General features: G+C 64.9%; 100 protein-coding genes, 3 tRNA genes, 1 other RNA gene and 1 pseudogene (2 of these 105 only partly in view). 45 read left to right on the top strand and 60 right to left on the bottom strand.

The features are described 5' to 3' along the window. The 3 genes in view from NTCA1_RS01875 to NTCA1_RS01865 are tightly spaced (at most 34 nt apart) and all read left to right on the top strand, a layout consistent with a single transcriptional unit that may run on beyond the window. A protein-coding gene (locus tag NTCA1_RS01875; RefSeq protein ID WP_236549044.1) for a cellulose synthase subunit BcsC-related outer membrane protein crosses the window boundary here: on the top strand, nt 1-53 show its end. It extends 3,403 nt beyond the left edge of the window; only the last 53 of its 3,456 coding nucleotides appear in the window; its start codon lies beyond the left edge, outside the window; the stop codon is at nt 51-53. Then, nucleotides 50-511, top strand: a complete 462-nt coding sequence (bcsD, locus tag NTCA1_RS01870; protein ID WP_086490438.1) for a cellulose biosynthesis protein BcsD — start codon at nt 50-52, stop codon at nt 509-511. The genes NTCA1_RS01875 and bcsD overlap by 4 nt, the downstream gene beginning before the upstream one ends. A 34-nt stretch (nt 512-545) precedes the next feature. Further along, the gene (locus tag NTCA1_RS01865; RefSeq protein ID WP_086490439.1) at nt 546-1,565 is read left to right on the top strand and encodes a glycosyl hydrolase family 8; all 1,020 of its coding nucleotides are present in this window, start codon (nt 546-548) and stop codon (nt 1,563-1,565) included. A 116-nt stretch (nt 1,566-1,681) separates the two neighbouring features. Here the strand turns inward: NTCA1_RS01865 and NTCA1_RS01860 are convergent, their stop codons facing one another. Continuing rightward, the gene (locus tag NTCA1_RS01860; RefSeq protein ID WP_133084260.1) at nt 1,682-1,990 is read right to left on the bottom strand and encodes a hypothetical protein; all 309 of its coding nucleotides are present in this window, start codon (nt 1,988-1,990) and stop codon (nt 1,682-1,684) included. Here NTCA1_RS01860 and NTCA1_RS01855 point away from each other — a divergent pair. The 3 genes from NTCA1_RS01855 to NTCA1_RS01845 are packed head-to-tail and all read left to right on the top strand — an operon-like array spanning nt 1,989 to nt 7,733. Continuing rightward, nucleotides 1,989-3,065: an efflux RND transporter periplasmic adaptor subunit gene (locus tag NTCA1_RS01855; protein ID WP_159827711.1), complete on the top strand. Its 1,077-nt coding sequence runs from the start codon at nt 1,989-1,991 to the stop codon at nt 3,063-3,065. The genes NTCA1_RS01860 and NTCA1_RS01855 overlap by 2 nt on opposite strands. A 7-nt stretch (nt 3,066-3,072) precedes the next feature. Next, entirely contained in the window at nt 3,073-6,273 is a 3,201-nt protein-coding gene (locus NTCA1_RS01850) for an efflux RND transporter permease subunit (RefSeq protein WP_159827708.1), read from the top strand. Then, nucleotides 6,270-7,733 carry an efflux transporter outer membrane subunit gene (locus NTCA1_RS01845; RefSeq protein WP_159827705.1) on the top strand — a complete coding sequence of 488 codons (1,464 nt, stop codon included), beginning with the start codon at nt 6,270-6,272 and terminating at the stop codon, nt 7,731-7,733. The genes NTCA1_RS01850 and NTCA1_RS01845 overlap by 4 nt, the downstream gene beginning before the upstream one ends. 19 nt (nt 7,734-7,752) lie before the next feature. Here the strand turns inward: NTCA1_RS01845 and NTCA1_RS01840 are convergent, their stop codons facing one another. The 10 genes from NTCA1_RS01840 to cysD form a co-directional block, all read right to left on the bottom strand. Further along, nucleotides 7,753-8,619 carry a TetR/AcrR family transcriptional regulator gene (locus NTCA1_RS01840; protein ID WP_236549043.1) on the bottom strand — a complete coding sequence of 289 codons (867 nt, stop codon included), beginning with the start codon at nt 8,617-8,619 and terminating at the stop codon, nt 7,753-7,755. After that, nucleotides 8,549-10,030: an aldehyde dehydrogenase family protein gene (locus tag NTCA1_RS01835; RefSeq protein WP_159828264.1), complete on the bottom strand. Its 1,482-nt coding sequence runs from the start codon at nt 10,028-10,030 to the stop codon at nt 8,549-8,551. The genes NTCA1_RS01840 and NTCA1_RS01835 overlap by 71 nt, the downstream gene beginning before the upstream one ends. A 47-nt stretch (nt 10,031-10,077) precedes the next feature. After that, nucleotides 10,078-10,815, bottom strand: a complete 738-nt coding sequence (locus tag NTCA1_RS01830; RefSeq protein WP_159827702.1) for an SDR family oxidoreductase — start codon at nt 10,813-10,815, stop codon at nt 10,078-10,080. A gap of 142 nt (nt 10,816-10,957) precedes the next feature. Continuing rightward, nucleotides 10,958-11,374, bottom strand: a complete 417-nt coding sequence (locus NTCA1_RS01825; protein ID WP_086490443.1) for a nuclear transport factor 2 family protein — start codon at nt 11,372-11,374, stop codon at nt 10,958-10,960. Between the two features lie 11 nt (nt 11,375-11,385). After that, nucleotides 11,386-13,086, bottom strand: a complete 1,701-nt coding sequence (locus NTCA1_RS01820) for a class I adenylate-forming enzyme family protein (RefSeq protein ID WP_159827699.1) — start codon at nt 13,084-13,086, stop codon at nt 11,386-11,388. A 95-nt stretch (nt 13,087-13,181) separates the two neighbouring features. Next, complete coding sequence (locus tag NTCA1_RS01815) at nt 13,182-14,165, bottom strand: MDR family oxidoreductase (protein WP_159827696.1); 984 nt, start codon at nt 14,163-14,165, stop codon at nt 13,182-13,184. Between the two features lie 138 nt (nt 14,166-14,303). Next, nucleotides 14,304-14,972: a TetR/AcrR family transcriptional regulator gene (locus NTCA1_RS01810; protein ID WP_159827693.1), complete on the bottom strand. Its 669-nt coding sequence runs from the start codon at nt 14,970-14,972 to the stop codon at nt 14,304-14,306. Nucleotides 14,973-15,046: 74 nt separating this feature from the next. Beyond that, on the bottom strand, nt 15,047-15,784 hold the full coding sequence (locus NTCA1_RS01805; RefSeq protein ID WP_159827690.1) for a 3'(2'),5'-bisphosphate nucleotidase CysQ: 738 nt from the start codon (nt 15,782-15,784) through the stop codon (nt 15,047-15,049). Further along, entirely contained in the window at nt 15,784-17,721 is a 1,938-nt protein-coding gene (cysN, locus tag NTCA1_RS01800; protein WP_159827687.1) for a sulfate adenylyltransferase subunit CysN, read from the bottom strand. Before cysN ends, NTCA1_RS01805 begins: the two co-directional genes overlap by 1 nt. A 103-nt stretch (nt 17,722-17,824) precedes the next feature. Beyond that, complete coding sequence (gene cysD / locus NTCA1_RS01795) at nt 17,825-18,805, bottom strand: sulfate adenylyltransferase subunit CysD (protein ID WP_374705153.1); 981 nt, start codon at nt 18,803-18,805, stop codon at nt 17,825-17,827. A 27-nt stretch (nt 18,806-18,832) separates the two neighbouring features. Here cysD and NTCA1_RS01790 point away from each other — a divergent pair, with 27 nt between their 5' ends. Beyond that, the gene (locus NTCA1_RS01790; RefSeq protein ID WP_159827684.1) at nt 18,833-19,930 is read left to right on the top strand and encodes a helix-turn-helix transcriptional regulator; all 1,098 of its coding nucleotides are present in this window, start codon (nt 18,833-18,835) and stop codon (nt 19,928-19,930) included. A 185-nt stretch (nt 19,931-20,115) separates the two neighbouring features. Here the strand turns inward: NTCA1_RS01790 and NTCA1_RS01785 are convergent, their stop codons facing one another. From NTCA1_RS01785 to NTCA1_RS01775, 3 genes and pseudogenes are all read right to left on the bottom strand, one after another. Further along, nucleotides 20,116-21,372 (bottom strand): MBL fold metallo-hydrolase, encoded by a 1,257-nt coding sequence (locus NTCA1_RS01785; protein ID WP_159827681.1) that lies wholly within the window; start codon nt 21,370-21,372, stop codon nt 20,116-20,118. A 1-nt stretch (nt 21,373) separates the two neighbouring features. After that, on the bottom strand, nt 21,374-22,381 hold the full coding sequence (locus NTCA1_RS01780) for a zinc-binding dehydrogenase (protein ID WP_159827678.1): 1,008 nt from the start codon (nt 22,379-22,381) through the stop codon (nt 21,374-21,376). Nucleotides 22,382-22,401: 20 nt separating this feature from the next. After that, nucleotides 22,402-23,111: pseudogene (locus tag NTCA1_RS01775) on the bottom strand (SDR family NAD(P)-dependent oxidoreductase). A gap of 251 nt (nt 23,112-23,362) precedes the next feature. Here NTCA1_RS01775 and NTCA1_RS01770 point away from each other — a divergent pair. The 3 genes from NTCA1_RS01770 (at nt 23,363) to NTCA1_RS01760 (ending at nt 26,067) form a co-directional block, all read left to right on the top strand. Then, entirely contained in the window at nt 23,363-24,259 is an 897-nt protein-coding gene (locus NTCA1_RS01770; protein WP_159827675.1) for an AraC family transcriptional regulator, read from the top strand. A 142-nt stretch (nt 24,260-24,401) separates the two neighbouring features. Beyond that, nucleotides 24,402-25,583 (top strand): sulfotransferase, encoded by a 1,182-nt coding sequence (locus tag NTCA1_RS01765; protein WP_159827672.1) that lies wholly within the window; start codon nt 24,402-24,404, stop codon nt 25,581-25,583. 10 nt (nt 25,584-25,593) lie between these two features. Continuing rightward, nucleotides 25,594-26,067 carry a VOC family protein gene (locus tag NTCA1_RS01760; RefSeq protein ID WP_159827669.1) on the top strand — a complete coding sequence of 158 codons (474 nt, stop codon included), beginning with the start codon at nt 25,594-25,596 and terminating at the stop codon, nt 26,065-26,067. 4 nt (nt 26,068-26,071) lie between these two features. Here the strand turns inward: NTCA1_RS01760 and cofH are convergent, their stop codons facing one another. The 3 genes from cofH to cofE are packed head-to-tail and all read right to left on the bottom strand — an operon-like array spanning nt 26,072 to nt 30,125. Then, nucleotides 26,072-28,390, bottom strand: coding sequence for a 5-amino-6-(D-ribitylamino)uracil--L-tyrosine 4-hydroxyphenyl transferase CofH (cofH, locus tag NTCA1_RS01755; RefSeq protein WP_159827666.1), 2,319 nt, complete (start codon nt 28,388-28,390; stop codon nt 26,072-26,074). An 11-nt stretch (nt 28,391-28,401) separates the two neighbouring features. Continuing rightward, nucleotides 28,402-29,346 carry a 2-phospho-L-lactate transferase gene (gene cofD, locus NTCA1_RS01750; RefSeq protein WP_159827663.1) on the bottom strand — a complete coding sequence of 315 codons (945 nt, stop codon included), beginning with the start codon at nt 29,344-29,346 and terminating at the stop codon, nt 28,402-28,404. Beyond that, entirely contained in the window at nt 29,343-30,125 is a 783-nt protein-coding gene (gene cofE, locus NTCA1_RS01745) for a coenzyme F420-0:L-glutamate ligase (RefSeq protein ID WP_159827660.1), read from the bottom strand. Before cofE ends, cofD begins: the two co-directional genes overlap by 4 nt. Nucleotides 30,126-30,210: 85 nt before the next feature. Here cofE and npdG point away from each other — a divergent pair, with 85 nt between their 5' ends. The 4 genes from npdG to NTCA1_RS01725 are packed head-to-tail and all read left to right on the top strand — an operon-like array spanning nt 30,211 to nt 33,326. Continuing rightward, on the top strand, nt 30,211-30,861 hold the full coding sequence (npdG, locus tag NTCA1_RS01740) for an NADPH-dependent F420 reductase (RefSeq protein WP_159827657.1): 651 nt from the start codon (nt 30,211-30,213) through the stop codon (nt 30,859-30,861). Continuing rightward, a complete protein-coding gene (cofC, locus tag NTCA1_RS01735) occupies nt 30,858-31,502 on the top strand; it encodes a 2-phospho-L-lactate guanylyltransferase (protein ID WP_159827654.1) in 645 nt (214 codons plus the stop codon). Before npdG ends, cofC begins: the two co-directional genes overlap by 4 nt. Before the next feature lie 13 nt (nt 31,503-31,515). Continuing rightward, entirely contained in the window at nt 31,516-32,385 is an 870-nt protein-coding gene (locus NTCA1_RS01730; protein ID WP_086490460.1) for an SDR family NAD(P)-dependent oxidoreductase, read from the top strand. A gap of 20 nt (nt 32,386-32,405) precedes the next feature. After that, nucleotides 32,406-33,326 (top strand): TIGR03619 family F420-dependent LLM class oxidoreductase, encoded by a 921-nt coding sequence (locus tag NTCA1_RS01725; RefSeq protein WP_159827651.1) that lies wholly within the window; start codon nt 32,406-32,408, stop codon nt 33,324-33,326. Nucleotides 33,327-33,332: 6 nt separating this feature from the next. Here NTCA1_RS01725 and NTCA1_RS01720 read toward each other — a convergent pair whose 3' ends face one another. The 7 genes from NTCA1_RS01720 to NTCA1_RS01695 form a co-directional block, all read right to left on the bottom strand. Further along, on the bottom strand, nt 33,333-34,967 hold the full coding sequence (locus NTCA1_RS01720; protein ID WP_159827648.1) for an alpha-D-glucose phosphate-specific phosphoglucomutase: 1,635 nt from the start codon (nt 34,965-34,967) through the stop codon (nt 33,333-33,335). Nucleotides 34,968-35,066: 99 nt separating this feature from the next. Further along, nucleotides 35,067-35,495: a JAB domain-containing protein gene (locus tag NTCA1_RS28615; protein ID WP_236549041.1), complete on the bottom strand. Its 429-nt coding sequence runs from the start codon at nt 35,493-35,495 to the stop codon at nt 35,067-35,069. A 107-nt stretch (nt 35,496-35,602) separates the two neighbouring features. Beyond that, on the bottom strand, nt 35,603-36,112 hold the full coding sequence (locus NTCA1_RS28610; RefSeq protein WP_236549040.1) for a hypothetical protein: 510 nt from the start codon (nt 36,110-36,112) through the stop codon (nt 35,603-35,605). A 61-nt stretch (nt 36,113-36,173) separates the two neighbouring features. Further along, the gene (locus tag NTCA1_RS01710) at nt 36,174-36,512 is read right to left on the bottom strand and encodes a hypothetical protein (RefSeq protein WP_086490464.1); all 339 of its coding nucleotides are present in this window, start codon (nt 36,510-36,512) and stop codon (nt 36,174-36,176) included. A gap of 66 nt (nt 36,513-36,578) precedes the next feature. Next, entirely contained in the window at nt 36,579-37,100 is a 522-nt protein-coding gene (locus tag NTCA1_RS01705) for a helix-turn-helix transcriptional regulator (protein WP_086490465.1), read from the bottom strand. Between the two features lie 452 nt (nt 37,101-37,552). Next, complete coding sequence (gene lepA, locus NTCA1_RS01700) at nt 37,553-39,355, bottom strand: translation elongation factor 4 (RefSeq protein ID WP_086490466.1); 1,803 nt, start codon at nt 39,353-39,355, stop codon at nt 37,553-37,555. Nucleotides 39,356-39,433: 78 nt separating this feature from the next. After that, a complete protein-coding gene (locus tag NTCA1_RS01695) occupies nt 39,434-42,172 on the bottom strand; it encodes an EAL domain-containing protein (protein WP_159827645.1) in 2,739 nt (912 codons plus the stop codon). Nucleotides 42,173-42,358: 186 nt separating this feature from the next. Here NTCA1_RS01695 and NTCA1_RS01690 point away from each other — a divergent pair, with 186 nt between their 5' ends. Then, the gene (locus tag NTCA1_RS01690; protein ID WP_159827642.1) at nt 42,359-43,732 is read left to right on the top strand and encodes an FAD-dependent oxidoreductase; all 1,374 of its coding nucleotides are present in this window, start codon (nt 42,359-42,361) and stop codon (nt 43,730-43,732) included. A gap of 57 nt (nt 43,733-43,789) precedes the next feature. On the opposite strand, the gene dnaN is transcribed toward NTCA1_RS01690, so the two are convergent. The 5 genes from dnaN to NTCA1_RS01665 form a co-directional block, all read right to left on the bottom strand. After that, entirely contained in the window at nt 43,790-44,908 is a 1,119-nt protein-coding gene (dnaN, locus tag NTCA1_RS01685; protein ID WP_086490469.1) for a DNA polymerase III subunit beta, read from the bottom strand. 268 nt (nt 44,909-45,176) lie between these two features. Then, nucleotides 45,177-45,644 carry a hypothetical protein gene (locus tag NTCA1_RS01680; protein ID WP_236549039.1) on the bottom strand — a complete coding sequence of 156 codons (468 nt, stop codon included), beginning with the start codon at nt 45,642-45,644 and terminating at the stop codon, nt 45,177-45,179. A gap of 4 nt (nt 45,645-45,648) precedes the next feature. Further along, nucleotides 45,649-46,413, bottom strand: coding sequence for a 3-oxoacyl-[acyl-carrier-protein] reductase (gene fabG, locus NTCA1_RS01675; RefSeq protein ID WP_086490470.1), 765 nt, complete (start codon nt 46,411-46,413; stop codon nt 45,649-45,651). 118 nt (nt 46,414-46,531) lie between these two features. After that, nucleotides 46,532-47,467 carry an ACP S-malonyltransferase gene (gene fabD / locus NTCA1_RS01670; protein WP_159827639.1) on the bottom strand — a complete coding sequence of 312 codons (936 nt, stop codon included), beginning with the start codon at nt 47,465-47,467 and terminating at the stop codon, nt 46,532-46,534. Between the two features lie 77 nt (nt 47,468-47,544). Then, nucleotides 47,545-48,372 (bottom strand): LD-carboxypeptidase, encoded by an 828-nt coding sequence (locus NTCA1_RS01665; protein ID WP_159827636.1) that lies wholly within the window; start codon nt 48,370-48,372, stop codon nt 47,545-47,547. Nucleotides 48,373-48,425: 53 nt separating this feature from the next. Here NTCA1_RS01665 and NTCA1_RS01660 point away from each other — a divergent pair, with 53 nt between their 5' ends. Beyond that, nucleotides 48,426-49,853, top strand: coding sequence for a glutamate ligase domain-containing protein (locus tag NTCA1_RS01660; RefSeq protein ID WP_159827633.1), 1,428 nt, complete (start codon nt 48,426-48,428; stop codon nt 49,851-49,853). A gap of 56 nt (nt 49,854-49,909) precedes the next feature. On the opposite strand, the gene NTCA1_RS01655 is transcribed toward NTCA1_RS01660, so the two are convergent. Together NTCA1_RS01655 and NTCA1_RS01650 are read right to left on the bottom strand one after the other, a co-directional pair. Beyond that, nucleotides 49,910-50,854, bottom strand: coding sequence for a DUF808 domain-containing protein (locus NTCA1_RS01655; RefSeq protein WP_159827630.1), 945 nt, complete (start codon nt 50,852-50,854; stop codon nt 49,910-49,912). A 151-nt stretch (nt 50,855-51,005) separates the two neighbouring features. After that, entirely contained in the window at nt 51,006-51,668 is a 663-nt protein-coding gene (locus NTCA1_RS01650) for a glutathione S-transferase (protein ID WP_159827627.1), read from the bottom strand. A gap of 143 nt (nt 51,669-51,811) precedes the next feature. On the opposite strand from NTCA1_RS01650, the gene NTCA1_RS01645 reads away from it, so the two are divergent. The 6 genes from NTCA1_RS01645 to NTCA1_RS01620 all read left to right on the top strand — a co-directional run bounded on the left by NTCA1_RS01645 (nt 51,812) and on the right by NTCA1_RS01620 (nt 59,397). Beyond that, nucleotides 51,812-53,047: a polyhydroxyalkanoate depolymerase gene (locus tag NTCA1_RS01645; protein ID WP_159827624.1), complete on the top strand. Its 1,236-nt coding sequence runs from the start codon at nt 51,812-51,814 to the stop codon at nt 53,045-53,047. Between the two features lie 307 nt (nt 53,048-53,354). Next, nucleotides 53,355-53,717 (top strand): 30S ribosomal protein S6, encoded by a 363-nt coding sequence (gene rpsF / locus NTCA1_RS01640; RefSeq protein ID WP_086490476.1) that lies wholly within the window; start codon nt 53,355-53,357, stop codon nt 53,715-53,717. A 5-nt stretch (nt 53,718-53,722) separates the two neighbouring features. After that, entirely contained in the window at nt 53,723-53,947 is a 225-nt protein-coding gene (gene rpsR / locus NTCA1_RS01635; protein ID WP_086490477.1) for a 30S ribosomal protein S18, read from the top strand. A 14-nt stretch (nt 53,948-53,961) separates the two neighbouring features. Further along, nucleotides 53,962-54,558 carry a 50S ribosomal protein L9 gene (rplI, locus tag NTCA1_RS01630; protein ID WP_086490478.1) on the top strand — a complete coding sequence of 199 codons (597 nt, stop codon included), beginning with the start codon at nt 53,962-53,964 and terminating at the stop codon, nt 54,556-54,558. Between the two features lie 163 nt (nt 54,559-54,721). After that, complete coding sequence (locus NTCA1_RS01625) at nt 54,722-56,152, top strand: AMP nucleosidase (protein ID WP_159827621.1); 1,431 nt, start codon at nt 54,722-54,724, stop codon at nt 56,150-56,152. A 437-nt stretch (nt 56,153-56,589) separates the two neighbouring features. Further along, complete coding sequence (locus tag NTCA1_RS01620; RefSeq protein ID WP_159827618.1) at nt 56,590-59,397, top strand: TonB-dependent receptor; 2,808 nt, start codon at nt 56,590-56,592, stop codon at nt 59,395-59,397. A 92-nt stretch (nt 59,398-59,489) separates the two neighbouring features. Here NTCA1_RS01620 and NTCA1_RS01615 read toward each other — a convergent pair whose 3' ends face one another. From NTCA1_RS01615 to NTCA1_RS01605, 3 genes are all read right to left on the bottom strand, one after another. Beyond that, nucleotides 59,490-61,325 carry a M2 family metallopeptidase gene (locus NTCA1_RS01615; RefSeq protein ID WP_159827615.1) on the bottom strand — a complete coding sequence of 612 codons (1,836 nt, stop codon included), beginning with the start codon at nt 61,323-61,325 and terminating at the stop codon, nt 59,490-59,492. A gap of 290 nt (nt 61,326-61,615) precedes the next feature. Further along, complete coding sequence (locus NTCA1_RS01610; protein ID WP_159827612.1) at nt 61,616-62,377, bottom strand: alpha/beta fold hydrolase; 762 nt, start codon at nt 62,375-62,377, stop codon at nt 61,616-61,618. After that, nucleotides 62,378-62,821, bottom strand: coding sequence for a GFA family protein (locus NTCA1_RS01605; protein WP_159827609.1), 444 nt, complete (start codon nt 62,819-62,821; stop codon nt 62,378-62,380). It abuts the gene before it with no gap. 72 nt (nt 62,822-62,893) lie between these two features. On the opposite strand from NTCA1_RS01605, the gene NTCA1_RS01600 reads away from it, so the two are divergent. Continuing rightward, nucleotides 62,894-63,151 carry a hypothetical protein gene (locus tag NTCA1_RS01600; RefSeq protein ID WP_236549038.1) on the top strand — a complete coding sequence of 86 codons (258 nt, stop codon included), beginning with the start codon at nt 62,894-62,896 and terminating at the stop codon, nt 63,149-63,151. 81 nt (nt 63,152-63,232) lie between these two features. On the opposite strand, the gene NTCA1_RS01595 is transcribed toward NTCA1_RS01600, so the two are convergent. The 7 genes from NTCA1_RS01595 to hrpB all read right to left on the bottom strand — a co-directional run bounded on the left by NTCA1_RS01595 (nt 63,233) and on the right by hrpB (nt 72,651). Further along, the gene (locus NTCA1_RS01595) at nt 63,233-64,258 is read right to left on the bottom strand and encodes an aspartate-semialdehyde dehydrogenase (RefSeq protein WP_159827606.1); all 1,026 of its coding nucleotides are present in this window, start codon (nt 64,256-64,258) and stop codon (nt 63,233-63,235) included. Between the two features lie 181 nt (nt 64,259-64,439). Further along, complete coding sequence (gene lon, locus NTCA1_RS01590) at nt 64,440-66,842, bottom strand: endopeptidase La (protein ID WP_159827603.1); 2,403 nt, start codon at nt 66,840-66,842, stop codon at nt 64,440-64,442. A 280-nt stretch (nt 66,843-67,122) separates the two neighbouring features. Continuing rightward, nucleotides 67,123-67,458: a YbaB/EbfC family nucleoid-associated protein gene (locus NTCA1_RS01585; protein WP_086490485.1), complete on the bottom strand. Its 336-nt coding sequence runs from the start codon at nt 67,456-67,458 to the stop codon at nt 67,123-67,125. 1 nt (nt 67,459) lies between these two features. Next, nucleotides 67,460-69,412 carry a DNA polymerase III subunit gamma/tau gene (locus NTCA1_RS01580; RefSeq protein ID WP_159827600.1) on the bottom strand — a complete coding sequence of 651 codons (1,953 nt, stop codon included), beginning with the start codon at nt 69,410-69,412 and terminating at the stop codon, nt 67,460-67,462. A gap of 164 nt (nt 69,413-69,576) precedes the next feature. Continuing rightward, nucleotides 69,577-69,671, bottom strand: an RNA gene (gene ffs, locus NTCA1_RS01575) — signal recognition particle sRNA small type. Between the two features lie 166 nt (nt 69,672-69,837). Then, nucleotides 69,838-70,116: an ETC complex I subunit gene (locus NTCA1_RS01570; RefSeq protein ID WP_086490486.1), complete on the bottom strand. Its 279-nt coding sequence runs from the start codon at nt 70,114-70,116 to the stop codon at nt 69,838-69,840. A gap of 78 nt (nt 70,117-70,194) precedes the next feature. After that, on the bottom strand, nt 70,195-72,651 hold the full coding sequence (gene hrpB, locus NTCA1_RS01565) for an ATP-dependent helicase HrpB (RefSeq protein ID WP_159827597.1): 2,457 nt from the start codon (nt 72,649-72,651) through the stop codon (nt 70,195-70,197). Between the two features lie 129 nt (nt 72,652-72,780). Here hrpB and NTCA1_RS01560 point away from each other — a divergent pair, with 129 nt between their 5' ends. Further along, nucleotides 72,781-74,727 (top strand): bifunctional diguanylate cyclase/phosphodiesterase, encoded by a 1,947-nt coding sequence (locus NTCA1_RS01560; RefSeq protein ID WP_236549037.1) that lies wholly within the window; start codon nt 72,781-72,783, stop codon nt 74,725-74,727. 28 nt (nt 74,728-74,755) lie between these two features. Here the strand turns inward: NTCA1_RS01560 and NTCA1_RS01555 are convergent, their stop codons facing one another. The 4 genes from NTCA1_RS01555 to NTCA1_RS01540 form a co-directional block, all read right to left on the bottom strand. Next, complete coding sequence (locus tag NTCA1_RS01555; RefSeq protein ID WP_159827594.1) at nt 74,756-75,520, bottom strand: energy transducer TonB; 765 nt, start codon at nt 75,518-75,520, stop codon at nt 74,756-74,758. 281 nt (nt 75,521-75,801) lie between these two features. Then, nucleotides 75,802-76,866: a linear amide C-N hydrolase gene (locus tag NTCA1_RS01550; protein ID WP_159827591.1), complete on the bottom strand. Its 1,065-nt coding sequence runs from the start codon at nt 76,864-76,866 to the stop codon at nt 75,802-75,804. A gap of 37 nt (nt 76,867-76,903) precedes the next feature. After that, nucleotides 76,904-77,803 carry a hypothetical protein gene (locus tag NTCA1_RS01545; RefSeq protein WP_159827588.1) on the bottom strand — a complete coding sequence of 300 codons (900 nt, stop codon included), beginning with the start codon at nt 77,801-77,803 and terminating at the stop codon, nt 76,904-76,906. Nucleotides 77,804-78,028: 225 nt separating this feature from the next. Continuing rightward, nucleotides 78,029-79,045: a polyprenyl synthetase family protein gene (locus NTCA1_RS01540; protein ID WP_159827586.1), complete on the bottom strand. Its 1,017-nt coding sequence runs from the start codon at nt 79,043-79,045 to the stop codon at nt 78,029-78,031. Between the two features lie 108 nt (nt 79,046-79,153). Between NTCA1_RS01540 and NTCA1_RS01535 the strand changes: the two genes are divergently transcribed. Then, complete coding sequence (locus tag NTCA1_RS01535; RefSeq protein WP_086491990.1) at nt 79,154-79,453, top strand: chorismate mutase; 300 nt, start codon at nt 79,154-79,156, stop codon at nt 79,451-79,453. Between the two features lie 74 nt (nt 79,454-79,527). On the opposite strand, the gene NTCA1_RS01530 is transcribed toward NTCA1_RS01535, so the two are convergent. The 4 genes from NTCA1_RS01530 to NTCA1_RS01515 all read right to left on the bottom strand — a co-directional run bounded on the left by NTCA1_RS01530 (nt 79,528) and on the right by NTCA1_RS01515 (nt 82,607). Next, on the bottom strand, nt 79,528-79,731 hold the full coding sequence (locus tag NTCA1_RS01530) for a hypothetical protein (RefSeq protein WP_086492114.1): 204 nt from the start codon (nt 79,729-79,731) through the stop codon (nt 79,528-79,530). Nucleotides 79,732-79,985: 254 nt separating this feature from the next. Then, nucleotides 79,986-81,302, bottom strand: a complete 1,317-nt coding sequence (locus tag NTCA1_RS01525) for a HAMP domain-containing sensor histidine kinase (protein WP_086492115.1) — start codon at nt 81,300-81,302, stop codon at nt 79,986-79,988. A 142-nt stretch (nt 81,303-81,444) separates the two neighbouring features. After that, a complete protein-coding gene (locus NTCA1_RS01520) occupies nt 81,445-82,122 on the bottom strand; it encodes a response regulator transcription factor (protein ID WP_021232972.1) in 678 nt (225 codons plus the stop codon). 161 nt (nt 82,123-82,283) lie between these two features. Further along, nucleotides 82,284-82,607, bottom strand: coding sequence for a PepSY domain-containing protein (locus tag NTCA1_RS01515; RefSeq protein ID WP_159827584.1), 324 nt, complete (start codon nt 82,605-82,607; stop codon nt 82,284-82,286). 162 nt (nt 82,608-82,769) lie between these two features. On the opposite strand from NTCA1_RS01515, the gene NTCA1_RS01510 reads away from it, so the two are divergent. The 3 genes from NTCA1_RS01510 to NTCA1_RS01500 are packed head-to-tail and all read left to right on the top strand — an operon-like array spanning nt 82,770 to nt 86,405. Further along, nucleotides 82,770-84,566, top strand: a complete 1,797-nt coding sequence (locus NTCA1_RS01510) for an ABC-F family ATP-binding cassette domain-containing protein (protein WP_159827582.1) — start codon at nt 82,770-82,772, stop codon at nt 84,564-84,566. A 33-nt stretch (nt 84,567-84,599) separates the two neighbouring features. Continuing rightward, complete coding sequence (locus NTCA1_RS01505) at nt 84,600-85,172, top strand: helix-turn-helix domain-containing protein (protein ID WP_159827579.1); 573 nt, start codon at nt 84,600-84,602, stop codon at nt 85,170-85,172. 24 nt (nt 85,173-85,196) lie between these two features. Continuing rightward, nucleotides 85,197-86,405: a glycosyltransferase gene (locus tag NTCA1_RS01500; protein ID WP_159827577.1), complete on the top strand. Its 1,209-nt coding sequence runs from the start codon at nt 85,197-85,199 to the stop codon at nt 86,403-86,405. Nucleotides 86,406-86,466: 61 nt separating this feature from the next. Here the strand turns inward: NTCA1_RS01500 and secF are convergent, their stop codons facing one another. From secF to yajC, 3 genes are all read right to left on the bottom strand, one after another. After that, the gene (gene secF / locus NTCA1_RS01495) at nt 86,467-87,453 is read right to left on the bottom strand and encodes a protein translocase subunit SecF (RefSeq protein WP_159827575.1); all 987 of its coding nucleotides are present in this window, start codon (nt 87,451-87,453) and stop codon (nt 86,467-86,469) included. 12 nt (nt 87,454-87,465) lie between these two features. Next, nucleotides 87,466-89,079: a protein translocase subunit SecD gene (gene secD, locus NTCA1_RS01490; protein WP_159827573.1), complete on the bottom strand. Its 1,614-nt coding sequence runs from the start codon at nt 89,077-89,079 to the stop codon at nt 87,466-87,468. A gap of 88 nt (nt 89,080-89,167) precedes the next feature. Continuing rightward, nucleotides 89,168-89,503, bottom strand: a complete 336-nt coding sequence (gene yajC / locus NTCA1_RS01485) for a preprotein translocase subunit YajC (RefSeq protein ID WP_086491997.1) — start codon at nt 89,501-89,503, stop codon at nt 89,168-89,170. Nucleotides 89,504-89,796: 293 nt separating this feature from the next. Between yajC and NTCA1_RS01480 the strand changes: the two genes are divergently transcribed. From NTCA1_RS01480 to aroQ, 5 genes are all read left to right on the top strand, one after another. Next, nucleotides 89,797-89,873, top strand: a tRNA-Pro gene (locus tag NTCA1_RS01480). 244 nt (nt 89,874-90,117) lie between these two features. After that, on the top strand, nt 90,118-90,468 hold the full coding sequence (locus NTCA1_RS01475) for a hypothetical protein (protein ID WP_086491998.1): 351 nt from the start codon (nt 90,118-90,120) through the stop codon (nt 90,466-90,468). 106 nt (nt 90,469-90,574) lie between these two features. Continuing rightward, on the top strand, nt 90,575-90,988 hold the full coding sequence (locus NTCA1_RS01470) for a holin family protein (protein WP_159827570.1): 414 nt from the start codon (nt 90,575-90,577) through the stop codon (nt 90,986-90,988). A 70-nt stretch (nt 90,989-91,058) separates the two neighbouring features. Beyond that, nucleotides 91,059-91,433 carry a hypothetical protein gene (locus tag NTCA1_RS01465; protein ID WP_159827567.1) on the top strand — a complete coding sequence of 125 codons (375 nt, stop codon included), beginning with the start codon at nt 91,059-91,061 and terminating at the stop codon, nt 91,431-91,433. Nucleotides 91,434-91,536: 103 nt separating this feature from the next. Continuing rightward, nucleotides 91,537-91,974: a type II 3-dehydroquinate dehydratase gene (gene aroQ / locus NTCA1_RS01460; protein ID WP_086492001.1), complete on the top strand. Its 438-nt coding sequence runs from the start codon at nt 91,537-91,539 to the stop codon at nt 91,972-91,974. Nucleotides 91,975-92,125: 151 nt separating this feature from the next. Here aroQ and NTCA1_RS01455 read toward each other — a convergent pair whose 3' ends face one another. Together NTCA1_RS01455 and NTCA1_RS01450 are read right to left on the bottom strand one after the other, a co-directional pair. Then, complete coding sequence (locus NTCA1_RS01455) at nt 92,126-92,617, bottom strand: hypothetical protein (protein ID WP_159827564.1); 492 nt, start codon at nt 92,615-92,617, stop codon at nt 92,126-92,128. Nucleotides 92,618-92,634: 17 nt separating this feature from the next. Further along, nucleotides 92,635-93,102 (bottom strand): Lrp/AsnC family transcriptional regulator, encoded by a 468-nt coding sequence (locus NTCA1_RS01450; RefSeq protein ID WP_031342574.1) that lies wholly within the window; start codon nt 93,100-93,102, stop codon nt 92,635-92,637. Between the two features lie 254 nt (nt 93,103-93,356). On the opposite strand from NTCA1_RS01450, the gene NTCA1_RS01445 reads away from it, so the two are divergent. The 4 genes from NTCA1_RS01445 to NTCA1_RS01430 all read left to right on the top strand — a co-directional run bounded on the left by NTCA1_RS01445 (nt 93,357) and on the right by NTCA1_RS01430 (nt 96,580). Beyond that, a complete protein-coding gene (locus tag NTCA1_RS01445) occupies nt 93,357-95,192 on the top strand; it encodes a sensor histidine kinase (RefSeq protein ID WP_159827561.1) in 1,836 nt (611 codons plus the stop codon). 120 nt (nt 95,193-95,312) lie between these two features. Next, a complete protein-coding gene (locus tag NTCA1_RS01440; RefSeq protein ID WP_086492003.1) occupies nt 95,313-96,335 on the top strand; it encodes a polysaccharide deacetylase family protein in 1,023 nt (340 codons plus the stop codon). Between the two features lie 46 nt (nt 96,336-96,381). Continuing rightward, nucleotides 96,382-96,457: transfer RNA gene (locus tag NTCA1_RS01435), tRNA-Ile, on the top strand. Nucleotides 96,458-96,503: 46 nt separating this feature from the next. Next, nucleotides 96,504-96,580: transfer RNA gene (locus tag NTCA1_RS01430), tRNA-Pro, on the top strand. 82 nt (nt 96,581-96,662) lie between these two features. Here the strand turns inward: NTCA1_RS01430 and NTCA1_RS01425 are convergent. From NTCA1_RS01425 to NTCA1_RS01410, 4 genes are all read right to left on the bottom strand, one after another. Beyond that, nucleotides 96,663-97,223, bottom strand: coding sequence for a hypothetical protein (locus tag NTCA1_RS01425; protein ID WP_159827558.1), 561 nt, complete (start codon nt 97,221-97,223; stop codon nt 96,663-96,665). A gap of 468 nt (nt 97,224-97,691) precedes the next feature. After that, a complete protein-coding gene (locus tag NTCA1_RS01420; protein WP_236549036.1) occupies nt 97,692-98,372 on the bottom strand; it encodes a TadE/TadG family type IV pilus assembly protein in 681 nt (226 codons plus the stop codon). After that, nucleotides 98,369-98,959: a TadE/TadG family type IV pilus assembly protein gene (locus NTCA1_RS01415; RefSeq protein ID WP_159827555.1), complete on the bottom strand. Its 591-nt coding sequence runs from the start codon at nt 98,957-98,959 to the stop codon at nt 98,369-98,371. The genes NTCA1_RS01420 and NTCA1_RS01415 overlap by 4 nt, the downstream gene beginning before the upstream one ends. Then, entirely contained in the window at nt 98,956-100,914 is a 1,959-nt protein-coding gene (locus NTCA1_RS01410; protein WP_159827552.1) for a pilus assembly protein TadG-related protein, read from the bottom strand. Before NTCA1_RS01410 ends, NTCA1_RS01415 begins: the two co-directional genes overlap by 4 nt. Before the next feature lie 265 nt (nt 100,915-101,179). On the opposite strand from NTCA1_RS01410, the gene NTCA1_RS01405 reads away from it, so the two are divergent. The 7 genes from NTCA1_RS01405 to NTCA1_RS01375 all read left to right on the top strand — a co-directional run bounded on the left by NTCA1_RS01405 (nt 101,180) and on the right by NTCA1_RS01375 (nt 111,718). Continuing rightward, on the top strand, nt 101,180-104,290 hold the full coding sequence (locus NTCA1_RS01405; protein ID WP_159827549.1) for a response regulator: 3,111 nt from the start codon (nt 101,180-101,182) through the stop codon (nt 104,288-104,290). Beyond that, nucleotides 104,287-105,159 carry a protein-glutamate O-methyltransferase CheR gene (locus NTCA1_RS01400; protein ID WP_086492118.1) on the top strand — a complete coding sequence of 291 codons (873 nt, stop codon included), beginning with the start codon at nt 104,287-104,289 and terminating at the stop codon, nt 105,157-105,159. The genes NTCA1_RS01405 and NTCA1_RS01400 overlap by 4 nt, the downstream gene beginning before the upstream one ends. Next, nucleotides 105,149-106,981: a response regulator gene (locus tag NTCA1_RS01395; RefSeq protein ID WP_159827546.1), complete on the top strand. Its 1,833-nt coding sequence runs from the start codon at nt 105,149-105,151 to the stop codon at nt 106,979-106,981. The genes NTCA1_RS01400 and NTCA1_RS01395 overlap by 11 nt, the downstream gene beginning before the upstream one ends. 91 nt (nt 106,982-107,072) lie before the next feature. Next, nucleotides 107,073-107,222: a hypothetical protein gene (locus tag NTCA1_RS01390; RefSeq protein WP_159827543.1), complete on the top strand. Its 150-nt coding sequence runs from the start codon at nt 107,073-107,075 to the stop codon at nt 107,220-107,222. Between the two features lie 37 nt (nt 107,223-107,259). Then, a complete protein-coding gene (locus NTCA1_RS01385; RefSeq protein WP_159827540.1) occupies nt 107,260-107,745 on the top strand; it encodes a low molecular weight protein-tyrosine-phosphatase in 486 nt (161 codons plus the stop codon). 152 nt (nt 107,746-107,897) lie between these two features. Continuing rightward, nucleotides 107,898-108,680 (top strand): phosphoribosylaminoimidazolesuccinocarboxamide synthase, encoded by a 783-nt coding sequence (gene purC / locus NTCA1_RS01380; RefSeq protein ID WP_086492010.1) that lies wholly within the window; start codon nt 107,898-107,900, stop codon nt 108,678-108,680. Nucleotides 108,681-108,856: 176 nt separating this feature from the next. Beyond that, on the top strand, nt 108,857-111,718 hold the full coding sequence (locus NTCA1_RS01375) for a pitrilysin family protein (protein ID WP_159827537.1): 2,862 nt from the start codon (nt 108,857-108,859) through the stop codon (nt 111,716-111,718). A gap of 11 nt (nt 111,719-111,729) precedes the next feature. Here the strand turns inward: NTCA1_RS01375 and NTCA1_RS01370 are convergent, their stop codons facing one another. Together NTCA1_RS01370 and NTCA1_RS01365 are read right to left on the bottom strand one after the other, a co-directional pair. Further along, on the bottom strand, nt 111,730-112,608 hold the full coding sequence (locus tag NTCA1_RS01370) for an oxaloacetate decarboxylase (RefSeq protein ID WP_159827534.1): 879 nt from the start codon (nt 112,606-112,608) through the stop codon (nt 111,730-111,732). Between the two features lie 112 nt (nt 112,609-112,720). Continuing rightward, nucleotides 112,721-113,425 (bottom strand): HAD hydrolase-like protein, encoded by a 705-nt coding sequence (locus NTCA1_RS01365; RefSeq protein WP_159827531.1) that lies wholly within the window; start codon nt 113,423-113,425, stop codon nt 112,721-112,723. 59 nt (nt 113,426-113,484) lie between these two features. On the opposite strand from NTCA1_RS01365, the gene glmU reads away from it, so the two are divergent. Next, on the top strand, nt 113,485-113,611 hold the start of the coding sequence (glmU, locus tag NTCA1_RS01360) for a bifunctional UDP-N-acetylglucosamine diphosphorylase/glucosamine-1-phosphate N-acetyltransferase GlmU (RefSeq protein ID WP_159827528.1). 1,244 nt of this gene lie beyond the right edge of the window; the window shows 127 of its 1,371 coding nt (coding positions 1-127); its start codon is at nt 113,485-113,487; its stop codon lies beyond the right edge, outside the window.

Below are 113,611 nucleotides of genomic sequence, written 5' to 3'. Positions count from 1 at the left end.
AGTTTCGGAGCTTACTGGGCGTGAGACAGAATTTCGGGAGCACAGGCCGATGAAACTGCACGCATTTCCCTCTCCCCGTGCCGAGGGCGAACAGAGCGGCGCCGGGGGCCTTGCGCTCTTCGCGATGATGGCCGCGGCGGAAGTCTGCGAAGGCGCCCCCGCCGCCCAGGCGCAGGGCTTCTTCTCCGCCATCGGCAGGCGCATGGCCGCGCTGGAGCCGCTGGAAGGCGTCAGCGACGCTGCCGTGCTCGCCGCGCGGATCAACGGTTTCTGGCAGGATCTCGGCTGGGGTGAAATCCAGCTGGCCGTGGGCGACGATGCCATCGTGGTCCATCACCGCAGCCTGCCCAAGGCGATTTCGGCGGACCAGCAAGGCAGCTGGAACACGATGCTGCTCGGCCTGCTCCAGGGCGCCTACGACGCCTGGTTCCGCGTACTGGGCAGCGGTCCGGCGCTGCACACGGTGGCCCAGTGGCAGGGCGACATGGTCGAACTGCGCCACGGGCGCTGAACCCTTTCCCGTCGATCAACGAACGAGCATCGGCATGAACCTTATTCTCGACAGCGGCATCAATCGCCGCAACTTCACTTTGGGGCTGATGCTGGCGATGACTGCTGCCTGCAACACCGACGCGCAGAGCCGCTCGCCCGTCCGCGATTCAAGCTGGCGGACCTGGCGCGACCTTTACGTCAAGCCCGACGGACGGATCGTCGATACCGGCAACAACGGCGTCAGCCACAGCGAAGGCCAGAGCTACGGCCTGCTCTTCGCCTACAAGGCCGGAGATGCCGAGGCTTTCGCCCGGATCGCGACCTGGACCCAGAGCCAACTCTCCCGCCCCGACATGGCGCTCCACGCCTGGCGCTACGATCCCTCCGCCCCCAACCCGGTGGCCGACCAGAACAATGCGACCGACGGCGATCTGGTGATCGCCTGGGCGCTCGCCATGGCAGGGCAGCGCTGGAACAAGAGCGAATACAGCGCCCGCTCGGCCCAGATCCGCGCCGCCATCCGCAACCACTGCGTGATCGAGCGCCACGGTCGTCGCCTGCTGCTGCCGGGCATCCAGGGCTTCGTGAACGGACAGGAGATCACGCTCAATCCGTCCTACTTCGCCTGGCCCGCGCTGGATGCCTTCGCCAAGCTGGACGGTCAGCAGACCTGGGGACCCGTCATCAGCGACAGCGAGGCGATCACCCGTCTCGCGCGGTTCGGAACCCATCGCCTGCCCTCCGACTGGGTGGTCATCAATGCGCCGGACCAGCTCGCCCCCGCGCGCGACAAGCCGCCGCGCTTCGGATACGACGCGATCCGCGTGCCGCTCTACGCAGCCCTCAGCGGACGACAATCGCTGGTGCCCGACATCGCCGCCTACTGGCGCGCCTGCATGGCCGCGAACAAGCCGATCCCGGCCTGGGTCGACGTGGTGACGGGCGAGGAGGCGAACTACGCCATCTCGTCAGGCGGCGCGGCGGTGATCGGCAGGCTGCTGGGCACCGCCCAGCCCTCGGCACTGCCGAACGATTATTACGCCGCCTCGCTGCAGATGCTGGCGCGGTATTGAGTTTGCTCGAGCGGCACCGGCCCCAAGTCCCTCAGGTGTCCCCACCCTGCCACCCGAACTTAGTATCCTAGCGGGTGGCAGGGTGGGGCGCCTGAGGGACTTGGGGCCGGTGCCGCTCAAAATCCGCCTGCGGGCGGATTTTCAAAAGCATCCCCCCGCACCCCGGGGGCGTTTGACGTATAGGTCATCTCAAAACGCACCAGAATCTTCGTTTTTGGTCGCAAATTGTCGCACTTGCGAAAAGCCGTCTTGCGGGCAGCAACAATTGCCGGAATAGCAGCGCCCACAGGACTTTTGACGGTGCGCGACTTGAAAATAACGTCTTCTTCGATTGCGGCATTTCCCCTTCTGCGCCAGACCGGCTTTGCGCTGGTTTCCGTGGCCCTCCTTGCGGCCTGTTCGGGCGGCGAGCAGAAAAAGGACATGCGCGGTGCCCCGGAAGTGGGCTTCATCGTCGTCCAGCCCGCCTCCGTCCCGGTCGCCGTCACCCTGAGCGGCCGCACCGTCGCCTTCGAGACCAGCGAAGTTCGCCCGCAGGTGACCGGCGTGATCGTCAAGCGCCTCTTCACCGAAGGCAGTCTGGTCCGCGCCGGACAGCCGCTCTACCAGATCGACCCGAGCCTCTACCGCGCCGCCGTCAACCAGGCTTCCGCCGATCTCGCCAGCGCGCGCGCCACGGCCGAAGCCGCCTCGGCCAAGGCCGATCGCTACAAGCCGCTGGCCGACATGGAAGCGGTGGCGCGGCAGGACTACATCGATGCCCTGGCCACCGCCCGCTCGGCCAAGGCCTCGATCGCGCAGAACGCCGCCACGCTCGATACCGCCAAGATCAACTTGCGCTTCACCACGCTTCCCGCGCCGATCAGCGGCCGCATCGGCCGCTCGCTCTCGACCGTGGGTGCGCTTGCCAGTGCCACCCAGGCCGATCCCCTGGCCGTGATCCAGCGCATGGACCCGATCTTCGTCGACATGCAGCAGTCCGCTGCCGACCTCACCGCGCTGCGCCGCAAGCTGGCGGCAGGCGGGGTCAATCCCGGCAGCACCCAGGTCCACCTGAGGTTCGACGACGGGTCCGAATATGCCCTGCCCGGCACGGTGCAGTTCTCCGAAGTCACCGTCGATCAGGATACCGGCACGGTCACCCTGCGCGCGAAGTTCCCCAACCCGGAAGGTCTCCTGCTGCCGGGCATGTTTGTCTCCTCGGTCTTCGACCAGGCGACGGACCCCAATGCCTTCCTGGTGCCGCAGAATGCGGTCCAGCGCGATTTCGACGGTTCGGCCTATGTCATGGTCGTCGGCGCCGACAACAAGGCGGCACGGCGCAAGGTCTCGGCGGAACGCACTCAGGGCGTGAACGCGGTCGTCACCTCCGGCCTCCAGAAAGGCGACAAGGTCATCGTCCAGGGTCTCAACGGCCTGAAGCAGGGCGCCGAAATCAAGCCGGTAGCCTCCACTACCGCGCAGACGGTCGCCCCGCCTTCCGGCAAGAAGGGTCGCTGAGCTTAAAATGTCGCGCATCTTCATCGACCGGCCGATCTTCGCCTGGGTCCTCGCCATCATCGTCATGCTGGCGGGCCTCGGCGCCCTGGCCTTCCTGCCCAACGAGCAGTACCCGGACATCGCCCCGACGCAGGTCAACATCCGCGCCACCTACAACGGCGCCTCGGCCGAAACGATCGAGAACAGCGTCACCCAGGTGATCGAGCAGCAGCTCACCGGCATCGACGGCCTGCTCTACTTCAACTCGCAGTCCTCGAACCGCGGCCAGGCGACGATCAGTGTGATCTTCGCCAAGGGCACCGATCCCGACATTGCGCAGGTCCAGGTCCAGAACAAGGTCCAGTCCGCGCTCTCCCGCCTGCCGCAGGCGGTGCAGAGCCAGGGCGTGACGGTCACCAAGTCGAACCCCGACCAGCTGCTGCTGGTGGCGGTCTACGACGAGACCGACAGCCGCTCCAACCAGGACGTGTCGGACTATCTGACCTCCAACATCCAGGATCCGCTCTCGCGCGTGGAAGGCGTGGGCGACGTCAACGTCTTCGGCGCGCCGCACGCCATGCGCATCTGGCTCGATCCCACCAAGCTCGCCGCCGTGGCCCTGATGCCCAGCGACGTGACTTCGGCGATCACCGCCCAGAACACCGAAGTCGCCGCCGGCGAGATCGGCGGCCTGCCCGCGCCCAAGGACCAGGCAATCGATGCGATCGTCACCGCCGGCACGCGCCTCCAGACCGCGCAGCAGTTCCGCGACATCGTTCTCAAGACCAACAGCGACGGCTCCACCGTCACCATCGGCGACGTCGCCCGGGTGGAGATCGGCGCGGAGAACTACAATACCGTCAGCCGCATCAACGGCCACCCCGGCGCGGGCATTTCCATCTCGCTGTCGCCGGGCGCCGACGCGCTGGCCACGGCCGAGCTGGTAAAGGCCGAGATGAGCACCCTGGCCGAGGGCATGCCCGATGGCCTGGGCTACATCTACGGCAACGATAGCACCTCGTTCATCAAGCTTTCGGTCGCGGAAGTCGAAAAGGCCTTGTTCGAGGCGATCGTGCTGGTCGTCATCGTCATGTTCGTGTTCCTGCAAAGCTGGCGCGCCACGCTGATCCCGGCGATCGCCGTGCCGGTCGTGCTGCTCGGCACTTTCGCGGTGTTCTACGTCGCCGGGTTCTCGATCAATACGCTGACCCTGTTCGGGCTCGTGCTCGCCATCGGCCTGCTGGTCGATGATGCCATTGTCGTCGTCGAGAACGTCGAGCGCCTGCTCGAGGAAAATCCCGGCATGTCCGCGCGCGAGGCCACCATCAAGTCGATGGAGGAGATCCAGGTCGCACTGATCGCCATCGCGCTGGTGCTCTCGGCGGTGTTCCTGCCGATGGCGTTCTTCGGCGGCTCGACCGGCGTGATCTACCGCCAGTTCTCGCTGACGATCGTGGTTGCCATGGTGCTCTCGGTGCTCGTCGCGCTGATCCTCAGCCCGGCGCTGACCGCCACCCTGCTCAAGCCCAAGTCGCTCGAAGGCGAGGAAACGCCCAGCTGGATCGAGCGCCGCCTGCCCTGGCTCGCGCGCCTCTGGCAACGCTTCCACAAGGGCTTCAACCACGGGTTCGAGCGCATGACGAACGGCTATGCCCGCCGCGTCGAGCGCGTGATCGAGCACAAGTGGCGCTGGCTGCTGCTGTTCGTCATCGCCTGCGTCGCCACCCTGCTGCTGTTCCAGCGCCTGCCCACCGGCTTCCTGCCGAACGAGGACCAGGGCACGATCATGGTGCAGTGGCGCCTGCCCGCCGGCTCGCCGCGCACCCGCACCGAGGAAGTGCAGCGCCAGGTCGAGAACTATTTCGAAAAGTACGAGAAGGGCAACGTCGCCAGCATGTTCACGCTTTCGGGCGGCGGCATGGGCGCCTCTGGCCAGAACAGCGGCCAGGCCTTCATCACCCTGGTGGACTGGGAACAGCGCCCCGGCGCGAAGAACACCGCCGACGCCATCGTCCAGCGTGCCAACGGCGCCTTCCGGGGCCTGCGCGACGCCCAGGTGTTCACGCTGGTGCCCGGCGCCATTCGCGGCCTCGGCTCCTCGGCGGGCTTCACCATGGAGCTGCAGAACCGCAGCGGCATGACCCGTGCCGAGTTCCAGAAGGCCCGCGACGAGGTGCTTGCCAAGGCCATGGCCGACGACCGCCTCACCAACGTGCGCCTGAGCGATCTTCCCGACGTCTCCACGCTGAAGATCAACACCAATACCCGCGCGCTGACGACTTACGGCGTGACCGCGGCCAGCGCCAACTCCACCCTGCAGACCGCATGGGGCGGCACTTACGTCAACGACTTCCTCGACAAGGGCCGCATCAAGCGCGTCTTCGTGCAGGGCGATGCCCAGTTCCGTTCGCGCCCCGAAGACCTCGCCAACTGGTTCGTGCGCGGCACCAGCGGCCAAATGGTACCCTACTCCGCCTTCTCGACGATCGCCTGGTCCACCGCGCCCAGCAGCTCCTCGCGTTTCAACGGCCTCCAAGCCTACGAGTTCTCGGGTAGCCCGGCCAGCGGCGTCAGCTCGGGCACGGCCATGGACGTGATGGAGGAACTGGCCGCACAGGTGCCCGGTACCGCCGTGGCCTGGGCCGGATCGTCCTATCAGGAACGGCTCTCCTCCGGCCAGGCGCCGCTGCTCTATGCGCTCTCGCTGCTGGTGGTGTTCCTTTGCCTCGCCGCGCTTTACGAAAGCTGGTCGATCCCGGTCGCGGTCATCCTCGTCATCCCGCTCGGCCTGCTCGGCGCGATCATGGCGGTGACGCTGCGCGGCCTCGAAAACGACGTCTATCTCCAGATCGGCCTGCTGACGACCATGGGCCTCGCCGCCAAGAACGCCATCCTGATGATCGAATTCGCCGAACAGGCCGAACGCCAGGGCAAGCGCGTGATCGAGGCCGCCCTCGAAGCCGCGCGCATCCGCCTGCGTCCGATCCTGATGACCAGCTTCGCGTTCATCTTCGGCGTGATCCCGCTCGCCATCGCCAGCGGCGCGGGTGCCAACAGCCGCATCGCCATCGGCACCGCCGTGGTCGGCGGCATGCTGACCGCAACCCTGCTCGCGATCTTCTTCATTCCGCTGTTCTTCGTCATCGTGCGGCGCGGCGTACGCGACGGCCTTGCCTCGGTCCGCCGCCACATCCAGCAACGCCGCGAGCGCAAGGGAGGCGCCGCATGATCCGCTCCCCTATCCTGGCTCATGCGGCCGTATCCCTGTCGGCGCTGGCGCTCGGCGCCTGCTCCATGGCGCCGAAATACGTCCAGCCCGCCGCGCCGGTCCCGGTGTCCTGGCCGGTCGGCGATGCCTATCTGGCCCGGAGCGAGGCCGCGCTGCCGCTGGTTTCCTATACGGAAATCTTCCGCGACCCTCGGCTCCAGTCGTTGGTCGAGCAGGCGCTCATCAACAACCGTGACTTGCAGGTCGCCGCCGCGAACCTTGCCGCCGCGCGGGCACAAGTCCGGGTGGTGCGCGCCAACCAGTTCCCGGCCATCGGCATCGACGGATCGGCCAGCCGCACCGAAACCAACGGCACGTCCTCCACTGGCACCGGCTCGGGCGCAGGCTTCGGCACGGGTGACCGCTCGTCCTATTCCCTCCAGGGCGGCATCTCCAGCTTCGAGTTGGACTTCTTCGGCAAGTATGCCAGCGCCACCGCGGCACAGCGCAACACCGCGCTTTCCACCGAGGCCGCCGCGCGCACCGTGCGGCTCGGTCTGGTGGCCGATCTGGCGCAGGCCTGGGCCACTTACGCCGCCGACCGGGAATTGCTCCAGATCGCCCAGGCTACGGCCGCCAATGCGGAACGCAGCGTGACGCTTACCGGCGCCCGCCTGAAAGGCGGCGTCGCGCCGCGCACGGATCTGCGTCAGGCCCAGCAGGTGCTGGAAACCGCGCGCGGCGACGTCGCCTCGCAGACGACCGCGCTGGCACAGGACGTCAATGCGATCCGCCTTCTGGTCGGCGCCGATTTCGACGAAAGCCTGCTTCCGGCGGACCTCGATCAGGTCACCGGATCGCTGGCGGTACTGCCCGCAGGCACCAGCTCGCAGGTTCTGCTCCGCCGCCCCGACGTGCTCGAGGCCGAGTATAGCCTGCGCGCCGCCAATGCCGATATCGGCACGGCGCGGGCCGAACTGTTCCCCTCGATCTCGCTGACCGGCCTGCTCGGCTTCGCCAGCAATGCCCTGTCCGCGCTGTTCGACAAGGGCGCCTTCTCCGCCACCGGAACCGCGGCGGCCAGTTGGTCGATCTTCAACGCGGGCGGCAGAAGCGCCAATGTCGAAGTGACCAAGGCCCAGCGTGACGCTGCGCTGGCCACTTACGAAAAGGCGATCCAGACCGCCTTCCGCGAAGTGGCCGATGCCCTGGCCGATCAGGGAACGCTGGCGGAACGCCTGCGCGCCGCGTCCAGCTTTACCGAGGCGGCCACCGACACGGCGCGCCTGACCGAGGCCAGCTACCGCCAGGGGATCACCAGTTCGCTGGAGAACCTCGATGCGCAGCGCAGCCTCTACAGCGCGCGGCAGCAGGAAATCGCCGTGCGTCTGGCCTCCGCCAGCAACCGCATCACGCTCTATCGCGTGCTGGGCGGCGATCAGGCGACGCCTGCGGCGGAACAGGCACCGACAGGACAGTAGAACCCGCGCAGCCTTCTTGTCAGGGTCGCTCGGCCACTTCCGCAGCCGCACGCTCGCGGGTGTCGCGGATCGCAAGTTCCATGAGCCGCGCGTTGATCTCCAGCAGGCTTTCCTCGCGCCGACCCGGCAGAGTGCCGAGGATCCGGCGCAGCCGCCGGTCGGTAGCCAGCGTGATCGAGCGCTCGATCCCGGTCATCAGCGTCGTCGCCATCAGCACGGCCGTGTCGCCCAGCACGCCGCGCTGGTCCATCTGCGCCACGAACAGGCCGATCAGCGGCCGGGTCGAATTGACGCGCTGGTGCATGATCCGCACGTCGAACTGGTCGGCAAGGGAGTTGCGCAAGTGCAGCAGGCCGGTGTGCCGCGCCCAGAAGGCGTGATAGGCCCGCACGAAGTCCATGGCCCGTGCATTGAGCTGCTCGTCCGGCCAATATTCCCGCGCCAGAGAGAAATACTCGTCCTGAGCCGACCCCATCACCGGTTCCAGCACGGCCAGCAGCAGCTCGGTGAAGTCGGTGAAATAGTTGTAGATCGAGGTCATGCCGAGCCCGACCGCACGCGCAACGGCGCCAAGCGTCACCGGCTCGTCGGTCTTTTCGACAAGATCGATCGTCGCGGCAAGGATGCGCTCACGCGTGACGCGGCCCTTGCGGCCCAGCTTCTGCCCGTGAAGATTGTGGCTGATCGCTGCCGAAGCGTCGGTGACCGCGGCCGCAAGGTGCGGCGGAACAGCGGGAATGGCCTGATCCCCGCCGTTCTGTTCGGAGCCGCTATCTTCGGAGCTGTCGTTTGCCAGAAAAGCCTCGACCCGCCCGTCAGGCCGCAGCCTGGCCGACCGGCCAGGCGAGGATCTTGACGTCCGTGAATTCCTCGATGCCTTCGACACCCCATTCGCGTCCCATGCCGCTCGCCTTGTATCCGCCGAAGGGAATGTCCCCGGCTATGCACATGCCGTTGTTGACGCTCATGGAGCCGGTGCGCACGCGCTTGGCGATAGTGATGGCCCGGTTCAGATCGCCCGAGCTGACCCCGCCCGATAGGCCATAGGAACTCTGGTTGGCAATGCGCACGGCATCGTCGTCGTCCTCATAGGGGATGACCACAAGGACGGGACCGAAGATTTCTTCCTGGGCGATGCGCATGTCATTGGTAACGTCCACGAAGCAGGTCGGCTCCACGAAATATCCGCCGCCCTTGTCGGGGCGGATCTGGCCGCCTGCCAGCAACGTGGCGCCTTCTTCCTGGCCGAGGTCGATATAGCTCTTCACCCGCTCCATCTGGCGCCTGGAGATCACCGGCCCCATGATGTGCGCGGGATTGGCGATGTCGCCCCAGTTGTCGCCGAAATTGCCGTAAGCGCCCTTGAGAATGGCCTTGGCCTCCTCATAACGGCTGCGCGGCACCAGCAGGCGCGACTGCACCGCGCAGCCCTGCCCGGCGTGGAAGACCAGCATCGCCATACCCACTTCCATCGCGAAGTTGGGTGCGTCGTCCAGCACGATCTTGGCCGACTTGCCGCCCAGTTCGAGGAAGACGCGCTTCAGCGTGGGGGCGCCCTGCTCCATGATGCGCTTGCCGACGCCGGTGGAGCCGGTGAACGAGATCAGGTCCACCCGCGGATCGGTTACGAGCATCTCGCCCGCCAGCGCCGGATCGGCGCCGAACACCACGTTGATGACGCCATCGGGAAAACCGGCTTCCTTCGCCAGTTCACCGAAGATCGCGCCCATGCCCGGCGTATCGGGCGCGGGCTTCAGGATCACGGTGCAACCGGCGAGCAGCGCGGCGACCATCTTGCCGATGTTGACATAGAGCGGCACGTTCCACGGCGTGATGGCGCCGACCACACCGATAGCCTCACGAACGCCCACGCGCTTGTGGATCATGCCGAAGGCCGGCTTCTCGCCGTAGTCCTTCTCCCATTCCAGCTGGTCGAAGACGCGCATGTAATCGTCCCAGCCGTCGAGCGCCATGTCGACATGGGCGCGGTTGACCGCACCTTGCGCCGCTCCGGCTTCGTGCATGGCAAGCGCGCCAAGGCGCGGGCGCGCCGCTTCGAACAGTTCGCGGTACTTCTTCACCAATGCCACGCGCTTTTCGGTGTTGGTGGACCAGTCGGTCTCGTCGAAAGCGCGGCGGGCAGCGGCGATGGCCGCATCCACGTCGTCGGCCGTGGCATCGGCCGCCTTGCCGATCGCCTCGCCGGTCCACGGGCTGATCACGTCGAACGTGGCCCCGTTGCTGGCGCCGCGCAGTTTTCCGTCGATGTAGAGCTTGGCTTCGGGAAGGTTGGTCATCGTCTGATCCTTGGCGGGAATGGCGTCTTGCAGGGTTTGGACGTCGCTCATGCGTGCCGTGCTCCCACCGAAACATGGAGAACCCGCACGTCGGGCGGCAGATCGATGACCGAGCGGAAAACGCCGGTCACATTCTCGGTCCGGGAGATCGGCCGCGAGCGCAAATCGATCCCCTTCGCGGCACACCCCTGGTGGAAACGCATGGCGGCATCGGGATTCCAGCCCGGCGCGGTCTTGCCCGCCTCGTACATCGGCCCGGCGCGGACGGTGGTGACACGAATTCCCGCAGGCTCCAGTTCATCGACCAGCGCTTCGGTAAAGCGCTCAAGGCCTGCCTTGGTGCATTGATAGAGCGAGAGCATCACGAAAGGCACGGCGATGGATTCGCTGCCCACGTTGATGATCTGGCCGCCCTTTTCCATCATCGGGATCGCCGCGCGGCAGCAATAGATCGGACCGTTGAGATTGGTGGCGATGATGCCGTCGATCTGCGCGTCGGTCGCCTCGGCCACCGTGAACGGTTCGTAGATCGCGGCATTGTTGATCAGAACGTCGATCTTCGGGTGCTTCTCGGCAATCGCCTGGAAAGCCTTTCGCACGGAATCGGCAGAGGCCACGTCGCATTCCACCGCCATGGCCGCGCCGCCGATCTCGTCGGCCAGTTCCTGCACCTTGGACAGCGTGCGCCCCAGCAGGATCACGGTTTCCCCTTCACCGGCAAAACGCCGCGCGAGCGCACGGCCAAGGCCCGCACCGGCACCAGTGATCACGATCGTCTTACCCACGCATCCTCCCGCTGTTACGGCTTTTCGAGCGCCGGTCACACCGGCACGATTTCCCAAACTCTACCCCGTTCGCAAGTTGCCGCCTATCGCGATGACGATGGTTCGCGCCGCGATGGGCGCGATAACGCGCAGGCGCGGTATCTCAGGATTTCGCCATTTCCACGATCAGGCGCGAGAGCGTCTGCCTCGCGATCCTCCAGCCATCGGCGGAGCGCACGCACGTCTCGTGATAATGACCACAACCGGTCAGCGCGAATTCACCCTTTACCACGCGGTCCTGCATGGCCCAGATCACCTCGGCGCTATCGCCGTGAAAGGTGATTTCGGGCGAGTGGACCTGATGCGCGGTCTTCGCATCGGCCAGCGAACTGCGGACCATCGCGACGAACTGGTCGCGGCCCCTCTCCAGCGTGCCGCCGCTAGGCCGGGTATCGATCTCGCAATCCTCGGTGAACAGTGCGGCCCAGCCGTCCCAGTCCTTGGTATCGAGCAGGCGGCAGTAACGGGCCTTGAGATTGCAGATCTCCAGCCAGTCGCCGAAATCCAGTGCCTGTGCCATGCGCTTCCCCCTTAACCGGGCGTGGCCTCGGCCCGCAGCCGCTCGGCGGCCAGCTTGCGGAGTTCCGCCGTCTTGATCTTGGCACTGCCGGTGGTCTTGAGATCGCTCTCGGCCACGAACAACACCTTGCGCGGCACTTTGTAGCTGGCGAGCTTTTCCCTGGCGAAATCGCGGATCGATCCGGCATCCGGGCGAACGCCTTCCACCGGGACGATGCAGGAGACCACCAGTTCGCCCAGCAGATCGTCGGGCACGCCCACCGTCTGCACCATCTTGACCTCTGGATGGGCGCGGATCACTTCGTCGATCTCCAGCGGAGAGACATTGGCGCCGCCGGTCTTGATGATGTCGTTCAACCGGCCTTCCCAGAACAGGCGGCCCTGCCCGTCGATATAGCCGCCATCGGCCGTGCGCAGGAAACCGTCGCCGTCGAGCGTCTCGTCAAGCGGTACGCCAAGGTAGCCCAGCATAAGCGTCGGCCCCTTCACGGCAATCTCGCCCCGCTCGCCCAGCGGCATCGTTTCGCCGCTTAGCGGATCGACGATCTTGATCGTGGATCCCGCGGTCGGAATGCCGTGCGACTTGCCCGCTACTTCGTCCGGCGTGCCCGAGGGGAAAACTGAGATCAGCGTGAAGGTCTCGGTATTGCCGAAGGCTTGCCCCGGCTCGCGCCATGTCGTGGAGATGGTCGGATGCTGCGCGCAGGGCGTCAGCGCATCGATGTAGTGCATCGGCGAGAGGTCAACGCTCTCGTAGTTCGAAGCCGCCATCAATTGCGCCCACTGGTGCGGCCAGGCGAGCATCATCGTCGCCTTTTCCGCTTCCATCAGAGACAGCGCCTCCTCCGCGTCGAACCAGCGCTGCAAGACCAGCGATCCGCCCGAACCGAGCGTACCGCCCAAGGCCATCGAGAAATTGCCCGACCAGAAGAACCCATTCGCCGACCATGTGCGCGGCGGTTCCTTCACGTCATACCACTGCGGCCAGCGCCAGAGTTGCAGGCAGACGCCGCGATGAGCGGAAAGGATGCCCTTGGCCTTGCCGGTGGAGCCGGAGGAGAAGAACAGCACGCCCGGATCGCTCGGCTGCACCGAGGCGGCAGCGGCATCGACCAGTGCCCGATCGACGCTGTTTCCGCGCGCGAGGAACGTGCTCCAGCCCTCTATCGCACCAAGGCCTTCATCGCTGTCGATCACGGCAAGATGGCGCAGGAACGGGAACTTGGTGGAAGCCACTTCGCCGGGCTTGGCCGAACCGATCTGCGGTTCCAGATCGACCAGCGTCTGCGCGAAATCTTTCTTGAGAACATTGCGCTCCAGCAGCAGCACCGAGCAGGCGCCCATCTGCAACACGGTTTCGAGCTCGGCGGGGGTGAAGAAGGTGCTCACGGTCATGGCCACGCCGCCTGCCAGCGCCGTGCCGAAAACGCCGGAGAGGAACTCCAGCCGGTTCGTCGCCAGCACACCGACGCGAGCGCCCTTGCCGACACCGCAAGCCATGAGCGCGCGGGCAACTTCCATCGAGCGGGCCCAGAGGTCGTCGTAAGTCCAGCGTTCGACCCGGTCGCCAAGGTGGATCACGGCGGCTTCGGAAGGGCCGTATCTGCGAGACACTTTGCGGACGAAGCCGCCCAGCGTCAGCGGGCCGATGCCCTGCTCTTCCGACAGCGGAATGCCCCGTGCGATGGACAGGCTCTGCGTGACTTCGACCATGCCTTCCTCGTCATCCTTGCGGGGTTTCTGCCCGCTCTTCCCGTCAAACAGGTGCGGCGTGCGGCTCCCTCAAACCGCCCGCCGCACCGGCTGCATCAGGCGTTCACGTCCACGATGTATCGGCCGGTGACCTCACCGGACATGAACTTGCGCGCAGCCTCGATGGCACCCTCCAGGCCGATGGTCTGGCCAATGGTTTCCAGCGCCGCCGGGTCGAGATCCCTGGCCAGACGGTCCCAGGCCTTGAGGCGCTTGGCCTTGGGGGCCATGACGCTGTCGATGCCCAGCAGCGACACACCGCGCAGGATGAAAGGCATGACGGTGGAAGGCAGATCGAAGCCCTGCGCCAGACCGCAAGCGGCCACCGCGCCGCCGTACTTCGTCTGCGCAATGGCATTGGCCAGCGTGTGGCTGCCGGCGGTGTCGACCACGCCCGCCCAGCGCTCCTTCTGGAGCGGCTTGCCCTTTTCGGCGAGTTCGGCGCGGTCGATGATCGTTTCCGCGCCCAGCGCCTTCAGGTAATCCGCCTCGCCCGGCTTGCCGGTGAGCGCGGCGACCGCGTAGCCCAGCTTCTTGAGAATGGCGATGGCAACCGAGCCGACCCCGCCGGTGGCGCCGGTGACAAGGATCTCGCCCTGCTCCGGGGTCACGCCCCAGTCCACCAGCGCATCGACGCAAAGCGCAGCGGTGTAACCGGCGGTGCCGATCGCCATGGCCTGCTTCGGCGTGAAGGCCGAAGGCAGCGGCACCAGCCAGTCACCCTTGAGCTTCGCCTTCTGCGACAGGCCGCCCCAGTGGCCCTCGCCCACGCCCCAGCCGTTGAGCACGACGGTATCGCCCGCTTTCCAGTCGGCATGGCTGCTTTCGGTGACGGTACCGACAAGGTCGATCCCCGGCACCATCGGGAACTTGCGCACCACGGGCGACGCGCCGGTGACGGCAAGCCCGTCCTTGAAATTGAGCGTCGAGAAAGCAACGTCGATGGCGACATCGCCTTCGGGCAGCGCGCTTTCGTCAAGCTGCTGGAGAGTGACCGTCTGGCCCTCATCGGTCTTGTCGATCACGATAGCGGAAAACATGGCATACTCCCTCAAGGGCCAGTACGGCCCGGCGATGCAGGCCCTAGCTGAAAGGGAATATGCGCCGCTCCGTCAATGCCACCGCCCCATGCCATCGCCTAGGCGAAGCGGCATCACGGGCGGGGTATCAGCCGCCCCCTATCCTCCGGGAGAAACCCCGTGCGCAGCCAGCAGGTCCGCCACCTTCGGGAAGGCCTTGGCGCGCATCGTACCATACATCGAAAGCCGCAGAATCTCGCGCGAGTAGCGGCGCGACAACTCCCGGCGCTCGCCCTCGTCGGCGGCATGGGCACGGGCGAGGATCGGCCAGAAGAACACACCCGCGAGGTTCATCACCGAATAGACCTCGAAATCGATACCCGGCTCGGCCAGCTCGGTGCCGGCAAAGCGGCCCAGCGACCCGCAATATTCCCGCCAGAACGGGTCTTGAGACGGGTCCGGTGAAGCCAGCACCTGCTGAAGCCAGACGCGGCAGATATCCGGGTTTTCCATCGCGAAATCGGCCAGCCGCTCGGTCAGCGACACCACGTCCACTTCTTCGACCCGGCGCTCGCCCACGGTTTCCGGGTCGCCGAAAACGGCATGGAACAGCTTGTCAGAGACCCATTGGATGGTCGCCTCGATCAGCTTTTCGCGCGTTTCGAAATGCTGATAGGCCGTGCCGCGATTGACAGCGGCAAGATGGGCGACGGCGGACAGACTGACGCCTTCCGGCCCGTCCTTGGCCAGGAGGTTGGCCGCCGCATCCAGAATGACGGCGCGCGTCGCGACCGGATCGCGCGCCCTGCGCCGTGTTTTCGCCTCCATGCTCGCCCCTTCCCTGATTGAACGGGCGAGCATAGCGGCGTGCTTACTGATCGACAATGTTGATCAGCTTGTCCTCAGAGGAAGGCTTTGACCTTTTCGAGCACCAGTTCGGCATGCTCCTTCCGACAGATCAGCAGGTCCGGCATATAGACGTCCTCCCGATTGTAGACCAGCGGGCTGCCATCGATGCGCGAGACGTGGAGGCCCCAGCCCTGCGCGACGGCGGCGGGGGCGCAACTGTCCCATTCGTACTGGCCGCCGGAGTGGAGGTAGATATCCGCCTCTCCGCGCAGGATCGCCATGGCCTTGGCCCCGGCCGACCCCATCGGCACCAGTTCGGCGCCGATTTCCTCAGCCACGCCGGTCGCTTCCTTGGCGGGACGCGTGCGGCTGACGACCATGCGCAGCTTTTCCGGCGCGGGCGGAATCTCGCCCGGCTGGTCGGAGCGCAGGACCACGCCCGCCCCCGGCAGCGCCACGGCGCCCAGCACCGGCGCGCCATCCACCGCCATGCCGACATGGACCGCCCAGTCGGCACGCTCCTCGCCATATTCGCGGGTGCCGTCGACCGGATCGACGATCCACACCCGCTCCTTGGCGAGACGCTCGGCATTGTCCTTCTCCTCTTCGGAGAGCAGCCCGTCCTCGGGCCGCTGCTCGCGAAGGGCATGGCAGAGGAACTGGTTGGCGGTCTGGTCCCCCGCCTTGCCCAGCGACTTGCCCGAGAACAGGCCGGAAGCCCGCACGTCGAGCAGGATCTTGCCCGCTACTTCAGCGAGATGCGCGGCGAGATCCCCATCGTTGAGGCTCATCAGGCGTCTCCCAGCAAAGTATCGACGATGAGGTTCGCAGCCTCTTCCGGCGAGATTACCGTGGTGTCGATGCGGATTTCGGGGTTGCGCGGGGCTTCATAGGGGCTGTCGATACCCGTGAAGTTCTTCAGCTCGCCCGAACGCGCCTTCTTGTAGAGGCCCTTGACGTCACGCGCCTCGGCCACCTTCAGCGGGGTATCGATGAACACTTCGAAGAACTCGCCTTCCGGCAGCATCGTGCGCACCATCTCGCGGTCCGCCTGGAACGGCGAGATGAAGGCGGTGATCACGATCAGGCCGGCATCGGTCATCAGCTTCGAGACTTCGCCCACGCGGCGGATATTCTCGATGCGGTCGGCCTCGGTGAAGCCCAGATCCTTGTTCAGGCCGTGCCGCACGTTGTCGCCGTCGAGCAGGAAGGTGTGCCGGTTCATCCGGTGCAGCTTCTTCTCGACGAGGTTGGCGATGGTCGACTTGCCCGAACCCGAAAGGCCGGTGAACCACAGCACCGCCGGGCGCTGGTTCTTCAGCCCCGCGTGCTGCTTGCGATCGATGTCCACGGCCTGCCAGTGGACGTTCTGCGAACGGCGCAGCGAGAAGTGGATCATGCCCGCCGCCACCGTGGCGTTGGTCATCTTGTCGATCAGGATGAAGCCGCCCAGCGTGCGATTGTCCGCATAGGCCTCGAAGACGATCTGCTTGTCGGTGGTCAGTTCCGCCACGCCGATCGCATTCAGCTCCAGCGTCTTGGCCGCCAGCTTCTCCATGGTGTTGACGTTGACTTCGTATTTCGGCTCCTGGACCGTCGCCGAGACCATCTGCGTGCCGATCTTCAGCCAGTAGGCACGGCCGGGCACCATGGCCTCGTCGGCCATCCACACGAAAGTCGCCTCGAACTGGTCGGCGGTCTGCGGCGGATTGTCCGCCACCGAGATCACCGACCCGCGCGAGCAATCGATCTCGTCCGCGAAGCAGACGGTGACCGACTGGCCGGCAACCGCTTCGTCCAGATCGCCGTCATAAGTGACCACGCGGGTGATCTCGCTGGTCTTGCCCGAGGGCAGGACACGGATCTTGTCGCCCGCCTTCACCGAACCAGTGGCGATCAGGCCCGAGAAACCGCGGAAGTCCAGGTTCGGGCGGTTCACCCACTGCACCGGCAGGCGGAACGGCTTGTCGGCATCGACCGAAGAGAGAACCTCCACCGTTTCCAGATGCTCGACCAGCGGAATACCGGCGTATTGCGGCGCCTTGTACCACGGGGTCTTGTCCGAAAGCGTGGTGATGTTGTCGCCCTTGAAGCCCGAGATCGGCAGGGCGGTGAAGCTTTCGATGCCGATCGAGGTGGCGAACTCGGTATAGTCCGCCAGGATCTTGTCGAAGACCTCCTGGCTGTAGCCCACCAGGTCCATCTTGTTGACGGCGAGGACGATGTTCTTGATGCCGATCAGGTGGCACAAATACGAGTGGCGGCGCGTCTGCACCAGCACGCCCTTGCGCGCATCGATCAGGATCACCGCAAGGTCGGCGGTGGAAGCGCCGGTGACCATGTTGCGGGTATACTGTTCGTGGCCCGGGCAGTCGGCAACGATGAACTTGCGCTTCTCGGTGTTGAAGAAGCGATAGGCCACGTCGATGGTGATGCCCTGCTCACGCTCTGCGGCGAGACCGTCGACCAGCAGCGCAAAGTCGATTTCCTGGCCCTGCGTGCCGACCTTCTTGGAGTCCGACTGCAGCGCGTCCAGCTGGTCTTCGAAGATCATCTTCGAATCGTAGAGCAGGCGCCCGATCAGGGTGGACTTGCCGTCATCGACGCTGCCACAGGTGATGAAGCGCAGCATCGTCTTGTGCTCGTGCTGGACGAGGTATGCGTCGATGTCGTCCGCGATCAGCTTGTCGGTGACGTAGACGGCTTCTTTGGTTTCGATATCAGCCATTATCAATCTCTCTCCGCTCGCCCTGAGCTTGTCGAAGGGCATTGGCGCATCGCTCGGGAGGCTTCGACAAGCTCAGCCTGAGCGGGAAACAGGGAACGGGGTTTTAGAAGTACCCCTGCTGCTTCTTGACTTCCATGCCGGCACCGCCGGCGTCCTTGTCGATGGCGCGGCCCTGCCGCTCGGATGTGGTGGTGAGGAGCGTTTCCTGGATCACTTCGGGAAGCGTCTTCGCCTCGCTCTCCACCGCGCCGGTCAGCGGGTAGCAGCCGAGCGTGCGGAAGCGGATCGAGCGTTCGACGGGAACCTCGCCGGGCTGGAGCGGGAAGCGCTCGTCATCGACCATCAGCAGCATGCCGTCACGCTCCACGGTCGGGCGCTTTTCGGCGAAGTAGAGCGGCACGATGGGGATGTCGTTCAGGTGGATGTACTGCCAGATGTCCAGCTCGGTCCAGTTGGAGATCGGGAAGACGCGGATCGATTCCCCGCGCGCCTTACGGGCATTGTAGAGGTTCCACAGTTCCGGGCGCTGGTTCTTCGGGTCCCAGCCGTGCGAGGAGGTGCGGAACGAGAAGATGCGCTCCTTGGCGCGGCTCTTTTCCTCATCGCGGCGGGCGCCGCCGAAGGCCGCGTCGAAGCCGAACTTGTCCAGCGCCTGCTTCAGGCCTTCCGTCTTCCACATGTCGGTGTGGAGCGCGCCGTGGTCGAAGGGGTTGATGCCCTTCTCGATGGCTTCGGGGTTCTGGTAGACCAGCAGTTCCATGCCGCTCTCACGCGCCATCTTGTCGCGCAGCGCGTACATCGCCTTGAACTTCCACGTCGTATCGACATGAAGCAGCGGGAACGGCGGCGGCGAGGGATAGAAGGCCTTGCGGGCAAGGTGCAGCATCACCGCGCTGTCCTTACCGACCGAATAGAGCATCACCGGCTTTTCAGCCTCGGCGACGACTTCGCGGATGATGTGGATGCTCTCGGCTTCGAGACGCTCCAGATGCGTAAGTGTTTTCATCAGGTCTTCCTCTGCCGGGGCGCGTGCCTGTTGGCGGGGTTTCAAACTCTTCGATTTTCGGAATCGCAGGGATGACATTCCCGCGAACCTCCCATATGGGAGGGCATGGCGCTTACCAGCAACGATGAGACCGATCTCCTGATCCCGCTCTTTCAGGGAAGTGCCGAAAATCCGCGATTTTCGACATTTCTGGAAAGACTGCGTCGTCGCACCCAAGCCGATTACGTCAGCCTGATCCTTCGCATGGGCGATGGCCTGCAAGCCGCAATCGTCGAGAGCTACGCCGGAATCGACTTGCGCAAACGGGCCCGCGAGTCGGAACAGCAGGGGCCATTCGACCTCGACCGCTATCTCTACGACAGCCTGCGGCCGGGCCGGGTCTATTCGATCGGGGAAATGATCGATCACGATCCGGTGGCGCGCGCGGATCGGAACCGGCGGATGGCGAAACTCGGCATAGGGGACGAGCGCGTGGTGCGGATCGCCGGCGGCGAGCGCTACAGCGCATGGCTGATGATGGCCCGCACACGCGAATGCTCCGCCGCCGACGGCGCCCTGCTCTCCAGTCTGGCGCCCTACGTCGCCATCGCGGTCGAGAACCTCGTGGCGATGGACCGCGACCGGCTGGCGGCGCGGATCAATGCCATGGGTCTGGAGCGTACCGGCAAGGGCTGGATGCTACTCGATGCCGAAGCGCGGGTGGTGGCGGCCGATCCGGCGCTGGCGGAATTCTGGCAGAGACACTGCGGCGCGGCCTTGCGCCCGGGCGAGCGCGTACTGGGCTTGGACCTCGCCGCCGAGCGCAAGTTGGCGGCCATCGCGGCGGACATGACGCAGGACCGCACTCTGTCCGCGCGGCCGCTGCTGCTGCGGGACAATCCGCATATCGAGGCGCTGCTGATGCCCGCCGAAAATGCCGAAGCGCTCGCGGCACCGGCAATCCTGGCGCTCTGCTCTCTGCCCCGTCCGCATTCGGATCAGAGCGCCGAGCGACTGGCCGAAGTCTTCGACCTGCCCCGGCGCGAGGCGGAACTGGCAATGGCGCTGGCGGACGGGCACTCCATCGCCGAAGCCGCGGAACGCATGGGCCTGACCCTAGAAACGGCGCGCAACTATTCCAAGCGGCTCTACGCCAAGCTGGGCGTGCGCGGGCAGGCGGAACTTGTGCGGCTGGTATATGAGAGTAGCGCGGTGATGGCGTGAGCCAACATCGTTCCCCTGAGACTCCCGACCAACAGCGGAACGACGAAACCTCGCTTCCCCTCAACACACCGTCATCCTGAACTTGTTTCAGGATCCATTTCTCGTCGCGCACCGACAGGGGATCGGCACGATGGATCCTGAAACAAGTTCAGGATGACGGGAGTTGAGAGAAAAAGCATGGGCGATCAATCGCTGAGCTTGGCCTCCATCGCCCCGATCTCCGAACGCAGCCACATCGTCTCGGACAGGTTCTTGCCGCCCGAAGCTGCCAGCAGTGCCTCATGCGCCGCCTTGCGCACGGTGAGCGCCGCCACATTGTCCGGCTCGCCCGCGAGTGCGATGTCGGTGAGATGCACAGCCTCCAGCGGAGCGCCTGCATCCAGCTTCGCCTGCGCCCGCTCAGCCAGCTTGGCCGCACCACCCGCCAATTCCACCAGATCGGCATCCACACTGGAACGCGGCACACCGTAGAGCGCAGTGGTGCCGTCCTCATAGTGCAGCCAGCCCGAATACTCGCGCCAGATCGACTTGACCGCCCAGGCCGCCTTGCCGTGGAATTCGCCGATCTCCAGTCCTTCGGGCCAGGCGAATTCGCGCATCAAGGTATGCACGTCCTTGCCCGCCTTCATGCCTTCCAGCGTATAGTCGCGCACGTAGCTGACCGCCGCGTGCATCCTGTCGAGATCGGCACGGATACGGTCAGCACCGCGAATGGCCTCGCCGTGCCCGGTAACGACGATCTCCGCCCCAAGGTCGCGGATCGTCTCCAGCGACTTCAGGTAATTGCGGACCAGACGCGGCTTGTCGCCGCGCAGGGTGTTGAGGAACGGCATCGACAGCCAGACCGGCCCGAAGACATTGCCGGTGAAGGCGATCTTCTCCCTGGGCATCCAGACCGTTAGCGCGTCGATGGTCTCGCCCTCGGGCGTGGAGATCAGTTCGAACGTCCGCCCGCCAAGGTCGATGGTCAGGCGGCGATCGACCAGAATGTCCGGCACCACATTCGGCGCCGGCTTGGGCGAACCGCCGCGCTTGAGCGTCGATCCCCAGAGCTTGCCGCTCCTCGGCCCGAAGAAGGGCTGAAGATCCATCATGTCCGAAAGCGCTTCGTTGAAGCCCGGCCCGCCGACGACTTGCGTGCCCTCTTCCAGAAATTCCGGCACCCCGCCGAAGTGATCCGCATGGCTCTGGGTAAGGATGATGAAGGCCAGCGGGCCGGTGCGCGGCGGGGTCAGCAGGCGCTTGGTACGCTCTGCATTGTCCATGAAGCCGGTGTTGATCATGACGTCGCCCTCGGCGGTCGTCACGAGGTAGGCGTTCGAGATATCGTTCGCCTGAAACACGAAATCGGTGATCGCGATAGCCTCTGCCTGCTCGTCTCCCGAGCGGACGAGACCTGCCAGCTTCGGCCCGACGTCTTTCACACCGTCAGCACTTGGCATCTCAAGCCTCCTCGATAGCGATCATGACCTTGGCGGATTGCGGCGTGGCGGCGATTTCCAGGCCCTTCATGATCTCGCTGAAGGGCAGCTTGTGGCTGATCATCGGCGCGATCTTGTCCTTCAGGCGGGGCATGGCGGCCACCACTTCGGGCATTTCAGTGGGATAGCCGACCGCCGTGGTGATCGTCATCTCGCTGGTCAGCATGCGCCCGACCGGGAACTCGATGGGCCGCATATAGGCGGCGGTAATGACCAGCTTGGCATGCAGCTTGGCCATCATGATCACATCGGTCAGGATATTCGGCGCGCCCGCCGCGTCGATGAAGGCATCGGTGCCAACGCCCACGCGGCCATAGCTGGGCACTTCGCCGTGCAGCTTCGCCAGTTCGGCGCGCAGGTCGATCTTGCTGGGATCGAGCGCGGCCCGAACGCCCAGCGCCCGCGCGCGTTCCAGACGCTCTTCCGAAAGGTCCAGCGCGACAACATCGATCACGCCGCGATCGACCAGCCAGAGCAACATGCCAAGGCCGATGGGTCCGCAGCCGAACACGACGACCTTGTCGCCGGGCTTCACATCGGCGCGATTGACGCCGTGCATGGCGACGGCCAGCGGCTCGCACATGGCGGCCACGTCGTAGGAGATGCCCTCGGGGATCGGCAGGATGGAATCGCCCAGCCGGGCCTCGCGCACCAGCAGTTCCTGCGTGAACGCGCCTTCCGGCCCGCCCGAACCGATGTTGCTGGGCGTCATCATCGGATTGACGATGACGGCATCGCCCACGGAAATGCCGGCGACTTCGGCGCCGACTTCCATCACCTCGCCCGCGCCTTCATGGCCCAGCGCGGTCTCCACGCCCGGCGGAATGCCGCCCATCTTGATGTAGGACAGGTCCGATCCGCAGATGCCGACCGACTTCATCTTGACGACCACATCCTTCGGCCCCGCCGCCGGACGTTCGTAAGCATCGACGCGGACATCGCCTTGCCCATGGATCTTGAGCAGTTCCATCGCTTCTCTCCCTCCGTCGCTTACGGACGAACCATGTAGCCGCCGTCGATCGTGACCGTCTCACCGGTCATGAACGAACTGGCGTCCGAGCAAAGATAAGCGCCGATACCCTCGAAGTCCGCCGGATAACCGGTGCGCTTCATCGGAATCGTCGGGGCGAAATGCGCGGCCACGGCGTCGGCGCGGGCGCCCTCGCCCATCATCGGCGTCATGATCAACCCCGGCGCGACGACGTTGGCGCGAATGCCCAGCGGGGCGAGTTCGATAGCCAGGCAGCGGATCGCCGCCGCCACGGCCGCCTTCGACGCCGCATATTCCATCTTGCCCGGCAGGCCCTGGAACAGCGAAAGCGAACCGCAGGCGACAAGGCTGCCGCCGCTCTGGTCACCCGCCTCTATGCGTTCCTTCATCAGCCGCGCGCCTTCGCGCAGGGTGAAGAAGGCACCGTCCAGCGCAGTCTTCTGGAATTCATACCAATGCTCGGTCGGCATCTCGAAGGCCGAGTTGTAGCGTGGGCTGGCGCCGGAGTTGGCGAACACGCAGTCCACCCGGCCGAAATCGGCCATCACCTGATCGTAACCGGCCTTGATGTCGCCTCTTCCGAAACGTCCACCTGATAGGCGATCACCTTGCCCGCCCCGGCCGCTTCCAGTTCGGCCTTGGCCTTCGCGCTCTTTTCCGCGTTGCGCGCCCAGATCGCCAGATCGCCGCCCATCTTGGCCACGCCCATGGCAAAGCCGAAACCGATGCCGCCGTTACCACCGGTCACCACCGTCACCTTGCCCGTGCAGTCGAAAAGGCCCTTGGCCATCATTCTCTCCTCGATCCCGTTACCGATTTTCCTGTCGGCACTTTCGTTGGCGCGATGTTTCCCGTGGGCGGCTTGCCCCGCAAGCTCGGCAATCGTAGAATTCAGGCCCTATCCAAGCGTCAGGGACACGAACTCGGGCCATAGACCCGACAAGTCCGGGAGAGCCTGCAATGCCCGATAACCGCCCCGCCCATACGCCGACGATGATCGTCGATGCGGAGCTTTGCGCCGCGGGAATTACCGCGCAGATCGTGCGTTTCGACATTCCGGAGCCGACCGACACGCGCCACGCCGTGGGGGCCGGCTATCACGTCAACATGTGCCTGACCCCGCGCCCTCTGGAGTCGCGCGGCGGCTACCGCGAGCGCTGGGGCCCGCACCGTTTCGAGCGGCTTGGCGACATATTCGTCATCCCGCCAGGCGAGTCGCTCTACATTCGCGGCGGCAGCGGCCGACAGGCCTCGCTGGTCTGCACGATCGACGCATCGCTCGTGCATGATCTGCTGGGCCGCGACCTGCCGTGGGACGATGCGCATCTGGCCGCCGCGCTCGACATCGGCAGCGCACACGTGCGCGCGCTGCTGTTCCGCATCACTGCCGAAGTACGTCACCCCGGCCTCGCCTCCCAGCGGATGCTGGAACTGCTGGGCAGCGAACTGGCCATCGAGCTTGGCCGCTACGGTCTTGAAGTCTCGGAAAGGCCGATGACCGGGGGCCTTTCCGGCTGGCGCCTGCGACTGATCGAGGAGCGGCTGGCAAGCGACCTCACCGCGCCGCCGCTGAAGGAACTGGCCGATTCGTGCGGGCTTTCGGTGCGCCAACTCACGCGCGGCTTTCGCGTCAGCCGTGCCTGCTCGATCGGCGACTATATCGAGCAGCGCCGCATGGAAGCCGCCAAGCGCCTGCTGATGGAAGGCGAAAGCGTGAAGACCATCGCCTTTGCGATGGGCTTCGCCTCGCCCTCCAGCTTCACTTTCGCATTCCGCCGCGCGGTCGGTGCCAGCCCCAGCACGTTCCGCCAGCGGCAAGGCCGCGCGCTTGCCTCGATGCCCTCGGTAGCGGCCTAGGTCGGGTCTTGGCCCGGATTCGACATATCGACCTGATCTGACGCGCCAGCCGCATTGCCAATCGCCCCCGCCCGCTGGCTATCTCGTATGCATGAGGTCGCCGCAGCGGCCCGGACCGAGACACGGGAAAGAGGATCACGAAATGGCCGAGCAACTCACGGCGAACAAGCTCGTCGGCGACGCTCTCGTCGAACAGGCGATGAAGGACACCGGCATCCGGGACTTCGACAATGACACATGGCGCGAAGGTTTCGACGTCTTCGTGGACGATTTCAACGCCGGCATCGCGCGCGGGCAGTACACCGAAGGCGGCATCGCCCGCGCCGCCGCCGACACGTTGCACTATCTGCGCGGCCGCCTGAAGATTTCGGACTATCTGCGCCAGAACCCGGAATTGCTCAGCCGGCCGGTCGAAAAGCCGGTCTTCGTGATGGGCGTGCCGCGCACCGGCACCACGCTGCTCTCCAACCTGCTGGCCGCCGACCCGGCGCGCCGCTCGCCGCTGACCTGGGAAATCGACGATCCGGTACCGCCGGTCGCCTCCAGCGACCTGCTGACTACCGATCCGCGCGCGCAGGCCCGTCTGGCGCAGGAAAAGGCGATGCTCGAAGCCAATCCCGCCATGGGCAAGTACTATCGCGGCTCGGCCGTCTATCCGAACGAGTGCGTGTTCTTCATGGCGCACGATTTCAAGACGCTGATGATCGATTCCAAGGGCAAGCTGCCGGGCTACAAGGAGTTCATCTTCTCCTGCGACATGACCAGCGCCTACGAATACCACAAGAAATTCCTGCAGGTTCTCCAGCAGAACGCCGGCGGCGTGTGGAACGTGAAGAAGCCCAGCCATGCGCTGTGGCTGGAGACGATCTTCAAGGTCTATCCCGACGCCCGCGTGCTCTGGGCGCACCGCGATCCCTTCACCGCCACCGGTTCGCTCTGCTCGATCATCTCGCTCAGCCACATGGCGCACATGGGCAAGCCGGATACGGCGTGGCTCAAGGAAAACTACACCTGGCAGGCGGCCGAGCACGCCAACCGGATCATGGATTTCCGCGACAAGCACGGTGAGGACAAGATTATCGACGTCCACTATGCCGACATGACCGCCGACCCCATCGGCACCATGAAGAAGGTCTACCGCCAGCTCGGCGACGAATGGACCGCCGAAGCAGAGGCCGGAATCCAGCGGTGGGTGGACGACAACCCGCAGGACAAGTTCGGCAAGCACGAATACAAGCTGGCGCAGTACGGCATCGAAAAGGCCGAGCTTGAGCCGCTCTTCGAACGCTATCTCTCGCGCTACGACGTCGCGCGCGAAGGCTGAGGAGACGCCGATGCTCGAAGGCCGCCACTACCAGAACGCCTACGTCTGCGACAATCTGGAAGCCGGGATCGACCTGTTTCGCGGACGCGGGCTTGCCCGCGAACCGATGATCATCCCGGTGGACCAGCAGGTGCTCACGCCGCAGGGTTTGAAGCGCCAGAAGGGGCGGATCTGCTTCATCTGGATCGGCGAACTCCAGATCGAACTGATCGAGAACGAGATCGACGAAGTGGGCATCTACGCGGGCTGCCAGTCCAACGGCGGCCCGCTGCGCTTCCACCACATCTGCTTCGGCGTGGACGACTGGGCGGATTTTCGCAAACGGGTCGACAGTCAGGCGTTCCCGATCGCCATGGAACGAGAGCCCAATGACGATCCAAACGCGCTGAAATTCCTCTACCTCGATGCCCGCACGGTCTTCGGGCACTACATCGAATATACCTGGATGCCCGAGGCCATGTGGCAGCAGATCAGGGCCATGTAGGACCTCAGGCCCGCTCCAACGCCACTTCGCCGTAGAGCGTCGTACGCTGCTTCAGCGTGCGGCCGACGCTTTCCGCCGCGTCCCGCAGTTCCGCGATCGTCACGCCCTGCCCGTGCGCGGCCCCGGCGGCGCGGCTGATGCTTTCATCCATCAGCACGCCGCCAAGGTCGTTGGCACCCGCCGCCAGCACGGCAGCCGCGCCGTCCATACCCAGCTTCACCCATGAGCACTGGATCGAGTTGATCGCCCCGTTCAGCGCCAGACGCGCCACTGCATGCATCATCACCGCCTCACGCCAGGTCGGCCCCTTGCGGCATTGCCCGCGCCGGTAGAACGGCGCTTCCATATGGACGAGCGGCAGCGGCACAAACTCGGTTATGCCGCCGGTATCGAGTTGGAGATTGCGCAGCGCCAGCAAGTGCCGCGCCCAGTGCTCGATGCCTTCGAGGTGCCCGAACATCACCGTCGAGGTCGTCGGCAGGCCGACACGGTGTGCAGTGCCCACCACGTCCAACCATTCCTGCGTGGTCAGCTTGCCCGGGCAGATCTGCTCGCGAATGTCGTCGCAAAGGATCTCGGCCGCCGTTCCGGGGAGCGAGCCCAGCCCCGCGTCCTTCAGCATCGCCAGATAGTCCCGAACCGGCATCCCCAGCGTGCGCGCGCCTTGGCTCACTTCCAGCGGGGAGAAGGCGTGGACATGAAGGTCCGGGCAGGTCGCCTTCACTTCGCGCAGAATCGAAAGGTAGGTCTCGCCGGTATAGCTCGGGTGGATGCCGCCTTGCAGGCAAACTTCGGTCGCCCCGCGTTCGACTGCCTCACGCGCACGGCCGGCGACTTCGGACAAGTCGAGATTATAGGGCTTGTCGCGAAAACCCGCCTTGCTGCTGGTCTTGGAGAAGGCGCAGAACGAGCAGGTGTGGGTGCAGATATTGGTGTAGTTGATGTTGCGATTGACGACGTACGTCACGGTATCGCCGCTGACTTCGGCGCGCAGGGCGTCCGCCGCCGCGACTACTGCCTGCGCCGCCGCGCCGCGCGTGGCAAAGAGAGCGACGATATCGTCCTCGCTCAGCGTCACCCCGCTCGCCGCACGGTCGAGGATGCGATGGAGCGACGCTGCCACCGGCCCGGCATGGTGCTGCCCCAACGGCGCGCGGACACTGCCCGGTGCATGCTGATCAGCCAGACCGGGGCTCCAGACGCTGTCTCGCGCCAGCCCTTCGGCATCGGCATGGCGCAATACCGCAGGACGGATCGCCGGATCGAGCCATGAGCGGTCCTCGCTCAACACGAAGCGCGGATAGATCGTCAGTCGCTCGACCAGCGGCAGGCCCTTGCCCGCGCAGATCGCGCGCAGCCGCTCGACTTCGGGCCAGGGCGCTTCCGGGTTCACGTGATCGAGCGTGACCGGAGAGATGCCGCCCCAATCGTCGATCCCGGCGTCGATCAGTTCGACAAGCCGCTCGTCATTCAGATTGGGCGGTGCCTGTACCGAGACTTCGTCCGGCAGCAGGATGCGTGCGGCGGCCACCACGCGCAGGAAATCCGCCTCGCCCGCTTCCGGCGCGCGGGCCATCTTCGTGCCCGGCTTGGGGCAGAAGTTCTGGACGATCACTTCCTGCAAGTGGCCGTGCTCGCAGTGCAGATCACGCAAGGCGATCAGCGCGTCGATCCGTTCTTCCGCCGTCTCGCCAATGCCGATCAGCACGCCGCTGGTCATCGGCACCTGTGCGCGGGCCGCCGCCGCCAGCGAGGCGAGCCGCAGCGCCGGCACCTTGTCGGGCGAGCCATGGTGGCACATGCCCTTTTCCAGCAGCCGTTCCGACGTGCTTTCCAGCATGAGCCCCGCCGAAGCCGCTACCGGGCGCAGCATCCGGTAGTCCTCTTCCTCCAGCACGCCCGCGTTGACGTGCGGCAGCAGGCCGGTTTCCTTCAGCACAAGTTCGGCGCAGTGGCGCACGTAATCGACAGTGCGCGCAAAGCCCCGTTCCGCCAGCCAGTCGCGCGCGGCGGCATAACGGCGCTCCGGGGCATCGCCCAACGTGAACAGCGCCTCCCGGCAGCCCGCAGCAGCCCCGGTGCGGGCGATATCCAGCACTTCCTCAGGCGTGAGGTAAGGCGCTTCGAGCCGCGAGGGCGTCGTCGCGAAGGTGCAATAGTGGCAGACGTCGGTGCAAAGGCGCGTCAGCGGGATGAAGACCTTGGGCGAATAAGTCATCCGCGCTGGCCCGTTCGCGTCGCGCCGCGCCCTTGCCCGCGCGGTGACCTCCTCCAACGGAGCGGCCAGCAACCATGCCTTCAACTGGCGGGTCTCATCCTGCATCTGCTCACCCTTCAGATGCCTGCGAGGGCAAGCACCTCCTTCGCGAGCCTTTCCCTGTCGGCGGCTTCGCGCATCATTGTTTTCGTCACGGCGACCGTGAGGCCCCGTGCCTGCAAGCCAGAGACATCGGCCTCATCGGCATGATCGATCAAGAGGTGGTCGAGAAGATCGCTGTAGTGATGCGCGATGGCCGCATTGCTCACTGCCTGCCCGCGCTCTGCCAGCATCTTGGCGAGCGGTCCCTTCACCGAGGTTCCGCCGACAATCGGCGAGACGGCGATCAGCGGCACCCGCCGCGCTGCCAAGGCCGCCCGCACGCCATCGACGGCGAGGATCGGATCGACGCTGAGGAACGGGTTGGATGGGCAGACCACGATTGCGGCAAGGTCTTCCAGTGCCAGCGCGTCAGCAAATCCGGACGAAGGTTTGGCCCCCCGCACACCCTCGAAACGCACATCGGAAACCGCCGGAACACATTGATCGCCCACGAACCAGCGCTGAAAATCGGTCCAGCCTGCCTTCGTAAGCACCTGCGTGCGCACCGGATCGTCGCTCATCGGCACGACCGCGTGGGCGATCCCAAGTTCGCGCGTCAACCGCGCCGTCACTTCAGAAAGCGTCTCACCTGCACGCAGCCGCCATGACCTCGCTATGTGCATCGCCATGTCGCGGTCGCCGAGGTTGAACCATCCTTCCTCGCCCAGTCCGCGGAGCATGGCCATGGTCTGCCACGTCTCGTCCTTCACGCCCCAACCGCGCTGAGTGTCGTTGAGACCGGCCAGCGCGTACGTCACAGAATCTATGTCAGGACAGATGGTTAGGCCAAGATGTTCGAAATCATCGCCGGTATTGACGACGATCGTAAGGTCTTCCGGCGCCATGACCGCAGCGAGTCCTGCCGCCAGCTTCGCTCCGCCGACGCCGCCTGAAAGCGCGAGGATATGTTTGCGTCTCATCGGAACATGTCCTGCTCGATAGGCCGAAGCCCGCCCACCGCGCCGGGCCCGTCTTCCTCGGTCACCCAGCGCTCGCAGCCGCGCACCAGCGCGACCGGCGTGCCTTCCGCGCCCTCGCCCATCGCCAGTGCCGCCATGGCGGCAACAGAGTCCGCAATGCCGATCACCGTGGCCTGAAGTGTGCGGCCGTAAAGATCCTGCGCAAGGCCACGGCGGTCCTCCAGCACGGACACCCCCGCGCAGCCGATGGCATTGCCCAAAGTGCCGATCCGCCAAGCCCGCCCCATCGAATCCGCGATCACCACGCCGATCCGAACTTCACACTCTTTCTGAAGTTCACTCCGCAGCGCCCGTGCCGAGGTATCGGGATCGAACGGCCAGAGCAGCACGCGGCCCGCCTCTCCGCCTTCCACGTTCGATGCGTCGATCCCGGCATTGGCCAGCACGTGCCCGGTGCGATGCGCCGCGATCACCGCCGCCGGAGTGCGGCGCAGGATCTTAGAACTCTCCTCAAGTATCGCCTGCATCGCCTTGGGATCGCGTCCAGTTTCATGCGCGAGTTCATGCGCATCACTCGTCGGCACAAAGTCCGCAAGATCGCGCGTGCGGCCTTCCACCTTGGAGACGATCTTCTGCGCCACCACCAAGATATCGCCGTCGCGTAACCGGTCGTCTTCACCCTCAAGGCTCGCGCATATCGCTTGCGTAATCGACATTCCGGTAGCGAACATAGGCAGCCCCGTCAGCGGTCGCACGGTCAGTTCTGGATTTCGCTTCATCGGCCCTCCCGAACTTCCGTGTCTAAAGCCGCTGCACCGGGAACGACAATGAAAACGAGCAAGAATTCGCAGGGGAGATAATCTGATGGCAGCGATCGCGGTGATTGGCGGAACCGGCGCGCTTGGCAAGGGGATCGCCCGAAGGCTCGTCAAGGCGGGGCATGAGGTGACCATCGGATCCCGCACGGCCGACAAGGCCCGTGCGACGGCGGAAGAACTGGGCGCGGCGGGTCATGCAGAGAATGCCGAGGCCGCGCAGGGCAAGGACGTGGTGATCGTCACCGTGCCCCACGCCTCGCAAGGCGATACCTTGCGCCAGATCGCCAGCGTGGTCGGCTCGGCCGTGGTGGTCGATACCACCGTGCCGCTGGTGCCGCCCAAGGTCATGCGCGTGCAGCTTCCCGCAGAGGGCAGCGCCGCCATGCAGGCCCGCGAACATCTGGGGCCGGACGCGCGGCTCGTCACCGCGTTCCACAACGTCTCTGCCCACCACCTCGACAGCGATCACGCCATCGACTGCGACGTGCTGGTCTTCTCGGACGACGTTGAGGCGCGCCAGACCGTGGTGGACTTGTGCCCCGGCATGGGCCTGCGCGGGCTTTCCGGCGGCGCGCTGGCCAATTCGGCGGCGGCGGAGGCGCTCACCTCGATCCTCATCTACATGAACAAGACCTACAAGGCAGACGGGGCCGGAATACGCTTCACCAACCTCTCTGCGGCTCCGCAAGTGCCGTGAGCTGCTGGGCGCTCATCCCGGTCAAGGCACCCGGGCTGGGAAAGACCCGGCTGGCTCCGGCGCTGGATGCCCGAACGCGCGAGGCGCTGGTTTCCGGCATGTTGCGCCATGTCCTCGATACCGTGAGCGCCTGTCGTTCGGTCCAACGCGTCTGTGTACTTGGCCCGGTGCGGCCGAACCTGGGCAGAGGCATCATGCGTTTCGACGATCCCGGCCCGGATCTCAACGGCGCACTGGAAAGCACGATGGCGGCCATTACCGCAGCCGGGCCGGAGCGCATCCTGGTGCTTCCGGCCGACCTGCCCTGCCTTGGCGTTGCCGATGTGGACCGACTTGCCCGATTGCCTGCCGATACGCTGGGAATTGCGCCCGACCGCCATCGCACCGGGACCAATGCACTCTCGCTGCCCTTGCCGGACGCGATCTGGTTTCCTTTCTCGTTCGGTCAAAATAGCTTCTCAACCCATTGCGAACACGCGACAAATCGCGGTCTTACCGTGGAGACGATCCTCTCCTGCGGGCTGGAGAAAGATATAGACGACCCTCTCGATCTCGCTGATGCTGTTCGGATCTTGAGGCGCGCCTGCAATCCCGCAATCGGCGGTCGGCCACGCCCCGAAGGCCGAAAACGGTCCATCTGAAGGGAGAACGGATGTGGATGGCTCGGTCATCGACCTGACGGGAAAAGTCGTGTTCGTCACCGGCGGCGGCGGCGGGATCGGGCGATCGATCGCGCTCTGCATGGCCGACATGGGTGCGGACGTGGCGATCCTTGAGGTGATCCCCGAACGCTGCGATCAGGTCGCCGAACTGATCGAGGCGCGCGGACGCAAGGCGCTGTGCATTGCCGGAAATGCGATGGACGTCGATGTCGTGCAGCATGCGGTCGCCGAGGCCGCACGCCATTTCGGGCGGCTCGACGTGCTGGCGAACAATGTCGGCGGCGTATCGCGGCGCCCCTTCGCGGATCTGGCCGAGAAGAACTGGCGCCGCCATATCGATCTCAACCTCGTCTCCAACCTCGCCGCCACGCAGGCCGCGCTGCCGATCATGATCGAGAGCGGGCGCGCGAGTGGTGGGGGCGGATCGATCATCAACGTCACCAGCATCGAAGCCTCTCGCGCGGCGCCGGGCTATGCGGTCTATGCCGCGTGCAAGGCCGGGATCAACAATCTCACCCGCACGCTGGCAGTAGAGCTTGCCCACCATGGCATCCGCGTCAACGCCATCGCGCCCGACTATACGGTGACGCCGGGCACGCGCGGCCAGTTCGCCGGGCCGGTCGATCCCGATCTCTGGTATCGACCTACCCCCGCCCAGGAGGAGGCGATCCGTCGCCGCATCCCGCTCGGCCGCGCAGGCATCGATGAGGAATGCGGCCGCGTCGCCGTGTTCCTCGCCTCCGAAATGGCCGCATACATCACAGGCACCATCATCCCGGTAGACGGTGGCACCTGGGCCTCCGGCGGATGGGTGCGCAATGACCACGACGACTGGGTGCTGCCGCCCGAAGCCTCCGCCTGAAAGCACGAGAGAGCCAAGCCATGACCTTCACGCTCAGCACCAGCCTGCCCTTCGACCGGATCGACAAGCCGGAGGAATACGGCACCATGGAAGCGGTGCAAGAGATTGCCCGCACGGTCGAAAAGGCAGGCTTCTATGCCGGCACGGTCACCGACCATCCGGCACCCTCGGCCCGCTGGCTGGATGCGGGCGGGCACTATGCGCAGGATCCGTTCGTAATGCTGTCAATGCTGGGCGCGGTCACCACCAGGCTGCGCTTGCAGACCAACATCCTGGTGCTGCCCTATCGCAATCCTTTTGTGGTGGCGCGCGGGGTTTCGACGCTGGACCACTTCACCAACGGCCGCGTGATCCTGGGCCTTGGCGCCGGGTACATGAAGGCGGAATACAAGGCGCTTGGCGTCGATTTCGACAGCCGCAACGACCTGATGGACGAGTACATCACCGCCATGAAACTCGCCTGGACCGGCGAGGATTTCACCTTCGAGGGCACCGGCTACACCGCGCTGGGCAACCGCATGCTGCCAACGCCGGTCCAGAAACCGAATCCGCCGCTGCTGGTCGGCGGCAACTCCAGGCGCGCACTGCGCCGCGCGGCGGAGATGGGCGACGCATGGCATCCCTTCTTCGTCCCCAAATCGGTGACAGACACTGCCCGCACCGCCAATCTGGAGGGCGACGAGGATATCAGCGAGGCTATCGCCTATATGCATGCCCATGCCGAAAAGATCGGCCGTGCGGAGCCGCCCAAGGTCATCGCTTCATCGACTTATTCGATCAAGCAGGGCTGGAGCGCCCAGGAGGCTCTGGACCACTTCGCCCACCTGAAATCGCTTGGCCTGCACGGCGCCGGCGCAACCGTCTACGCCGAAACCAGAGCCGAATACTGCGATATGGCTTTGGAATTCGGCGAAGAGGTCATCGCCCGGATCGATTTCTGATCAGGCTCAGGTTACCACGTCGGGAGCGCCGCGACCGGTGTGGCGCGTAATACCCGCGATTTCCTGCGCGGCCGCGATCTGCGCCTCCAGCATCACGCCGGTATCGGCATCGAGTTGTCCCGAAGCAGGTTCGTAACGCTCCAGGTACACGCGCAAGGTCGCCCCTTGCGTTCCCGTGCCGGAAAGACGGAAAACCACGCGGCTGCCGTCCTCGAACAACACGCGGATGCCCTGGTTCTCGCTGACCGAATGGTCGACCGGATCGGTATAGGCAAAGCTGTCTGCATGGGAAACGGTGAGCGGCCCGAAGGTCTTGCCCGGCAGGGTCGCCAGCGCCGCCTTAAGTTCACGCATCAGGCCTGCGGCAGCCTCGCTGTCTATCGCTTCGTAGTCGTGCCGTGCATAGTAGTTGCGGCCGAAACGCGCCCAGTGCGTGCGTGCGAGCTGGTCCACGCTGATGTCGCGCACGGCCAGGATGTTCAGCCAGAGCAGCACAGCCCACAGCCCGTCCTTCTCGCGAACATGGTCGGAGCCGGTGCCCGCGCTTTCCTCTCCGCAGATCGTGACCTTCCCGGCATCAAGCAGATTGCCGAAGAATTTCCAGCCGGTCGGCGTTTCGAAACAGGGCACGCCCAACGCTTCGGCCACGCGATCGGCGGCGGCGCTGGTCGGCATCGAACGCGCGATCCCGGAAAGGCGGCCGCGATAGGCCGGAGCGATCTCGATATTGGCGGCCAGCATCGCCAGGGAATCGGAAGGCGTGACGAAGCGTCCGCGGCCGATGATCAGGTTGCGATCCCCGTCCCCGTCCGACGCCGCGCCGAGATCGGGCGCGTCCGGCCCCATCATCAAGTCGTAGAGTTCCTTGGCATGGATCAGGTTGGGATCGGGATGGTGGCCGCCGAAATCCTCCAGCGGCGTGCCGTTGACGACCGTTCCTGCTGCAAAGCCGAGCCGGTTTTCGAGGATCTCCACCGCATAGGGCCCGGTTACGGCGCTCATCGCGTCGAAGCGCATCGTGAAGCCGCTTGAGACGGCCTTGCGGATGGCGTCGAAGTCGAACAGTTCCTCCATCAGGTCGGCATAGTCCGCCACCGGATCGATCACTTCGACCGTCATTTCACCCACGGCGGTTTCGCCCGGCGCGTCGAGATCGACGTCCGCCGCCTCCACCGTGAGCCAACGGTCGATTTCCTTGGTGCGTGCAAGGATCGCCCCGGTCACGCTCTCGGGCGCGGGTCCGCCGTTGGCGATATTGTACTTGATGCCGAAATCCTCGTCCGGGCCGCCCGGATTGTGGCTGGCGGAAAGGATAAGGCCGCCGCTGGCGCCGTACTTGCGGATCACGTTGCTGGCGGCCGGGGTGGACAGGATACCGCCCTGCCCCACCAGCACCCGGCCATAGCCGTTGGCCGCGGCCATGCGAATCGCCTGTTGGATCACGTCGCGATTGTGAAAGCGCCCGTCGCCGCCGATCACCAGCACCGCCCCCTGGGGACGCTCCACCACGTCGAACACCGACTGGATGAAGCTCTCGGCATAGTTCGGCTGCTGGAAAACGCGCACTTTCTTGCGCAGGCCGGACGTTCCCGGCGCCTGTCCCTCGAAAGGCGTGGTCGGTACGGTGACAATCTTGGTCAAACCCAATCTCCAAGCAGGACGTTACGGCGCGAATGCACCCGCCGGTATAGATAGCGCCTACGACAATCGGGTTGCACGTCCCTTAAGGCAAATCGCCATCTAAATCAGACCGTTGTCACTCATACTGAAGATACCCCCCCGCGCGACGACGAAATGGTCGTCCAGATTGAACTCGAGCGCGGCCATGACCTGCCGGAAGGTCCGGGTGGACTGGATATCGTCCGCGCTCGGCGTCGGGTCGCCCGAGGGGTGATTGTGCGCCAGAACCAGGCGGCGGGCGTCCAGATCGAAGGCGCGGCGCACGGTTCGGCGCAGCGGCAGTTCGCAAGTGGATTGGCGGGTGCCGACATGAGTATCCTCGGCCAGGAACAGCCCCTCGCCGGTCAGGAACAGGACCATGACGCATTCCTCGCGCCGTCCCAGCAAGCGGCTGGCGAGATATTGGCGAAATGCAGGACTTGTCAGGGAAACCGGCTCGCCCAGCAGGGTTTCGCGCAAGGCGACGGCGGCCAGGTCGCGCGCGGCCACGATCAGCGCGGCGATCGCCTGACGGTTCAGCCCGGTGCCGTCGATCTCGTCGGCAAGGGCCTGCGCACTGGCGGAATAGATCGTGCTAAGCGATCCGAAGCGCCGGATCAGACGGCGGGCAACGACCTCGCTGCCATCGCCGACGACGGGACGGAGGATTTGCGCCAGGACGGATAGCTGCCCCGTCTCTTCTGCCGCCGCATGTGAAAAGCCAGGCCCAGCGCCATCGCCAGGAGCTGGACGTAGGATGGTATGATCGACATCACCTGATAGGCCGTCTTGTCGATTTCGACGATCCCCAGCCGATAGAAATGGCTCGAAAAGGCGATGATCTGCGCCCCACCTATCCATAACGGGTAGAACCTGTTCGCTTGAAGCGCGACGTAGCCGATGCCCAGCAGGCTCGACGTATCGATCGCCAAGTGGACGACATCCACCCCGTGATAGACCAAAAGGTCCGTACCCCGCCCCAGATGATAGATCCGGTCCACGACGATCATGCCCAGCATGATCCCCGTGAGAATGCGTTCAGGCGCGCCGCCCCGGCGCCAGGCCACGAGGAAGAGGAGAAGATAGGCGCCGTATTGCAGGTAGGCCCGCGCGCCCCAGGTCAACATGCAAGCCCCCCATGGCCATGCTGCCCGAAACGCGCGGAACCCGCGATCGTGCCTGGGTCGCTTAGGCCGATCGCAACATCTGCGCATCCTCGACCAGTTCGGCGCGTTCCGGGCAGGCTTCCGGCTCGTCGACGATCGCCTTGATGTCGCGGCCGATGCCCAGCAGTTCCTGGTGGACGCGGATCATGTCGTTCTGGCTTTCGAGCAGCGTGCGCTGCGTCTTGGCGAGGCGCATGAGCGCCGTCTGTCCGGTGAAAGTGGCCACGCCGTCGGCCTGGCGGGCAAGCAGCATCGATTCCATCAGCCGCGCCGAAGCGAGCAGGGCGGAATCCAGCGAAAGTTCGGCCTCGGGAAGCTGACGTGCGATCCGGGCGGTGGCAGCGGAAATCGTGATCGACATAGTGACCCCCATCCAGCGGCATCGGCCCGTTCGATGCGCCTTCATCAATCGTGACAGGAGGGTGGATCAAAGCAGATTGCTCAGCTTCGTGGCCAGATCCAGTCCGAACACCGCCACGAGAAGCAATCCCCCGGCGATGGCGATCATGGCGGCCGTGCGGCTGAGACCCGCATTCGCTCCATCGAGCACCTCCGGGACGACCCGCCGGGAAGTCTCTTCCTGCCAGGGCGCCGTCACCTTGAAAGTGGCGCCGTCGGCAAGGGTGAGCCTTTCGACCAGTTCGTCCCTGCCCCGATCCTCATCGAACATGGGTATGGCCGGAACCTGAGGATTCTTCTCTGGTAGCGGATTACAGGCCGCGATCTGGTCCTGCTGGTATTGCCTGTAAGCGCGCGCCAGTTCGGCCCTTGGCGGGGAGCCCGTACGGCTGCGCACGCCTTCGACCCGCTGATTTACCGCGCTTTCGGATATGCCGAGTTCCCAGGCGATTTCCTTGCTCGTGCGGTTTTCCGCCACGAAAGCCAGGACTTCGTGCTGCTTGGGAGTCAGTGACGGGAACACCGCCATTATGCGTTGAAACTGCGTCATGTCGCCGCCAGCGTCCACTCGCCCAAGTTCCATAACGCTATCGAACCACCCTCGTTCCGCCAGGCCCCTGCCACGCCGTCCGTGTCGGGGCATTTATAGGTCGTCTGTAAACATACTATCAAGCGGCTACAGGCGCGAATTTAACCACATCGAATGCATCGCCGGCCCGCAGCGCAAGAAGCGCTGCGATTGAATCGATTGCTGACGCAACCGAAACACCCTGCCAGCACCCTCCACTTACCCGAGCAATCTTAACCAATCTTGCTCACCCTGTGAGTCGCGCGGATTGCTGTCATTCCAAAGACAGATTGATCGGAAACGGATGGAAACCGCGCGCAAGGCGCCTGGGCAGGCCCCAAAAGAAAACGCCGCGCAACAGCGCGGCGTTGGGTCGATCACGAAAACGTGAGCGGGCGGCGCGACACAAGGTGTGCCGCCGCCGCCCGGCCGGATCACTCCTCGCCCATGCGAAGCGCGGCGATGAAGGCTTCCTGCGGAATCTGCACGTTGCCGTACTCGCGCATGCGCTTCTTGCCTTCCTTCTGCTTTTCCAGAAGCTTCTTCTTGCGGGTGATGTCGCCGCCATAGCACTTGGCGGTAACGTCCTTGCGCATGGCCGAAATCGTCTCGCGCGCGATCACCTTGGCGCCGATGGCGGCCTGGATCGGGATCTTGAACATGTGCCGGGGGATCAGTTCCTTCAGACGCTCCACCAGCGCACGGCCACGCGGTTCTGCCTGGCTGCGGTGGACCACCATCGACAGCGCATCGACCGGCTCGTTGTTCACGAGGATGTTCATCATCACGAGGTCACCCTCCTGAAGGCCGATCTGCTCGTAGTCGAAGCTGGCATAGCCACGGCTGATCGATTTCAGGCGGTCGTAAAAGTCGAACACCACTTCGTTGAGCGGCAGTTCGTAGGTGACCTGCGCGCGGCCGCCGACGTAGGTAAGGTCCTTCTGGATACCGCGACGGTCCTGACAGAGCTTCAGGATCGAGCCGAGGTATTCGTCCGGCGTGTAGATCACCGCCTTGATCCACGGCTCTTCCATGAAGTCGATCTTCACCGGATCGGGCATGTCGGCCGGGTTGTGCAGTTCCTTCACGGTGCCGTCGGTCATCGTCAGGCGATAGACCACCGAAGGCGCCGTGGTGATGAGGTCGAGGTCGTATTCGCGGCTCAGGCGCTCCTGGATGATTTCCAGATGCAGCAGGCCGAGGAAGCCGCAGCGGAAGCCGAAGCCCAACGCCGCGCTCGATTCCATCTCGAAGCTGAACGAGGCGTCGTTGAGGCGCAGCTTGCCGATCGATTCGCGCAGCTTCTCGAAGTCGTTGGCGTCGACCGGGAAGAGGCCGCAGAACACCACCGACTGCACTTCCTTGTAGCCCGGGAGGGCCTCGGTGGCGCCGCCCTTGACCGTAGTGATCGTGTCGCCGACCTTCGCCTGCTCCACTTCCTTGATCTGCGCGGTGATGAAGCCGATTTCGCCGGGGCCGAGTTCGGGCAGGTCGATACGCTTGGGCGTGAAGCAGCCCACGCGGTCGACCAGGTGGTCGGTGCCGCCCTGCATGAACTTGACGTTGAGGCCCTTCTTGATGACTCCGTCGATCACGCGCACCAGAATGACGACGCCGAGATAGGGGTCGTACCAGGAATCGACCAGCATGGCCTTGAGCGGCTTGGTGCGGTCGCCCTTCGGTGCGGGAATCTTGGCGACGACCGCTTCGAGGATCTCGTCGATGCCGATGCCCGACTTGGCCGAGGCCAGCACGGCTTCGGAAGCATCGATGCCGATCACTTCCTCGATCTCGTTACGCACCTTTTCCGGTTCGGCGGCAGGCAGGTCGATCTTGTTGATGACGGGCACGATTTCGTGGTCGTGCTCGATCGACTGATAGACGTTCGCCAACGTCTGCGCTTCCACGCCCTGCGCCGCGTCCACCACCAGCAGCGCGCCTTCGCAGGCAGCAAGGCTGCGGCTGACTTCGTAGGCGAAGTCGACGTGGCCCGGGGTATCCATCAGGTTCAGCTCGTAAGTGAGCCCGTCGGACGCCGTATAGTTCAGGCGCACCGTCTGCGCCTTGATGGTGATCCCGCGTTCCTTCTCGATATCCATGTTATCGAGCACCTGCGCGCTCATCTCGCGGTCGGAGAGGCCTCCGGTGCGCTGGATCAGGCGGTCGGCGAGCGTCGACTTGCCGTGGTCGATATGGGCAATGATCGAGAAATTACGGATCTGGGCGAGTTCGGTCATGAAAGCGCCGTTAGCAGCGCTTGAGGCGTTTGAAAATGCGGTCCGCGCGCATTTTCAGACGGCCTCCGGTTTGCCCGCTCAGCCGACCTTGCGCAGCAATCCCGCCTCGGCCGTCTCGCGGGGCGGTTCGCCATCGGCCCGCGCGGGCGCGAAGATCACCGATCCGCTCGAGTCAAGCTCCAGCGGGCGAACGAATTCCACGCCGATGCGGTCATCCCGGCACCAGCGCGCCGTCGCCAGAACGACGTTGTCGTCGGCAAGGTGAATGCCGAACTGCGTCTCCACCGGCACGTTCCACAGCCCCTCGACCATGGCCCCGGTGCTGGAGATGTTGCGGATCGTGCCATGATAGATATGCCCGCCGTGTTCCAGCACGACCTTGCGCAGCATCGTCTGGCGCGGCGCACGGGCGGAGCGGGGACCGGCGGCGATCGCGACCAGCCCTTGGTGGAGGCGCGCCATGACTTCCGCCGAACTCAGCGGCTTTTCATAGATATAGCCCTGGACATGGCTGCATCCGAGCAGGCGCACGAGGTCCAGTTCGTCCAGCGTCTCCACGCCTTCCGCCGTCGTTTCCATGCCCAGCGCCTCGGCCAGGCTGACGATCGAGGAGATGATCGCCCCGTTGCGGCTGCCCTCGATCGTGGCGCCGCGCACGAAGCTCTGGTCGATCTTGATCTTGTCGAACGGCGCCTTCTTCAGATAGCCGAGCGAGGAATAGCCGGTGCCGAAATCGTCCAGCGCCAGCCGCACGCCCACATCCTTGAGCGCGCCGAACATGGACTCGGTCGACTTGTCCTCGCCGAGGAACACGCTTTCGGTGATCTCCAGTTCCAGCCGCGACGGATCGATACCCGCCTGCGCGATGGCGCGGGCGACCACATCGGGCAACCCGGCATTGGCGAATTGCAGCGGGGAAACGTTCACGGCCACGCGCACCTCGTGCGGCCAGCCTGCAAGGTCCTGGCAGGCCTGACGCAGCGCCCATTCGCCGATTTCCGCGACCAGACCGGTTTCCTCGGCCACCGGCACGAACCGGGCGGGCGAAATGTAGCCGTGCCTGGGGTGCTTCCAGCGCAGCAGCGCCTCAAGGCCGGTGATCCGTTCCGTCGTGGTATGGACCTGCGGCTGGTAGTGCAGTTCCAGCGCGCCGGCATCGATCGCGTCACGCAGGTCCTGTTCCAGCTGCTGGCGTTCGCGCGCGTCCGAATGGAGATCGTCGTCGTAGAAGTGATGGCGCCCTCGCCCGCCGCCCTTTGCGGCATAGAGGGCAAGGTCGGCGTTGCGAATCAGGGCTTCCACGGTCGTCCCGTGCTCCGGGCACATGGCGATGCCTACCGAGGCGCCGATCGTCACGCGGGTTCCGTCGATCGAATAAGGCTGGGACAGAGCCTCGATCACCCGGCGCGCGAGGTGCCCGAGGCCCTCGTGCTGGTGATAGCCCGGCAGAATCACCTGGAACTCGTCGCCGCCGAGGCGGCCGACGCGGCCCATGTTCGCCACCGTGGTCCGCAGACGTTCCGCCACCTGCTTGAGCAGGGCGTCACCGGCCGGATGGCCCATGGTGTCGTTCACCTGCTTGAAGCGATCGAGGTCGAGCAGGAACACCGCGCAGGCCCGGTTCTCGATACGCGGCGAGTTGATCACCTTTTCCAGCCACTCCGACATCTGGAAGCGGTTGGCCAGTTTCGTCAGCGAATCGAAACGGGCCAGCTGGGTGACGTGCTGCTGCGACTTGCGCGTCTCGGTCAGGTCAATGCCCGAGCCGCGAAAGCCGAGGAAATTGTGGAACTGGTCGAGCACCGGCCTGCCGCTGATCGACCACCAGCGTTCATCCTTCTCGTTCGTTGCGGCGCGCACCGCCACGTCCTGAAACGAGGAGCGGGTCGAAAGGTGGAAGGCCAGCGTGCGCTCGCTATCGTGATCTTCGGCGCGCAGACGGAACAAGTGCAGGAAGGGACGCCCATAAAGCTCGGCCTGTCGGACATCGAGCAGTTCGGCGATGCGGGGCGAGACATAGGCGATCAAGCCGCGCCGGTCGGTTTCCCAGAACCAGCCCTGCCCGGTCTGCTCATATTCGCGCAGCAGTTCCTCGGCGCGGTGCTGCTCGCGTTCCTGCGCCGCGCGGCGCGTCGATTCCTCGCGGGCGAGACGCGCCTGGCGCATCGCCACGGTCAGGCCGATGCCGCAGCCCGCCGCCAGCAGGCCCAGCGTGGCGAGCGAGGCCGAATGGATCGAGGCCCCTGCCCAGACGCTGATCGTGGCGGCGACGATCGAGGTCAGCCGGCGATCGAGCAGGACCGTTCCCAGCAGGACGAGGAGGCCGTATCCCTTGATCGTCACGTTCCAGTCGAGCGCGGCGACATCGTGCGTCCACTGCGCCGTGGCCACGCCGAACAGCAGCATCGGCAGCGCGATCGCCAGCAGCATGAGCGGGTATCGCCGCCAGCTGCGGTGGTGCTGCCGCCCTTCCAGCATGGCCAGCGAAGGCGCGGCCAGGCAGAGCAGGACGGCGGCGAAAGCCAGCGACAGCGAAAGCGGGCCGGGCGCGCTGCGCGACATGACGCCCATGGCGACCATGATGCAGACCATGCCGGGCGCCATGAGTTCCCAGCGCCGGGCGATGAAGAAATGAAGCGGATCGCTGCTCTGCCCGCGACGCCGCAGGAAAGCGAAGTTCGGGATGGCGGAGCGCGCGGCGGTGTCCGTCCCGTTGGATGGTGCGCTTTCGGACGGTGCCGGTTCGGACAAGACAGGCGTAGTCTCCGCGCTTTCGCGCGATCGCCGTTTCGGCTCCGTGAATCCCTTCCTCGCCATCACATCGGCTATTGCCGCGCGGCCATTGCAAAAGTGTTAAGTTCCGGCAACCAAACCCAATCCCGACCGGATATGGCACGAAGGCCCCGCCCCGCCGGATTTCGCTTGCCGCCAGTCCCCAAGCATGTTTGCTTCATGGATGGCGGGCGCACTGGTCCAGTTTCCGTCCGCTTGGGAGAAAAATCCATGCGACACATCGCCATCGTCGGATCGGGACCGGCCGGATACTACACGGCCGAAGCCGCACTCAAGCAATGGAAGGACGATGTCCGGGTCGATATCTTCGATTCCTCGCCCGTACCCTTCGGGCTGATCCGCACCGGGGTCGCCCCTGACCACCAGAGCATCAAGAGCGTGGCGCGGCGATATGAGACGACTGCGCTGAGCGATAACGTCCACTTCGTGGGCAATGTGATGGTCGGCCGCGACATTTCGATCGACGAACTGCGCGACCTCTACGATGCCGTGGTGCTCGCCACCGGCGCACCCAACGACCGCAAGCTGGGCCTTCCCGGCGAGGACCTGCCCAATGTCTTCGGCAGCGCAGCCTTCGTCGGCTGGTACAACGGGCATCCGCAGTTTGCGGAGATCCATCCCGATTTCAGCCATGACACCGCCGTGATCGTCGGCAACGGCAATGTCGCGCTGGATGTCGCACGGATTCTCGCGAAGTCCGGGGAGGAGTTCGAGGGCAGCGACATCGTCGCCCATGCCCTATCCGCGCTGGAAGGCGCGCATATCAGGCGGATCGTCATTCTCGGCAGGCGCGGGCCGCACCAGGTGACGATGACGCCCAAGGAACTGGGCGAACTTGCCCGGCTTGCGCGCGCCTGCCCGCGCGTCGATCCCGCCGACCTGCCGCCGCTGGCGCAGGATGCCGCGCTCGATGCCGGAATGCGCAAGACCATGGGGCATCTGCGCAGCTTCGCCATGGCGGGCGGCAGTGCCAACGACAATGCCGATGAAGGGGCCGACGAAGGGGCGACCATCGTCTGCCCGGACCGCGACATCGCCATCGAATTCGATTTCTTCGCCGCCCCGCGCGCGATCCTCGGCACCGACCGTGTGGAAGGCGTGGAAGTCGAGCGAACCCGCCTGGTGGACGGCAAGGCCGTGGGAACCGGCGAGACCTATCATATCCCTGCAGGCATCGTGATCGCCTGCATCGGCTACCAGACCTCCCGGATCCCGGACGTTCCCTATGACGAACAGGGCGGCCGTTTCGCCAATGTCGAGGGCCGGATCAAGCCGGGCCTCTACTGCGTAGGCTGGGCGCGGCGCGGCCCGACCGGAACGATCGGCACCAACCGACCCGACGGCTTCGCGATCGTAGAGAGAATCGACGCCGACCTCGGACCGGCGGGCGGCACCGGCAAGCCGGGCCGTCCCGGTTTCGAAGCGCTCGCCGAGACGCGCGGCATCGACTTCGTGAAATTCACCGAATGGCAGAAGATCGACGAAGCCGAAGTCGCGAATGCCCGCCATGGGGCGCCGCGCGAGAAATTCGTCGAAGTGGACCGCATGATCGCCAAGGCCCACCCTTCCGTTCAGGACAGCTGAACACAAAAAAGGCCGGGGTTTTGCCCCGGCCTTCTTCTATCGGCTCGAACCTTCCGGTCAGACGCGCATCGGCATCAGCACGTAAAGCGCCGGGCTCTTCTCGTCCTGACGGATCAGCGTGGGCGCACCGGCGTCGGCCAGATGCAGTTCCACGGTGTCGCCGTCGATCTGGCCAAGGATGTCCTTGAGATAGTTGGCATTGAAGCCGATCTCGAAACCGTCCGACGAGTAGTCGGCAGGCACTTCCTCGGCGGCCGTGCCGTTGTCAGGCGAAGTGACCGAAAGCGTCACGCGGTCCTGTTCCAGCGCCATCTTCACGGCGCGGGTCTTTTCGGTGGCGATCGTCGCCACGCGGTCCACGCCTTCGAAGAAGCTCTTGGGATCGACCTTGAGCAGCTTGTCGTTCCCGGTCGGGATGACGCGGGTGTAATCGGGGAACGTGCCGTCGATCAGCTTGCTGGTCAGGACGACGCCGTGTTCGCCGCCGAGCGTGAAGCGGATCTTGCTGGCCGAAAGATCGACGAGCACATTGGTGTCCAGCGCTTCTTCCAGCAGCTTGCGCAGCTCACCCACGCATTTGCGCGGCACGATCACGTCCGGCATGCCCTCGGCCCCATCGGGACGCGGCAGGGTGAAGCGCGCGAGGCGGTGACCGTCGGTAGCGGCGGCCTTCAGTTCCTCTTCCGAGACGTGGAGGAAGATGCCGTTGAGGTAGTAACGCGTTTCCTCGGTCGAGATCGCGAAGCGGGTACGGTCGATCAGCTGGCCCAGCGTGGCGGCCGGAATCTCGAAGCTGGTCGGCAGTTCGCCTTCCGCGATCATCGGGAAATCGTCACGCGGCAGGGTCGGCAGCTGAAAGCGGCTGCGACCGGCCTTCACGACCATGCGGTTGTCCGAAGCGTCGAGGCTCACCTGGCTGCCGTCGGGCAGCTTGCGGGCGATGTCGAACAGCAAATGCGCCGAAACGGTGATCGCACCGGCCTGCTCGACCGAGACCGCTCCCAGGGTTTCGACGACCTGCAAGTCGAGGTCGGTCGCCATGATGCGCAAGGACCCGGAACCCGAGGCCTCGATCAGCACGTTCGAGAGAATGGGAATGGTATTGCGCCGCTCGACAACGGACTGCACGTGCGACAGGCAGCGCAGGAGCGTGGAACGTTCGATTGTGGCCTTCATGGCAGCCTCAAGTCCCCCTTGGTCGGGCTAGGGATGCGCACATCCCGAATTTCAGGACGAATATCTCTAGCGAACGGAAAACAGGCGGCAAGCGGCGAATGCCGACTCTTCCGTGTTTCTGGGGATAAATGAGGGGATTTTAGAAGGTTTTCGTTCAATTCGAACGCAATTGGCGGAGGCTTTGGCAAAAAAGCTTCAAGGCAGCCCTGCCTCGATCATAGCGATTCTTACCGCTCCATAAGCGCGGATCGAGAAGCACCCGAACGCTTCAAAGGCCGAAGTTCTTCACATGGCCCTTGCCGTCCAGAACGAACCGCACGCCGCCATGGGCTGACCGAGGCGCGAGGACATGGATTTCGTAGACCACGTTCGGAAAGAGCGGCTTCGCACTGACATGGGGGCGTTCCGACCGCCCGTGCCTGGCGGGCGCCGACGTTCCGTTCAGCGCCTGGCCGTAGACGAAGGGGAACTTGTTCTCGCAGCCCTTGAGCGAGTAGGACCAGTAGGCGCCATTGGCGATCTGCCCGGGATCGTCCCCGGCCTCCGCCTTCGCGCGCGGCCCTCGCGGCGTTCGCACGTCCACCATGCAAAACCGATCGGGCCGCGAAAACCAGCTCCCCGTGGGCACGAAAGTCAGGCGCCCCTCGATCATTTCGGCGTGAAAGTCGAAATCGGAAGAGCACGACCCGAGGAGCAGGGCAAGCAAGCCTGCCGCAAGGATCGCGCTCCACTTCATGGCCTCAGACCATCACCATGCCGCCGTTGACGTGGATCGTCTGGCCGGTGACGTAGCCTGCCTCCTTCGAGGCAAGGAATACTGCGGCGGACGCGATATCCTCGCCCTCGCCCATGCGGCCCATCGGGATGCGGCCGTTCAGCGCGTCCTTCTGCGCATCGGGCAGCACGTCGGTCATCGCGGTGCGGATGAAGCCCGGCGCGATGCAGTTCACGGTGACGTTGCGGCTGGCGAGTTCCTGCGCGAGGCTCTTCGACATGGCAGTGATGCCGCCCTTCGCCGCGCAGTAGTTCATCTGGCCGGGATTGCCGGTGGTGCCGACGACCGAAGTGACGTTGATGATGCGGCCAAAGCGCGCCTTCATCATCGGCTTGGTCACGGCGCGCATCAGGCGAAAAGTCGATTCGAGGTTGATCCTGATGACCTGATCCCACTCCTCGTCCTTCATGCGCATGGCGAGGTTGTCGCGGGTGATGCCGGCGTTGTTGATCAGGATGTCGATCTTGCCCAGCGATTCGAGCGCGGCGGGAACCAGCTTCTCGACCTGCTCGGGATCGCCCAGGTTGCAGGCGATGGCGACGTGATCGACGTCCTGCAGGTGCTGCGGGGTATGCTCGTCCAGCTCGTCGCGGAAGGCGCGCAGCTTGTCCGCGTTCGAGCCCGAGATGGCAAGGCGCGCACCCTGCGCGGCCAGCGCGCGGGCAACGGCGGAGCCGATGCCGCCCGAGGCACCGGTGACGAGGGCAGTCATTCCGTTGAGGTTGAACATCTTTGCAAATCTCCGTGAATCGCCTGCCTGATCGGCAGCGACGGCCCGCTGAACGGGGCCTTTCTTCAAACCTTCAAGGCCGCCGGGTCAAGCCCGGCATGCCATCAGAGCACGCGGATCAGAGGCCCTTGGCCAGATCCTCGATCTCGGCCATGGTCACGGCGGAGATCACTTCCACCTCGCCGGCCGAACGCTTGATCATTGGGCCGAGCACCTTGCCGCCGAGTTCGACGAACGTCTCGACGCCTGCCTCACGCATGGCGATCGCGCTTTCGCGCCAGCGGACGCGGCCGGTGACCTGCTCTACCAGCAGACGCTGGACTTCGGCGGGATCGGTGACGACCGAGGCGGTGACATTGGCGAACAGCGGCACATGGAGGCTGCCCGGAGGGGTCTTGGCCAGCGCCTCGGCCATGGCATCGGCAGCGGGCTGCATCAGCGGGCAGTGGAACGGAGCCGACACCGGCAGCAGCACGCCGCGCTTGATGCCGTGGTCCTTAACGAGAGCGATGGCGCGCTCGATGGCTTCCTTGTGGCCGGAGATCACGACCTGCGTGGGATCGTTGTCGTTGGCGACGGTGCAGACCTGACCTTCGGCAGCAGCTTCGGCCAGCGCGGTAGCCTTTTCAATGTCCGCGCCCAGCAGTGCCGCCATGGCGCCAAGGCCGACCGGAACCGCCGCCTGCATCGACTGGCCGCGCAGCTTCAGCAGGCGCGCGGTATCGGCAAGGCTGAAGGCTCCGGCAGCGCAAAGCGCGGTATATTCGCCCAGCGAGTGGCCGGCGACGAAGTCCGCCTTGTCGGCCAGCGAGATGCCGCCTTCCTTCTCCAGCACCCGCAGGACAGCGATGGCATTGGCCATGATCGCCGGCTGGGCGTTCTCGGTAAGGGTCAGTTCCTCTTCGGGGCCCTGCGTCATCACGCGGAAGAGGTTCTGGCCGAGCGCCTCGTCCACTTCCTGAAAGACTTCGCGCGCGGCGGCGCTGGCTTCGGCGAGTTCGGCGCCCATGCCGACCTTCTGGCTGCCCTGTCCGGGGAAAACGAATGCACGCATCTTGGCGGCTCCTTCTGTCCGGCGGGCGGGCGATTGCGCCCTGCCGGTTTGTGAATCTCTATATGTGGCGCGGCGCGTTATTGACCTTGAGGCCGCTCGGCAAGCCCGAACGGCACGATACGGTTCATCGCGTCATGCCCGATATCGGCGCTGCCGAGGTAGGGGATCGAGTGATGGGCGCACCAGTGGCGGGCGATTTCCTCGGCCTCGACACCGAACGGGCGGTCGTTTTCGGGAACGTCGCTGATACGGCCGAGACGCAGGCCCGCCACGCCGCCGAGATGCGCGGTGAGGTGGAAGAACAGCCGGTCCACCGCGTAGAGATATTCCGAAACTTCCTCGACCAGCACGACATGCTTGGCCAGGCCCGGCATCAGCGGCGTGCCGCAGAGCATCGCCAGCGTCATCAGGTTGAAGGCGACACGCGGGTGGCTGTCGCCGGTCGGCTCCACGCCCGAAGCGTCCCCGGTCAGCCAGCGCAGCGCGCGGCGCACCGCTTCGGCGCCGCCCTCGCGCCGGATATCGGCCAGCATCGGTCCATGGACCGGCTTGCCGATGCGCGCGCGGTAGAGCCCGCCCAGCAGATAGCCCGCATCGGAATAGCCCAGAAAAGTCTTGGCTTGCGCATCGTGCGTGAACTTGCCGATGGCCGCTTCCGCCACCCGGCAGGCGCCATAGCCGCCGCGCGCGAACCACACCGCGTCCACCGAAGGATCGTTGGCGCACTCCACCAGCGCCGCGATCCGCCGCGCATCGCTACCCGCGAAATGGCCCTCCACGTCGAAGCACTGCTCGTGGACCACGAGCTCGACCTCGGGAAACTCCTCGGCCGCGAGCGCGGCGACGGCGTCCGCATCCTCGCGGGTGATCGGGGTGGACGGGGCACAAATTGCGATACGGGTCATGGCTCCTTCCTATCGAGGTTGTCAGGACGAACAAGGCCGCATACCGAAGCGCCATGACTTCCGAGCATCACGACCTCCACGCCAGCGACCTCTCTGGACACCCCTGGTTCTTCTGCGGCATCGGCGGATCGGGCATGTTGCCGCTCGCGCTGATCCTCAAGGGACATGGCGCGAAGGTCGCGGGATCGGACCGCAGCCGCGATCAGGGCCGCACGCCCGAAAAGTTTGCGTGGCTGGAAAGCCTCGGTTTCGAACTCCACTCACAGGACGGCAGCGGCATCACCGGCGCCGAGCAGACGCTGGTCGCCTCGGCTGCGGTGGAAGACACAGTGCCCGAAGTGGTGCGCGCGAAGGAATTCGGCTGCCCGCGCATGAGCCGCGCGCAGCTTCTGGCCACCCTGTTCAATGCGGCGCCATTCGGGATTGCCATCGGCGGCACGTCCGGCAAATCGACCGTCACCGGCATGACCGGGTGGATCATGACCCACGCAGGCCGCGATCCCACGATCATGAACGGCGCGGTGATGAAGAACTTCGCCAGCCCCGACGCGCCTTTCGCCAGCGCCCGCGTCGGTGAGGGTGAGGTTTTCGTGTCGGAAGTGGACGAGAGCGACGGCTCCATCGCGCTTTATCGCCCGAAAGTCGCGGTGCTGGGCAACGTCAGCCTCGACCACAAGAGCCTTGAGGAACTGCGCCAGCTTTTCGGCGACTTCCTTGCCCGTTCGGACATATCCGCGATCAATCTCGACGATGCGGAAACCGCCGCCCTCGCCCCGCATGCCCGGGCATTGGTGACGTTCGGCATTTCATCGCCGGACGCGCAGATCGGCGCGAGCGATGTGATCGAAGGGCCGACCTCGCTGACCGCTACTGTACTCGATCGCCGCGACGGGACTTCGCATGCGCTGGCACTGAAGGTGCCGGGCCGCCACAACCTCTACAACGCGCTCGCCGCCATTGCCGCCGCCAATGCCGCCGGGGTTTCGGTGGCCGAAGCCGTAGCGGCGCTGGGCAGCTTCGTGGGCCTTGCGCGGCGATTCGACATCGTCGGCACTTCGCCCTCGGGCGTGACGGTGATCGACGATTTCGGCCACAACCCGGACAAGGTCTCGGCCACGCTGGCCACGCTGAAAGCCCATCCGGGCCGCGTGATCGCGTTCTTCCAACCGCATGGCTATGGCCCACTCAGGCAGATGGGCCATGAACTGGCCGAAGTGCTGGCTACGAAGCTGGGACCGGACGATGTGACGATCCTGTGCGACCCGGTCTATTTCGGGGGCACCGTGGACCGCTCTCAGGGCAGCGAACGCATCGTGCGCCTGATCGAGGCCGACGGCCGACTCGCTGAATACGTCCCCTCCCGCGAGGACTGCGCCAGCCGCATCGTGGAGATCGCCCGTCCCGGCGACCGCGTGGTGGTCATGGGCGCGCGCGACGATACGCTGACGGTGTTCGCGAAGGATCTGCTCGCGCGGCTGTGACGCCGAAATGTTAAACGTCGTCCCGGACTTGATCCGGGACGACGGCTTTCCTGAATTCAGTGAGCCTTGCCGCGCGCCTTGGCGACAAGGTGGACCGCCACCGCGATCACCGCGCCCAGAACCAGACCGACCACGGCCGAAGCCAGCGCATAGCCCAACCAGCCGAGCACACCGCCCAGCGGGCCGCCGAGCACTTCCAGCCAATGCTGGAAGCCATGCGCAACATGCGCGGGAGCGGGAACGCCAAGTTCCTCCAGTCCGTGGAGGATGATGCCGCCGCCGACCCAGAGCATCGCCAGGGTGCCTACCGAAGCCAGTACCGTCAGCACTTTGGGCATGCCGTTCACCAACATGCGGCCGAACGCCTGGGTGCCCTGCCCGTCCTTCTTCGCAAGATGCAGGCCGATGTCGTCCATCTTCACGATAAGCGCCACGGCGCCATAGACGCCCGCGGTGATGATCACGCCGACCATGGCGAGCGCCACCGCCCGGGTCAGAAGCGAATTGTCGGCCACTTCCGCCAGCGCGATCGCCATGATTTCTGCGGAGAGGATCAGGTCCGTGCGGATCGCCCCGGAAACGCGCGACTGTTCGAAGGCGGCAACGTCGGTCACGGGGTCTTCCAGCGATTCGCCGTGATGCTCGCCGCCCAGCTTCTCGATGATCTTTTCGGCGCCCTCGAACGCCAGATAGGCGCCGCCGATCATCAGGATCGGTGTGATCGCCCAAGGAAGGAAGGCACTGAGCAGCAGCGCGATCGGCAGCAGGATAACCAGCTTGTTAAACAGGCTGCCCTTGGCGATCTTCCAGATGATCGGCAGTTCGCGCTCAGGCGTGAAGTCAGTGACGTAGCCGGGCGTCACCGCCGCATCGTCGATCACCACGCCCGCCGCCTTGCTGCCCGCCTTGGCGACGCCCAGCCCAACATCATCGAGCGAGGCGGCAGCGGCGCGAGCGATTACCGCCACGTCATCGAGAAGAGCAACGAGGCCGGAAGCCATCTGGAAAGATATCCCTCTAGGTTGAAAATGCGAAGCGCAGCCATGCGGGGGAAAGTTCCACCGATCAAGCGAAAGCCGACAAAGTCGTGGATGCGAAAGGACTTGTGAAACCGTTTGAAATTTCCCGCAGGCGGATTTTCAAACAAACTCCTCAAAACTCGACGTCGAGCTCCTCGATATCCTCGGGCTCTTCCAAAGCCGCCGCCAGCCATTCCGCCATCGGTGCCCAGTTCTCGATCGTCTCGCAATAGGCGCGGTGCTGATCCGACATCGGCACCGCATAGCTCAGGAAACGGCGCGTCACCGGTGCATACATGGCATCGGCAATGGTCGGCCTGGCCCCGAAGAGGAAGGGCCCGCGATAGGTATCGAGGCAGTCCTTCCAGATCGTCTCGATCCGCTCGATGTCGGGGCGGGCGCCGGAGAAGATCGGGAAACTCTCGTGCCGCACTTTCAGGTTCATCGGCAGGGCCGAGCGCAAGTTGGTGAAGCCGGAGTGGATTTCGCCCGAAACCGATCGGCAATGCGCCCGCGCGATGGGATCCTTCGGCAGGAGGCCGGCATCGGGAAATTTCTCGTTGAGGTACTCGGCGATCGCCAGCGTATCCCAGACGCTGGCGCCCTCGTGATTGAGGCGCGGCACCAGCACCGAAGGCGTCAGCAGCAGCAGTTCCGCACGATTGGCCGCATCGTTGGGGACATGTTTTTCCTCCACGTCCAGCCCGGCAAGCCGGCACATCAGCCAGCCCCGCAAGGACCAGGCGGAATATGTCTTCGAGGAAATCGTCAGCTGCGCCGGTGCCGTATCGCTCATGGGTCGTGTCCTTGCTGGCGTGCTTTTGCTTGCATCAGCTTATGATGCAGCGCAGCATGAATCCAGCACCGATTGCGCTCCGCCGCGCGAATCGCGCCGCAGGCGAACCCGCGAAACGCAAGTGTCACAGGGGATGCACAGGAATGCTCTATCAAGCGTACCAGACCTGGTCGGACATGCTGACTCCGGCCCGCATGTCGGCGCGCGCCGCCACCGGCTTCCGCGACCAATATCTGGACGGAGCGCGCAGTATGCCTTGGCTGCGACGCTTCTTCGCTCTGGCCGAAGTGTTCGACAAGTCCACCGTCACCCATCGCCGTCCCGACTACGGGATAGACACCGTGATGTCCGGCAACCGCCGGGTCGCGGTGCGCGAGGAAGTCGTGGCGGACCTGCCTTTCTGCAACCTGCTCCATTTCGCCAAGGACGATGTTGCAGCGCCGCAACCGCGCATGCTGGTGGTGGCACCGCTCTCCGGGCACTACGCCACGCTGCTGCGCGATACGGTGCATACCCTGCTCAGCGACCACGATGTCTATATCACCGACTGGAAGAATGCCCGCGACATCCCCCTCAGCAAGGGCGAATTCGGCTTCGACGATTTCGTGGACTACGTGATCCGCTTCCTCCAGGACCTTGCCGACCCCAAGGATACCCGCGGCGCGCATGTCCTGGCGGTATGCCAGCCCTGCGTCCCGGTGCTCGCCGCCGTGGCGGTGATGGCGCAGGACGACGATCCGGCCCAGCCCCGCTCGATGACGCTGATGGGCGGGCCGATCGACACCCGCGAAAGCCCGACCAGCGTGAACGAACTCGCGACCGAGCACCCCTTCATGTGGTTCGAGGACAACATGATCCACACCGTGCCGTACCGCCATGCGGGCGGCGGGCGTAAGGTCTACCCCGGTTTCGTCCAGCTTTCCGCCTTCATGTCGATGAACCTCTCGCGCCACTTCGGGCAGTTCCGCAAGCTCTATCAGGCACTGGCGGACGAGCGGCAGAAGGACGCCGACAAGATCGAGACCTTCTACGAGGAATATCTCGCGGTTCTGGACCTCACGGCCGAATTCTACCTCGAAACCATCGACAAGGTATTCCAGCGCGCCCTGCTCGCCCAGGGCGAACTCGAACATCGCGGGCGCCTGGTGGATTGCGGCGCCATCCGCAAGACCGCGCTGCTCACGGTGGAAGGGGAGCGCGACGATATCTGCGCGGTCGGCCAGACGGCAGCGGCGCATTTCCTGTGCTCCAGCCTGCGCCCCCACCTCAAGCGCCATCATCTCCAGCCGGGCGTCGGCCACTACGGCCTGTTCGCCGGATCGCGCTGGGAAACGCAGGTCTATTCGCAAGTGCGCAACCTGGTCCTGGCGGTAAGCTGATCCGCGTTTCGGGCAGGCAGGGCCGGGTCGACATTCAGTTCAGGTGGAGCCGAGAAGCGTGATTTCCGAGCATCGGAGCGCAGCGGACTTTCGGTCCGTGAGCACCGAAGCGCAGGACATCGCGCTTCGCAGGCCCGCATGGGCGGAATGTCGATCCTGCCCATTTTGCTTGCGTTCCGCGCCCAATAGTCTAAGGGCGCGCCTTCCGTCTCGTGCGCATGCCGGACGGGAAGGACGAAAGCCGGAGGGGCCCCGCAATCCCGCGGACAAGCCAGCGATCGGTTAGATTAGAGAAAAGGAAGCTGCCGTGGCTCTTTATGAGCACGTGTTCCTGGCACGCCAGGACCTCAGCCAGGCGCAAGTCGACGCGCTTGCCGCCGCCGCCACCGAGATCGTCGAGTCGAACCAGGGCAAGGTCACCAAGACCGAGACCTGGGGCCTCAAGAATCTCGCCTACAAGATCAAGCGCAACCGCAAGGCGCACTTCGTGATGCTCAACATCGAAGCTTCGGGCGACGTCGTCGCCGAGCTCGAGCGTCAGACGCAGATCAACGAAGACGTCATCCGTTACGTGACCATCCGCGTCGACGAGCACGAAGCTGGTCCGTCGGTCATGATGCGCAAGAGCGACCGCGAGCGTACGCGCCGTCGCGAACGTGAAGGGAACTGATTTCCATGGCACGTGCATTCTTCCGCCGCCGCAAGTCCTGCCCGTTCTCGGGCAAGAACGCTCCGGCCATCGACTACAAGGACGTGCGTCTGCTCCAGGGCTTCATGTCCGAGCGTGGCAAGATCGTTCCGAGCCGCATCACTGCGGTTTCCGCCAAGAAGCAGCGTGAGCTGAGCCAGGCCATCAAGCGCGCCCGGCACATCGGCCTCCTGCCCTTCATCGTCAAGTAAGGAGGACGAACCTCATGGACATCATCCTCCTGGAACGCGTCGAGAAGCTCGGCAACATCGGCGACGTCGTTTCCGTCAAGGACGGCTTCGCGCGTAACTACCTGCTTCCGAACAAGAAGGCCCTGCGCGCCAACGAGCGTAACAAGCAGGTCTTCGAAGCCAACCGCGCCAAGATCGAAGCCGAAAACGCCGAGCGCCGCTCGGCCGCCCAGACCCAGTCGGGCGACGTCGAAGGCAAGCAGGTCGTTCTGATCCGCGCCTCGTCGAACTCGGGCCAGCTCTACGGTTCGGTTTCGGTTCGCGACATCGTCGACGCTCTCAACGAGCAGGGCGCCAATGTCAGCAAGCAGATGATCGTTCTCGAACGCCCGATCAAGACGATCGGCCTGTTCGACGTTCGCGTCAGCCTGCACCCCGAAGTCTCGGTCACCATCAAGGTGAACGTCGCTCGCTCGCCGGACGAAGCCGACCTGCAGTCGCAGGGCGTGGACGTCATGGCCGCGATGTTCGAACAGGACGTCTCGGGCTTCACCGAAGCTTACGACCCGAACGCCGAACCCGGCGAAATCGCGGTCGAAGAGGACGTTGCCGAGACCGAAGAGGAAGCCTGAGCTTTCTTTTCCCGGCAATGACCACGGGATCGAAGGGCCCTCGCTCCATACGGAGCGGGGGCCCTTTCCTTTTGCACCCCGCACCCCATCTTCACTTCGCCCTGGCCCCGCCCGATTTTCACGCCGCTATTGCACTGCAATACAGATTGCGTAATTACGGGCGATGGAAACGATCAAAAGCACACTCGCGGAACTGGTCCGCGTCTACGAAACCGCCGTCAGCACCCTGCGCGCCGACATTGCCGCCTTTATCAAGAACGGCACCCCGCCCCCGCCCGAACGCCGCGAATCGCGCGCCTGGTCCTACCCGGAACTACGCATCGCCTATGCCGGCGTCGAACGCGGCACGTTCTATGGCCGCTCGTTCGGCAGGCTGAACGAAACCGGGGTCTACGTCACCACGATCACCCGGCCCCGCCTCTTCGCGGACTATATCGAGGAACAGCTGGCGCTGCTCCACGAGGATTACGAAGTGGAGATCACGGTCGGCCCTTCGGCGCAGGAGATCCCCTTCCCCTACGTGCTCGACGGCGTCGGCATGGGCAGCGTCACGCCGCAGGAACTGGCCGCCCACTTCCCGACCACCGAACTCGCCATGATCGGTGACGAGATCGCGGACGGCGTGTTCCGCCAGTCTTCCGAAGAGCCGCTGCCGCTGGCGTTGTTCGACGGGCTTCGCACCGACTTCAGCCTGGCCCGCCTCCAGCACTATACCGGCACCAGCGTCGAGCATTGCCAGCGCTACATCCTCTTCACCAACTACCACCGCTATGTGGACGAGTTCGTGGACTGGGCGGGCCAGCAGATCGGCACGGACGGCTACACCGCGCTTTCGGGCGCCGGGGGCCTCTATCTCGACAGCCCGGTCGACAATGCCCGCGAGCGTCTTTCCGACACGGCCTGGCGCCGCCACCAGATGCCGGCCTATCACCTTATCCGGCCGGACAAGTCGGGCATCACGCTCGTCAACATCGGCGTCGGCCCTTCGAACGCCAAGACCATCACCGATCACCTCGCGGTCATCCGCCCGGAAGTCTGGCTGATGATCGGCCACTGCGGCGGTCTGCGCGAAGGCCAGCGCATCGGCGACTACGTGCTCGCCCATGCCTATCTGCGCGACGACCATGTGCTCGATCCGGTTCTGCCGCCCGAAATCCCGCTGCCCGCGATCGCCGAAGTGCAGCAGGCCCTCGCCTCGGCGGCCGAGACGGTCAGCGGTGAAGGCGGCGCCAATCTCAAGAAGCGCATGCGCACCGGCACCGTCGTCACCACCGACGACCGCAACTGGGAACTGCGCTACACCGAATCCGCGCACCGCTTCAGCCTGAGCCGCGCCATCGGCATCGATATGGAAAGCGCCACGATCAGCGCCCAGGGCTATCGCTTCCGCGTACCCTACGGCACCCTGCTCTGCGTTTCCGACAAGCCGATTCATGGCGAACTCAAGCTGCCGGGCCAGGCCAACCGCTTCTATGAGGAGGCGATTGCCAGCCACCTCAAGATCGGCCTCCAGGCCTGCGACCTGCTCCGCGCCGAGGGTGAGAAGCTGCACTCCCGCAAGCTGCGCGCCTTCAACGAGCCGCCGTTCCGCTGATTTCGCGCGGCACCGCGCCGCAAGATCTGGCCTAACATGACGGGCGCCGCTCCAGCCGGAGCGGCGCCCGTTTGCGCAGGGGATGAGAAAGCCGCAACGCCCCTCTCGTTCCATGCAAAGCGCATGCCATCATTCCGTAAAACCGTCATTTATGGAAATCTTCTGGCTTAATATCTGAAAAATGGATAACATTATGCCGCATCCATAAACAATAGACAGAAATTCTCATGTTACGCGCTTATTTCAATGTGTAGCACGTATTTTACCATTACTTTTCATACTTGGAAATAATAGTTGCGCAACTACAACTCATCCATCCAACAATAGATTTGAACTGTTATTGCCTGATGACAGAGCGTTCATCTTGGGAGCACACCCCCTGATCTGGTTCCGGCCTGCGGCAGACCGCGCGCCGGAAACTGCAAAGGGAGTATTGAATGACATCCGAGATGAAGCGCCTTCTGCTGGCGTCGAGCCTGCTGATGGGCCTGCCCGCCGCAGCGCATGCCCAGGACGGCGCGCCTGCAAGCGAAACCGCAACCGATGCCGCGCCGGAAGGCGGCGCCATCGTCGTGACCGGCTCGCGCCTGTCCAACCCGAACCTCGAATATGCCGCGCCGATCATGGCCGTTTCCTCAAAGGAAATCGCGCTGAGCGGGCAGGTCAACGTCGAGAACATCCTCAAGGACCTGCCGCAGGTGCTGCCGGGTTCGACCGCCGCGTCGAACAATCCGGGCGGCGGCGTCGCCACTGCCGACTTGCGCGGCCTCGGCGCCGAACGCACGCTGGTGCTGGTCAACGGCCACCGCTACGTCTCCTATGACACCAACCAGATCGTCGATCTCAACACGATCCCGACCGCGCTGATCGAGCGCGTCGACGTGGTGACCGGCGGCAAGTCCGCCGTCTACGGTTCGGACGCGGTGACCGGCGTGGTGAACTTCATCACCAAGCAGGACTTCGACGGCGTCCAGGCCAATGCCAACTACCGCCTGACCGGTGAAGGCGACGGCGCGCAGTACAACGGCGGCCTTCTGGTCGGCAAGAATTTCGCCGACGGGCGCGGCAACATCACGATCTACGGCGACTACATGCGCCGCAAGTCGATCCTCCAGTCGGGCCGCAGCTATACGTCGGTGGCACAGACCGACGACGGCGAAGGCGGCCTGATGGGTGGCGGTTCCAGCTCGATCCCGGCTGGCCGCATCGCGCTCGGCGGCAACAACTACAAGTTCGGGCAGGACGGCAGCACGTCGGCCTACACTTCGGCCGATGCCTATAACTACGCCTCGGAAAACTACCTTCAGGTCCCGCAGAAGCGCCAGCTGCTCTCGGCGCAGGCCCACTTCGACGTCAGCGATCACCTGACCCTCTACGGCGAGGGCCAGTACATCCACAACCGCGTGAAGAACCAGCTGGCGCCGACGCCGCTGACGGGCACGTTCTCGCTCGACACCGATTCCTCGTTCCTGTCCTCCGCCACCCAGTCGCTGCTGAGCGGCTACGACACCGATGGCGACGGCTATACTTCGGCATCGGTCTATCGCCGCCTGTCGGAAGTGGGCGACCGCATCTCCAACCTCGACAGCAAGGCCTATCGCGGGCTGATCGGCGCACGCGGGCAGATCTCCGGCGACTGGAACTACGACGCCTACTTCAGCTATTCGCGCACGAAGCAGGTCGAACGCCAGTACGGCAACGTCTCGGCCAGCCGGGTCCAGCAGGCGCTGCTGACCAGCACCGATTCCAGCGGCAATCTCGTCTGCTCGGACAGCAGCAACGGCTGCGTCCCGCTGAACATCTTCGGCGCGGGCAACATCAGCCAGGCAGCGGCGGACTTCATCTCGATCGACACGGTCAACCGCTCGACCATTACCGAGAAAGTCGCCAGCGGCGCGATCACCAACAACAACCTGTTCGATCTGGGCGCAGGCCCTGCGGGTCTGGCGTTCGGCGGCGAGTATCGCAGCGAGCACGGCAGCTTTGACCCGGACGCGGCGCTCGCCTCGGGTGACGTGATCGGCTTCAACGGTTCGGAACCGATCTCGGGCGGATACAACGTCAAGGAACTCTTCGCCGAGTTCAACGTGCCCCTGATCGCGGACAAGCCTTTCGTCGAACGCCTCGAATTCAACGGCGCAGCGCGCTATTCGTACTATTCGACGGCGGCCAAGTCGGTCGGCACTTTCTCGGCAGGCCTCGTCTGGGCACCGATCAAGGACGTCAGCCTGCGCGGCCAGTTCTCTCGCGCCGTACGCGCGCCGACGGTCAACAATCTCTACAGCGGCAACGCCCAGAACTTCGAGCAGGCCACCGACCCCTGCGCGACCTCCGCGGCACTTTCCAGTGCCAGCCTCAACGCCAGCTGCGCCTCTTCGGGCATTCCAGCGAACCTGATCGGCACCGAATACAACGGCGGCGATTCGCAGATCGAAAGCTACAACGGCGGCAATACCTCGCTGCGCGAGGAAACGGCGAACACCTGGACCTTCGGCACGATGATCCAGCCCCGCTTCATTCCGGGCCTGTCGCTCACCGTCGACTATTACCACATCAAGATCGACAACTACATCACCGCCGCCGGCACTTCGAACATCATCTCGGCCTGCTACGGCACCGCCGCGAACGGATGGACGCCATACGACACCAGCTACTGCTCGCTGCTGCCGCGTGACGGCAACAGCTATACGATCACCGGCGCGGTCGACAATCTGTCCAATTCGGGCGGCATGAAGACCGACGGCATCGACTTCGACATGCAGTATGCGATCCCGCTGGCCTTCGGGCAGAACGGGTCGAGCAAGCTGACCCTGCGCGCCAGCGGCACCCGCCTGATGAACTTCACGTTCAAGCCGATCGCGGCCCTTTCCGACCTGACCGTGGACTGCGCGGGCAAGTTCGGCCTGCTCTGTGGCAACGTCTATGCCAAGTGGCGCCTCAACGGCCGCGTGACCTGGTCGACCGAGGGCAAGACGCTCTCGCTCGCCTGGCGCCACCTCTCGCCGGTCAAGGACGACGATGCCTCGACGACTTACAGCGTCGAGAAGATCAAGGCCTACGACTACTTCGATCTCACCGCGCAGATCGACGTGGCCAAGCGCTTCACCTGGAATATCGGCATGAACAACATGTTCAACCGCAAGCCGCCAATCCTCGGTGACAACCAGGAACAGTCGAACACCTACCCGACGACCTATGATGTCTACGGCCGCACGTTCTTCACCGGCATCACGGTGGACTTCTAAGCGCCCACGAAAAAGGGGAGCCGGCGCGAACCGGCTCCCCTTGTCGGCTGCGAAGCGGCCCCGGCGACATCACGTTGCCGGGGCCGTTCCCGTTACCAGCCCTGCTTCTCGCCCTTGTTCTGCTCGTCGAGCCACTTCTTGAGCGGCGCGAAGTAGTCGAGCATCGGCTTGGCGCTCATCTGCGGGGTGCCGGTGAAAGCCTTGAGCGCTTCCGGCCAAGGCTTCGACATGCCCATTTCCAGCATCTTGTTGAGATTCGCGCCGACCTTCTTGTCGCCGTAGAAGCTGCAACGGTGCAGCGGTCCCTTCCAGCCGGCCTGCTTGCACGCGGCCTGGTAGAACTGGAACTGCAGGATGCGGGCCAGGAAGTAGCGCGTGTAGGGCGTGTTGCCCGGTACGTGGAACTTGGCACCGGCATCGAAACCGTCGTCGCTACGGGCGGCGGGAGGCGTGATGCCCTGGTAGTCCAGACGCATCTTGGTCCAGGCCTTGTTGTAGTCGGCAGGCTGGATCGAACCGTCGAAGATGCCCCAGCGATAGCGGTCGATCAGCAGGCCGAACGGCAGGAACGCCACCTTGTCCATCGCCTGACGCAGCAGCAGGCCGATGTCCTTGTCGGCGCTGGGAACCTTCGCCTTGTCGAGCAGGCCGATCTGCACGAGGTACTGCGGCGTGATCGACAGCGCGATGAAATCGCCGATCGCCTCGTGGAAGCCGTCGTTGGCGCCGTTGAGGTAGAGGAACGGCTGCTTGTTGTAGGCGCGCTGGTAGTAGTTGTGGCCGAGTTCGTGGTGGATCGTCACGAAGTCGTTGGAATCGACCTTGGTGCACATCTTGATGCGGATGTCGTCCTTGTTGTCGACGTTCCAGGCCGAAGCGTGGCAGATCACCTCGCGGTCGGCAGGCTTCACGATCATCGAGCGCTTCCAGAACGTCTCCGGCAGCTGCGCAAAGCCGAGCGACGAGTAGAAGCCCTCGCCCGCCTTCACCATGTCGATCGGCGTGCGGCCCTGCGCCTTCAGCAGGTCACCGATGTCATAGCCGAGATCGCCCGCGCCCTTCGGCGCCACCAGCGGATAGATCGTGCCCCATTCCTGCGCCCACATGTTACCCAGCAGGTCCGCGCGGATCGCGCCGGTCCTGGGCTGCACGGCATCGCCGTACTTCTCGTTGAGCTTGTGGCGCACGTAAGTGTGCAGCGCCATGTAAAGCGGCTTCACTTCTTCCCAGAGACGCTGGGTCTCGGCCGAGAACTGCTCCGGCGTCATGTCGTAGCCCGAACGCCACATGGCGCCGACATCGGCATAGCCGAGTTCCTTGGCGCCCTGGTTCGCGATACCGACCATCTTCACGTAGTCGGCCTTCATCGGCTTGCCGACATTATCGTGCCAGGTCGTCCACATCTCGGCGAACTGCGCAGGCGTATGGGTCAGGTTGCCCATCTCCGACTCGATGTCCGAGCCGTTGATTTCCTTACCGTCCAGCGTGCCGCGGCCCTTGCCGTATGTGGAGGCCAGGCGCGTGCTGATCTCGCTGAGCTGCGCCGCCGCGCCGGGCGTTGTCGGCGCGGGCAGGACGATGCTCTGGCGCAGGATACCCAGCTTGCGCGAAACGTCTGCATCAAGACCCGGCAGCTTCGCGAACTTCGCCGCTTCCACCGCATAATTGACCTGCTTCTCGGTCAGCAGCCCGTTGGACTGCGCCGCCAGCGCATCGGTATCGTCGGTCAGGTAGGTATAGTTCACCCAGTTGATGCGGGCATTGTCGACCGAGAAATCGAACAGGTCCTTCTCGGCAGCGGCCACGAACTGCGCGGCGCCTTGCGCGGTTTCCGGGTACGACGGCGCGTCCTCGGCAAAGGCCGGCGCGGCCACGCCGAACGAAAGCCCTGCCGCAAGCGCGGCAAGCGCGGTGGATGCGAATTTCATGGGGTATGCCTCATTTGTCTCTCTGATGGCCGGGAGACTAGTCGCCCTCGGCGTGAGATCAACTGTTGAGGGAGGAAGAAAGGGTAAAAGCAGGGGAGCAAAGCCCCCCTGCACCCCCATTACCGTCTAGGTCACGCGGACCGACAGCGTCGTGCGCCCATGGCTTCGTCGGGAGACTTAATGGCTGCGCCGCAAGGAGCGCACGACGGATAGGGCGCGCGCGACGCTGACATTCCGAGGGTCCGGGGGATCTCCTGAGCTTGTCGAAGGACCCCGGAATCTGCTTCTACTTAATCGAGCAGAAACTCGGCCATCGCCCTACCCATATCCTTGAACGTCACCGAGGACATGTGATTGCCCGGCGTCTCGACATAGCGCCCAAGCGGCAGCGCCTCGGCCAGTTCCGGCGCCGAGCCGTTGTCGTGATCCTCCGCCCCGCAAACGCAGAGCGTGGGCATCGCGATCCGGGCGATGGCGTCCGCGCCGGTATCGTCCACCGATCCCAGCAGCAGCCGCGCGGCCACACGGTCGATCTTCATCGACTTCATGAAGGCCTGCGCGACGAAAGCCTTGTCGCCGCGTTCAATCGTGCCGAAGCGATCGATGGCATCCACGAAGTGTGCGCTGCGCCGCGCCCAGCCGGAAAGACCCGAAAGGCCCATGCCACCGAGGATCAGCTTGCGCGGGGCCAGACCCGCCAGCACGCCGCGCACCGCCGTCCGCGCGCCGAGCGAGAAACCGCCGAGGTCGTAGTCGGTGAGACCAAGCGCGGCGATCACCAGCTTGAGATCCTCGACCAGCACGTCGGCGGGATAGGCGGCGGGGTCGTGCGGTGCGCCGCTCTGACCGTGGGCGCGCAGGTCCGGCATGAACACCTCGAATCCGGCATCGGCCAGGATCTTCGCATTGCCGTACTTGATCCAGTTCACATCCGCGCTGGAGAACAGGCCGTGGAGCAGCAGCAAGGGCCGCGCGCCGGTATCGCCCATGACATGCACCGCCAGATCGGTGCCTGCGTAACCTTCGATGACTTCCTTGCGCAGATCGCTCACTTAGGGAACCTCCAGTCCTGCCGCCTTCCAGCGCGAGGCGACGCTTTCGGTCATCGCGCTGTAGTGCCTGGGCAGGTCCTTGGTATCGAGCCACGCGGGATGCAAGCTCTCAGCACCGGAATGCGCGGCGGGGTGAAAGAATTCCGGCCTGTCGAAGCTGCCGAGCGTCAGGTCCATGTTGCCGCTGCTCTCGATGAAGTCGAAACCGAGCGGCGTGCCGCAATGCGCGCAGAACGGGCGATGCGCTATGGGGGAGCTTTGGTACCAGTCCGGCTCCTGCGTCCATTGGACACCGGCCTTCGACACTTGCACGAAAGCCGCCGCGAAGCCGCCGGTCGCCTTCTGGCAATAGCGGCAGTGGCAGAGATAGGCCTCGTCGTTCTCGACCTTGGCCTCGTAGCGAATGCGGCCGCACTGGCAGCCGCCGGTCATGGTTTGGGTCATTGCGCGAGCGTAACCCGGCTGCGGCCCGGAGCAAACCGCAGACAGAGTATAGAAGCCGTGATAGGACGCCACATGGAAACGAACGACCAAGACGTCACCGGCGAAGAAGATAAAGGCGAAATCGCGACGGGCGAGAACCTGCCCTTGAGCAGACCCCAGCGCCGCCTGCTCAAGCGAATCTACAACAGCCGGACGACACCCATCATCGCCGATGACCTGCCATTCCTCACCTACAGGGAAGCCTCCCGCTATCTCCTGTCCCTGCCCGAGGACGCCCGCGAGGCCGCCTATGCCCAAATGAAGGGGTTTGCCGCAGCCGAAGGTCGATAGAAATTTCGAAGCGAAAAGGGCCTGCGAAGCGAATGCTCCGCAGGCCCTTTTCGTTGTTCGATCAGGCCGCAGCCCGCCGCATCAACCCTTCTTGAGGTGACGGCGGCCCAGCAGTTCGGCGATCTGCACCGCGTTGAGCGCGGCGCCCTTGCGCAGGTTGTCCGACACGCACCACAGCGCGAGGCCGTTTTCGACGGTCGGGTCTTCGCGAACGCGGCTGACGTAAGTCGCGCTGTCGCCCACGCTCTCGATCGGGGTGACGTAACCACCGTCCTCACGCTTGTCGACAAGCATGATGCCCGGCGCCTCGCGCAGGATGTCCTGGGCTTCTTCGGCCGAGATTTCGTTCTCGAACTCGATGTTCAGCGATTCCGAGTGACCGACGAAGACCGGCACGCGAACGCAGGTGGCCTGCAGCTTGATCTTGGGATCGAGGATCTTCTTGGTCTCGACCACCATCTTCCATTCTTCCTTGGTCGAACCGTCGTCCAGGAAGCTGTCGATGTGCGGGATCACGTTGAAAGCGATCTGCTTGGTGAACTTCCGGGGCTCGACCTGATCGCCCACGAAGATCGCGCGGCTCTGCTCGAACAGTTCGTCCAGGCCCGCCTTGCCCGCGCCGGAAACCGACTGGTAGGTCGAGACGACGACGCGCTTGATCTTCGCCTTGTCGTGCAGGGGCTTGAGCGCCACGACCATCTGCGCAGTCGAGCAGTTGGGGTTGGCGATGATGTTGCGTGCCTTGTAGCCGTCGATCGCTTCCGGGTTCACTTCCGGCACGATCAGCGGCACGTCCGGGTCCATGCGGTAGAGCGACGAGTTGTCGATCACCACGCAACCTGCGGCAGCGGCCTTGGGCGCGTAAATCTTCGTGGGTTCGGAGCCCGCGGCGAAGAGAGCAATATCCCAGCCGGTGAAGTCGAAATGCTCGATGTTCTTTACTTTGAGCATTTTGCCGGTTTCGCCGAATTCAATCTCGGTCCCGGTCGAACGCGACGAAGCCACCGCTGCGATCTCGTCGCAGGGGAATTCGCGCTCGGCGAGGATGTTGAGCATTTCGCGGCCGACATTTCCGGTCGCGCCGACGACGGCAACCCGGTAACCCATTTCAAGATCCTTCTAGCAAAATCCTGCTGCAAGGCGCGTAGCAGGAAGGCGGGCCGTTACAGGGTGTATGCGCTCCTGACAAGCACCCCCGCAAAAGACTTTCTTTCAAGCAGCCCAATTTGACCGAAAATTACCGCAAGACACCATTCCCAGAAACGAAAAAGGTATCTTGCGACAAACCTCAGTGCGCGGTGGCGGAAGGTGCGGGCGTCTGCGAAGGCGCCGCCGCCAGTTCGTCCGCCTCGGTCCACTCGATCGCTTCGAGCGGCTCGGTCAGCGCCTTGGCGAGCACTTCGTCGACATGCGAAACGGGAATAATATCGATCCCCTGCTTCACGTTGTCGGGAATCTCGGCAAGGTCCTTGCGGTTCTCTTCCGGGATCAGCACGGTGGTGATCCCGCCGCGCAGAGCCGCCAGCAGTTTCTCCTTCAGTCCGCCGATCGGCAGGACCCGGCCGCGCAGCGTGACTTCGCCGGTCATGGCAACGTCCTTGCGCACCGGCACGCCGGTCAGAGTCGAGACGATCGAGGTGACCATGCCGATACCCGCCGAAGGACCATCCTTGGGCACCGCGCCCTCGGGCAGGTGGATGTGGATGTCCTTCTTCTGGATCGTCGAGGGCTTGATGCCGTAAGCGGGCGAACGCGCCTTGACGAAGCTGAAGGCGGCCTGGATCGACTCGCTCATCACGTCGCCCAGCTTGCCGGTGGCCTTGATCTGGCCCTTGCCGGGCACGGTCACGCTTTCGATGGTCAGCAGTTCGCCGCCCACTTCCGTCCAGGCGAGGCCGGTGACGGCGCCCACCTGATGCTCTTCCTCGCCCACGCCGTGGCGGAACTTGCGCACGCCCGCGAACTCGGCAAGGTTTTCCGGGGTGATGACGACTTCGCTCGCCTTGCCTTCCAGGATCTGGCGCAGCGACTTGCGCGCCAGCTTGGCGATCTCGCGCTCCAGCGTACGCACGCCCGCCTCGCGGGTATAATAGCGGATCAGGTCGCGCAGGCCGTCCTGGGTGAGCGTGAACTCACCCTTCTTCAGCCCATGCGCTTCCACCTGCTTGCGCACGAGGTGACGCTCGGCGATCTCGACCTTCTCGTCCTCGGTATAGCCTTCGAGGCGGATGATCTCCATGCGATCGAGCAGCGGCTGCGGCAGGTTCAGGCTGTTCGCGGTGCAGACGAACATCACGTCCGACAGGTCGATGTCGAGTTCCAGATAGTGATCCTGGAACTTGGCATTCTGTTCGGGATCGAGCACTTCGAGCAGCGCCGATGCCGGATCGCCGCGGAAGTCCTGGCCCAGCTTGTCGATCTCGTCGAGCAGGAACAGCGGGTTGGACTTGCCGGCCTTCTTCAGGTTGGTGACGATCTTGCCCGGCAGCGAGCCGATATAAGTGCGGCGGTGGCCGCGAATCTCGGCCTCGTCGCGCACGCCGCCCAGCGACTGGCGGATGAACTCGCGCCCCGTTGCCTTGGCGATCGACTTGCCGAGCGAGGTCTTGCCGACGCCCGGCGGGCCGACGAGGCAGAGGATCGGCCCCTTCAGCTTGTTGGTGCGCGCCTGCACCGCCAGATACTCGACGATGCGGTCCTTGACCTTGTCGAGCGCGTAGTGATCGGCGTCGAGAATCTCCTGGGCCGAGGAAATGTCGCGCTTGAGCTTGCTCTTCTTGCCCCAGGGCAGGCCCAGCAGCACGTCGAGATAGTTGCGGATGACGGTCGCCTCGGCGCTCATCGGCTGCATCGACTTGAGCTTCTTCAACTCCGCCGTCGCCTTTTCGCGCGCTTCCTTGGAGAGGCGCGTCGATTCGATACGCTCCTGAAGCTCCTGAAGCTCGTTCGCTTCGTCGCCGTCGCCGCCGCCGAGTTCCGACTGGATCGCCTTCAGCTGCTCGTTGAGGTAATATTCGCGCTGGGTCTTTTCCATCTGGCGCTTCACGCGGCCACGGATCTTGCGCTCGACCTGCAGGACGCCGAGTTCGCCTTCCATGAAGGAATAGACCATTTCGAGGCGCTTGAGCGGGTCGGGCTCGGAAAGCACCGCCTGCTTGTCGCCCACTTTGGCGGAAAGCTGCGCGGCGATCGTGTCGGCCAGCTTGGCCGCGTCCTCGATCTCGCCGAGCTGGTCGCCGGCATCCTGCGACAGCTTCTTGTTGAGCTTGGCATATTCGCCGAACTGCTCGACCACGGAACGCATCATGGCTGCGGTTTCGGTACCGTCGGCCTCGATCGGCTCGATGCGCTCGACCTGGGCCACCAGCATCTCGCCTTCGGCGGACTGTTCGGTGCGCAGGGTATCCAGCTTCGCGCGTTCCTGCCCCTCGACCAGCACGCGCACGGTGCCGTCCGGCAGCTTGAGCAGCTGGAGAACGCTGGCGATCACGCCGGTGTCGTAAAGGTCGTCGCGATCGGGATCGTCGCAGCCGGGATCGAGCTGGGCGAGGAGAAAGATGTCCTTTTCACCCGCCATCGCTGCTTCCAGCGCAGCGACGGATTTCTCGCGTCCGACGAAAAGCGGCACGACCATGCCGGGAAACACGACGATGTCGCGCAAGGGAAGCAGCGGAAGCAGGTTCAAGGTCATTTCCATTTCACACACACGCGGGGCGGCTGAGAGCCCCCCGGCCTTCGCAGCAAGATATGGGGCCTCTCGCGCCCCACGCAATGGGATTGGCGCCGAAAGACTTGTGGAAGCGCTAACCGCACCCCTTCATCCTTCCCCTAGGCCGTAAACTATAGCACCCCCGGAAAAACCGGGCCTCTTGATACAATATAGCGGATTTCCGCCGGACTTGCCGCATCCCTGACGGAAATCGCGCCGCGCCTTGCAGATATCGCACGGCGCGGCGGAAGGCATTCCCTGCTCAGAACGGCATCTTGAAGCCCGGCGGCAGGCCCATGCCCTGCTGCGCCTTGGCCAGTTCCTCGCCCGCCACCGAGTCCGCCTTGACGCGGGCATCGTTGTAGGCGGCGGCGACCAGGTCCTCGAGGATCTGCTTCTCGCCGGGCTGGAGCAGGCTGTCGTCGATCGACACGCCGATCACGCGGCCCTTGGCCGAGCAGCGGATCTTGACCAGGCCGCCACCCGAAAGTCCTTCGACTTCCATCGAGTCGAGCTTGGCCTGCGCCTCGTTCATCTGCTTCTGGATGGTCTCGGCCGCCTGCTGTGCGGCCTGGAGCATCTCTTCCATCGACTTCATCTCAACGTCTCCAGTTGCGTCCGCCGCCGCCTACGGCGAGCGGACGATCATCCTCGATAATTTCTGCCTGCGGGAAAGCCGCCCGGGTCGCCAGCACCAGCGGATGCTGGCTCACGGCGTCGCTCTCGGCCGCCTTCTTCGCTTCTGCCTGTTCGACCAGGGTCGGCGCGCCCTGTTCCGACACGCGCTGGACTTCCCAGCGTTCGCCGGTCGCCTTGGCAAGCCAGCCGCGCAGCAGACCGGCAATGTCCTCGCTGAAACCGGGCGGCTGCGAGAAGCGCAGCAGGGACTGGCCCAGTTCGACCACCCGCACCTGCATGCGCATGGTATTGGCCGCGGAAAGCTCGCCGACGTGCTCGACGTCCTCGATCAGTTCCTCCCAGCGCCGCGCCGTCATCGCAGGAGACACTGCCCCTGCCTGGACCGCCGCTGCCTGGACCGCAGCCGACGGGGCCGAGCCGAACGAACCGGTGCCTTCCCCTGCCGCCATCGGCGGCGCAGCGGGCGCGCGGGCGGCCAGTTCTTCCAGCTTCCTGACCAGCGAACCGGGATCGGGCATGTCGGAGGCATGCAGGATCCGCAGCAGGGCCATCTGCGCCGCCACCAGCGGGTCCGGCGCGGACTTCACTTCCTCGTGCCCCTTGAGCAGGAGCTGCCAGATGCGATGGACCTGCCCGGCCTTCAGCGCCTTGGCCCAGCCCTCGATCGCCTCGCGTTCCTCGGCGGAATGGGCATCGTGCGCGCCGCCTGCGACTTGGGCCACGGCAACGCGGTGAACCAGCGTCATCAGCCCGCGCATGATCGCGATCGGCTCCACGCCGAGCGCGAACTGATGCGCCACGAGTTCAAGCAGTTCCCCGCCCTTGCCGTCGAGGATCGCGGTGAGGAGCCCGCGCTGCACGCTCTTGTCCGACAGGCCGAGCATGTCGCGCACCTTTTCGGCGCGGACCTTGCCGGGTTCCCCGCCTTCCGCCGCATCGACATCCAGGTCCGCGTCCAGATCCGCATGGGCGATCGCCTGGTCGAGGATCGACAGGCCGTCTCGCACCGAACCTTCGGCCGCCGCGGCGACCATGGCCAGTGCCTCGTCCTCGGCCTCGACGCCTTCGAGCTTGCAGACTTTCGCGAAGTGACCCGCCAGCATCGGCGCGGGAATGCGGCGCAAATCGAACCGCTGACAGCGGGACAGCACGGTGACGGGCAGCTTGTCCACTTCGGTGGTCGCGAACAGGAACTTCACATGGGCCGGAGGTTCCTCAAGCGTCTTCAGCAAGGCATTGAAAGCATTGCGCGAAAGCATGTGGACTTCGTCGATGATATAGATCTTGTAACGCGCCGAAACCGCCGCATAGCGCACGGCCTCGATGATCTCGCGCACGTCGTCGACGCCGGTGTGCGAGGCGGCGTCCATCTCGATCACGTCGATATGGCGGCCTTCGGCAATGGCCTGGCAAGGCTCACAGACGCCACAGGGATCGATCGTCGGGCCGCCCTGCCCGTCCGGTCCGATGCAGTTCAGGGCCTTGGCGATCAGGCGCGCGGTGGAGGTCTTGCCCACCCCGCGCACGCCGGTCATCAGGAAGGCATGGGCCAGCCGGTCGCGCTTGATGGCGTTGGCCAGGGTCTGGACCATGGCTTCCTGCCCGATCAGCTCGGCGAACGTCTGCGGGCGGTACTTGCGCGCGAGCACGCGGTAGGGCTGCGCTGGGGCACTTGCGGAAACGGGAGCGGCGGGCGCCGGAGCGGGTGCGGGCGCTGGCTTCGTCTCGATCGCAGGCTTTTGGCGAGCGGGCTGCGCAACCGGTTCGGGCGCGGGCTCAGGCGCGGGCTCAGGCGGCGAAGCAGGCGCGGGCTCGCCGAACATCGACGCCTGACCGGCCTCCTCCAGCTCCGCCTGGCTCGGTGCGGCCTCTTCCTCCTCCTTGTCGTCCCAAGGGGGGGTATCGCCAAACATGTCGCGTGAATCGTCCATCGCCTGCCAAACTAGGGGGCCGGGGCAAGAATGTCAGGGGAAAAGCAATTTGCTCCACAGCCCAGAGCCGAAACCAGGGCCTTGCGGCGGGTTCGGCAGCAATTTGTCATGAACCGGCCGCCATGAACCGGTTTATCATGATGTGGGCTGAAGGAGCCGGGCGACCCGCCGCTATCCGTTGTGGCTGCTTCCTTCCGGACCTGACCAGGTTGGCGAACGCAAACGTCCACCCGACTCCCGGCCGCGCATATGGCGGCGCGGGAAAGGTTTGTCCAGCCCGGATCGCCAGACTTTTGCGCGCCGACCTTTTCGCGCTCTCCACATCTGGCTCCAGAACGGCATCGGCCCGCGCTCCCCTAGGGAAGCGCGGGCCGATCTGCTGCCTTTAAAGCTTCAGGTGCCTGATATCAGCGGAAATTGTCGGCGTAGGCCTGGATCTTCAGGCGGCGCGGCGGCGTGGCGTGAACTTCCGCCTCGATCCCGTAACGCTCGGCATAGGCCTTCGCGTCTCCCACTTCGGGAAACTTCAGCGTGATCTGCTGCTGCATGTCGCCCGAACCGGCCCAACCCATCAGGGGATCGGGCTTTTTCGCTTCGGCGGGGACGAATTCGAGGACCCACTGGTCCAGCAGTGCCTTGCCGGACTGCATGGCGTTCTTCGGGCGCTGATAGATGCGTGCACTCATGATCGAGCGCTTTGCCTCCGAATCGGGGAGAGAATCAAGCGCAAATCACGTGTCCCCGGATGCTTCGCTCTTTGATCTCTATGCTCCGCCCTTCGATCTCTCGAATGCATTGCGTGTCTTCAGGCTGGGATCTTCGGTCCAGGGCGTGTCGGGCCAGCGGTGACGCGGGTAGCGGCCTTTCATGTCGCGCTGCACGTCGCGCCAGGATCCGCGCCAGAATCCGGGCAAGTCCCGCGTGGTCTGGATGGGACGACCTGCGGGCGAGGTCAGCTTGAGCAGAAGCGGCTGCGGCGGCTGGCCGAACGTGGGGTGGCGGTCCAGCCCGAACAGCGCCTGCACGCGCACTTCCACGCTGGGCCCGCCCTCGTCCTCGTAGTCGATCGCATGGGTGCTGCCGGCAGGGCTGCGGAATTCGGGCGGCGCCAGCCGTTCCAGCGCCTGCTGATCGTCCCATGTCAGGCGCCCTCGCAAGGCTTCCGCCAAGGCCCCCTTATCGACCGCATCGAGACGGCGGCCGAGCAGCGGGCCGAGCCAGTCGTCCAGATCCGCGACCAGGGCCTCTTCGCCAAGCGCCGCGATGCCCGCATAGCGCGCCCGCCGCATGAGCGAGAGACTGGCCTTGCCGAACGGCACGAGATCGAGACCCTTCTCCCGCACGCGTTCCAGCAGGAATGCGGAAATCGCCGCTGGATCGGGCGCCGGATCGGGCCCGCTCGCCAGGGTGATCGCACCCAGCCTGCGCTCCAGCCGCGCCTCGACGCGCCCCTCCTCCTCGTTCCAGCGCAGGACCGAGCGCCGCTCGATCCGCTCCGCCAGCCCCTGCTCCACATCGGAAGTCTCCAGCGAGGCGCCCGAAAGAATGCGCGCGCCCCGCGCCTGGCCCTGCGCGTCGCCGATCACCAGCCATTCGCGGGAAGCCAGCGGAGAGGCCGGATCGAGCACGTAGCCCCTGCCCCCGGCCGAGAGCCAGTTCTCGCCGCGCGCATCGCGTCGCCGCGCCACCATGTCAGGCCGCCCCAGCGCCAGCAGGACACCGGCGGGAATATCCCCGTCATCGTTCCCGCTCGCAACCAATGCCCTGGCGCGGCGCGCCCAGCCCGCCGAAAGCTTGCGCGAGGCTTCGGCGCGCGGCGAACGGTCGCCGTCCCAGCGCGAGAGGCGCTGCGCCAGATCCTCGCTACGCCCGCCCAGCCCGCGCTCCTGAAGCAGCAGGGCCAGCTTCGCCGCGGTTTCGCCCGCCCCGCGTCCGGCAGCATGGAGGATCATCGCGGCCTGGGCCGGATCCATCGGCAGAGCGGCAACTTTGCCGCCGAACGGCGTAATTCGCCCCTGCCCGTCGAGCGCACCCAGCGCTTCCAACTGCCGCCGCGCCGCTTCGAGCGCCTTTTCCGGGGGCGGATCGAGCCAGGCCATGGCCGATGGGTCGCCGGTTCCCCATTGCGCCAGCGAAAGCGTCAGCGGCGCCAGATCGCTGGTGAGGATCTCGGGCGGATCGAATTCCGGGCGGCCCGGATGCGCGGCTTCTTCCCAGAGCCGATAGGCCGTCCCCGGACCTTGCCGTGCGGCACGCCCGGCGCGCTGCGCGGCCGAGGCGCGGCTGGCGCGGTGAGTCACCAGTCGGGTCACGCCCGCCGCCTTGTCGAACTCGGCACGGCGCGAAAGCCCGCTGTCGACAACCACCGAAACGCCGTCCAGCGTCAGCGAAGTTTCCGCAATGGCGGTTGCCAGCACGATCCTGCGGCGCCCCTGCGGATCGCGGCGAATCGCCGCGCGCTGGGCCGCCGGTTCGCATTGCCCGTGCAGCGGTAGTACCAGCGCGCCCGGCAGCTTTTCCGCCAGCCGCTCCGAAACCCGGTCTATTTCGCGCACGCCGGGGAGAAAGGCGAGAATGTCCCCCTCCTGTTCGCGCCAGACGGTCAGCACGGCCGAGGCCATGGCATCCTCTATCCGCTGATCCGGTAATCCGCCGAGCCAGCGCAGCGCCAGCGGCCAGGCCTTGCCCGCACTCTCGATCACCGGAACCGCGCCGCCCAGCAGACGGGCGAAGCGCGATCCGTCGATGGTGGCGGACATCACCACGATCCGCAGGTCCTCGCGCAGGACCTGGCTCGATTCGATCGCCAGCGCCAGCCCGAGGTCACTGTCGAGATGGCGCTCGTGCGCTTCGTCGAACAGGACGGCGGAGACACCGGAAAGCTCGGGATCGGAGACGATCGTCGAAACGAAGATCGCCTCGGTCATGACCACGACTCGGGTCCGAGCCGAACGCTTGACGTCGAGGCGGGTCACGTAGCCGATCGTTTCCCCGGCCTTCTCGCCCAGCGCCTCGGCCATGCGTTCCGCTGCGGCGCGCGCGGCCACGCGGCGGGGCGAGAGCAGGATCACGGTGCCGGTACACCAGGGCTCTGCCAGCAATGCCGGGGCCAGCGCGGTGGTCTTGCCCGCGCCCGGCGGCGCGATCAGCACGGCGTGAGGGCCGTCACGCAATGCGGAGAGGACTTCGGGCAATACGGAAAGGATGGGGAGCGCGTTCACGCCCGCTGCCTTAGTCCGCGCGGGGGGTGTGGGAAAGGCTTCTGCCGCATCCGAAACGGATGAGATAGTTGCAGACGTCTACTCTTCGTCAAGGAATCGTACTTAAGCAAAACTCCCAGGAGTCTCGTTTTGTCTGACGTCAATTCAATCCAGAGCAAGATGCACCGCGCCGGGCACTACCCGCTGCGCGTGGCGCAATACTTGCGCCTGCGCGAGCGTATACCGCCGCTCTATGGAATGTTGTCGGTCAATGCGGGCATCCTTGCCTATACGCACCGGACGCTGGCGCCGGGTTTCCTGACCCTGACGATTCCGGCGATCCTGATCGCAAGTTGCCTGATTCGCATGCTCGTGTGGCTGCGCCCGATCGGCCAGCAGGATCTGGAAGAAGATGCCGCGCAGGCGCGGATGCACAAGGCGATCTGGCTCTCGCTGGCTTTCGCCATGGCTTTCACGATCTGGTCGCTCAGTCTCGATCGCTATGGCGGCCCTTACGAGCATGGCCATGTCGCGGTCTTCGTTTCCGTAACGGTGCTGGGCTGCGTGTTCTGCCTGACCTTCCTGCCCACGGCTGCCCTGCTGATATGCCTGACTTCGCTCGGCATGTTCCTGGCCTATTGCGTGACGACCGGCTCGGCGACGCTTACGGCAATCGCCATCAACATTGCACTTGTCTCGGCCGTGATCCTGAAGATTCTGCGCGATACCTACGATTCCTTCGTCGAACTGGAAGTGGCGCAGCGCGAACTGCGGATCGAACGTCGCCAGGCACAGGCCCTCGGCGACGAGAATGCCCGCCTCGCGCAGACCGACGCGCTTACGGGACTGCCCAACCGTCGCTACTTCTTCGCTGCGCTCGAAAACCTGCTGGAAACGGCCGAGGACCAGGTCTTCTGCGTCGGCCTGATCGACCTCGACCGGTTCAAGCCGGTCAACGACACATATGGCCACGCCCAGGGAGACCGCCTGCTGCAGGTGATCGGCACCCGCCTCGTGGCCCAGTGCGATCCTTCGGTCATCATCGCACGGCTCGGCGGCGACGAATTCGGCTTCATCGTGCCCGGCGGCCCGGACGAGGCGGAAGCGATCGCCCAGAAGTTCTGTTCCGCCATCCGCATGCCGGCGCGCCTCGGCGAAGTGACGGTGGCGGTCGGCGGCTCGGCCGGGATCGCGATCTATCCCGAGAGCGCGCGCAATGCCCATTCGCTCTACGACCGCGCCGATTTCGCGCTCTATCACGCGAAGAATCACCGCCGCGGCCAGTCCGTGCGCTTCTCGGACCAGTTGGAGACGCTGATCCGTTCCGAACAGGCTCTCGACGCGGCGATGCAATGCGCGGATCTCGCGCGCGAACTGTCGGTCGCCTTTCAGCCGATCATCGCCACCGAGAGCAACCAGCCGGTCAGCTTCGAATGCCTCGCACGTTGGACCTCGCCCGTGCTCGGCGTGATCGCGCCGGAAATGATGATCGCCTCGGCAGAACGCGTGGGCCGCGCGCGCGACGTGACGGCTACCCTGTTCGATCGTGCGCTGGATGCCCTGGCGCTGCTGCCCCATCCGATCTCGGTCTCCTTCAATCTCTCGGGCCACGACATTTCCGACGCGGAGACGATTTCGACCCTGCTGGAACGGATCGACAAAAGCGGATGCGATGCGCGCCGCCTGCTGTTCGAGATCACGGAAACCACGCTCATCGCCGAAGTGGACAAGGCGCGGAGCGTGCTGGAACGGCTGCGCGCCACCGGCGCGCGCATCGCCCTCGACGATTTCGGCACCGGCTATTCAAGCCTTTCCTCGCTGCACCAGTTGCCGCTCGACATGGTCAAGATCGACCGCAGCTTTGCGCCCCGGCTCGACGAGACGGTGGGCCGCCGCCTGATCTCCGCGATCCGCAACCTCGCCCGCGCGCTGTCGCTGGAATGCGTCATCGAAGGGATCGAAACCGAGGACCAACTGCTCAGCGCCCGGATCGCCGGTTTCTCGCTGGCCCAGGGCTTTCATTTCGCCCGGCCGATGACGCTGGAAGAGATGCTGGGCCGGGTCGAGGCCTCGTCGAAGAGCTGGCACTTCGCCTGAGAGTGTGGGCCTCAGCCCGCCCTGAACCTCAGATATCCCGCTTGGTCCCGTAGTCGATGCGGATACGCACCCAGGTTCCCAGCTGCGGCTTGCCGTTGATGCGCGGCGGCAGGACCTGGAACTGCCAGGCCGCATTCAGCACCGCACGGCCAAAGCCCGAACCGCGCGGCGATTCGCCGAGGATCTGGCAATTGTCGACCTTGTAGTTCTCCATGGTCTGGCAGGCGATCATGCCCCAGCCATTGTCGGGCCGCCGTTCCGGGAGATAGCCGCCCAGCTGGGCGTCCGTGGGGCGGCGGAACCAGTCCGCATTGTAGAGCGTCGCGCCGCCCGGGCCTTCGCCCGGCCCGTAAGTGCCGCCCGAACCGGCAGGGGCGGCACTGCCCTGGGCGAGCCCCTGCCCTTTCATCTTGCCGATATCGGCCGCTGCGAATTCCTGGCTCGACAACTTGAGGAACGTGAAGGCAGGCTTTTTCTCGACCGGCTTTTCGACCGGTGGGGTAGGCACCTTTTCCTGTACGACGGCGGCCTGCTCGGTACGCTCGACCTTCTTCTCTTCACGCTGCTTCTGCTTGGCGGGCTTGTCGCCGCCCTTGTCGCGATCGTGATCGACGACATCGAAAGTCGTGAGCGAGGTGGTCTTCTTCGCGATTTCGGGGATGAGGCCGGTCTGGTAGATCGCCAGCAACAGCGCAATGAGGATCAACCCCGCGGAGAGGATCGATGAGACCAGGCGTTGGCGCGGTGACCCAGGCTGATAGCCCGATGACACCAGCTCGGATTCGGCGGGCATGATGCGGCCTGAATAGGGCGCTTCCCCCGGCACCGCAATTGCGGCCTTGTTGCACCATCATTGCGGGGCGAGGTGTTGCGCGAACAACCCACCTCGCCCGTCCAGCCTGCGAAGACCTATCCGTTGAGAGGCTGTTTGGAAAATGCCCGAGAGGGCATTTTTTCTTGCGGCACCGGCCCGCGCCCCCACCCTACCACCCAACGATAGTATCCTAGCGGGTGGTAGGGTGGGGGCGCGGGCCGGTGCCGCGAAATTCGCTTTTGGCGAACTTCCAAACGGACTCAAAGACCGAGGAACCGGAACGGGGCGTGGTCCACGAAATCGCCGTTCACCTGCCCCGAGAAGGTGTGATCCTGATTGGGACCGAGATCGAGCATCTTCACCTTGCCCGCCTCCTTCGAGAAATCGATCTTTTTGAGATCGATCCAGAACGTGTTCGGCGTGAGGGCCGATTCGAAGAAATAGAGCTGGCGCTTGTGGTCGAACACCGTGCGCCAGCGGGTGGAGGAAATGTTGGGCTCCAGCGGCGTGTTGATGCCGTAAGGCACCGAGGCATTGCGGATCACGCTGAACACCGCCGCCAGCGCCTTGTTGGGGTCCGGCTCCTTGGGGATCGCGTTGATGTAGAAGGAAGCCCGCGCAAAGCGATCCGCCGCGCGGTTAGTGCCGGGCAGCATCGTCGTGCCGCCGATCTGCTTCCAGTAGGCATTGAGCGCAAGCTGCTCGTCGAAAGTCGGGGAATTGGTCATCACCTGGTACTGGCGGCCATGGTGGATCACCAGCTTGCCCTTGATGTACTCGAAGATCGCGCTGTCGCCGGTGGAGTCGGAAAGCGAGAGGTGCAGCGTGGTCAGCCGCTCCTCGCCGGGGACATTGTCCGTCACGATCGTGAACGGCTCCTTCTCCAGCGCGGCCACCGCTTCCGCCACCGTCGCGAAATTATCGAGCGCGTACTGCGCCCAGGCGGCGATGGTCAAGCCCGGTTTGCCCTTGCCGTCGAAATGCGGATACTCCGATTCGACCAGCCAGAGCATGTTGGCGTTGAGGCCCTTCTCGTTCACGCCGTCCGTGGTCGAGACGTCATAGCCACTGACCACGACGCTGCCGTATTTCGAGGTCCACTTGATCGAATTCGGCCCCGCCTCCCCCGTTCGCGCCATGCCGCGCGGCAGGATCCACAAGTTCGAGACGATGTCGCTCTTCCAGTCCATCGAACGGGCGGTGATGATATTCCCGTCCGGGCCGAGATAGACCGCCCGCGTGCAGGCCTCGGCCGTCGTGGCCGCCAGCAGCGCGGCAGCGGCCAGCGCGCTAAGCGCCCGTGCGAATTGGGTGGTCTTGCGCATCGGCATTCTCCTCCTGGGATCCATCGGAACTGGAACGTCAGAACAGCACGGACATGCCGACCAGGGGGCCGCGCTGCTGCATGTCCCACACGAACCTGCCGCGCCCGGTGAAGTCGGGCTGGTCGTAGTCCTCGTAAATGAAGCGATAGCCCGCGCGCAGGATCGTGCGCTGGCCGAGAACATGGGTGCGATACCCCAGCATCGCGGCGGCATTCACACTGATGTCCGAACCCGCGCCGAAGCCGCCGACGTCGCCCTGGACGAAAAGATTCCAGTGCCGGGACAGATCGGCATTCATCCGCAGCCCCACGAAGGGATCGACCCAGCTGGCGCCCTTGGAGGTCTGCAGCGCCAGCGGCGCCGCTGCGGCGCGCGCCTTGAGATCGGTCCAGCGCAGGCCTGCGGTAGGCTCGAACGAGATGTTGCGCTGAACGCCGAACGCCGTCTCGCCCGAAAGCGGCACGATCCAAGCCTTGTAATAGAACCCGCCCGCCACGCGCGTGGTGCGGATGTCGAGGTCCACGGGGATCGAGAGCACCTGTTCGGTCTGCGAGGTCTTGACGTGCTGGGCGTCCAGATAGCCGCCCCACCTGCCGTTCACGAGTTCCAGGTTGCCCATGGCGGCAATGTCCAGATGCTTGAAGATATCGCCGAAGGGCAAGTGCGCCCCGGTCTGCAAGCCTGCCAGACCGAGGTCTCCGCCCAGCGAGGCGCCCCAGACATAGGGGCTGACGATGACGGTCCAGCCCGTGCCGCCGCGTCCGATAGGCCGGCGGCTCGTATCGGTTGCAGTCGGCGCTTCGCCGGCGGCATCGGCAACTGCGGGGGCGTCGCTGGAAACCTGCTCCTGCGCCCATGCCTTCGAAAGTGTGCCGGAGGTTCCCAGCAATGCTGCGGTGAGAAGAAATCCGATTACGAACCGAACAACGCAAACCATCCACGAGCTCCCGAAACAGGATTTCGTAACGGCGCGAACCTATAGAGCAAATCCTATAGTATCAACCAAATAGATCGCAGCCTTTTTGGATTCGAGCGACAGGATCGTCGCAATTCAGACATCCGCACATACAGTCGCCCACCTCAGCCGCCGCCCGCGTTGCTCAAACGAAAACGCCGGACAGTGGCTGCCCGGCGTTCGATAATCACTGCGAGAAGAGGTTTCTCAGTAGCGGCGCGCGACCGCGAACTCCACCGCTTCGCACATCGCATCGCGCGCTGCACCGGCCGGGAATATCGAGAGCGAATCGATTGCGCGCTGGGCATAGAGCCGGGCGCGTTCGCGCGTGGCCTCCACGCAGCCGTGGCGATTGATCAGCTCCACGGCATGGGCGAGGTCCTCGTCCTCGGTGCGGAAGCCGGCGATGGCGTCTTCCCAGAACTTGCGCTCCTCGGCATTGCCACGCGCATAGGCCAGGATCACCGGAAGGGTCATCTTGCCCTCGCGGAAATCGTCGCCCTTGTCCTTGCCCGATTCCGAGGCTTCCGAATCGTAGTCAATCGCATCGTCCACCAACTGGAACGCGATCCCGAGGTTGCGGCCATAGGAATCGAGCGCCTGCTCCTCGGCTTCCGACTTCTCCGCGACGATGGCCGAGATCCGGGTGGCGGCGGCGAACAGGGCTGCCGTCTTGGAGCCGATGATCTGGAGATAGTGCTCTTCGCTGGTCTCGATCCGGCGCTGGGCGGTAAGTTGGTCCACCTCGCCCTCGGCGATGATCGAGCTGGCTTTGGAAAAGATCTTGAGGACCTTGAGGCTGCCGTCCTCGACCATCAGTTCGAAGGCGCGGGTGAACAGGAAATCGCCCACCAGCACGGTCGCCGGATTGCCGAACACGATATTGGCAGCGGCCTTGCCCCGGCGCATGTCGGAACCGTCCACGACATCGTCGTGCAGCAGTGTGGCCGTATGCAGGAACTCCACGGCGGCGGCCAGCTTGTGGTGCCGCGCGCCCTGATAGCCGCAAAGCTCTGCCGCGGCGACCATCAGCATGGGGCGCATGCGCTTGCCCCCGCCCGAGATCAGATGCCCGGCGAGCGCGGGAATGAGCGGAATTTCGCTCTGCATCCGGTCCAGAATGACGGCGTTGACGCTGTTCATGCCGGGAGCGGTCAGCGCCAGCATGGGAGCGAGGGTAGGCTGCGACCCGCGTGCGCGCAGGGGAATGACATCGGCACTCATCGCACCGCGCATTGCGCGTTCGGCGGCCGTAACGCAAGAGCGAATGCCACAAGCTGGGCAAACGCCCCGACTGGAAGAGGCGGCAAACCCGTGCTAGCGGACCTCGCGATGACCCAGAACACTCCCGCCGACCCCGTTCTCGCCGGTTTCCGCGCGAGCATCGACAATATCGACGCCGCCCTCATTCACATGCTGGCGGAGCGATTTCGGATCACCCAGGCCGTTGGTGCCTACAAGGCGCAGAACGACCTGCCTGCCTCGGACCCCGGCCGCGAGGATCGGCAGATCCAGCGCCTGCGCAAGCTGGCGGAAGAGGCCAACCTCGACCCCGATTTCGGCGAGAAGTTCATCCGCTTCATCATCGACGAAGTGATCCGCCACCACGAGCGCGCCAAGAACGAAGCCTGATTCGGCACCTCGTGCCAGGTTCATGATCTACCGATCATCCCGGACCGAAATCCGGGACGATCGGCCCATGTAAATCAGTCTTCGACCAGGTCCTGAAGCTTCGACATCAGGGTCTGGATACGCGTGGCGGCTTCGGTGAACGTGGTCACGTCCTCGCGGTTGTTGTTGCCGCGGGCTTCCTTGGCCGCCTCCACATAGCCTTCGAGATCGGCTTCCAGGGCATCGACGATGATTTCGATCTCGTCCGACGACAGCGAAATGTTGATGGAATCGGTCATGAGAGGGTCCTTGATCTGCCGGAGCGGCCTGCCCGACTTTATCGAACAGGTCGTACCAGGGTTATGTTTCGCCGCGCTTTCGAGAAGGGGCCGGATGATTCCGCCCGGTCCGAAAACGCACTGAACCGCGCCAATGGGGACGAATGCGCCCAGCCGCAACCGCCTCTGCGCCGGTTCCCCCGAAAATCCCGTTCGAAATGGAGCGTGAGCCGGTGCCGCAGGAAATGCCCGCATAGGCATTTTCCAACAAGACCTCACATATCCACCCGGGGCAGCTTCAGCTTGACCAGCAACCCGCCAAGGTCCTCGCTTTCATCCAGCTCCACGGTGCCGCCGTAGATCTCCACGACATCGCGCACGATGGCGAGGCCGAGACCCGTTCCCGGCTTGCCGGTATCGAGCCGGGCGCCGCGATCGAAGATGCGAATACGCTCGGCCTCGGGAATGCCCATGCCGTCATCCTCGATCCAGACTTCGCAGAGCCGCGAGCTGCGGTCGGGGTCCACCGTGACGAACACGCTGCCGCCGCCGTACTTCGCCGCATTCTCGATCAGGTTGCCGAGAATCTCCTCAAGGTCCTGCTTTTCCAGCGCAACCGCCACGTCGTGATTGCCGTCGAGGTCGAAGCGCGCCTGGTCGTAGAGCCGCTCGACCGCGCGCAGCACGGCTTCCAGGCTCGGCCAGACTTCCGCACGGGACTGGCCGACGGCACGGCGGCCCACGGCCCGCGCCCGCGCCAGATGGTGGTCCACCTGTCGGCGCATCACCGCCGCTTCGCGAATGACGGTATCGGAAAGGTCCGGCGCCTTGGCGGTGGCGGCGTTCATCACCACCGTCAGCGGAGTCTTCAGCGCATGCGCAAGGTTGCCCGCATGGGTGCGCGCTTCCTCGGCCTGCCGCTCGGTATGGGCCAGCAGGGCATTGAGTTCCTCCACCAGCGGCTCGACTTCCTGCGGCAGCGGCTGGGTGACGCGGCTGGCGCCGGTCGTGCGCAGCTTCTGGATCGCCCGGCGGACATGGCGCAGCGGGAAGAGGCCGTACCAGGTCTGCATCCCGGCCATCAGCAGCAGGCCGAAGCCGAGCGCGACGAAGCTGTAGACCAGAATGCCGCGCACCATCTTGATCTGGTCATTAAGGTCGGCGCGGCTGGCGGCGACGGTGAACATCCACTGCGCATCGCTGCCCGGCAGGATCACCGCGCGTTCCATCACCCGCAGCGGCTCGCCGGGGAACTGGTCGCTGTCGTAGACGTGCTGCTGCGCATCGAAATGGTCCGGCGGCACGTTGATGCTGCGATCCCAGAGCGAACGCGACGGGAAATCCTCGTGCCCTTTCGCCCGGATCTGCCAGTAGAGGCCGGAATTGGGCTCCAGGAAGCGCTGGTCGCCCAGCGGGCGAATGAAGAAGACCTCGCCGTCCGGCCCGATTTCCACCGAACCGATCATGCCGGTGAGCATGTAGCCGAGCTGTTCGTCGAAATTGCGGGTGATGAGGCCGTTCAGGGTGCGGTCCAGCGCCAGTCCGCCGACCAGCAGCAGGATGAAGATCCACCCTGCCGCGATCAGCATCATGCGGCGTGCCAGCGAGCCGGTATTGGCCGACTTCACGCGCCTGGTGCCGAGACCCGGATCGGCGTCGCCGTCCGCAACCACCTCGCCCGTCTTCGCTACTGGACTCCGGGCCGTAGTCTGGCCCGGTTGCGGGGCAGACACGTCAGCCGCGGCCGGGTTCTGCGGGGTCGTCGAGGCTGTAGCCAAGGCCGCGGATCGTGGTGATGACGTCGGCACCCAGCTTCTTGCGGATGCGGGTTACGAAAACCTCGATCGTGTTCGAATCGCGGTCGAAATCCTGATCGTAGATATGCTCGATCAGTTCGGTGCGGCTGACCACCTTGCCCTTGTGGTGCATCAGGTAGGACAGCAGCTTGTATTCCTGCGCCGTCAGCTTCACCGGCTCGCCCGCCAGGGTAACGCGGCCCGAGCGGGTATCCAGGCGTACGTCGCCCGCGGTGAGTTCGCTGGAGGTATTGCCCGAGGCGCGGCGGATCAGCGCGCGCAGGCGGGCGATCAGTTCCTCGGTCTGGAACGGCTTGGCCAGATAGTCGTCGGCGCCCGCATCGAGCCCGGCCACCTTGTCAGACCAGGAATCGCGCGCGGTCAGCACGAGAACGGGGAAATTACGCCCTTCCCTGCGCCACATGCCCAGCACCGTCAGCCCGTCGATTTCCGGCAGGCCGAGGTCGAGAATGACGGCGTCGTATTCTTCGGTCGAACCCAGGAAATGACCGTCCTCGCCATCGACGGACAAGTCTACGGCGTATCCGGTCTGCTCGAGCGTGGTCTTGAGCTGGTTGCCGAGCGTGGGTTCATCCTCGACGATCAGGATGCGCAATTGGGTATCTCCTCGGTGAGCGCCCCGGGGTCAGGACCTTGTCAGGACCTTGGGCGCACGGGTGAAATGGGGCGAAAGCCCGGCAGCGTCAAGCGACGGGAACCGCCTTGGTTCCAGACAGGCCCATCAGGAAACCCATCATCATGCTGTCCCCATGACGGCTAACGTGATTGGCCGATCACGCGCCCGGTGCGCGCATCGACGTCGACGAAATAGACCCTGCCGTTCTGGATGAACTTCAGGCGATAGGCCATGGCCGCCGAATCGTAATCCGGCCCGAGATACTGCTTCCCGTTCATGCGCGGCAGCACGATCTGCTCGATCTCGCGGATCGACAGGATGTTGCCGGCACGGCGCTCGCGGCGCACCTCGCCCTGCTCGCCGCCGGGTTCGGCGGCATGTGAGGTCAGGGTCGGCGCGACCAGTCCGAAGGCTGCGACAGCCAGCGCGGCAGGAGCCGTGAGGAAAGAAAGAGCCTGTTTCATATCGACTTGCTGCCTAACCCTGCCGCCTTGAACAAGTCCTGAATGTGGCGGGAAGGCGGCACTGGATGACCGGTGTGGCGCAAATCACACGCTGCCGACGACCCACCCTCACCCTGCCGTGCAGCTTGCCAGCCCCCCGCCCCTCGCTGTAGGGCGCGCCTCATGGCAATCGCACCGATCCTCAGCTGGGAGGGCCTCGGCCTTATCCAGGGCTCCGGCTGGCTCTTCAACGACCTCGACATCAACATCGCCCCGCGCGACCGCTTGGCCCTGATCGGCCGCAACGGCGCAGGCAAGACGACGCTGCTCAAGCTGATTGCGGGCACTGTCGATGCCGACAGGGGCACGCGCTCGGTACAGCCCGGCACCCGCGTCGTCACGCTGGAACAGGACCCGTTCTTCACCGGGTTCGACACCCTTCTGGATTTCACCATCCACGGCGACGACGCCCCGCCGCGCCATGAAGTGGAAGCCATCGCCGACCAGCTCGGCATCGACCTCTCGCGCGAGGCGAAAAGCGCATCGGGCGGCGAGCGCCGCCGCGCCGCGCTGTGCCGCGCCCTGGCCTCCGAGCCGGACCTGCTGCTGCTGGACGAGCCGACCAACCACCTCGATCTAGCCGCGATCGACTGGCTCGAATCCTGGCTCCAGCGCTACAACGGCGCTTTCGTGGTGATCAGCCACGACCGCACGTTCCTGACCCGCCTGACCAACGCCACCCTTTGGCTCGACCGCGGCAGCCTGCGCCGCCGCGACATCGGCTTCGGCGGCTACGAGGCCTGGGAAGAGGAAGTCTACGCCGAGGAAGCCCGCGCCGCCGCCAAACTCGACGCCAAGCTCAAGATCGAGGCGCACTGGCTGGAACGCGGCGTCACCGCCCGGCGCAAGCGCAACCAGGGCCGGCTCGCCAAGCTCTGGGAAATGCGCGCCCAGCGCGCTTCGATGATGGGGCCGCAGGGCGCCGCGAAGCTTGCTGTGGTGGCGGACGACAGCAAGACCAAGTCGGTCATCGTCGCCGAGCACGTCACCAAGACTTTCGGTACCGGAGAGAGCCAGCGCACGGTCATCAAGGACTTCAACTTGCGCATCCAGCGCGGCGACCGCATCGGCGTGGTCGGCGCCAACGGCTCGGGCAAGACCACCCTGCTCAAGATCCTGATGGGCGAACTGGCGCCGGATTCGGGCAAGGTCACCCGCGCCGCCACGCTCGATGCCACCGTGATCGACCAGCAGCGCAGCCGGATGAGCCCCGAGATGCGCATCCGCGACGTCCTGGCCGAGGGCGGCGACTGGATCGACGTGCGCGGGGTCCGCAAGCACATACAGGGCTACCTCAAGGACTTCCTGTTCGACCCCGGCCTGGTCGAGGCGAAAGTCGGCACCCTTTCCGGCGGCGAGCGATCGCGCCTGCTGTTCGCGCGCGAGTTCGCAACGACCTCCAACCTGCTGGTGCTGGACGAGCCGACCAATGATCTCGACCTCGAAACGCTCGACCTGCTTCAGGAGGTGATCGCCGACTACGACGGCACCGTGCTGATCGTCAGCCACGACCGCGACTTCCTGGACCGCACCGTCAATGTCACGCTCGGTCTCGACGGCTCTGGCCATATCGACGTGATCGCGGGCGGCTATGCCGATTGGGAAGCCAAGCGGCGCGAGCGCACCAGCGCGGGCAAGGCCAAGGCAAAAGGCGAAGCCACGCCGCCGCCCCCGCCGATGCCGCCGAAGAAAGGCAAGCTCTCCTACAAGGACCAGCGCGACTACGACCTGCTTCCGGGGCGGATCGAGGCACTGGAAGCCGCCATCGCGCGGGACGAGGCCGCCATGGCCGATCCGGCGCTCTACACCCGCGATCCCGCAAAGTTCGCCAGCCTGAGCGCTGCCATCGAGAAATCGCGCAGCGAAAAGGATGCCGCGGAGGAGCGCTGGCTGGAACTGGCCGAGCAAGTCGAAGGCTAAGGGCACACACAACCCTCAGGCAGCAGGGAAACGATGATCAACCGTATCCGCGATATCCGCTTGCAGAAGGGGCTGACTCTGGCGGATGTCGCGGCGGCATGTCGCCCTGCGACGACGGCCCAGACCATCGGTCGCCTCGAGACCGGCACCCGCAATCTTTCCCTGGCCTGGATGAACCGCATCGCGGCGGCGCTTGAGGTCGAGCCTGAAAGCCTGCTGCGCAGCGCCGCGAGCGAGCCGGCCCGCATCGTCGCCGTTCTCTCGGAAAGCGGCCCGGAAAGCCCCCGAACGCCCCGCGAGGCGCTGCTTCCCAGCGAGCTTGCCGGGGACGCGCAGTGGCTTGTCATGGAGGTGGAGGCTTCCTGCGGGGAGTACCGGGCCGGAGATCAGGTCTGGCTGCGGCAACACGGCACGCAGGACGCGGTGCGCCTGATGAACCGCGACGTGCTGCTGCCCGCGCCCGGCGGCCGCTTCGCCTTCGGCCGCCTTCTCGATCTGGGCGACGCGGGCGCTGTGCTCCTGCCGCCCGCGAATGGCCGCAAACCCGTGACCCTGGAACATCCGCAGTGGCTGGCGGTTGCGGAGATGCTCGTCAGAAAGCTCTAACTTTCGCCCCTTAAAAGGCCCTCCATGCGCATCCTTTCCCTCGCCACCTTGTTTCCCAACCCGGTGAAGCCCAGTTTCGGCGTCTTCGTCGGCAACCAGATGCGGGCGATCGTCGCCGGGGGAGAGGTGGACCTTACGATGGTCAGCCCCATCGGCGTGCCGCCCTGGCCGCTATCGCGCCGCCACCCTTACGACAAGCTCAGGCATATTCCCGAATCCAGCGATTTCGCCGGTCTTCAGGTCTACTATCCCAAGTTCACGCTGATCCCGAAAATCGGGGGGGACAGCAATCCCGCCAGGATCGCCCGTGCCGTGCTGCCGCTGGTGCGCCGTCTCCATGCCGAGCAGCCGTTCGACCTGATCGACGCGCAGTTCTTCTTCCCGGACGGCCCTGCCGCCGCGCTGATCGCCCGCGAACTGGGACTGCCGCTGACCATCAAGTCGCGCGGGGCCGATATCCACTACTGGGGACAGCGCCCCGCCGCGCTGAAACAGATGCAGCAGGCCGCGCACCAGGCCGCCGGCATGCTCGCGGTGAGCAGTGCCCTGCGCGACGACATGGTGGCGCTGGGAATGCCGCAGGAACGCATCGGCGTTCACTACACCGGGCTCGATCACGAACGCTTCCACCCGATCGAGCGCGGCGCAGCCCGCGCGCTCGTTTCGGCCATGCCCAATCTCGGCATATGGTCCGAGGGACCGCTCATCGTGACCCCTGGCTCGCTGATCCCGCGCAAGGGCCAGCGGCTGGTGATCGAGGCGCTCGCCCACCTGCCCGACGCGCGCCTTGCCCTGGCCGGGGCCGGAGAGGACGAGAAGCCCCTGCGCGCCCTGGCCGACTGGCTGGGCGTGGGTGACCGGGTGCAGTTCCTCGGCCTCGTCGGCCACGACCTGCTGCCGCATGTCCTCTGCGCTGCGGACGTGCTGGTGCTGCCCTCGGCCAGCGAAGGGCTTGCGAATGTCTGGGTTGAGGGACTCGCCTGCGGCACCCCGATCGTCATCCCCGACATCGGCGGCGCGCGGGAGGTAGTACAGGACGAGAGCGCCGGTCGCATCGCCGCCCGCACACCCGAGGCAATCGCCGATGCCGTGCGCGATATCCTGGCCGATCCGCCGAGCCAGGCGGATGTCTCGGCCAATGTCAGCCGCTTCTCCTGGGGCGTCAACGCGCAGAACCTGGTGCGCTTCTGGTGCGATATCCTCTCCGGCGAAAAGATCGACGCCGCCGCCTGATACGAAAAGGGCCGCCCCCTTGCGGGAGCGGCCCTTTCGTTGCCAGGTTCAGGTCGCCGCCTCAGGGGCGCGCGCCGGTCTCCCGGGCAAGGCGTTCCTGCCGGTCGATATCGGTTTCCTTCTTCACGACGGTATCCGACTTCACGCCCAGCCAGATCAGGATCGGCGCAGACATGAAGATCGAGCTGTAAGTACCGATAAAGATGCCCAGCGTGATGGCGGCGGTGAAGCCGAAGATCACGTCGGGGCCGAGCAGCAGCAGGGATACCAGCATGATCAGCACCGAAAGCGAAGTGGCGATCGTGCGCGACAGGGTCTCGTTGACCGAGAGGTCGAGCAACTCGTTCATCGGCATGCGGCGATGCTTCTTCATGTTCTCGCGGATACGGTCATAGACCACGATCTTGTCGTTCAGCGAGTAACCCAGCAGCGTCAGCAGTGCCGCGACGATGTTGAGGTCGAACTCCATCTGCGTCAGCGAGAACATGCCCACGGTCAGCAGGATATCCTGCACCAGCGCGAAGAGTGCGCCGACCGCGAACTGCCATTCGAAACGGATCCAGATGTAGATCGAGATGCAGATCATCGCGAGCCCGAGCGCCAGCATGCCGGTGTGGAACAGCTCGCCCGAGACTTTGCCCGAGACCGAGTCGACACCATCGACGCGGGCATCCGCGAAGTCGTGGCGCACCTTTTCGGTAATCTTGCGGGCCATGCCGTCGGCCAGCTTCGGATTGTCCTCCGCACCTTCGGGCAGCTTCATGCGCACCGAGACCTCGTTCGGCTTGCCGAAAGTCTGGATGACCGGTTCGCCGAAGCCGAGCGAATCGACGCTCTCGCGCAGCTTGCCGACCGGCGCCGTGGCGCTCTGCTCGAACGTCACGCGGATCATCTGGCCGCCGACGAAATCGACGCCCAGATTGAGACCGTGGGTGAACAGCAGCACGACCGAGGCGGCCATCGCCAGCAGGTTGGTGATGAAGAACGGCCACTGCCAGCGCAGGAAGTGGATGTTCGTATTATCGGGAATGAGCTTTAGGAGCTTCATGCGCCAATACCTTTAAACGTTCAGGTCGCTGGGACGGGCGCGACGCAGCCAGCCCGCAACCCACATGCGGCTCATCGTGACGGCGGTGAACACCGAAGTGACGATGCCGATCATGAGCACGACGGCGAAACCACGAACCGGGCCGGAGCCGAAGGCGAACATCAGCACTGCCGAGATGGCGTTGGTGATGTTGGCATCGAAAATGGCGCGGCTGGCTTCCTTGTAGCCCAGTTCCACCGCCTGCACGACACGGCGGCCGCGATGGCGTTCCTCACGGATGCGCTCGTTGATCAGCACGTTGGCGTCGACCGCCGCGCCGATGGTGAGAACGAAACCGGCGATGCCCGGCAGGGTCAGCGTGGTTCCCAGCACGGCCATCACGCCCAGGATCATCAGCACGTTGATGAACAGTGCGATGTTCGCATAGGCGCCGAAGCGGCCATAGGTCAGGAAGATGAACAGCATCAGCAGCACGGTGCCGACGCCCATGGCGACGACGCCCTTCTGGATCGAATCGGCGCCGAGATCGGGACCGACGGTGCGTTCCTCGACCACGGTGAGATCGACCGGCAGCGCGCCCGAACGCAGCGCGATGGCAAGCTGGGTTGCCGACTGCACGTTGAAGCTGCCCGAGATCTGGGCACTGCCGCCCAGGATCGCCTCGTTGATGCTCAGCGCAGAAAGCACCTTGCCGTCGAGGATGATCGCGAAGCGCTTGTTCACGTTCTCGCTGGTCAGCTTGGCGAACTTCTCGCCGCCCTGCTGGTTGAAGGTGATCGAGACGACCGCCGCATTGGTCTTCGGGTCGAAGGCCTGCTTGGCATCGGTCAGTTCGTCGCCCTTGATGCCGCCAAGACGCTTGACCGCAAGATAGGGAACGCCGCCTGCCGCGGGATCGTTGGGATCGGCGTAAGGCACGATCTCGTCGCCCGGAGGCACGATGCCCTTGGCCAGGTCGCTCGGCACGGCGGTCTCGTCGACCAGCTTGAATTCGAGCTTGGCAGTCTGGCCCAGCAGGTTCTTCAGCGCCTGCGGATCCTGGAGGCCGGGAACCTGCACGTCGATGCGGGTGCCGCCGAGACGGCGGATATCCGGCTCCTTGGTGCCGAGCGCGTCGATACGCTTGCGCACCACTTCCACGGCGGTTTCCATCGCGCTGCTGATCGCCAGGTCGATACCGGCCTGGGTTGGCACGAGGATGAAACGCGTGCCGTCGCGCACGGTGATATCCCAGTCGCGCTGGCCGGTGAGGCCCGCGCCCGAGGTCAGCGGCAGGATCACCTCACGCGCGGCATCGACTTGCGAAGCGTCGCGCACGGTGAAGGCAAGCTGGCCGCCGGTGCTGGAAAAATCGCCGATGGCGATGGTCGGGCTGGCCTGGCGCAGGCGCGTGCGCACGGATTCTTCCATGCCTTCAAGGCGCTGCTGCACGACCTGCTGACGGTTGGCCTCCAGCAGGAGGCGGCTGCCGCCGGCCAAGTCGAGGCCGAGATTGATCTTGGGCTCCGGCAGGAAATCGGGCCAGCGCGCATTGGTCAGCGAGACCAGCGACGGCACGGCGCAAAGGGCGATGACGATCGTCAGCCCCCAGTACCAGAGCTTCTTCCAGGTAGGAAATTCGAGCATAGCCTGTGGCTTCTCTCCGAAAGAGCGGCCGTTTCCGGCTGCTCCATGATCTCGGGCACCGCCGGGAAAGCCCGGCGATGCCGGAATGTCAGTCGTTCGCGGGCTTGGAACCGGCCGGCGGAATCACGTCGACGATGGTCGACTTGACCGCCTTCACGACGACGCCCTGGGCCAGCTGGATATCGGCGTAGTTGTCGTCGATCTTCACGATCTTGCCGACGAGGCCGCCACCGGTCAGCACTTCGTCGCCCTTCTTGAGCGCGGAGAGCTTGTTCTTGTGCTCCTTCTGCTGCTTCATCTGCGGACGCAGGATGAGGAACCAGAAGATCACCGCCATCGCAACGAACGGCAGGTACTGGATCCATGCCGGCGGAGCGCCGGCAGGAGCGGCGGCGGCGAGCTGGTTGAGAATCGAGCTTTGCATTGAACTGAAGGGCCTTCTCGTCGTTTCGTGCCGGCGCGGCACTGCGCGGCATCCGATGTGCCGCACGCCTCGCCGGGAAAATCCATTCATGGACTTTGCCGGATGCGCGCGGTTAGCAACAAAGCGAAGCACTGGCAACGCGCGGCCTTCCTGCCGAAAGCCGCCATCCCCCACGAGCCTTGCCGGAGCCGCTGGCAGATAGGTATCCACAGGTCCGGTTCAAGCCGCGTGAAGAAAGTGTCATTCAGACGCTTGCGCTCTCAAAATATGCTGCCTATAGGGCGCCCTCCGGTCGGGACGTAGCGCAGCCTGGTAGCGCATCACACTGGGGGTGTGGGGGTCGGAGGTTCGAATCCTCTCGTCCCGACCAACGAAAAACGCCGCTTCCTGCTTCGCGCAGGAGGCGGCGTTTTTCGTTTCGGCACATGCCGCTGCCCTCCCCACCTGACCGAATCGCCGGCGCGACGCCGGTTCGCCGACCGGCGCGGCACCGCTCATCCATACAAATGATGTTACCCCATGAACCGGATGGGCGGAACGCCCGGTAATGCTTGACGCAAAATCGCAGCAAGGTCATTCGAAGAGTAATTCGGTCTATTGTTCGGGGGGTCAGAATGAAATTCACATTTGCAGCGGTCGCGCTTGCCTTTGTCGCATTTTCCGCCGCGCCGTCGGCAGCCCAGACCTCCACTTGCTATCGCCTGGGCAATGTCGCCAGTTGCTCATTCCAGCCCAATGCCGACAATCCCGCCCAGCAGCGCTATTCCGGCTTCCAGGAGGTCGAACGCCTCCACAACCAGAACGAGGAGCGCGAAGAGGCCCGCAAGCAGCAGGGCCTGCGCGAGGAAGTGGGCGCGCTGGTGGCCGACGGTAAATGTGCCGACGCGCGCAAGGCCGCGCTGCGAGCAGGCGATTTCGCCCTTGCAGACCAGGCGGGCGCCATGTGCAAGCCCGCCCAGCGCTGACGGAACCGAGACGCCGGTTCGCTTGATCCGGCAAGTCTGGAGCATTTTCCTACATCGACGGATTCGATTATCTGGTTGCGGGCCACCATCAAGGGAGTGCCCGAAAATGCCCCTGTTCGATTCGATACTCTCGCCGGTCTCGAAGATCATCGACAAGGTGATTCCCGACCCGGAAGCCCGCGACCGCGCCAAGCTGGAACTGCTCAAGCTCGAAAATTCACAGGAACTCCAGCTGCTTCAGGCCAGCCTTTCGCCCATCATCGCAGAAGCCTCGTCCATCGATCCCTGGACAAGCCGCGCCCGGCCCAGCTTTCTCTACGTCATCTACGCCATGATTCTCTGGGCCCTGCCGATGGGCCTGATCGGCGCCTTCAGCCCGGCCACCGCCCGCGCCATCGGCGAGGCCATGACGGCCTATCTCAGCGGCATTCCCGAGCCGCTCTACGCCCTCTTCGGCACAGGCTACCTCGGCTATTCGGCCATGCGCCAATGGGGCAAGGCCAGAGGCAGCGATCGTTAAGGTTTAGCCGCTAACGCTTCCTGTGGGGCGGCCTTCCCCCGTCTCCATCCCGCCCCACGAGGAGCTAAGAGTGTTTCGGCCCGGACTATTTCCACTATCGGGTAAAGCGCGCTGCGCATGGGCCATCGCGCCCGCCATGCTGCTGGCAGCCTGCGGACCCAGCCGGGAAGAGGAACTGGAACGGCAGCTCGCCGAAGCCAAGGCCTCGGCCGAGCAGGAGGCCTCCGCGCGCCAGCAGGCCGAGCGCGAGGCGGCGGCCGCCCGGCTCAAGGCCAACGACGCCGAACTGGCGAAATTCTATCAGGGCGAAACGGAGCCGGAAGCAGAAGAGCCGGAAGCGTCCTCACCCGACTCAACCGGCGACAGTTCCCCAGTCAGCCCGCCGCCCGCTGGCTTCCAAGCCGACGGCCGCCCCATCGGCGACCAGATGCCCGCCCCGCGCTGACGAAGCGTCGATACCGTTTTTTCCGAGTCGTCAGGTGATTCCACCTGCCTTGAAAATGCTCTAGAGCCCCCTCCCGAAAGCAACCGCACCGGGAACTCGCGAAATGGCCAGCAAGCTCGTCTACGTCCTCAACGGACCGAACCTCAACCGCCTCGGCAAGCGCGAACCCGGCATCTACGGCTCGCAGACGCTGGACGATATCGGTGCGATGCTGGCGGAGCGCGGCGAAGCGCTGGGCTGCACGATCGACATGCGCCAGTCCAACCACGAAGGACACCTCGTGGACTGGCTGCACGAAGCCGAGGACGAAGGCGCCCATGCCGTGCTGATCAACCCCGGTGCCTATACCCACACTTCGGTAGCGCTGCATGACGCGATCCGCGCGATCAAGGTGCCGGTGATCGAGATCCACCTTTCCAACCCGCATGCGCGCGAGGAATTCCGCCATAAGTCGTGGGTCGGCATGGCCGCCAAGGCAACCGTCGCCGGTTTCGGAGCGCAGGGTTATCTGCTGGCGCTGGAGGGTGCGGCGGCGCTCTGAGGATTGCTTTGAAAATCCGCCGCAGGCGGATTTTGCGGCACCGGCCCACGCCCCCACCCTACCACCCAAGGTATTATCCTGGCGGGTGGTAGGGTGGGGGCGTGGGCCGGTGCCGCTTAAAAATGCCCTTCAGGCATTTTTCAAATAAGCTCTAACCCTCGCATTTCACGGTCTTGCCCGCCCTGTCCCTGACCGAGACGATGTGATCGATAACCACCGAGATGTCGCCGCGCGGGCCGGGCGTCATTCCGTCCTGAACGACGGCGACATCGCAGATCCCCGCGCGGGCAAGGTCGAGGAAAATCGGGCGAATCTCGTCGGGACCGGCGCTCGCGCCGATCGCAATCCCAAGGTAGGACTTAGGCTTCTGCCCCGTCACGACATCCCCGCCGTGATAGGGGCGGACAAGCCCTCCTATCGCGCGGATCGGCTGCCCCCGTTCGCTCCAGGTGCCGGTGGCGGCATCGTATCTGGGAAGCGAAGGCAGTGCATCCGCCGCGATGCTCACATGCTCCAGCGTCGCGCCCAGCACGAAGTCAGGCTCGGGCTGCTTGTGCCCCCGCGTGAACCACCAGAGGTTCCCCGCCGCCAACAGCAACGCCGCGCCCACCATAAGGACGCGGCGCGTTTTCCTCGTCATCATCGCGCGGTGATTCGCTCTCAGGCTTCCAGCGGAACGCCGGGCACGCTCTTGGCGGTGCGGATCGTCAGCGAAGTCTTGACGCTGTCCACGTTGGGGGCAGGCGTCAGCTTGCTCGTCAGGAATTCCTGGAAGCTCTGCAGGTCGCGGCTGACGATCTTCAGGATGAAGTCGATCTCGCCGTTGAGCATGTGGCATTCGCGGACTTCGGGAAGACCCTTCATGTGGTCCTCGAAGGCGCGCAGCGATTCCTCGGCCTGGCTCTTGAGGCTGACCAGCGCGAAGACGGTGATCGTGAAGCCCAGCTTCGAGGCATCGAGGTCGGCGTGGTAGCCCTGGATAATGCCCGATTCCTCAAGGCTGCGCACGCGGCGCAGGCAAGGCGGCGCGGTGAGACCGACGCGCTGGGCGAGTTCGACATTGGTGATCCGCCCCTCGTCCTGCAACTCTGCAAGCAGGCGGCGATCGATGTCATCGAGATTAATCATGCGAAACTTTCCTTGCGGGGCGCCCAGCGTCATCCGGCATGCAATATCCACTCGAAATCGCTGACACCCCTGTAATAATATTATCCCATAGCGTAATCGTCCCGCATTGCAACGCCTACAATCTGCCGACTTACAGCGTCTGCACAGTTTGCTAGGAAGGAAGTGACCTCGGCTTAACCTCTCAGGGCCTATCCGGGGTGGGATAAGGGATGGCGTCGCTTCGCAAGCCTTTGCAAAGCGCCTATGGAGCCGGAATGCATTTCGACGATCGCCTTGCCACGGTGCTGCGCCTGCCCTCTTCCGGGGATGCCCTGGCGCGCATTCAGTATCGGCAACTGATCGATATTCTCGGCCGCCTGCCCGGCGATGCCCGTTCCGACACGATCGAGGCCGGTTTCGCCCGCGTGGCGGAACTTTCCGCACTGATACCCGCGGCCGATCGCGCGCGCCTCGTTCGCCAGCCGCTCCAGCCGCTGACCAACCCGCGCCTCCTCGCCCATTTCGCCGAAGCAGAACCCGACGTGGCCACGGCCGCGATCGGCACTGCCCGCCTCGATCCTGAGGCATGGATCGATCTCATTCCCGCCCTGCCCGTGCGTGCGCGCGGAATCCTTCGCCATCGCCGCGACCTGGGACCGGACGTCGATACCTTGCTGGAACGCCTCGGCATCTGCGATCGCGGCTTGCCTCCGGCCGAACAGCCGCTCGACCTTCTGGACGAAGCCGAATGCCTGCCCGAATGCCTTGACGTCGAGCCCGAGCAGCCGCCGCTCCAACAGGCCCCCTTGGCCGATCTGGAACATCTCCGCATTGCCCTGGAAACACCCAGGGACACGAAACCCGAAACCGGCGACGAGCCGGGCACCGGCATCGGCGCGATCGTCCGGCGCATCGAGGAGTTCCGCAAGGCCCGTGAAAGCAGCGCCCCCGGTGCAGGCGGCAGCACTGCCAGGGCCGGTGGCTCGCCCCGCCTGCCGCTTGGCGATTCGCCCACAAGCGGCGCCGGCCCAGCCATGGATTTCGCCACGGACGCGGAAGGCCGCATCAGCTGGGCCGACGGATCCCACGCCAGTGCGCTGATCGGGCTCAACCTCGCCGCGCTCGATCCCGCCCTCAGCGAATCGCTCGATCCTGCCTCGCCGCTCCCTTATCCGCAGATGGCCTATCCCCACGGTCAAGGCCTTGCCCTGTCCATGCGCCACCGCCAGCCCCTGCGCGCCATTGCCATCGACATAACCGGCGCTCCTGCCGTGAGCGGTCCCTGGCAGGTCGATGCCGTCCCGCATTTCGATCCCGCCAGCGGCCGGTTCACCGGCTATGCCGGACGCCTGCGCCGCCCCGGCAAGATCGCCGCCGCCGATGCCCCGCCCGCTGCGGAACCGAGCGAGGCCGACCGCATGCGCCAGGTGCTGCACGAACTGCGCACGCCCGCCAATGCCATCCAGGTCGCCGCCGAGATCATCCAGCAGCAGCTCTACGGCCCTGCCCCGCACGAATACCGCGCCCTGGCCGCCGCCATCGCCGGAGACTGCGCCCACATTCTGGCAGGCTTCGAGGAGCTGGACAGGCTGGTAAAGCTCGAATCGGGCGCTCTCGGCATCGAGTCCGGCGAAAGCGATCTTGCCTCGATCCTTGCCGAGACGGTTGCCCGCCTCAAGGCCTGGACCGAGCCGCGCCGCAGCGGCTTCGCGCTCCCCGAACCGGAACTCGGCGCGCTGCCCGTCGCCATCGACAGGGTCGAGATCGAACGGATGCTGTGGCGCATCTTCGCCGTGCTGGCCGGCATGACCGCGCCGCAGGAGATGCTTCCGGTGCGCTTCGAGGCGGAAAACGGCCGCGTATCGATGCGCGTCGCCCTGCCCTCGCTGCTCCTGGCCCGCGACGCCCAGAGCCTGTTCGAAACGCCGGTGAGCGAGCGCGGACAATCGCTCTCGACCGGAATGTTCGGCATCGGCTTCACCCTGCGCCTCGCGGCAGCCGAAGCGGCAGCGGCGGGCGGCGGTCTCGAACGCGACCAGAACGATCTGAAACTCTGGCTCCCCGCCGTGGCCGCTTCGGCCGTCAGCCGCATGGAAAGCCGCGCCGTCTAGGAGAAACTAAGGCGCGTCCTTTACCGAACCGGAAGATTTTGCCTCTAGACGGGCCATGCCGCATATCGGATTCGCCGGGCAATCGCCTCCGGTAGTTCATACAGTCGAGGAAATCTTCAGTTGCCGGGGACGAACCTCCTCCTGCCGCCTCATGCAGACGCCGCCGCGCAGTTTAGCGAGGGTTTCGGCCAGCGCTTCATCGTCACCGTCGACACCGAGGAAGAGTTCGACTGGAGCGCCCCGCTAGACCGGCACGGCCACGGCACGCTTTCGGTCCCCGCGCTCCAGACATTCCAGCAGTTCTGCGAGGAATTCGGCGTCGTGCCGATCTATCTGGTGGACTATCCGGTAGCCGATTCCCCGCTTGCACCGCAGGCGATCGGCGATGCGGTATCAGCGGGGCGCGCCGAAATCGGCGTCCAGCTGCATCCCTGGGTCAGCCCGCCGTTCGACGAGGTGGTGAGCGAATTCAATTCCTACGCGGGCAACCTGCCCTTCGCGCTGGAGCGGGAAAAATTCGCCCGGCTTCACGCGCGGATCGTGGAGGCGTTCGGCACCCGGCCGCGCATCTACCGCGCCGGGCGCTACGGCCTCGGTCCAAGGACCGCCGAGATCCTCACCGAGTTCGGCATCGACATCGACAGTTCGGTACGCGCCCACTTCGACTACAGCGCCTCCGGCGGCCCGAACTATCGCCGCCACCCCCTGCACCCTTATTGGGCCGACAAAGGGCGGCAATTGCTGGAGCTGCCCCTCACCACGATCTACTGGGGACCGCTGCGCCAGTTCGGCAACGCAATCTATCCGGCGCTCTGGCGCCTGCCGCAACTGCGCGGGGCCCTCGCCCGCGCCGGCCTGCTGGAACGAATCCCCCTCACCCCCGAAGGCGTCACCGTGGAGGAAGCCCTGCGCGGCGTGGACGTGGCGATCGACATGGGACTGCCGGTGCTGGTCTTCTCGTTCCACAGCCCCTCGCTGGTCCCGGGATATACGCCCTACGTGCGCGCCCCGCAGGATCTCGACGCGCTTTACGACTGGTGGCGCACGCTTTTCGCCCACCTTGCACGTCGCGGTGTAAAACCCGGCAATGTTGCCAACATCCTATCCAGCGTAGCGCTTGCACAGAACGATTTGCCGAGCTAACGCGCTTTTCGCCCGGCATCGTCGATGAAGCCGGGCGCGGCGGTTGGGGCCTGTAGCTCAGCGGTTAGAGCTGGCCGCTCATAACGGCTAGGTCGCGGGTTCGAATCCTGCCGGGCCCACCAACGGCATCGAGGCAAGCCCTCGAAACATCATCGACACCCGAAGGGTCGGGGAGTGGCGCAGTCCGGTAGCGCGCCTGCTTTGGGAGCAGGATGTCGCAGGTTCGAATCCTGTCTCCCCGACCAACTTCATAAAATCTCTTATTTTCAAATATATATAACGCAAAAAATGTCCCGAATGTTGGGCAGGTTTGTGGGGCTGATTAACCTAGCGGGCCATCCAGTGGACGCGCCATGGGTGCATGGTTCCTTCAAATTTTGCGGGAAACGCATCGCGGTTCTCTGAAAGCACCTCCCAAACGTCGTCAGGAATCTTCATAGGCACACGCTCCATATCAAGGAGCTGCCCACGTCGAGCCGCGCTAACGATGATGCCTCGCGAGATGAGGGACACCGCGTAGCCACCATCTACGGCACAATCGAATGTCTTTTGGTTACGCTCCAATAGGTAACCAATGATCACACGATCATCCTCGCTCATGTGAGGAATGTACGCCTGCACAGCCTTGCGCCGCGCGCGACCAAGACGCCACCTTTTCCAATGCTCTCCAAGGTCGATCAGTTTCCAGAAGCCCCGTGCAGCCAAGCCCAGCCAAAGCGCGCCTGCGAAAATGCCGACAAAATACGCCAGGGGGAGCATCCAAGACGCCAGAGGCGGAAGAAGACCTATCTTGGACAAGTAGATGAAAGCAGCGCAGGCGACCGTCAATGCGAAGGCCTGTATAGCTGATGCTTTCAAGATGTCCGGCAGACTGAGGCTTTCAAACAATGGCCATTTTCCCTTCCCGCTGCATTGCTTGGGAACAATCGCACAATGAGAGAGGTGTCGCCAGTATACGACAAACGCCGCTGGGGACACTGAAGGAGTTTTGCGCCACTACTCGAAGTACTCCGCGCATCTAAGCTAACGCACGACGAGTCCTCAAAACTATCAAGGGCATCCCGAAGGCTTCCCAGCGGTTGAGCAGCGTAAATGACCCAACCCTACGCGACGTGCCTCCAAGTCTTCCGCTGGCGGATGGCGTTGCTGTTGGGAGCGGAGACACCGTAGCAGGCTGCAATGACTTTGTTCGGCTCATCGCGCCCGCCTGTTTAAGACGGCCTCACGCCCCGCGCTGAATGCCGGTCAATTGGCAGAAGCGGCTTCACTCAACATGCCGCCATTTCAGCGGGTGCGTGATCCGCATCCCGACGGAGCCTCTGTTCCTGCTCAGGCGGCCCGGAGCCGCCCCACGCCTCAACTACAGGGCGACTGCCCCCCGCCGCCGGTCACACCGCCGGGCGTTCCGGTGGGATTGAGGCTGCGGTCGTCGCGGATGAGGTAGGCGGCTTCGTGCTTGAATACCGTGCCGTTCACGAACATCGTCCCGAACAGCGGCTGGTACTGGTAATAGACTTCCACGAACATCACGGCCGAATTGGCGACGGCATGGATCTTGTGATCCTCGGCGCCCATGCCGTCCAGCAGAGTGCCGTTCTTGCCGTCCATGGCCTCGCCATAGGCGGATTCGCTGTCGAGGCTGCCGCGGCAGCGTTGCCAGTGGATATATTGCCGCCCGGTATCGGGATCGACTTCCAGGCTGGACAGGATGATCCTGCCGTGGCTTCCGAAATCGAAGCTGCTGCCTTCCTTCAGGGCGCCCCACATGACCGAATCGACCTGCGATTCCTTGACGGTCGGCGTGACAGAGCTGTTGTCGGTCTGGCCGAGGCGCGAGGCGTTGTCGGCGACCGAGGTGGCGATCTGGCCGACCTGCATGTTGATCATCGCCATATAGGCGACTTCGGTGCCGTAGAGGCCGAGGGACAGCAGCACCGGCAGCATGAGCGCCAGTTCGATGAACGAGACGCCGCTGCGATCTTCGCGCAGGCAGCGGAGCAGAGCCATCTTGCGGAGAACAAACGTGCGGGGCGTCATGGGCAGACACCCGCGGCCGAGCCATAGGCCAGCTGAAGCGCATAGGGCTGGTTCTTGCGCACCGAAGTGGCCGTCAGCGTGCGCTTGGTGCCGCGATCGGTCAGGCCGGGAATGGGGAAGACCGGCGTATAGGTGACTTCCACCGTATAGACGACGACATCGTTGGCGCCGCCGTTGCCGGTCTTGCCGATATCGGCATCCCACTGGCCGTTCTTGTTCTCGTCCGTATAGGATTCGCCGTTGTCGCAGCGGCCGTTGTTGTTCTTGTCGTTCCACGCTTCCGGCCGCGCGATATCGGTGAAGTCGTAATAGCTGGAGCGCGAGACTTCCACGTCCGCGCCCGGCGCCACGCCGCGCACGAGCTGGCGAACATATTCGTCGCCCGCTTCGGTCTCGGAGACTTCGAGCGTGCCGTTGCGCGCCACTTCCTGGACGGCGCCCTGCAGGACGGCGCGGACATAGGCCATATGGCCCAGATCGAAGATACCCATCAGCAGGATGATCAGCACCGGCCCGGCCACCGCGAACTCGATGATCGTCACACCGCTGCGATCCGCGCGGAGGTTCTGAAGGCGGCGCAGGATCACTCGGTGATCCTCAGCTCGCCCACCTGCTTGGCGATTTCCTGGAAGGCGGTATTGAGGTCGGTGGCGTTGGTGGCGACGTAGGAACTGTCGTCCGAGGCGCAGGTCTTGAGGTCAGTCGAGAGGCCGGAAGTGAAGGCGATCACCCAGACGCGGATGCCCTTGGCCTTGATCGCCTCGCAGACGGCGAGGAAGCGCGAGGTATGGCGCGCATCGGCATCGCCTTCCGAGCCGCCCTTGGTCACCCGCAGGTCCCACCAGTCCATGCCCCAGGCCGTGGGCACATAGTTGGACGTATCCATCTGGCCGTCGGTCATGAAGATGATGTGGCGAGAGACTTCGCCGCCGTTGGTCGGCTCCTCGTTGACGACATTGCCGAAGATGCCGTCAGGCGAGAGCATGCGCCCGCCCCAGATCATGCCGATGTCGAGATAGGTCCCGCCCACCGCCGTCAGCGAGTTGGCATATGTGTTGAAGCTGGATTGGTCCATCTCCTGAAGGAGCTGGGCCTTCGCGGGGCAATAGCTTCCGGCCGAAGCGCCTTCCTCGGTGGTGGAGCGGGTCCAGGTGCTGGAACTGCTGCCCGCGCGGCGATAGGAAATCTCGGGCCAGAGCGGTCCCCACTTCGTTCCCGCGTCCGAAGTCGGCGCACTGTCGATATTGATGTCGAGCGCCGCCGATGGGCTTATGCCGCCCGATGGGGAATACGAGAAGCTGTCCGTGTTGACGGTGCTGCGCTCCTCGATGCAGCCACCCCAGGTATAGGATACGGAGGCGCCGCTGTTGCCGTTGGGTACCGTCGTCCTGGCGAAAGTCTTGAAGGTGCTGGTATCGACACCCGTGACCTGCCGGTATTCCCAATGATGGAAAGTCGAGCCCTTCACGTTCGTCGAATTGGTGGCGTCCTTGTAGGAATCGGTCGTCACCTGGGTGCGGGTATTGGTCGTCGTGTAGACGTAATAGCTGTTGTTATACTTCTTGCACTCGTACGTGAGCATCCGCTGCGGCTGCTTCGTCACGACATTGACGGTGATGTTCGGGCTGGTGCCGGAAGTCGTCGTTTCCGTGCTGGACGAACCGTAGTTCGAATAGCTGGTCTGACTGGACGGCAGGTTGTTCTTGCACTGGTTCTGGGTGTAGCTGTTCGATCCACGCGAGGTGCTGCTGCTGGCGTCCTGGTATTCGACTTTCGAACCCGTCTTGGTCCCGTTCGCCATGTTTATGAAGATGGGTATGCGCGACTGGTAGTCCCAGCTGTCGGCAATGTAGCTCGGATCGAGGTCGGTCAGCAGCTTGCCTACGTTGACAGTCGAGCTGTAGGGCACGAAGCCGTAACGCACGCGCGCGTTGGTATCCTTCGTCGCGGACGAGACGGTCGTGTAGAAGTTCTTCATCGCGGCCTGAAGCGCGGCGATGCGCGTGGACTTGCCCAGCGATTCCGCCATCGATCCGGTCGTGTCCAGCACCATCATCACGTCGGAATTGCCGATCCCCATCGACGAGGTGCATTCCACGCCCAGCGCGAAGTTCTTGAAGCCGAACAGGCGCATGACGATCGTGTCCAGCACGGTCGAGGCCTTGCCGTCGACGGTCTGGCCCTTGTCGGTGGAGGACACCTCGAAATCGGCTGCACTGACCCCTTCAACTGCGTTGAAATTGGTGCGGAAATAGTTGTCCGCCACGGTATGGACCGAGGGGGCCAGACCGTTCACCGGCGGAGCGGAATCCGCGTCAGTGGCCACGGTGCGCCGCGCTGCCAGCACGGCGGAATCGCAGGCGGCCTGAAGCTGGTTCTCCACCTTGAAGTTGCGGCTGAGATCGATCGCCGACCCGACGATCGCCGCCGCAACCACCATGCCGATCGCGGCAAGCGGCAGGACGTTGCCGCCCACGTCACGCAGGACGCCGCCGAAAACGTCCCGCAGGACGCGGTGCCACTGATGAATGATGGTGCGCATCGGATGACCAGTCTTTCGGCGAAGTTCGTCGGGATTTCGGCACGATCTACCGGAACTTACTTAATGAAACCCTCACTTCCCCTGCCGTCCATCCGCGGAATCCCAACCCTGGCGGATAAGCAAATCGCGCAAAAACGAAGATTTATCGAAAATCGCGGGAACCCACCGGTCGTTTCCGCGTTGAGCCACTTGATCCGGGGACCGTCTTTTGAGTTTGGGGGAGAAACGGTCCGCCTGCAGCCGGCCAGTTCCCTTGAGATTCGTAATGTCGCCCAGCAAGGCCATCAGTCCTCACGTCCAGCTTGCGCTTGCCATCATCGTCGTCCTGGGGCTCTGCCTCCTAATAGACATCCTGATCCCGTTGGGGACCGGGGTGAGCGTGCTCTACCTGCTGCCTACCGTCATCGCTTTCGTGGCGCGGCGCCCCATCACGCCGTTTCTGGCAGCGGTAGTCGGCATAGGCTGCGCCATGACCGCCTATTTCATCGCTCCGCAGGGTCTGGGCCTGGAAGTGGCGATGACGAACCGGGCACTATCGGGCGTCACCAATCTGCTGCTGGCCGGCATCGGCTTCTTCCTGATCCGCTATCGCAACGTCAATCGCCACCAGCAATGGCTGCGCGAGAGCGAGGCAGACCTTGCACGCGCGATCACCGGTAACCTGGCCCTCGACGAACTGGGCAGCCGCGCCCTCGCCTTCCTGGCCGAGCGTTTCGGCGCCATTGCCGGTGCGCTCTACGTCCGCGACGAAGGGGACTTCAACAAGATCGCCACCTACGGCGTCCCCGCCGACGCCGCCCTGCCGGAACGCATGGCGGCGGGCGAAAGCCTGCTTGGCGAAGTCATCCGCCACGGCCGCACCACGACCGTCGCCCAGGTGCCCGCCGGGTATCTCTCGTTCGGCACCGCGCTGGGCCGTGCCACCCCGGCCCGCCTCGTGCTCGGCGCGGCGCAAGTCGACGGCATGGTCAATGCCGTGCTCGAACTCGGCTTCGTGGATACGGCGGAGGCCCGCCCCGAAGACCTCGCCGCGTTTCTCGACATCGTCAGCAGCTCGCTGGGCCTTGCCCTGCGTTCCGCCAAGTACCGCGCGCGGCTGGAACACCTGCTGTCGGAAACCCAGCAACAGGCCGAGGAACTCCAGAACCAGAGCGAGGAACTGCGCGCCACCAACGACGAACTGGAAGCCCAGAGCAAGCTCCTGCTCCATTCGCAGTCGCAGCTTGAGGAGCAGCAGGCCGAACTGGAACGCAGCAATTCGCAGCTTGAGGAACAGGCCCAGTCGCTCGAAGCCCAGCGCGACGAACTGACGCGTTCGCAGACGCGGCTGCGCAGCCAGGCTGACGAGCTGGAGCAGGCCAGCCGCTACAAGTCCGAATTCCTCGCCAACATGAGCCACGAACTGCGCACGCCGCTCAATTCGCTGCTGATCATGGCGCGCCTTCTGGCCGACAATCGCCAGGGCAACCTCTCGGGCGAGCAGGTGCGCTATGCGGAGACGATCGAGTCCTCGGGCAACGACCTGCTGACGCTGATCAACGACGTACTCGATATTTCCAAGATCGAAGCGGGGCGGTTGGAACTGGAACCCCACCGCGTGCCGGTGCGCGCCATGCTCGGCAAGCTGGAAAATACTTTCGCCGCCGCCGCCTCCGGCAAGGGGCTGGCTCTCACCCTGCACGCCGCCGAAGGCGTGGAGGAGATCGAGACCGATCCGCTGCGGCTGGAACAGGTGCTCAAGAACTTCCTCTCCAACGCGGTCAAGTTCACCTCGCAGGGCGAAGTCTCGCTCACCGTCTCCCCGGCCGCGAAAGGGCGCATCGCCTTTGCCGTGCGCGATACCGGGCCGGGCATCGCCCAGGACCAGCAGGACGCGATCTTCGAGGCGTTCCGCCAGGCCGACGGCGGCATCGCCCGCAAGTACGGCGGCACCGGCCTCGGCCTCTCCATCTCGCGCGAACTGGCGCATCTGCTGGGCGGCACGATCACGGTGGACAGCCTGCCCGGCAAGGGCAGCACGTTCACGCTGGAACTGCCCGAGGCCTTCCGCCCCGGAGACAGTGCCGCCACCCCGCTCATTCCCGGTCGCGCCAGCCCCACGCCCACACCGGCCGCCACCGCGACGACGGCCCCCGCCACGCGCCGCGCGCCCGTGCCGCAGGACGATCGCGAGACGCTCTCCGGCGATTCCCGCGTCATCCTGATCGTCGAGGACGATCCCGCCTTCGCCCGCATCCTCTGCGACCTTGCGCACGAGGTCGGCTTCGAATGCCTGATCGCGGGCACGGCCGACGAAGGCGCCCTGCTCGCCCGCCAGTACCTGCCGCAGGCGGTGATCCTCGACATGCACCTGCCCGACCATACGGGGCTTTCGGTGCTGGACCGCATCAAGCGCGACACCCGCACCCGCCATATCCCCGTCCATATCGTTTCCGCCGATCATGACGACCATGCCGCGCTCGCCAGCGGGGCCGTGGGCTATCTGTTCAAGCCGGTCAGCCGCGACACCCTGGTCGGCATGCTGGAAGGGCTGGAAGCCCGGATGGACCAGCGCCTGCGCCGGGTGCTGGTGGTGGAGGATGACCCCCGCCAGGCCGAGGCGATCCACCTCCTGCTCGCCTCGCGCGATGTCGAAACCGTCGATGTCCAGAGCGCCGCCGACTGCCTTGCCCGGCTGGGCGAAGAGACCTTCGACTGCATGGTGCTGGATCTCAACCTGCCCGACATGTCCGGCCTCGACCTGCTCGAACGCCTCTCGCTCGACGAGAGCGTCGGGTTCCCGCCGGTCATCGTCTATACCGGCCGCGAGCTTTCCGAAGAGGAAGAGATGCGGCTGCGGCGCTATTCCAAGTCGATCATCGTCAAGGGCGCCAAGAGCCCGGAACGCCTGCTCGACGAAGTGACGCTGTTCCTCCACCAGGTCGTTTCCGAACTGCCGGACGAGAAGCAGCAGCTGATCGCCCGCTCGCTCGGCCGCGATGCCGCGCTGGAAGGGCGGCAGATCCTGGTGGTAGAGGACGACATCCGCAACATCTACGCCCTCACCTCCGTACTCGAGCCCCACGGCGTCCAGGTCCGCATCGCCCGCAACGGGATCGAGGCGCTGAACGAACTGGCGCGCACGGCCGACAGTGACGGGTCCGCCATCGACCTGGTGCTGATGGACGTGATGATGCCCGAGATGGACGGCCTCACCTGCACGCGCGAGATCCGCCGCCAGTCCCAGTGGCAGAACCTGCCGATCATCGCCCTCACCGCCAAGGCGATGGAGCGCGATCACCGCGAGTGCCTGGAGGCAGGCGCCAACGACTATCTCTCGAAGCCGCTCGACGTCGACAAGCTGCTCAGTCTGGTGCGCGTATGGATGCCGCGATGAGACCGGGCGGCAGGCGCTTCCTCGAATCGGTCGAGGATATCGAGGTCGATCTCCTCGTCGAGGCGATCTGGCGGCGCTACCAGTACGATTTCCGGGACTATTCACGTGCCTCGCTGCTGCGCCGTCTCCAGCGTGCGCAGTCCCATTTCGGTTATCCGCACCTCTCCAGCCTGCTCGACCGGATCCTCCACGATCCCGAGAGCCTGAACGTGCTGATCGGTTTCCTGACCATCCAGGTCAGCGAGATGTTCCGCGACCCCGAGTATTTCCGTGCGATCCGCGAACAGGTGATCCCGCACTTGCGTACATGGCCTTCGATCAAGGTCTGGGTCGCCGGCTGCGCCAATGGCGAGGAGTTCTATTCGCTGGCCATCCTCTTCCGCGAGGAAGGGCTGGAAGAACGCACCCTGTTCTACTGCACCGACATCAACCCCGCCGCTCTCGCCAAGGCGGAGGCGGGCATCTACGAGATAGAGCGGATCGCGGGCTTTTCCCGCAATTACCGCGAGGCCGGCGGCAAGGCTTCGCTGGCGGATTACTATACCGCCAACTACGGCGTCGCCCGGTTCGATCCCACCTTGCGCCGCCGCGCCGTCTTCGCCGATCACAACCTCGCCAGCGATGCGGTCTTTTCCGAGGTCCAGCTGGTTTCCAGCCGCAATGTGCTGATCTATTTCGACCGCGCCCTGCAGGACCGCGCACTGGGCCTTTTCGCGCAGTCGCTGCCGCCCGGCGGCTTCCTGGGCCTCGGCTCGAAGGAAACCGTCCACTTCTCCGCCGAAGGCGACAGCTTCGCGGATTTCGCACCGCTGGAGAAGATCTGGCGCCGCACCAACCACAACGTCCAGGAAGCCGCCTATGCTGAATGAGCCGCTCAAGATCCTGGCCGTGGACGATATCCGCGAGAACCTGCTCGTCCTCGAAGCCGCGCTGGACCAGCCGGGCGTCGAACTCGTCACGGTCTCTTCCGGGTTCGAGGCGCTGGAAGCCATGCTGCGCGACGATTTCGCGCTGGCCCTGCTCGACGTGATGATGCCGGAGATGGACGGCTTCGAACTGGCCGAGCTGATGCGCGGCACCGAACGAACGCGCGCCGTGCCGATCATCTTCCTCACCGCCCTCGCCACCGACGAACGCCGCCGGTTCCGCGGCTATGAGGCGGGCGCGGTGGACTATCTGCTCAAGCCGCTCGACATGGTGGAGCTGAATTCCAAGGTGGCGGTCTTCGTCGAGCTGGCCCGCCAGCGCCGCGAGATCGCCCGCCAGCGCGACGAACTCGGCCTCGCGCTCGGTCGCCTGCGCGCCCACGGCGACAATTCGCCGCTGGCCGTGCTGGAGATCGACGCCAACCTCAGGATCGTGAGCTGGTATCGCAGCGCCGAGCGCGAACTGGGCTTTTCCGCGCAGGACGTGCTCGGGCGGAAAGTGGAGGAGGCCCCCTTCCTCGCCCCGGCCGACCGCCCGCGCTTCGCCGAAAGCATGCGCGCCCTGCTGGGCGGCGAGGACCGCCGAGAAACGCAGGAGCATCGCTTCGTGCGGGCTGGCGGCGCCTTGCGCGAGGGCGAATGGTACTGTTCGTCACTGGCGGGCACGGGATCGCGCGGCGCCAGCGTGATGATCGAACTGCTCGACGTGACCGAGCGCCTTCGCGCCGAGGATACCCAGCGCCTGCTGATCGGCGAACTCAACCACCGGGTGAAGAACACCCTGGCCACCGTCCAGGCCATCGCCTCGCAGGGGTTCCGCCACGCCCGATCGACAGAGGACTTCCAGCAGGCCTTCAGCGGCCGCCTGCAATCGCTGGCCCGCGCCCATTCGCTGCTCAGCGCGACGACCTGGGAACCGGCCAGCCTGCGCAGCCTCATCGCGGATCAGGTGGCCATCGGCGCGGTCAGCGAGGACCGGTTGAAGCTGGCCGGTCCCGATGTCGAGCTTCCCCCCGAACTCGCACTGCGCTTCTCGTTGATCCTGCACGAACTGGCGACGAACGCCCACAAGTACGGCGCCTTTTCCAACGAGAGCGGCACGGTCTCGCTCGACTGGTCGGTCTCGCAGCATGTGCTTTCGCTGGCCTGGACGGAACGGGGCGGCCCGCCCGTAGCCCCGCCGGAACGGCGCGGCTTCGGCTCCACCCTGATTGAAAACAGCATGACCGCCGACGGGGCGCGGATCAGCGCCGAATATGCCGCCGAGGGCATATGCTGGCAGCTCGCCCTGCCACTTGCGGAGGAAGGTCATCCGGCTGGAACGGCCGAACCGGTCGCTCCGCCCGCCGCGCCGGTCGCTTCCCCGGCCGTGGCTACAAGCGAAACCGGACCGCAAGGCCTTCGCGTCCTCATCGTCGAGGACGAGCCGCTCGTGGCCATGGAACTGATGATGGAGATCGAGGATTGGGGCGGCGTCGTGCTCGGTCCCGCGACATCCTGCGAACAGGCCATCGCCATGATCCGCGAAGGCGGACCGGATCTGGCCCTGCTCGACGGCAACCTCAACGGCGAGCGAATCGATCCCGTGGCCGACGAACTGGCAGCACGCGCCACGCCTTTCGCTTTCGTCAGCGGCTACGATCGCCGCCAGCTGCCAAGCGGCCACAGCGAAAGGCCGATGCTCGGCAAGCCCTTCATGGGCCGCGAAGTCTGCGCGATGGTCCGTCGTCTCGCCGAGGAGGCAGGAGCGACCGTAAGGGCCTGAATGCGAAGGGCCGGAAGCACTGGTTAAGGAAACTTTCAGCCTGAATCGGGGTTTATTCTAAGGAATACCCCCGAGAAAGGAGCCTTTGCCAATGGCCCTCACGCAAGACCACACCTATCGCGCCGAGCGGATCTGGACGCCGCGCACACCGCTCGATCCCGGCCTGCGCCGCCGTTTTCACGGCCCGATCCAGCCGATGGACCAGCCAACCCTGCTGGAACGGATCTTCGGACACCGCTGATCTTGAGATCGGGTCTGCCCGGCATTAGGCAGGCGACATGTCCGATCCTGCACATATCCCCTCCGTTCTGTTCGTCTGCCTTGGCAACATCTGCCGCTCGCCGCTTGCCGAAGCGGCCTTGCGCCGGGCGGCGCAGGATGCCGGGCTGGATATGGAGATCGACTCGGCGGGAACCGGATCGTGGCATGTCGGCAAGGGACCCGATCCCCGGTCGATTGCCGAAGCGCTCCGGCACGGCATCGACATTTCCGGCTACCGCGCCCGTCAGGTCGGCAAAGCGGATTTCGATCGATTCGACCACATCATCGCGCTCGACGCCGGCAATCTCGCCAATCTGGAACGCCTTGCGCCTGCCCGCTCCCCAGCCCGCCTGTCCATGCTGCTCGACCATGTCGCCGGGCTGGAAGGGCATGACGTGGACGATCCCTATTACGGCGGTCCCGAAGGTTTCGAGACCACCTGGGAGCAAGTCAGCGCCGCGGCCCGCAATCTGGTGACGGAACTGGCGGGGCGCCGTCCTTAGGGTTTGCGCCCTTTCGGCGGCTCGCCTCCAAGCGCCGTTTGCTTTTGCCCCTGCTTCCATTATATGCCCGCTCGAACGCCCCGGCCCGCTGTCGCCCAGCGACTTTCCACGAGCCGGGGCCTGCTCTTTTACAGTTTCAAGGACGAACACGCATGTCCCGTCGCCGCCAGATCTACGAGGGCAAGGCCAAGATCCTCTACGAAGGCCCTGAACCCGGCACCCTGATCCAGTACTTCAAGGACGATGCCACTGCGTTCAATGCGCAGAAGAAGGGCACGATCCAGGGCAAGGGCGTGATCAACAACCGCATCAGCGAGTACGTGTTCACGCGCCTCAACCACATCGGCGTGCCCAACCACTTCATCCGCCGCCTCAACATGCGCGAGCAGCTCGTCCGCCAGGTCGAGATCATCCCGATCGAGGTCGTGGTGCGCAACGTGGCCGCCGGTTCGATCTCCAAGCGCCTCGGCATTCCCGAGGGCGAGCCGCTGCCGCACACGCTGATCGAATACTACTACAAGGACGATGCGCTGGGTGATCCGATGATCGCCGAAGAGCACATCGCCTGCTTCGGCTGGGCCACTAACGAGGAGATGCAGGACATCGCCGCGATGGCCATCCGCGTGAACGACTTCATGTGCGGCATGTTCGCGGCGATCAACATCCGCCTCGTCGACTTCAAGCTCGAATTCGGCCGCATCTGGGACGGCGACTACAGCCGCGTGATCCTGGCAGACGAGATCAGCCCCGACGGCTGCCGTCTCTGGGACATGTTCACCGGCGAAAAGCTGGACAAGGACCGCTTCCGCCGCGACCTCGGCGGTGAGGAAGAGGCCTATCAGGAAGTCGCCCGTCGCCTCGGCCTGCTTCAGGACGACAACGGCCCGAGCGAAGTCCTCGACCTGTCGAAGCACCGCAAGCTGCGCGGCAAGTAAGACGCAAGCCAGGTTAGGCTCAAGCGATGCAAGGAAAAGCCCGGCCACCGCAAGGTGCGCCGGGCTTTTCCGCGTCTGGCGCCGACTGTCGGGGCAGGACCGGGAAAGCCGCGAAAGCGCAAGCGAAATCCCAGCGCCCCCTTGTTATCGGGTTCCTACTGGGGCACGGGCACCACATGCGAACTGTTCTCATTACCGCGCTGCTGCTTACCGCCCCGATCCCCGCTCCCGCCCTTGCCCGCGAAAAAGCCCCGCCCTCCGCCAGTACCCATGCCAGCGACACCAGCTGGGCCTTCGAACAGAGCGACGTTCCCGTCGATCCCGATTTCCGTTTCGGCCGCCTGCCCAGCGGCATGCGCTATGTGATCCGCCACAATGCCACCCCTGCCGGAACCGGCGTGGTGCGCATGGAAGTGGCGGCGGGCTCACTGGACGAGAACGACAGCGAACAGGGTTTCGCGCACTTCGTCGAACACATGGCCTTCAACGGCAGCAAGCGGGTGCCGGAAGGCCAGATGATCCCGCTGCTGGAGCGCGACGGGCTGGCCTTCGGCGCCGATACCAACGCCTCCACCAATTTCGAGCGCACCGTCTACAAGCTCGACCTGCCACGCAGCGACGCCAAGCTGCTCGACACCGCGCTCATGCTCATGCGCGAGACGGCCAGCGAACTGACCATCTCGCAAGGCGCGATCGACCGGGAACGCGGCGTGATCCTGTCGGAAATGCGCGACCGCAATACCTTTGCCTTGCGCAACACCATCGATTCCACCCACTTCTTCTACCCGGAGGCCCGCTACGGCCAGCGCTTCCCGATCGGCACCGTGGCTACCCTCAACGCTGCCGACGCCGCCAGCCTGCGCGCCTTCTACGAACGCGAATATGTTCCCGCCCATGTCACCTTGGTGATCGTGGGAGACTTCGATCCCGCCGCGGTGGAAGCGGGCATTCTTCGCCACTTCGCGGACTGGAAGGGTAACGCGGCGGAAGCCCAGCCCGACGCCGGACCGGTCGATGTCAAGGATCGCGGCCGCACCGGCGTCTGGATCGATTCCGCGCTTTCCGAAAGGACCGTGATCCAGCGCAGCGGCGCCTGGCTGGACGAGCCGGACACCCTGGCCCAGCGGCAGGAGAACCTGCTGCGCGCGATCGGCTATGCCGTGGTCAACCGCCGCCTCCAGCGCCTTTCGCGCAGCGCCCAGCCGCCTTTCCGGGGCGCGGGCTTCGGCACCGGAGACGTCTTCGAGACCGCCCGCTCCACCCGCCTCATCATCGACAGCGTCGACGGCAAGTGGGCAGACGGGATTGCCGCCACCGCGCGCGAATATCGCCGCGCCCTGGCCCATGGTTTCAGCGCTGCGGAAATCTCCGAGCAGGTAGCGCAGCTGCGCACGTCGCTCGTCAACGCCGCCGGTTCCGCCAATACCCGCAGCAATGCCTCTCTCGCCGCCATCGCCCTGGCCCTGGTGGACGACCGCGTCGTCCCCTCCACCCCCGCATCGGCGCTCGAACGGTTCGAGGGTTTCGCGCCCACCATCACCCCCAAGGCCGTCCTGCGCGCCCTCAAGCGCGAGGCGCTGGCGCTCGACAAACCGCTGATCCGCTTCGAAGGGCGCAAGGCGCCCGAAGGCGGCGATGCGGCCATCCGCACGGCCTGGCAGCGCGCCATGCGCGGCCCGGTCCCCCGCGAAAGCGCGCAGGCGCTGACCGCCTTCGCCTATACCGATTTCGGCACGCCCGGCACGATCGTCAGCGACAGCCGGGATCCCGTGCTCGGCATCCGCGAGATCCGCTTCGCCAACGGTGTCATGCTCAACCTCAAGCAGACGGAGCTGGAGAAGGACCGCGTGCGGGTCAGCTTCGCCATCGACGGCGGCTCCATGCTCGACACGCGCGAGAACCCGCTCGCCACCGACATGGTCAGCTGGATGGACAAGGGCGGCCTCGGCAAGCACAGCCGCGACGATCTGGACACCATCATGTCCGGCCACACCCTGGGCTTCGGCCTCTCCAACGGCGCCGCCAGCTTCGACGCCCAGACCGCCACGACACCGCGCGATCTGGAACTGCAACTCCAGCTGATGACGGCGCTGATCACCGACCCAGGCTATCGCGCCGAGGGCGAAGTGCAGTACCGCCAGCAGGTCAACAACAGCTTCGCCCAGCTTCGCGCGACCCCCTCTTCCTCGCTGGGCGCGGACCTCGGCCGGATCATCTCGGACAACGATCCGCGCTTCAGTCTCCAGCCGGTCGAGGCCTATCGCCACCTGACATACGGCAAGCTGAAGCAAGACATCTCGGACCGTCTCGCCCACGGCGCGATCGAACTGGGCCTCGTAGGCGATTTCGACGAGGACAAGGCGATCGCCTTCGTCGGGCAGACGCTGGGCGCCCTGCCCCCGCGCGAAACCGCCTTCCGCGCCTATGACGGTCAGCCCGCACGCAGTTTTACCGCCGATCGCAGCGCGCGGATTCTGCGCCATAGCGGTGCTGCGGACCAGGCGCTCCTGCGGCTGACCTGGCCGACCCGCGACGATGCCGACCCGCTCGATGCCCTGAAACTGGAAATGCTGGAACGCGTGGTGCGGATCGAACTGACCGACAGTCTGCGCGAGGCCCTCGGCAAGGCCTATTCGCCTTCCGCGGGCAGTTCGCTGTCGCACTACTGGAAAGGCTACGGCACCTTCTCCATCGCCGCCTCGATCGACGTTGCCGACGTTCCCGCCAGCCGCGAGGCGATCGCCAAAGTCCTACGCGAACTGCGGGCCGCGCGGGTCAGCGACGACGTGCTGCAACGCGCCCGCGCGCCCCTGATCGAAGCCTATCAGAACGCCCTCAAGGGCAACGCAGGCTGGCTCTCCCTGGTCGACCGCGCCCAGACCCAGGTCGACCGGATCGAACGCTTCACCAAGGCCCGCGACCGATTGACGACGATCACCGTTGCCGATGTCCAGGCCATGGCACAACGCTACCTCGATCCCGCACAGGGGTTGGAAGTGCTGGTCCTGCCCGAAGGCGTGGAGGTTCCGAAGAAGTAGGAGCGCAGGCGCTACCTGGCGTGGTTGGGTCGCGTGGGCCGTCCGGTCCGCTCCGCCCATTCGACGATCAGATCGTCATAGAGCTTCTGGTCGATCAGATCGTACTTCTCGGGGAAGTTCGTGAAGGCGTTCATCGCGCTTTTCACCGCGCCGGTTTCCATCAGTTCGCGCGCCATGGCGAGGTGCCCTACCGCTGCCGAGACCCAGCCCCAGGCGGTCGAGAGCGTGAAGGCGGTGCCCGGCAAGTCGAAGCCCAGCGTGCAGACCGGAATCGGCATATGCGGGATCACCTCGGCCTGCTGCTCCGGCGGGGCGCTGGCAAAGACGATCGCATCGGCCCCCGCTTCCGCATAGGCCCTGCCCCGCCGGATCGCTTCCTCGACGGAGCCGGAACCGCCGCCGCCGTTGGCACTGGTGTAGAGTTCGTCGCAGCGGGCAATGATCACCAGGCCGGAATCGCCACGTCCCTTTACCCCGGCTTCGATGCGCAGTTGCATGTCCGCGATCGAACAGAGGCCGCCCGCATGCTTAGAATGCTTGGGGTTCACCTCGTCCTCGACGTGGTATCCGGCGATACCGGCCGCGGCGTAGCGGCGCGTGAAGTGATAGGCGTCGGCTACCGTCTCGCCCAGGGTGTCGGCATCGACGATGAGCGGAATGTCGATGGCCTGGGCGATCCGCGCCGACTGCTCGATCATCTCGACCTGGCTGAAAATGCCGTTGTCGGGCACGGCATAGTGAAAGGCCGAACAGGCATGGCCGCCAAGATAGGCCGCCTTGAAGCCCACATGCTCGACGATCCTGCCCGTCAGCGCCGAATAGGCCTCTGCCGCGACGAAGTGCTCGCCGTTCTCGATCAGCCCGCGCAGTTTCTCACCCGGCGTCGGCATCGCGTTCTCTCCCGCTCCTGAGAAGCAGGGGCTCGCACGATTGCCGGGCATGGACAAGCTGGGCGAGCGCTTTGTCCCGCCCGGCTCCCCGCTTATCGGCGGGGCGTTGCGCTCAGGCCGTCTCGGCCTCCGCGCCGATGCGTTCGAGAGTGGGGATCAGTGCGTCGAAATGATCGATCACCGCCGTTGCGCCGAGGTCGTTCGGCGGGCGATCGTTGAAGCCGAAGCTCACCGCCACGCAGGGGATTCCCGCCGCCGCCGCCGCGCCGGTATCGTAAGTGGTATCGCCCACGAAGGCGGCCCGGATCGGCGTTTCAGCGCTGCCGGCCCGCTCCAGCATCAGCTCGATGAGGTCCGGCTTGGGCTTGGCCCGGCCGGGGCCAAGCGTATCGCCGCCGATCACCGTGAAGAAGTGGTGCGAAAGCCCCATCTCCGCGAAGATCTTCACTGCAAGCCGTTCCAGCTTGTTGGTCACGACGGCGACCTTCACGCCCCGCGCGGCCAGACCCCGAAGCATGGCCTCGCCGCCCGGATAGAGCCTCGTCTCCACGGCGATATGGTCGCTGTAGAAATCGATCAGCGCGTGGTGCAGCTGGTTAAGCCGCTCGTCCGATACCGGGCCACCGGTCACTTCCAGCCCTTTTGCCAGCATCTTCTTCGCGCCGCCTCCAACAAGATCGCGCACGGCCTCTCTAGGTATCGCCGCGCGCCCTTCCAGCGACAGGGCGTGGTTGAGCGCCACCCCCAGATCGCCGAGCGAATCCAGCAGGGTTCCATCCAGATCGAAGCCGACTACGTCGAAAGGAAAATCCGTCATCCGCATCTCAGTGGCGCGATGCTGTGGAAACCGCAACAATTTGCTGGCAAGTGATGGCCATGCTCGAACATTCCACGCCTCTCGCTATCGTAGTCCTGGCCGCCGGCAAGGGCACCCGCATGAAGAGTGACCTGCACAAGGTTCTCCATCCCATAGCCGGCCGGCCGATGCTGGAACACCTGCTGG

This window comes from Novosphingobium sp. TCA1, from assembly GCF_009811895.1.
Classification (GTDB): Bacteria; Pseudomonadota; Alphaproteobacteria; order Sphingomonadales; family Sphingomonadaceae; genus Novosphingobium; species Novosphingobium panipatense_A.
The sequence above is the reverse complement of the archived record's forward strand: the minus strand, read 5'-3'. Positions and strand labels throughout refer to the sequence as shown.

Excerpts from the sequence above, each read along its gene's own strand:
- NTCA1_RS01865 (WP_086490439.1), top strand. The coding sequence starts at position 546 with ATGAACCTTATTCTCGACAGCGGCATCAATCGCCGCAACTTCACTTTG.
- NTCA1_RS01510 (WP_159827582.1), top strand. The coding sequence starts at position 82,770 with ATGGCAATCGCACCGATCCTCAGCTGGGAGGGCCTCGGCCTTATCCAG.
- dnaN (WP_086490469.1), bottom strand. The coding sequence starts at position 44,908 with ATGAAGGCCACAATCGAACGTTCCACGCTCCTGCGCTGCCTGTCGCAC.
- NTCA1_RS01655 (WP_159827630.1), bottom strand. The coding sequence starts at position 50,854 with ATGGCTTCCGGCCTCGTTGCTCTTCTCGATGACGTGGCGGTAATCGCT.
- NTCA1_RS01600 (WP_236549038.1), top strand. The coding sequence starts at position 62,894 with ATGGAAACGAACGACCAAGACGTCACCGGCGAAGAAGATAAAGGCGAA.
- NTCA1_RS01410 (WP_159827552.1), bottom strand. The coding sequence starts at position 100,914 with ATGCGCACCATCATTCATCAGTGGCACCGCGTCCTGCGGGACGTTTTC.
- NTCA1_RS01545 (WP_159827588.1), bottom strand. The coding sequence starts at position 77,803 with ATGGTTTGCGTTGTTCGGTTCGTAATCGGATTTCTTCTCACCGCAGCA.
- NTCA1_RS01585 (WP_086490485.1), bottom strand. The coding sequence starts at position 67,458 with ATGAAGTCGATGGAAGAGATGCTCCAGGCCGCACAGCAGGCGGCCGAG.
- NTCA1_RS01595 (WP_159827606.1), bottom strand. The coding sequence starts at position 64,258 with ATGGGTTACCGGGTTGCCGTCGTCGGCGCGACCGGAAATGTCGGCCGC.
- NTCA1_RS01530 (WP_086492114.1), bottom strand. The coding sequence starts at position 79,731 with ATGACCGATTCCATCAACATTTCGCTGTCGTCGGACGAGATCGAAATC.
- cofD (WP_159827663.1), bottom strand. The coding sequence starts at position 29,346 with ATGAGACGCAAACATATCCTCGCGCTTTCAGGCGGCGTCGGCGGAGCG.
- NTCA1_RS01850 (WP_159827708.1), top strand. The coding sequence starts at position 3,073 with ATGTCGCGCATCTTCATCGACCGGCCGATCTTCGCCTGGGTCCTCGCC.
- NTCA1_RS01395 (WP_159827546.1), top strand. The coding sequence starts at position 105,149 with ATGCTGAATGAGCCGCTCAAGATCCTGGCCGTGGACGATATCCGCGAG.
- NTCA1_RS01405 (WP_159827549.1), top strand. The coding sequence starts at position 101,180 with ATGTCGCCCAGCAAGGCCATCAGTCCTCACGTCCAGCTTGCGCTTGCC.
- NTCA1_RS01525 (WP_086492115.1), bottom strand. The coding sequence starts at position 81,302 with ATGATGCTGATCGCGGCAGGGTGGATCTTCATCCTGCTGCTGGTCGGC.
- NTCA1_RS01860 (WP_133084260.1), bottom strand. The coding sequence starts at position 1,990 with ATGTCCTTTTTCTGCTCGCCGCCCGAACAGGCCGCAAGGAGGGCCACG.
- bcsD (WP_086490438.1), top strand. The coding sequence starts at position 50 with ATGAAACTGCACGCATTTCCCTCTCCCCGTGCCGAGGGCGAACAGAGC.
- NTCA1_RS01785 (WP_159827681.1), bottom strand. The coding sequence starts at position 21,372 with ATGCCAAGTGCTGACGGTGTGAAAGACGTCGGGCCGAAGCTGGCAGGT.
- NTCA1_RS01455 (WP_159827564.1), bottom strand. The coding sequence starts at position 92,617 with ATGATGACGAGGAAAACGCGCCGCGTCCTTATGGTGGGCGCGGCGTTG.
- cysD (WP_374705153.1), bottom strand. The coding sequence starts at position 18,805 with ATGTCATCCCTGCGATTCCGAAAATCGAAGAGTTTGAAACCCCGCCAA.
- npdG (WP_159827657.1), top strand. The coding sequence starts at position 30,211 with ATGGCAGCGATCGCGGTGATTGGCGGAACCGGCGCGCTTGGCAAGGGG.
- NTCA1_RS01375 (WP_159827537.1), top strand. The coding sequence starts at position 108,857 with ATGCGAACTGTTCTCATTACCGCGCTGCTGCTTACCGCCCCGATCCCC.
- NTCA1_RS28610 (WP_236549040.1), bottom strand. The coding sequence starts at position 36,112 with ATGTTGACCTGGGGCGCGCGGGCCTACCTGCAATACGGCGCCTATCTT.
- NTCA1_RS01580 (WP_159827600.1), bottom strand. The coding sequence starts at position 69,412 with ATGTTTGGCGATACCCCCCCTTGGGACGACAAGGAGGAGGAAGAGGCC.
- NTCA1_RS01555 (WP_159827594.1), bottom strand. The coding sequence starts at position 75,520 with ATGCCCGCCGAATCCGAGCTGGTGTCATCGGGCTATCAGCCTGGGTCA.
- NTCA1_RS01500 (WP_159827577.1), top strand. The coding sequence starts at position 85,197 with ATGCGCATCCTTTCCCTCGCCACCTTGTTTCCCAACCCGGTGAAGCCC.
- NTCA1_RS01770 (WP_159827675.1), top strand. The coding sequence starts at position 23,363 with ATGCCCGATAACCGCCCCGCCCATACGCCGACGATGATCGTCGATGCG.
- NTCA1_RS01470 (WP_159827570.1), top strand. The coding sequence starts at position 90,575 with ATGCCCCTGTTCGATTCGATACTCTCGCCGGTCTCGAAGATCATCGAC.
- NTCA1_RS01535 (WP_086491990.1), top strand. The coding sequence starts at position 79,154 with ATGACCCAGAACACTCCCGCCGACCCCGTTCTCGCCGGTTTCCGCGCG.
- NTCA1_RS01660 (WP_159827633.1), top strand. The coding sequence starts at position 48,426 with ATGACTTCCGAGCATCACGACCTCCACGCCAGCGACCTCTCTGGACAC.
- aroQ (WP_086492001.1), top strand. The coding sequence starts at position 91,537 with ATGGCCAGCAAGCTCGTCTACGTCCTCAACGGACCGAACCTCAACCGC.
- NTCA1_RS01705 (WP_086490465.1), bottom strand. The coding sequence starts at position 37,100 with ATGACGCAGTTTCAACGCATAATGGCGGTGTTCCCGTCACTGACTCCC.
- NTCA1_RS01445 (WP_159827561.1), top strand. The coding sequence starts at position 93,357 with ATGCATTTCGACGATCGCCTTGCCACGGTGCTGCGCCTGCCCTCTTCC.
- secF (WP_159827575.1), bottom strand. The coding sequence starts at position 87,453 with ATGAAGCTCCTAAAGCTCATTCCCGATAATACGAACATCCACTTCCTG.
- lon (WP_159827603.1), bottom strand. The coding sequence starts at position 66,842 with ATGACCTTGAACCTGCTTCCGCTGCTTCCCTTGCGCGACATCGTCGTG.
- NTCA1_RS01370 (WP_159827534.1), bottom strand. The coding sequence starts at position 112,608 with ATGCCGACGCCGGGTGAGAAACTGCGCGGGCTGATCGAGAACGGCGAG.
- NTCA1_RS01550 (WP_159827591.1), bottom strand. The coding sequence starts at position 76,866 with ATGCGCAAGACCACCCAATTCGCACGGGCGCTTAGCGCGCTGGCCGCT.
- lepA (WP_086490466.1), bottom strand. The coding sequence starts at position 39,355 with ATGACCGAACTCGCCCAGATCCGTAATTTCTCGATCATTGCCCATATC.
- NTCA1_RS01650 (WP_159827627.1), bottom strand. The coding sequence starts at position 51,668 with ATGAGCGATACGGCACCGGCGCAGCTGACGATTTCCTCGAAGACATAT.
- purC (WP_086492010.1), top strand. The coding sequence starts at position 107,898 with ATGTCCCGTCGCCGCCAGATCTACGAGGGCAAGGCCAAGATCCTCTAC.
- NTCA1_RS01505 (WP_159827579.1), top strand. The coding sequence starts at position 84,600 with ATGATCAACCGTATCCGCGATATCCGCTTGCAGAAGGGGCTGACTCTG.
- rplI (WP_086490478.1), top strand. The coding sequence starts at position 53,962 with ATGGACATCATCCTCCTGGAACGCGTCGAGAAGCTCGGCAACATCGGC.
- NTCA1_RS01605 (WP_159827609.1), bottom strand. The coding sequence starts at position 62,821 with ATGACCCAAACCATGACCGGCGGCTGCCAGTGCGGCCGCATTCGCTAC.
- NTCA1_RS01400 (WP_086492118.1), top strand. The coding sequence starts at position 104,287 with ATGAGACCGGGCGGCAGGCGCTTCCTCGAATCGGTCGAGGATATCGAG.
- NTCA1_RS01790 (WP_159827684.1), top strand. The coding sequence starts at position 18,833 with ATGGCGCTTACCAGCAACGATGAGACCGATCTCCTGATCCCGCTCTTT.
- cofE (WP_159827660.1), bottom strand. The coding sequence starts at position 30,125 with ATGAAGCGAAATCCAGAACTGACCGTGCGACCGCTGACGGGGCTGCCT.
- NTCA1_RS01695 (WP_159827645.1), bottom strand. The coding sequence starts at position 42,172 with ATGGCGAGGAAGGGATTCACGGAGCCGAAACGGCGATCGCGCGAAAGC.
- NTCA1_RS01815 (WP_159827696.1), bottom strand. The coding sequence starts at position 14,165 with ATGTTTTCCGCTATCGTGATCGACAAGACCGATGAGGGCCAGACGGTC.
- secD (WP_159827573.1), bottom strand. The coding sequence starts at position 89,079 with ATGCTCGAATTTCCTACCTGGAAGAAGCTCTGGTACTGGGGGCTGACG.
- NTCA1_RS01845 (WP_159827705.1), top strand. The coding sequence starts at position 6,270 with ATGATCCGCTCCCCTATCCTGGCTCATGCGGCCGTATCCCTGTCGGCG.
- NTCA1_RS01725 (WP_159827651.1), top strand. The coding sequence starts at position 32,406 with ATGACCTTCACGCTCAGCACCAGCCTGCCCTTCGACCGGATCGACAAG.
- NTCA1_RS01760 (WP_159827669.1), top strand. The coding sequence starts at position 25,594 with ATGCTCGAAGGCCGCCACTACCAGAACGCCTACGTCTGCGACAATCTG.
- NTCA1_RS01475 (WP_086491998.1), top strand. The coding sequence starts at position 90,118 with ATGAAATTCACATTTGCAGCGGTCGCGCTTGCCTTTGTCGCATTTTCC.
- NTCA1_RS01385 (WP_159827540.1), top strand. The coding sequence starts at position 107,260 with ATGTCCGATCCTGCACATATCCCCTCCGTTCTGTTCGTCTGCCTTGGC.
- NTCA1_RS01810 (WP_159827693.1), bottom strand. The coding sequence starts at position 14,972 with ATGGAGGCGAAAACACGGCGCAGGGCGCGCGATCCGGTCGCGACGCGC.
- NTCA1_RS01365 (WP_159827531.1), bottom strand. The coding sequence starts at position 113,425 with ATGACGGATTTTCCTTTCGACGTAGTCGGCTTCGATCTGGATGGAACC.
- NTCA1_RS01805 (WP_159827690.1), bottom strand. The coding sequence starts at position 15,784 with ATGAGCCTCAACGATGGGGATCTCGCCGCGCATCTCGCTGAAGTAGCG.
- NTCA1_RS01680 (WP_236549039.1), bottom strand. The coding sequence starts at position 45,644 with ATGAAGTGGAGCGCGATCCTTGCGGCAGGCTTGCTTGCCCTGCTCCTC.
- NTCA1_RS01620 (WP_159827618.1), top strand. The coding sequence starts at position 56,590 with ATGACATCCGAGATGAAGCGCCTTCTGCTGGCGTCGAGCCTGCTGATG.
- fabG (WP_086490470.1), bottom strand. The coding sequence starts at position 46,413 with ATGTTCAACCTCAACGGAATGACTGCCCTCGTCACCGGTGCCTCGGGC.
- cysN (WP_159827687.1), bottom strand. The coding sequence starts at position 17,721 with ATGGCTGATATCGAAACCAAAGAAGCCGTCTACGTCACCGACAAGCTG.
- NTCA1_RS01690 (WP_159827642.1), top strand. The coding sequence starts at position 42,359 with ATGCGACACATCGCCATCGTCGGATCGGGACCGGCCGGATACTACACG.
- NTCA1_RS01625 (WP_159827621.1), top strand. The coding sequence starts at position 54,722 with ATGGAAACGATCAAAAGCACACTCGCGGAACTGGTCCGCGTCTACGAA.
- NTCA1_RS01570 (WP_086490486.1), bottom strand. The coding sequence starts at position 70,116 with ATGAGTGCACGCATCTATCAGCGCCCGAAGAACGCCATGCAGTCCGGC.
- NTCA1_RS01515 (WP_159827584.1), bottom strand. The coding sequence starts at position 82,607 with ATGAAACAGGCTCTTTCTTTCCTCACGGCTCCTGCCGCGCTGGCTGTC.
- yajC (WP_086491997.1), bottom strand. The coding sequence starts at position 89,503 with ATGCAAAGCTCGATTCTCAACCAGCTCGCCGCCGCCGCTCCTGCCGGC.
- NTCA1_RS01765 (WP_159827672.1), top strand. The coding sequence starts at position 24,402 with ATGGCCGAGCAACTCACGGCGAACAAGCTCGTCGGCGACGCTCTCGTC.
- NTCA1_RS01450 (WP_031342574.1), bottom strand. The coding sequence starts at position 93,102 with ATGATTAATCTCGATGACATCGATCGCCGCCTGCTTGCAGAGTTGCAG.
- NTCA1_RS01780 (WP_159827678.1), bottom strand. The coding sequence starts at position 22,381 with ATGGAACTGCTCAAGATCCATGGGCAAGGCGATGTCCGCGTCGATGCT.
- fabD (WP_159827639.1), bottom strand. The coding sequence starts at position 47,467 with ATGCGTGCATTCGTTTTCCCCGGACAGGGCAGCCAGAAGGTCGGCATG.
- NTCA1_RS01855 (WP_159827711.1), top strand. The coding sequence starts at position 1,989 with ATGCGCGGTGCCCCGGAAGTGGGCTTCATCGTCGTCCAGCCCGCCTCC.
- NTCA1_RS01615 (WP_159827615.1), bottom strand. The coding sequence starts at position 61,325 with ATGAAATTCGCATCCACCGCGCTTGCCGCGCTTGCGGCAGGGCTTTCG.
- rpsR (WP_086490477.1), top strand. The coding sequence starts at position 53,723 with ATGGCACGTGCATTCTTCCGCCGCCGCAAGTCCTGCCCGTTCTCGGGC.
- NTCA1_RS01665 (WP_159827636.1), bottom strand. The coding sequence starts at position 48,372 with ATGACCCGTATCGCAATTTGTGCCCCGTCCACCCCGATCACCCGCGAG.
- cofH (WP_159827666.1), bottom strand. The coding sequence starts at position 28,390 with ATGCAGGATGAGACCCGCCAGTTGAAGGCATGGTTGCTGGCCGCTCCG.
- NTCA1_RS01710 (WP_086490464.1), bottom strand. The coding sequence starts at position 36,512 with ATGTCGATCACGATTTCCGCTGCCACCGCCCGGATCGCACGTCAGCTT.
- NTCA1_RS01540 (WP_159827586.1), bottom strand. The coding sequence starts at position 79,045 with ATGAGTGCCGATGTCATTCCCCTGCGCGCACGCGGGTCGCAGCCTACC.
- NTCA1_RS01825 (WP_086490443.1), bottom strand. The coding sequence starts at position 11,374 with ATGGCACAGGCACTGGATTTCGGCGACTGGCTGGAGATCTGCAATCTC.
- NTCA1_RS01820 (WP_159827699.1), bottom strand. The coding sequence starts at position 13,086 with ATGGTCGAAGTCACGCAGAGCCTGTCCATCGCACGGGGCATTCCGCTG.
- NTCA1_RS01645 (WP_159827624.1), top strand. The coding sequence starts at position 51,812 with ATGCTCTATCAAGCGTACCAGACCTGGTCGGACATGCTGACTCCGGCC.
- NTCA1_RS01835 (WP_159828264.1), bottom strand. The coding sequence starts at position 10,030 with ATGACCAACCTTCCCGAAGCCAAGCTCTACATCGACGGAAAACTGCGC.
- NTCA1_RS01390 (WP_159827543.1), top strand. The coding sequence starts at position 107,073 with ATGGCCCTCACGCAAGACCACACCTATCGCGCCGAGCGGATCTGGACG.
- NTCA1_RS01420 (WP_236549036.1), bottom strand. The coding sequence starts at position 98,372 with ATGACGCCCCGCACGTTTGTTCTCCGCAAGATGGCTCTGCTCCGCTGC.